This window comes from Acinetobacter calcoaceticus DSM 30006 = CIP 81.8 (assembly GCF_000368965.1).
Taxonomy (GTDB): domain Bacteria; phylum Pseudomonadota; class Gammaproteobacteria; order Pseudomonadales; family Moraxellaceae; genus Acinetobacter; species Acinetobacter calcoaceticus.
Window position 1 is genome coordinate 1,760,108 of record NZ_KB849780.1, and the last position, 115,343, is coordinate 1,875,450.

Sequence of the window (115,343 nt, forward strand, 5' to 3'; positions counted from 1 at the left end):
CGAGCTAAGGTTGTAGAAAACCTAGAGTCGGTTAAACTGTTTTAAAGACCAGTTGGGCGATATGGATAGAGAGATTTTGGCAAAGGCCAATAATTGAGAAGAATTAGTACGCATGAGCGGACTCCTTTTGATTTAGAAGAGTCTTACCAATTACTGTCAAATAATGGTGGCAAGACTAGAAGGGTTGACAGACTGGTACAAAAGGAAACCAGCGCACGCAAGCGTGCCCCTCCTAGCCTCACCATAAAGGCGTGACTTAAGAGAACGCACAAAACGAAACGTTGTTGTGCGCCTTTTGTACCAACTCTGTCAAAAGCTGACTGGCGATGTAGGCCAGCACGCAAAGCATAATCGGAGGGGTTTTAGGTGTCAATGTGATATTGGCTAGAAAATAATTAAATAAATATTATTTTTCATTGAATTAGACTCACTAATCTATTGAATAGAATATATTATATTTGCTTAACTCACATTAACTTATAAATATGAATACTATCTCTGCTACTCTTTTATATGAACACCCGATCGAAGGATGTATAAAAGATACAAATGGTAATTTAAAACCATTCCCTATACTTGCAATTGATAATGTTCCATTAAATATATGGGTGCATCAAAATACCCACATTATTGATAGCACAGAAAGTTTAGTTCCAGCCCAAGGTTGGTTATATGATTATGATAGTGAATTGGCATTAAGTAATGCATGGAAACTTCTTAAACCAGAAGCTTATGAAAATGAAACTATTTCAACAGTAGTTCCAATTTTAATTTGCCCTGATGATTTAGATCTAGTGTGTAGCGTAATTATGGTTGAACAAGTTGTTTCAGCAGATGAAGTGATATGGGCTCGTTTTGGTTACGCATTTAAAAATATTCACGATGTTGTGACATCCGTAGTCTGGAAAACCTCGCCTTCTGCTCCTCGATTAAGTTTTCCATTGAACGAATTTGAAAAAGCATACGGTGATTTAAAAGAATTAGACAAAAAATGGAGTGAAAATTTTATATAGTTTTCTTATGTACAAAAGAAAAGAGTTGCAGATAAATGAAAGATCTTGGTAAAAGAGTTTTTCTTCTCAATCGAAAATTGAGATGATTTTTTATATTAGGCTGCTTCTTATAGTGTGTTTTCTGGTTCAACTGGTAAATTTTATGCCTTGATACACCGATAAAATGAATAATTAAATCCATTTTATCGGCTTGCTAGAAGAGGTTTTTAAAACCTTATTTTATTTTTTAATATAGTTTGGAAACTCTTTTAAAACCCGACTACATAATTGACCTTTTGTATCTTCTTTCTTGCGCTCTTCAAATTGCTTCATACCAAATTTCATGACTTCCCTACCGTATTTATCACCTAACTCATGTTTAGTACATTTTGCAGCAGCATCCTTTAACTCTTCTGAATAATAGTGATAGTTACAATCAAGTTGAGCGCGGCTTAAAAAACCATGTAGCTCTACTGCTTTCTCGCAGTGTGTTTGCCCTAGAAGGCTTTTAGGTTCTTGATTAGCATGAATTGATGTTCCTACCAATAAAGTGAAAACCGTTACTAAAATATTACGCATTATTTCCCCGACAAAGTTATTAAAAGTATTAGTGGTAATGTTGCGGGCGTATTAAATAATAATTACTTATAAGTGTCTATTAATAAAAAGAAAATTAAATAAATCTCTTTCTCTTTTGAATATTTAATCACCTTATAAAAATTGTGTGATTAAGTTTTATCAAATAAATGATATTAGATTTGTTTTATACTCATCTTTAATATAATCCAAGCTATTCAAGAAAAGAGTTCTAGTGGCATTTAATTCATTTCTTATCTACTAAAACCCTTACTTATTACACCACTTAAAACCCTAATTTCTTAAAGACAAAATAACCCACATGGCTTTCAAAGCTACCGTCATTTTGAATTTTGAAATATTTCTTAACGAGGTCAGATGAACCTTCCTGCAAATAGCGCAAAGTTTTGATTTGATCTTCCGGGGTTTTCATACGCTTTACCCAACTATCAAAGTCTAACGAGAGCGTTTGTTTATCTAGGCCCACTAAGTCAAAGCCCGCATCTTCGATAAAATAAACCCACTCTTTAACACTATAGTTTCGTACATGACTTGGGTCTCGAATAGTTTCGATCGTCTGTAAAAACGTGTCTAATATCGGCGAGCTAGAACTAATAATGTCTACAAAAATGACAATGCCGTCAGGCTTAAGAACGCGGTTCACTTCTTTCATGGCGCTAGGAACATGCTGCCAGTGATGAGCTGAATATCGGCTAATGACTACATCAAACTGATGGTCACTAAAAGGCATATCTTCAGCAATACCCTGCTGCACAAAGATGTTTTTTAATTTGCGTTGGCTGGCAGTCTTAGACACAGTGTCTAACATTTCATGAGATAAATCGTAAGCAAAAACAAGGTCTGCATGCGGAGCAACATTATAAGAGACATGGCCACCCCCACAGCCTAAATCAAGAACTACAGCCTTTTCAAATTTCTGAATTTCATTAATAAATTTATTAAATTCAATTCCTTCAGAATGAGCTTGGCTATTCAAATAGTCGAGAGACTTATTTTGATATTGTTTTTGATTTATATCATGCTGGGTGATCATAACCTTGCTTCCTTCTATGCAATGAAATCACCATAAAGGAAAAGTTAGATAAAAAATAATGATTAGTTTTTATTCAATTGATAAATAAAAGTTATTATTTAATTTGTTTTAATACACTATGACGATTAATAAAAATAGATTTAAAAATTTATAAGAAATCCGCAAAGAGCACTGTTTAGTCACCCTTACTGAAACAGTGCTCTTTGCTCCATCACAACCCCTATCCAGAAAGGTTCAATGCATAGAAATAGTGTATGTACCTTTAGCTCAAAATGTTTCCTGTATTTTTTGCTTTTTTTAAATGATGGCAGCATAAAAATGAAGTATATTTAATTTTATCAGAAGATTCTTCTTTGGTTTATATTTTGAACAGAACAGAATACACACTAGATCGTATAGATCGGAAAATTTTATCTGCACTACGCGGTAATGGTCGCTTAACCGTTGCTCAATTAGCTGAAGAAGTTGGTCTTTCATCTTCTCCATGCTGGACACGACTAAAACGTCTGGAAACTTTAAAAATTATTGAAGGCTATACGGTAAACGTAAACCCTAAAGCGATCGGCATTCATGAGGTATTCTTTATAGAAATTACTTTAGAGCGCCATGATGATGAAATGTTAGAGAATTTCAGCGAAGCATTAGCAGATATACCTGAAGTCGTAGAAGCTCATCTGGTTACAGGTGACTATGATTATTTGGTGAAAGTAGCCGTAAAAGATGCGGAGCATTACGAACGTTTTTTACGAAAAAAACTCTATTCAATTAAAGGTATTCGACACACACGCTCAACCTTTGCCCTGCGTCCTCTTAAATCTGCCAATACAGCCGATTTAATGTTAATTGAATAAAAGATGTAGCACCTATAGCCCATCGACTTAAAATATTGATTCTAAAATCTTTATTAACTTAAGCGGCTTAGACCATAACGGATTTAGACTCTGTTATATTTTTTTTAAAAAATTCTGTATCTATGATTACAGCCTCCTCATCTCCATAATAAAATTAATCTGAATTGGAGGCATTGCCATGAACATTTTGAAGAAAAAAAATAAGGCCAGTTTTGTATTCTTTATTATTACTCTCTACTCTTTTATTGGGTTTGGCTTAGGTTTCATTATTTGGGAATACTTTTTAAAGGCCTAGTTTGCTAAAGATGAGTTAACCAATTTCAGAAATAATTTCTGAAGTAATTTCTTTGCTACGATGATATGCGGCTTTCATGGCTAAACGTATATCATCAGACACATTGCCTAAATCGAACATGCGTAAAGCAGATTCTGTAATTCCATTCGCCAAAGTAACCTTTCCACATAAATCCGCAGGTGGAACATTGGTTTTGCGAATCATTTCAACTGCACCACTCGCTGCTTGAAGTGCTAAATCTAAGGCAAACTGTTTGTCGAGCCCTAATGAAACGCCCGTCTTAATCATGCTATCTAAAATATAAAAAAAGTAAGCCGGCCCTGAACCAGATAATGCAATAATTGCATCAGTTTGTGTTTCCGAAGCTGCCCAGAAAGTCTGCCCTGTTGCAGAGTACAGCATTTCGATGACATCTTTATCGAGCTGGTCCATTTGCTCAGAAGCAATGAGCACGTGAGTACCCGTATGCGTAAGCACAGGTGGATTTGAAATTACACGAACAATTTTTTTTGAGCCAGTAATAGTTGATAATTTTGCAATATCAACACCGGCCATCATAGAAATAATAACTTTACGTGCTAAATACTTTTTAAATGGTTCAAGCGTTTCTTTTAAGTTTTTAGGTTCCAATAATAAAATAACAATATCTGCTTTTTTTAAACCATTTTCCTTTTGCTTTAACATATTCTCATCGTTATTTTTTTTCTCTTCAATAAGATGGATCTTTTCTTTTTTGAACCCTTTTAAAACCAAACCTCCTATTAACGCTAACGCCAAATTACTACTACCAACAAAACAAATATGAGGTTGTACTTCATTTAACATTTAAATTTTTTCCCTTTCTTAAAGCAGACTATAAGAATAAATATTATCTATAATTTAATTATGAACACTAAAATAATGAATAACCGTTTTTGAATTAAGAACCCACTCAAATAAATAATATTTAAGTGGGGGTTTGTTTTATTTGCGTAATAAATAAAACAACTTTAGCTTAAGCCTAATGTATAACTATATATAGCAAATTCCACACACAAATTGTTAAAGTCTGTAACTACTACCAAACTATTGTAAATAACGATCTAACACTATAAAAAACAAAAATATTTACTTTAAAAAGCTAAAATTTTCTTATTAAAGCTATTTTCAATTAAGTTACTAATAAAATATGTCACATTAAATAATAAAATATTTAAATTAACAGACCGTAACCGTAGCAGATGTATTGTGATTTATTAGCTAAATATTTTCTTTTCTCTTCTTTAAAATTCTCTCGGCTTTGCTTATGGCTTGAGCTAAATCAACATCTTCACAAACCCAGAAAGTAAAAATTTGTCCAAACAAGTGGAAGTGCTGTTTAATATATTTAGAACTATTGTCTGAATAATGCTCTTCAACCTTAAAGAAATCATTATTGTTTTCTATTTTTTGACCGTCAAAAATACCGCCGATACAAATATCCATTTTAATACCATACACCTAATTAGTTATGTTATAACATAAAATTTTAAAACCTTTTATAAGAGTATTTTTATACTTCTTTTTTTAAATATAAGTTGAATTAAAACTTATAAAAAACCCACAAGATATAAAGTGGGCTTTTTTAACTCTAATAAAATGTTTTAGACTTAAATATATTTTATTTAAATAATATATTTAAATCAATTAAACGCTCTATTTATTTATGAGTTTTGAACAATCACAATATTTGAAGCTTGCGGGCCTTTTTTACCCTGTACTACAGTAAACTCAACACGTTGACCTTCCAAGAGAACTTTAAAACCAGGTGTTTGAATATCGGTAAAATGTGCAAAAATATCTTTACCTTCATCAGTCACAATAAAACCAAAACCTTTAGTTTCATTGAACCATTTTACTGTACCAGTAGTAGTAGACATATGTTATATCCTAAATCTTAAAATATTATAACTTATTATTGGGGAAACCAATTTAACTAAAAAATAGACGTCAAAACTTAAATATCTGAAAAAACCGAAGGATTATAAATAAAACTGCGCAAATAGAAATTTATGATGACAAGAATATTTTGTTAGTTATGCTCGATAATACACGCTTCAGAAGCATTTGCAATCGATATTCAAAATAATTAAAGCAAGAAAAATTCTATACCTCTCGCCATTCATCTTTCATATTGATTTAATTAAGATTCCTTTCAATTAAAAGTCAAATTTTGTTTCATTTTAATCGAAAGAAGTACCTCTGCTATTTCCCCATAAGACCATCAATAAAATTTCTTTTCACCCGCTGGGCGCGTCTTAAAACGTCGATGGAACCACATGTATTGTGTAGGTGCGATGCGAATTTGATTCTCAATAATTTTATTTACTCTTTCAGCATCAGTAACTTCACACCCACTTGGAAAATTCTCTAATTTGGGTTCTAAAAGAACATGATATTGAGGATTTCTAATATTGCCACTTCTGTAAAAGTATAAAGGCACTGCTGCTGCTTTTGAGATATCCATAAGTCTGCGGTGAGCTGTGACAGTAGCTGCCTGTACCCCGAAGAATGATGCCATTACACCTTGCTTTAAGCCAAAATCCTGATCTGGGCTATACCATATCGCATGACCATGTTTAAGGTTTTGGATAAGTCCACGCATGTTGTCTCGAGCAATCTGGTTTTTATATACTCTTGCACGGCTACGATGAATCAGAAAATCTAAAAAGGGATTGTTTTGAGGTCGGTAAACCACGTCCATATTAAAAAATAAGGTACAAGCAGCTCCGCCTGCATCTAAAAGGGTGCTATGAGTGCCTAGTAAAAGTACGCCATTTTCCTGATTGTTGGTTAAATTCTCTAATCCATCTATGTGAACACGGTTTTTAAACCAGTTTGGACTATACCAAGCATTTAAAGCCTCAAATACACCCGTTAAAGTATCAACAAAAACCTGTTTGGCTTTCACTTCAATTTGCATAGGTGTTTTTTCAGGAAAGCATGCTTCTAAATTGCGTAGTGTTGTTTTTCTTCTTGACCCTAAAGATTTCCATGCTATTTTTGATAGAAGATCAGCGAGACGCCATTGAATAGCCCAAGGCAACATCGCGAATAACATTAAAATAAAAGCTAAAACCCATAAACCCCAATATTTAAACGATAAAAAGGAAAATTGAAATTCGCCAGATTTAAACTGCCGTTCTTTTTTCGTCATACTGTACATTTCTTGAGGTATAGACTTAGTATACTAACACGCCTACTTGTCAGGGTTGTATGTTTATGTTGCAATAACTGCTATGCTTTTAAATACATTATCTATTTATATAAATGCATATTTTATTTCAAAACTTTCAAATTTTAATATTTAATTTATTTATTTTAAATATACATAACCTTCTGTATACATAAATTATTTTCTCATTTAAAGTAATCGCATAATTTTGTCTCAATTGATAAATAGGATATATCAGCGTGAGCGGTCTTTTAGTTTTTATAACAATTGCATTTCTTACCTTATTAAGCCCCGGCCCCGGTGTTTTATTTACTGTCACAAATTCAATCAATTATGGTGTTAAAACCGCTTTATTCGGTATTAGCGGCCTAATTATTGGTATGTTTGTAATTGCTGTAATTTCCGCCAGCGGTGTAGGTCTTATTATTACGAGTAACCCTACTATTTTTACGGTTTTAAAATTTATTGGTGCATTTTATTTAATGTATCTCGGATATAAAAACTTTAGCAAAAAAATTCCATCACAAGATTTAATCACAGATCAGCAAAGTGATAAAAATGTCAGCAAATCTAAACTATTTTATCAAGGTCTACTCGCATCTTTGCTTAACCCAAAAACAATCGTATTTTTTATTGCTCTTTTCCCTCAATTTATTGATATAAAGAAAGCAATTTTAAATCAGTTTTTAGTTCTATCTTTAACCTTTTGTTTGATTGGTTTTTTAATTCATCTAGTCTATGCAAATTTCTCTTCAATTTTTAAAGAAAAGATGTTGGCTGGAAATAATTTTTCTATACTCAATAAAATCAGTGGGGCTATTTTCTTTCTTCTTGCGATCTTACTCATCGCACAATAAATCATTACTTTAAGAATTATGCTTTAAAAGCCTTAACTCATGTTTAGACTTTTAAAGCATTTCGATGATTCAGCATATTTTTATCTAATTACAATTTTTAAAATGATACCCTGTTTAAAATCCAACCATAAAAGAAATCTTCATAATTTGGGTTCCGCTCTGTAATCTCAATATAGTACTGCCCTTGCATAATATTTAAAACGCGTACCAATACCTTTTCTCCTTCTTTATGACGCCTGTTCAAATAACTTCTAAGAGCTTGAAAAGTGAGAGGCCCATACTGGCCATCTAAAGCAAGATTTGGCCAGCTTTCTTTTCCCTGCTTATTCAGCAGATTTAAAGCACGCTGTAACAATGGTTTTGCAAAATTGACGCCACAATTTACGCCTGTATCAAATAACTCTTCTGCAATAGAAGGGCTAATCTCATTAATCTGGTCAAATTGGGGTTCAAACCAATATTGTTTCTTATAAATAGATTTGGCCACAGGTAATGGTAAATCTTGCATATTGCCTTGATAGCCTTGTGATCGAGCCACTGCTTCTGTAATGCCGAATTTAGTGGCATGTCCATGGTCTGATGGATGGTTAACATATCCACCTTCCCTGTTTATGATTGCTTCTATGTACTGGTCGATATTCATTTTATTTTACCCATATGATTAAAACTGTTTTTAGCTATTTTGCAGATCATCTTTCGCTTTTTTTAAGTCTTTCATGACTTCCACAATCGTTTTACCTTCTTGTTTATTGATGAAGTTAAATATCCATCTCACAATAGCCCAACCAGGCAAACCGCAAATGAAGAAGAATCCACAAAGTGTGATCATTCCCCAAATATCCAACACCCATTCTTGTAAATTCCATTTCATGATAATAAATGAGCCACCTGTTAAGCTTGAAACCACTGTACAGATCAGCCCAACAATCCATTCTTGCGGTGAACGAGGGAAACGCATCATTAACACGACTGCGACAACTAAGCTGACCGCTAAAGCCACCATAATTGCAATGCTATAAAAATTTAAAAATGTGGCTAATCCATTCATTGGAACTGTTTTCATAATCTTGTCCTGCTTTAAAGGGTAGAACTTGAAAATCCATCACCATGACCAGCTTGTTGTTTTTCAGGTTTTATAAATACCCTTAGTTTTCTTTATTACAGTCAATAAAAAAACACTAACGCTTTAAAGCGGCGCTAAATTGCAAGACGAACTTACCTTGACCCGCTTAATTTCAGGGCCCAAGAAAGAATGTTTGTGTGCTAAAGCTGGTTAGTGTGCACTGTTTAAGGCTTGTTCAATCAACTCAATCACGGTGATTGCACCTATCGCTTTTTGCATCGAGACTTGATCGTCGAATTCGAACGCTTCATCTTCAAGCTCACTTGCAATTTGCTTCGCCTCTTCAAGTGCCCTTTTTATTTTTTGTACCTTAAATTTGTTTACGTCTTTTGCAATTGTTGGGACATACCCTCCACGTTTTGCATTTTTAAGTTGTTTAGCTCTGTTCTGCATTGCTGTAGTCATTCACTATCTCCAACTCAACTTACTCGTTTAATAAGGCATCTTTATCGTTTGTTATTCTTGAAGTTTTGACGCATTCTTTGAGCAATATAGCTAAGCTATGGCTACAAATGTATGTTCGAAACGTTTCAACTAGTACAACAAACATATAGAACCAAACAATATGCGTTTAAAGCATTAATTTAAAAATAGATATTTCCTTTTCTGAAATTGTAAAAAAGTATTAAAGCTCTTAAGTTTAAGCCTTTTTCGGACTTTAATTTTTTGACCAAAAAGTTCAAAATAAAGCTTTGCCGTATATCGGAAACTTTTGTTACGACTCACAATCTTTGTTAAATTCTTCATGTTCTTGGTACCCTTTATCGACGAACATTAAGCCTGATCCACGGAATCGGGCTTTTTTTATTCCAATTTTTGTTTTGATAGCCTATCTGCACATCATAATTGAGCTATCGCCCTTTTATTTTGCCTCCTATAAAAACAAAATAAATTTAGCTTTCATCTCAACATGTTGATAAAACTATAAATAGTGGTTCAAATACAATTTAAACTTTATCTATTCATCTTAAGATATAACTGATACTATAACTATAGTTGTTATTAGTCAATAACTATAGTTATTTTACTCGATATAACTTAAGTTATATATTTGTTATAAGTTTGCTGGTGTGACCATTATGGCTCTTAAAGACCGTTTAAAAGATTCTAGGCTTAAAGCGAAAAAAACTCAGGCTGAAGTAGCAGAAGCAGTCAAGATGTCTCAGCCTGCCTATCAAGCTTTAGAGTCAGGGAAAAATTTGAAATCAGCGTTTCTTCCATTAATTGCCCAATTTTTGGGTGTAGATGGTTATTGGCTAACCACTGGAAATACTGAAGATTCTTTTAGAGAAAGTGATGTATTTAGCCCTACTGTTGTGAGTGCTGAATCTACCGATCAATATGTCTGGATTGAAGTTGTAGAAGCTAGCTTTTCTTGTGGTACGGGTGAATCTATCGAGTTTCACTTCGATGCAATTAATGGAAAAATTCCTTTTCCAGCCTCATTTTTTAAAGAAAAACGGGTTGCTCAAGAGTGCATGCGTATTATTAAAGCTAAAGGCGATAGCATGACCGATTACATTAAAGATGGAGATTTAGTCGGCATTGATATCTCTCAGACTGAAGTGATTGATGGCGAGATTTATGCGGTTTACTTTGCTGGGGAAGGAATGATTAAGCAAATTTTTAAAGAAGCAGATGGCTCTTTAATTTTGCACAGTTTAAATGAAAAGTTTAGAGACCGACGTGTAACCGAAGAAAACGGAAAGAACTTTAAAGTCATGGGCCGTCAATTCTGGCGAGCAGGTTAATTTAGTTATAAATATAATTAAAAGAATAATTCTATCGATTTTATATATTTCTCTTTTTTATAACTTTAATTATTTATAAATCGTATAGATATAAAAAAAACCTATCTCCATTAAAAGAGATAGGTTTTTAGCTTGAGAGCTAAACATTTTATTAGCAATATGTAGTTAAACGATAAAGCTGGTTAAATGCAGCATAAAAGCTTTTACCATCTTGGTTCAACTCGATTTCTTCACCAGTTTGAAGTTGAATTTTCTTACCAACTTCGACCCAACGATAACCATCTTGAGAGTTTTGCTTACGTACGTGAGGAACCACTCTCACATTAATTTCATTGCCATTTACGGCTGTGGCAATTTGCCACTCATTTACTATATTCACAATCATTCACTCATCACTGAGCTCATGTGATTTAACGGTATTTAATTAGAACGCTAGATTTAAGGTATGGACAGTCAGTCTAGAATTTAATATTTAGCTTGATATAGGGTTATTTATAAGCTAATGCTTTTCATAATTTTTGCATTATGAAAAGTGGTACATCACAGAGCATAATATTTTGGTTGCGGGGGTCGGATTTGAACCAACGACCTTCGGGTTATGAGCCCGACGAGCTACCAGACTGCTCCACCCCGCAATTGGAAGTAAGCTTTATACGCTTATATATTTTATAAAGCAAACTTTATTTTTTAATCTGTTGTAATTCATCAGTTTTATCTTTTTTAATTAATTTTATATTTTGAATTAACTAGTGATGAACAAACTAAATTTAAATTTAATCTTTTGAATTGTTGTATTTATTTTAAACAGAACCCTAAATTCACAGACAGCAATTGCCTTGGTTGGATGGCTTTTATACTATCTAAGTTGGTCCTCTAATGTTTAGTTCGTATGTCTGAACCTCAGTTTTCCCTTAGTGAATATCTCGGCACAGTTCAGGAAGTCATACGTTTGGCTTTTGATGAACCAGTTTGGGTAAAAGCAGAGATTCGAAATTTAAATATTAAAGGCGGTCACTACTATTTAGAGCTTGCAGAAAAAGATGCAGATACCGATAAGGTGATTGCCAGTTGTAAAGCCACGATCTGGAAATTTTCGGCAAGTAAAATTGTTTTAAAGTTTGAGCGTGAAACTGGTATTGAGATTTCAAGTGACTTAAATGTTCTCATAAAAATTCGCGCACGTTTCGATCCTCAATATGGATTTTCAGTCAATATTGAAGAAATTGACTCAAGTTTTACCTTAGGTGAAATTGCTAAACGTTATCAGCAAATTATTGAACGACTCACTCAAGAAGGTTTAATTCATAAGAATAAACTACTCCCTACTCCTTTTGATATTCAAAATGTTTTAGTGATTGCACCTCAAAATGCTGCGGGCTTAGGTGACTTTAAAAAAGATGCCGATGCGCTAGAAAGAAATGGTGTTTGCCATTTTGTGTATCAGACCGCTACTTTTCAAGGAAATACAGCCGCAACCAGCTTAACCGAGTCTTTAGGTACAGGTTTACGGCAATGGGCCAGCACATTTACATTTCCGCCGGACTTGATTGTAATTATTCGTGGCGGTGGATCGGTGAATGATTTAGCGTATTTGAATGATTATGAACTTGCAGCTCTGCTCTGCAAACGCTCTGTACCCATTTGGGTCGGCATTGGTCATGAAAAAGACCGTACCATTCTTGATGAAATTGCCCATCGTTCATTCGACACGCCAAGTAAAGTGATTGCTGGTATTCGTAACCATATTATTGAACGCGTACAAGAAGCAGTAGATAGCCTACAAACCATTAAACTTCTATCACAGCATCAAATCACCACCTATCAAAGCAAGAATGACCAACTGCTTCACCACATTAAATCTTCAGCACAAAGTCAACTTAACTCGGGACATCACCTTCTTGACCAGATGAAAGAACGCATTCAGTTTAGTTCACAGCAACAAGTTAAATTTTCATTAGCCCAAATCGAATCATTAATGAAAGAAGTCCTTTTGCAAAACCCGAAACAGGTTCAAACCAAGGGCTATGCAATTGTTAGATCAGAAGGAAAAGCAATTCGTTCTATACATCAAATTTCAAACCCAGCCATTGCCATTGAAATGCAAGATGGTGTGATTGAAGCCAACATTACACAGGTAATTCCAAATGAAGAATAAAGAGTTAACGTTTAAGGATGGCCATGACATTTTGAAGAAAAATGCCGAATTACTTGAATCTCAAGAAAGCCCAGATATTGATAATTTAATGAAAATTGTTGAAGAATCGATCACTGCCTATAAAGCTTGTAAATCACGCATTGAAGCAGTTCAACAAGCTTTAGATGAAACATTTAAAGAATAAAAAAAGCCCATTCCTACTTCTCATTGAAGGAATGGGCTTAGTGAAAACCACTTAGTCCTGAAATGCAAAAGTGTGGATTAGGTCACACTTTTACAAAAAGCATGGTCCCACAACTATTTGGGATCTTCAATATTTTAATTGTGTCTATTACGTTAGTTTGACTTTATTTTCAGCACTTCTTAACTAAAAATCCTTCGATTAAGATCATCCTACACACATTCTAATTTTGGTCATTTTCAAACATGCTTTAAAGGCTATTCCTCGTTGAATGGTCCAATCAATTGATAAATTTTTCCGTCTTTAGGATTTTCATAGAGTAAATCCATATTGGGTAAAATAATATCATCATCAATTTCAATATGTTCAACGCTTTTATGAAGCTCAAGGGCGTGGTCATTCATGGGTCTAACTTTTGCCAAAGCAATCGTTTCTTGGTTAAACTGGTCCTTAATAATTACTTTTAATCTTTTCATAAAAATCTCCTAAAAATTAAAATTTTTAATACTAATAATGGGTTAAATCTAAAATGAGCTAATCGCTGAATAGCCGATTGGCATAGCAAAAAAAGTTAAAATAAATGCAGCCGTACGTTGTAAATTACGTTGGTTTAACCAAGTTACTTTGTTTGAAATTAATACGGTTCCAAAAGCAATCCATAAAAATGCAATGGGTGTAATTAATGATAAAAAAATAGCAATATGAATAAAATATACGTGAAGCACTTCCCATGCTGCATGTGGAAAAATAGCAGAAGCAAAGAGTAAAGCTTTAGGATTCAAAAGTGTTGCGACAAATAAAGCCTTAGGCGTAATAAGTGGGTTGTCTAATTTGATGTCATTTGTTGATGTTACCCAAAGTTTAAATGCAAGGTAGAGAATGAAAGTTGCACTTATTAACTTTAATAAGGCAGGAAGCCAAGGGATTAAATGTGAAACTGACTCAAGCAAAACACCCCATGAAGTAATTGCAATGAGATAACCCATCACTTCAGCAGGAATAAGTTTAAGAGACTGCTTCACCCCTGCCTGTATTCCAGCCGAGGCTAACAATGTGTTTGTGGGGCCTGGAGTCAACAAAATGGTGACCACTAGTCCAATAAACAGAAATGATACCATAGGCAACGAACTCTTTAATTATGCTAGGCGAAATATGTCAAAAATGAGCATCTATTGTCGACAAAATGGTTGTAACAAGAAATATTAAAATTAAATTAATTAATGTTAAAACAAATAATTAACTCAAACCGACTGTAAATTCACTTACGATTTAAATAATTTTAAATGTGCAAAATCGATCACACAAATAGAGAATAATGAGCTATTATTACAAGCCTCTACGACATTAACTTGAGAATTTTTTACTCAAAAAATCTGCTGTTTTTTTAATATTTTGAACTTACATAATTGAGTAATAGCAGCTTTTTGCCTCACTTGAAATTTTAAAATTGAACAATATATAAACAATTAGAAATCGTGATTTTACTGAATATGATGTCTAATTCCCCATCAATTCATTGATTGTCGCTTTCATCAAATAAATCAAATGATGGAGGATGCATGATGAATGCTTATGTTCGCCCTCATCCAGATGGTTTTAAATCTTACTTAGGAAAGAATCTAAAAACTGGCCTCTATGCTGTGCGGCTGGGTTGGACGGTTTATGAAACGAATGGCAATGGTTCTGTGCTGTACATTGTCAAGAATGAAGATAAGATTCCATTGGATGTAGACAAGTTTAAAACTGATCGTCCCAAAATCTATGCTGCGCTTTTAAGTGAAGTGCAGTTTCAACGTAAAAAACAGTTAGCTATTGATTTGCAAAAATCCAATATTCCTTCTTATGACCGCCAAGCCTACAAAAAGCGTCGTGGGTTTGTAGGGTCTTCATGAACTCTTTCATTCAACCCGATGTTAGATTCAAATATAGAAAAAGCACCCTCGGGTGCTTTTTCTTTTAACGACCAGTTGTAATTAATACGAACATACTCAGTATTAATGTGCTTAATGATCGTTTGCAATGGATGTGGACTTCATGCTCAGCTCCGTGAGCGTATTGATTAACGTTTTCCATTTCGTGTCCTTCAAAGTTCACATTCCTAATTTGCCTAATATTCACACAATAAGAAATTAGCCAAAAGTATTATATGCAATTAAATTTAACACAATCCTTAAATTTTATTGACACTTTTTATCATCAAGAAATAAGCGCTTTTAAGCTAAAAACTGGATGTAACATTCTACTACGAGGTTAATTATGTAGTGGGTATTTGTACCCCTTTCATCTCAAATGCCCATTGTTTGAAAAATGATCTATAAAATAGAAAAACATAACGATATTCCATTTTTAAATAAAAACTCTTGGAATAGGAGAATTCGTATGCAAACCAATCAAGAATCACATAGTTCATTATTTTGCCAAGCCTCTTCCTCAATTCAAGCCTGTATAGAATGTATGATTGCTTGTAAAACCTGTGCAGCCGCCTGTTTACAAGAAGAACATATGATGCGTGAATGTATTAAACACTGTCTGACTTGTGTGGAAACCTGTCAGTTATGTACTTCTTTGGAATTAAGACATTCTGAGCTGGCTGAATCGGCAATGCAATTGTGTGCCAATGCCTGTCAACTTTGTGCAGCAGAATGCAGCAAACATGAACATGAACACTGCCAAATTTGTACTAAAGCTTGTTTAGCTTGTGCTCAAGCGTGTCAAGCCTATCGCGCATAGTTGCGTAACGCATAAGGAAGTTTGTATAGCTGATTTATAGTCAGGCTATATATGGTAGGAAAATTTCTAAAAAACTTAATGACTTAAGGCATTAAAAAATTTATCGTTTTGTATTTTTATTTAATAGAGGTTAATAATAACTTTTCTTTAGGCATAAAAAAAACCCGCATCTTGGGGAAGAATGCAGGCTCTTAGATCTCCCACAACGATCATGAGTTCATTATTAAATTTGAACTTTAAACCGTTAATTAAATGTACCTATAAATAAATTAAATTGCAATACAGAATAGTCTGTATGTTTAAAATATTTTATTATTTCTTCAGAGTTTTATTTTATAAAGTAAAAATCTAAGAAGTCTCATAAAGGAGGAGAAGAGTTTGACGAAAAGATAAGTCAAAGGGCTTTTATACTTTAATTAAAACAATGACAAAATTTCATCCACCAACCAGTTCTGACAGGCTTTTAATTTACTTTTTTCAACACTATACACATTCACTTGATACTCAGGAACAGAAAAAGGCAACTCAAATATATCAATTTCATGATTTTTCTTAATTGCATCAACAGCTTTTAAAGGTAAAGTCACAATTAATTCAGCAGATTGCATCATATAAGGGGCAAGCATGACGTGAGGTACTTCAACACAAATTTGACGGCGGATGCCCATTTTTTTTAAGGATTGATCGATCACGCCATAATGCTCATTCCACGAACTGACCCGAATATGCTGGGCTGATATAAACGATTCTAGATTCATGCTTTGGTATATATTTTTAGGGGCAATCACCACATACCTATCTGCAAAACACTGAAACACTTCTAGATGATTTGGACTTCCCTCACTCAGTTCGGAATAGCCAATCACAAAATCAATTTTTCCAAGCATTAACTCATCAATTGAACACTGCTTATTTTCAGAAATAATTTTTATTTTGATATTAGGTGCAATTGTTCTCAAATGTTTAACCAACAAAGGCATGACACTAAAAGCTGTATATTCCGTTGCAGCAATCACAAATTCATAATCGCTGGTTGCATAATCAAAATCACTATTTTTAAATAAATTTTGTGAGAGTGTGCTTAAGCAGTTAGAAATCGAGGGGGCAATCTCTTCCGATTTTTTTGTTGGTTTCATTTCCCCATTCATGCGTACAAACAATGGGTCTTGCAAAGTATCTCTTAATCTATTTAATGCATGGCTAAAAGCCGAAGGACTAATAAATAAAGTTTCTGCTGCTTTGGCAACATTTTTATGTTGGTATAAGGCGTTAAATACAAGAAGCAGGTTAAGGTCAAAACCATGCGGTAAGCCATGCATAAAATTCATTTTTATAGTGATAAAAATGCAGTATATACACTTAAAAATTCATTTAATATGCCTTTTTATTTTCCAAGAGAAAATTCATGGATTTCGTAATAAGACAGGTTAAACCACAGGATATTGAACGTTGTTATGAGATTGAAAGTGCTTCTTATGCAAAAGATGAAGCTGCAACCAAAGAAAAAATTAAAATTAGAGCTGAACAATATCCTCAAGGTTTTCTTGTACTTGAAGTTAAAAATAAGATTATTGGTTTTATTAACAGTGGTTGTGCCCAAAATGTGGTGATGTCAGATGAAAATTTTAAGGAATTAATTGGTCATGTAGATGATGCACTCAATATGGTCATTATGTCTGTCGTGGTTGATCCCACATATCAAGGGCAAGGCTACTCATCAGTCTTAATGAATGAATTCATTCTTAAAGCAAAACAATTAGAAAAGCAGGCAATTTATTTAATGTGTAAGGAACAGTATATCAAGCTGTATCAAAAATTTGGTTTTGAGTACATGCAGGTTTCAGACTCGGATCATGGCGGTGAAAAATGGTATGAGATGAAATTAGACCTTATTTAAACTTTTATATGCTTAACAATTTACTTCTGATCTATGTTGCCCTATCGGCAATGATATTCATATTTTTCTTTCAATCTCAAACTGTAACAGTCACTGTGATTTTATTTTCGTTATTAGGCATAGCTTATTCTTATCAAAGATCACCCCTCTATGTTCGTTAGCATCGTATTACTGCAGTTTTCAACTAAGATGCTTCAATAATATTCTTACTTAAAAGTACAGACATTAAAAAAGCCCGTTTCACGGGCTTTTCTGCAACGGTGAGCAATCTAAGATTTGTGTCTATCCATCTCTTACATGCTCTTTGCTAGCTATATGTAAGGTCTTATCGTATCTTTTGCCCTGTCCCAAGTTTCCCTGTGGATCGAGGAGATATTACGATTACCTTAAGTACAGTTATAGCACATTATTTATTCATGGCTAGTCTTGTTCACGTTTTTTTACAAATGAATAAAATACGATCTAACCTTAATATTTAAGGATTTTCTACTCCATTTTGATATTGATAAGCATCATCGCAAATTGGATACCACTTCACTTTTGAAGTGACAAAAGCATGAGAGCTAACTTGGGTAGATATTTCTTCATTAATGAGCCCCACCCTTAAACGCACCACGTCGGGTTTATCTAAACGTTCACTCCAGATAGGTGAACCACAAGTTTTACAGAACACTCTCTTTTTATTGGGAGATGCAAAATAAGCCTGTAACAGGTTTTCTCCCTGCACAATATTCAAATCACTTTTCTGTACTTGCGTAATGGCAGCAAAAGCAGCACCTTGTGCCTTTTGGCATTGCGTACAATGACAAACCATGATGGGTTCTAATTCGGCATTAATGCACAGTTGAAAACCATTACAAAGACAAGAAGCTGTATAAGCCATGATTTTTCCTTTTTTATTTTAATGAGATTTAGCTTACGCCCACACCTTTTTCAATGTGATCTAAAATGGCACAAGAAGCTTGTTGGTTACCACAGCAATCATCGGCTGATGCCTGCAAGATATTAACCATTTCTTGTAAATGCGCAATTTTCTGTTTTAATTCAGCAATATGTTTTACAGTTAAGGCTTTCACCTCTGCACTATGCCGATCGGTATTTTTCCAAAGCGAAATCAGCTCTTTCATTTGTTCGGATGAAAAACCCAACTCTCTGGCATGTTTTAAGAAATTTAAAGTCTTCAGATCGGTTTCTGAGTAAATACGATAGCCCGAAGCTGAGCGCTGAGCGGCTTCAAGTAAACCGATTTCTTCATAGTAACGAATCATTTTTGCTGAAATACCAGACTGTTTGGATGCCTGACCGATATTCATCTCACACCTCAAATATTAAATTTAGTTTAAGACCTGCTGTCATGATCTTAAACCAAAAGTTGATTTTCAGCACGCTTACTGTACTGGCGCATGAAAACGTTTTAAGCGTAATGCATTGCCTAAAACAAAGACTGAAGAAAGTGCCATCGCTCCTGCTGCAAACATTGGCGATAGTAATACGCCAAATGCTGGGTATAATGCGCCTGCCGCAATTGGAATAAGTGCAACGTTATATACAAATGCCCAGAACAGGTTTTGACGTATGTTTCGCATGGTGGCTTTACTTAAAGCAATTGCGTTCGGCACACCTTTTAAACTACCCGACATAAGCACAACATCGGCAGCTTCAATGGCAACATCTGTTCCGGTACCAATGGCTAAGCCAACATCTGCTTGCGCCAAGGCTGGTGCATCATTAATGCCATCGCCCACAAAAGCCAATCGACCATACTGCTTTTGCAGTTGACGAACGGTGTCTACTTTGCCTTCGGGTAAAACCTCTGCCACAACTTCATCAATATTAAGTTTTTTCGCAATCGCTTGCGCTGTATGACGGTTATCCCCTGTAATCATGGCAACTTTTAGACCTAATTGATGTAAGGCCTCAATCGCAGCATAGGTTGTTTCTTTAATTGGGTCTGCAACGGCAATAATTGCAGCTAGTTGCCGGTCGATAGCAACATAAAGTGGTGTTTTACCCTCTTCACCCAGTTGAGCAGCAATTGCTTGGAATGAGTTGGTATCTAAACCAAGTTGATGCATATAACGGTCTGCACCAATTTGTACTTTTTGACCCGCTACTTCAGCTTCAATACCTGAACCGGTAATCGAGTTAAATGCTGTTACGGGTAATAAGTTTAGACCCTCAGCTTGTGCGGCTTGAACAATAGCGAGTGCAATCGGGTGCTCAGATTTAGCTTCAACAGAGGCAACCAACGTCAGCACTTGTTTACGATCAAAACCTTGTTGCACATTAAAGTCTGTCAGTGTTGGTTTGCCTTCGGTGAGTGTTCCCGTTTTATCGACTGCAACAACTTGCGCTTCTTGCAAAAGCTGCAAAGCTTCACCTTTACGGAACAGAATCCCTAGCTCAGCACCACGTCCAGTACCGACCATAATAGAAGTTGGTGTTGCCAGTCCCATCGCACAAGGACACGCAATAATTAGTACTGCAACGGCGTTGACCAAACCAAAAGTTAAGGCAGGTTCTGGCCCAAAGATAAACCAGACCAAGAAAGTAATTGCAGCAATGAGCATCACCGCTGGCACAAACCACATGGTGACTTTATCGACCAAACCCTGAATCGGAAGTTTAGAACCTTGGGCTTGCTCAACCATGCGAATAATTTGTGAAAGCACAGACGAAGCACCAACCGCGGTCGCCCGAATGTTTAAAGTACCGTTCTGGTTGACCGTACCACCAACCACTTGCTGCCCTACTATTTTTTCAACGGGAACAGGCTCACCCGTAATCATAGATTCATCAATGTAGCTATGCCCTTCAACTACTTCACCATCGACAGGCACACGTTCACCGGGACGAATTTCTACAATACTTCCACTGACCACTTCGGCAACTGCAACTTCCACCACTTGACCATCACGCTGAATGCGAGCAGTCTTCGGTTGCATACCAACCAAATGCTGAATAGCTTGCGAAGTACGTCCTTTGGCTTTTGCTTCAAAATATCGCCCGAGCAAAATTAGACTGACAATCACGGCAGCCGCTTCAAAGTAAACATTGACCGTACCTTGTGGTAACACATGCGGCATAAAGGTTGCCACGACTGAGAAACTGTAGGCAGCCAAGGTTCCAACTGCCACTAGCGAATTCATATCTGGCGCTAAACGCAATAAGGCTGGAATACCTTTTTGGTAAAAACGGCGACCAGGAAAAATGAGTACTAAGGTTGTTAAAACAAACTGTAAAAGCCAGCTATTGTATTGACCAATCGTGTGCATGACCCACATGTGAAAAGCTGGAATTAGATGTGAACCCATTTCCAAAATAAACACAGGTAAGGCCAAAACAATCGAGATGATCAAATCTTTTTTAAGCTGATCTAACTCTGAAGCTTTTTTATCGAGCTGCTCATTTTGATTTTTTTCAGCTGCTTTGGCGTCGTAACCCGCTTTTTTAACAGCACGAATCAGGTCTTCAACATTGACTGATGCATCTGCCTGAACCCAAGCCTGCTCTGTAGCTAAGTTAACCGTCGCATCTTGAACGCCGTTTACTTTTTTAAGGGCTTTTTCAACTCGTGCAACACAAGATGCGCAGGTCATACCCTCAATAGACAGCTCCACTGGTGCCGCTTTTGGAACATCATAACCTGCTCGTTCAACTGCTTTGACAAGTGCTTCACGCTGAATCGGTTGATTTGAATAAACAACGGCTTTCTCTGTTGCCAAATTAACGTTGGCAATTTCTACATTTTCAACTTTCTTAAGTGCTTTTTCGACACGACCTACACAGGAGGCACAGGTCATCCCTTCGATTGGTAGTGTTTCACTATATGCTGGCAATTTTGTGTTTTTTGAGTCCATCAAACACCTCTGCAAATCTGCAAAATTTAATATTCTGTATTGAGCATACAGATTCCCATCATGGGAAGGTCAAGCATATTTTTTAAAAAATTGGTCTTGACCTTACAATCATGACAAGGTTTAGACTTAAGGTTATCCAAACAAATATCTCGTTCTTGATGGAGTATGAATATGAAACTACTTATTGAAAATATGACTTGTGGCGGCTGTGCTCGTGGTGTGACAGCAACGATTCAAGATGTCGACCCAAATGCAAAAGTAGACGTAGATTTAGCGACAAAAATCGTAACTGTTGAAAGCAGTGAAAGCGTCGATAAAATTACCGAAGCGCTAGACGAAGATGGTTTTCCAGCTCAAGTGCAGTAAGAAGTTACATAATGCATAGCTTCAAACTTTGAGGCTATGCATTCGTCTTATTTAAAAATCTATGCCGTTTGAATCATCTATCGGGTTCTGATCGAGTGTAAAAACAGTCCGTTGATAAGGTATCCCTTCTAAATCGTAGACCTGATAAATACAATCAAATAAGAGTTGTAAGTCCTCACTTCTGTCCATTGCGCGTGCAGTAATAAAAATCGGACTGACTGCCCCATTGTCGAGAATTGGAATGTAATTTAAATGAGGAAAGCGAATAGTATCGGCACTGGCAGGAATAATACATAAACCTTCTCCCGCTGCGACCAAGCCCAAAGCCAACTGAATTTCCCGTATCTCATGCATATTTTTTGGAACCAAACTATGCTCGGCAAAAATATTCAAAAGCTGGGTTGAAAAATTGGGTTTCGGCGAAGTGGGATACATAAACATCTTTTCATCAATGAGATCTGCCAGATATACCCCTTCTGTACGCTGTGCAATCGGATGACTCGTATGAGCAGCAACCACCAATCGCTCTTTACGCAACAAAATACGTCTCACGGCCGGGTCACTAATTCTTAAACGTCCAAATCCGACATCAATACGGCCTTCTTTTAATGCCTGTAGTTGCTCAGTCGTACTTAACTCCATCAGTTGAATATTCAAATGCGGTTGCTGTTGCCGAAATAAATAGATGATTCGCGGCAGTAAACCATAGAGCAAAGACCCAACAAAGCCAATCGTTACGCTTCTTTCGATCAGACCAATCCGCTTGGTCATACTTTTTATTTCTTCAGCATTCGACAAAAGTTTAAGGGCGTGCTGATAAAAGAAATGTCCGGCTGGGGTTGTCTGTAAAGGGCGGCTTCCACGCTCAAATAATTGAATTCCAAGCTCACTTTCCAGATTTTGGATCTGCCGACTCAAAGGTGGTTGAGCAATAAATAGTTTTTCGGCTGCCTTTGTGAAGCTCTGCTCTTCAACAACAGCCACGAAATATCGTAAATGTCTTAGTTCCATAAGGCTTCCATACCTTTAAGATATAAAAAAATGCAAATTCAGTCTTAGACACAGTTTAACCATTCTTTTAAGGTATATACAAGCAACAAACCGATGAAGTGATGAATTGCTTTGTGAAAAGCCTTGTTGCCAATATTTAAGTGATTCATCTTCATCAATTCACGGTTAAACACCCAGCGCGCTCATGCGCTTCATTGACAATATTAGGATATCAAGACCTTTTAGATCGTAGCTAAGGCCTTGGTGACTTCCACACTTTTGGAAAGTCGGAGAACGGACATGCCACGTATTCCTGTAATCAATACTAGCCATCTTGACCGTATTGATGAATTACTTGTAGATAATATCGATACAGGTGAATTTAAACTTCATCGCTCAGTGTTTACTGACGACGCCCTATTTGACCTTGAAATGAAATACATCTTCGAAGGTAATTGGGTTTACTTAGCACACGAAAGCCAAATTCCAAATAATAATGACTACTACACCACTCACATTGGTCGTCAGCCGGTCATTATTGCCCGCAACCGTAACGGCGAATTGAATGCCATGATCAATGCGTGTTCACACCGCGGAGCACAACTTTGCCGTCACAAGCGTGGTAACAAAGCAACGTATACCTGCCCTTTCCATGGTTGGACGTTTAATAACTCAGGTAAATTACTTAAAGTTAAAGATCCAAGTGAAGCAGGCTACTCTGACTGTTTTAACCAAGATGGCTCACACGACCTTAAAAAAGTTGCTCGCTTTGAGAACTATAAAGGCTTTTTGTTTGGCAGCTTAAATCCGGATGTTCCTTCACTTGAAGAATTCTTGGGTGAAACCACCAAAATCATCGACATGATTGTTGATCAATCTGAACATGGTCTGGAAGTTTTACGTGGTTCATCGACCTACACTTACGAAGGCAACTGGAAACTCACCGCTGAAAATGGTGCCGATGGTTACCACGTTTCTGCTGTTCATTGGAACTATGCAGCAACGACTCAACACCGTAAAGAAACTCAAGCTGCCGATAATATTCGTGCGATGAGCGCTGGTTCTTGGGGTAAACAAGGCGGTGGCTCTTATGGCTTTGAAAATGGTCACATGTTGCTTTGGACACAATGGGCAAACCCAGAAGACCGTCCGAACTTCCCGAAAGCAGAAGAATACGCCGAAAAATACGGCGAAGCGATGTCGAAGTGGATGATTGAACGTTCACGTAACCTATGCCTCTATCCAAACGTTTATTTGATGGATCAGTTCGGTTCACAGATTCGTGTACTTCGCCCACTTTCAGTCAATAGAACTGAAGTCACTATTTACTGTATTGCACCTAAAGGTGAAGCACCAGAAGCTCGTACCCGCCGTATCCGTCAATATGAAGATTTCTTTAATGCCTCAGGTATGGCAACACCAGACGATTTAGAGGAATTCCGCGCTTGTCAGGCAGGCTACGCAGGTATTGCACTTGAGTGGAATGACATGTGCCGTGGTTCAAAACACTGGATTTATGGACCAGACGATGCAGCAAATGAAATTGGTTTAAAACCAATGTTAAGTGGTATCAAAACTGAAGATGAGGGTCTTTATCTTGCCCAACATCAATATTGGTTAGAAACCATGAAACACGCGATTGCATCAGAGAAAGAAATTGCTGATCAGGGAGAAACAGCATGAGTGCTCAAGACAAAGCAACTTTAGAAAATATTGCTCAGTTTCTCTATCGTGAAGCTCGCTTTTTAGATGATGAACAATGGGATGACTGGCTTGCATGCTACGAACAGGAAGCTTCTTTCTGGATGCCAGCTTGGGATGATGACGATAAATTAACTGAAGACCCGCAATCTGAAATTTCACTCATTTATTATCCAGACCGCCAAGGTTTAGAAGATCGTGTGTTCCGTATTAAAACCGAACGCTCATCTGCAACCATGCCGGACACACGCACAAGCCACAATATTGCCAACATTGAAGTCGTCGAGCGCGACGGAGACAAAGTCACTGTTCGCTTTAACTGGAATACCTTGAGTTTCCGTTACAAGACAAATTACAGCTATTTCGGTATGTCACGTTATGTGATCGATTTTTCAGGTGATCAACCAAAAATCTTGAGCAAATATGTCGTTTTGAAAAATGACTACATCAATCAAGTCATTGATATTTACCACCTTTAAGACATACCACCTCAGTTAAACGGACTGTTGGCTGAGGGTGAAAGTTTCAAATATTTTGTAGGATACATGCCATGTCAAACCACAATATTGCACTTCAATTTGAAGATGGTGTTACACGTTTCATTAACGTAGCTCAAGGCGAAACCTTATCTGACGCAGCCTATCGCCAAAAAATTAATATTCCTTTGGATTGCCGTGATGGTGCATGTGGAACTTGCCGCGCATTTTGCGAGTCAGGTCATTATGACATGCCAGAAGAAACCTATATTGAAGATGCATTAACACCAGAAGAAGCCGAGCAAGGTTATATTCTTGCTTGCCAATGCCGCCCAACTTCAGACGCGGTATTTCAGATTCAAGCATCGTCAGATGTCTGTAAAACAGAAATTCATAGCTTCCAAGGTACATTAGCCCGCGTTGAAAACTTATCAGATTCAACCATCACGTTTGATATTCAACTTGATGAAGGTCAACCGGATATTCATTTCCTTGCAGGTCAGTATGTGAATGTTGCAATTCCAGAAACTGGTGAAACCCGTTCATATTCATTTAGCTCAAAACCGGGTAATCGTTTAACTGGCTTTGTAGTACGTAACGTACCGAATGGCAAAATGAGTGAATTCTTGAGTAAGAATGCTCAAGCTGGTGACAAAATGACATTTACCGGTCCGTTCGGTAGCTTCTATTTACGTAATGTAGCGCGTCCTGTGCTTATGCTGGCAGGCGGTACTGGCATTGCTCCATTTATGTCGATGTTACAAGTGCTTGAAGAAAAAGGTTCAGAACAGCCTGTTCGTTTAGTCTTTGGCGTAACCAATGACTTTGATTTGGTTGCCCTAGAAAAACTCAATGAATTACAGGCGAAATTCCCGTGGTTCGAATATCGAACTGTAGTTGCAAGCCCTGAGAGTAACCATGAACGCAAAGGCTATGTAACTGGTCATATTGAAAGTGCATGGTTAAACAGTGGCGATGTCGATGTTTATCTATGTGGTCCAGTTCCAATGGTAGAAGCTGTACGTGGCTGGTTAGAAACTAAAAATATCAAACCTGCTAGTTTCTTGTTTGAAAAATTCTCTGCAAACTAATTCAAGGTGGAGAAGTTATCTATGTCAAACCGTCAAAGATTTACCGATAAAGTTGTGATTGTTACGGGTAGTGCCCAAGGTATTGGTCGTGGCGTGGCCTTGCAAGTCGCGGCTGAAGGCGGACAAGTCGTCATGGCTGACCGCTCTGAATATGTTGAAGAAGTTCTCAAAGAAATTCAGAGTGCAGGTGGCGATGCTGTCACGATTAATGCCGACCTTGAAACCTATGCAGGCGCACAAGCGGTTGTTGCAAAAGCCATTGAACACTATGGTCGGGTAGATATCCTTATTAATAATGTAGGTGGCGCGATCTGGATGAAACCTTTTGAAGAGTTTTCCGAAGAAGAGATCGTTAAGGAAGTGAATCGCTCATTGTTTCCAACTTTATGGTGCTGCCGCGCTGTGTTGCCCGCCATGATTAAGCAACAATCGGGTGTTATTGTAAATGTATCTTCCATTGCAACCCGTGGCATTAATCGTATTCCCTACTCAGCATCTAAAGGTGGTGTAAATGCCCTAACAGCATCGCTTGCTTTTGAACATGCTAAAGACGGGATCCGAGTCAATGCAGTTGCGACTGGTGGAACCGAAGCACCGCCTCGCAAAGTACCGCGTAATGCCAACCCATTAAGTCAAAATGAGAAAGACTGGATGCAGCAAGTGGTTGATCAAACAATAGATCGAACATTTATGGGCCGTTATGGCACAATTCAAGAACAAGTGAATGCAATTTTATTTCTTGCATCAGACGAAGCATCGTATATGACTGGATCGGTTATTTCGGTCGGAGGTGGAGATCAGGGTTAACCCTGATCTTTTTATATGATTGGGTAAATAACATGATTTGCATGGAGGCAATCACACATGGCAACTCTGTTAAAGACATTAAAAAATGACTGGTCCATATCAGCCACTGTTGCTGGCTTTCTTGCAGTTTTAATTTCTTACTCAGGCCCACTGATTATTTTCTTTCAAGCTGCTCAGCGTGCCCATGTTTCTACCGATATGATGGTGTCATGGATTTGGGGAATTTCAATTGGTGCCGCCGTTTCAGGTATTTATCTTTCAATTAAATATAAAACTCCTGTCATTACCGCATGGTCTGCACCGGGTACTGCCCTGTTAGTGACGCTATTTCCACATATCTCATTGAATGAAGCGGTAGCTGCTTATATTACTTCTGCCGTTGTTATTTTTTTAATTGGCATTACTGGTTACTTCGACAAATTACTTAAATGGATTCCGCAAGATGTCGCTGCCGGCATGATGGCAGGTATTCTTTTTCAATTTGGTATTGGTCTATTTACCGCATCTGATAGCATGCCCTTTATTGTCTTTAGCATGCTCATTGTCTTTTTAATTGCCAAACGTTTAATGCCGCGCTATACCATGATTTGGGTATTAGCTGCCGGAGTTTTATTAAGCCTCATTTTAGGCAAAATGAATCCGGTTGATGTGAGTTTTAGTTTGGCTATCCCGCAGTGGATTAGCCCAGAGTGGACATGGAACTCAACACTGAACCTCGCTGTTCCTCTCATTTTAGTCAGCTTAACTGGTCAATTTTTACCGGGCATGGCAATTATGAAACTCAGTGGTTACGACACACCCGCCAAACCGATTATTAGCGTTACCAGTATTGCCTCTTTAGTTGTTGCTTGCGTAGGTGGTATTACCATTGTGCTTGCCTCAATTACTGCTGCTTTATGTATGGGCAAAGATGCACATGAACTTAAAGAAAAACGATATATTGCGGGTATCGCTAATGGAATTTTTTATATTTTAGGAGGCTTATTTGCTGGCAGTATTGTCATGCTATTTAGCTTACTTCCTAAAGAGTTGGTTGCAGCACTGGCAGGTTTAGCTTTGCTTGGAGCCATTGCCACAAATATTTCTGTCGCCATGAGAAATGATAGTCAACGTGATGCTGCACTTATTACCTTTTTAGCAACAGCATCAGGCATGCATTTTCTTGGATTAAGCTCGGTTTTTTGGGGTATCTGTATTGGTGTAATCGCCCATTTCATTCTCACACCACGATCAACTCCAGCCACAAATTAAGTTTTTTATCTAAACACTCCAACCAAAATAAAGCCTCAATCGCCAAATCAGGATGCAAATAATTTGCTAACCCTGATTTGGCGATTTTTATTTAATATCAATTAAATTTCATTTTCAAAGGTCAATTTCTAAAATAATTAAATAATAGTCTTTAGCATTTTGTATTTATATTTTTACTTCAATTCATAATATAAATTTAGCTCTATTTTTATCAGTGATTCTTAGCAAGAAAACCAAGAATAAAACACCAATAAAAACATTTAAATTCTCACCATACAATATTTACCAGCATTTAATCCAGATAATAAAACCCACTTCAATCTTAAAAAATAAATATATATTTTTCAAATAATTAAATTAATAAAAACACAATACCTTAAAGACATAAAGATATATCAATTAGGTTTTTGACTCTAACTCAATAACAAAATAGTTTATTAAAAAATAACGCGATACTTCACAAATTGGAGGTGAAAAAAATGGATACGAGCAAGGTTAATATTAATGAGCTAATTGATAAGGCCAGTTTTACTTCTTTTCATTGGAAAGTTTTAATCTGGTGCTTACTTATTATTATTTTTGATGGATATGATTTAGTCATTTATGGAGTAGCACTCCCTTTATTAATGCAACAATGGTCATTAACTGCGGTAGAAGCAGGTTTGCTGGCAAGCGCGGCTCTATTTGGCATGATGTTTGGTGCCATGATTTTCGGCACACTTTCGGACAAGCTCGGGCGTAAAAAAACCATCCTGATTTGTGTGACTTTATTTAGCGGATTTACCTTTATCGGTGCTTTTGCCAAAGGACCAACTGAGTTTGCAATTTTGCGCTTTATTGCTGGCCTTGGTATTGGTGGCGTGATGCCAAACGTGGTCGCACTCATGACCGAATATGCGCCTAAAAAAATTCGTAGTACATTGGTCGCAATCATGTTTAGTGGTTACGCAATTGGTGGCATGACATCTGCCCTACTCGGTGCATGGCTCGTGAAAGACATGGGCTGGCAAATCATGTTTTTACTTGCAGGTATTCCACTTTTATTACTCCCGCTGATCTGGAAATTTCTGCCTGAGTCTCTCGCATTTTTAGTGAAATCTAATCAGAGTGAACAGGCTAAAAGTATTGTCAGCAAAATTGCACCTCAAACTCAGGTAAATGCCAATACACAACTGGTGTTAAACGAAAGCACAACAACTGAAGCACCTGTCCGTGCGCTTTTCCAACAAGGCCGTACCTTCAGCACATTTATGTTTTGGATTGCATTCTTTATGTGTTTACTCATGGTGTACGCCTTAGGAAGCTGGTTACCTAAACTTATGCTGCAAGCGGGCTATTCGCTAGGTGCGAGCATGTTGTTCCTGTTTGCACTTAACATCGGTGGCATGGTCGGTGCTATTGGTGGCGGTGCTTTAGCAGACAGATTCCATTTAAAACCCGTCATTACCATTATGTTTATTGTGGGATCAGCAGCTTTAATTTTACTTGGCATCAATAGTCCACAATTTATTTTATATAGCCTGATTGCCATTGCTGGCGCTGCCACAATTGGCTCGCAAATCTTACTCTACACATTTGTTGCGCAGTTCTATCCGACAGCACTTCGCTCAACTGGCATGGGCTGGGCATCTGGAATTGGCCGTATTGGCGCGATTATCGGTCCAGTTTTAACTGGTGCCCTACTCACATTTGAGCTTCCTCACCAAATGAATTTCTTAGCAATTGCGATTCCGGGTGTGATTGCTGCACTTGCAATATTTATGGTCAATCTTAAAGCCTCTGTTGCTGCACAGACTCCATCAACTTTTAACCCTCAAAACACGCTTACTCAGCAGTAAACATACATGCGCCTAGGACTGGCGCATAGATTTTGGAAATGGATTATGGAATTATTACATCGCTTTAAGCCACATGCTTTAACCTTTGCAACCTTAGTATTGATGTGTGGCAATTCATTCGCTGCAAATCCAAATCAGCAGGCTGAAGATGAATGGAAATTCACTTTAAAGAATGCCTACATCAACCGTAATTTTGATAATGATGCCTTAAAAGATACTGGCAGTTGGTCTCAGGCAGCCTCTTTATTTTATAAATCGAAAATGCATGACACCCCACTGCAAATTGCAGATAAGCCCATTACGATTGGGGCTGATGCATCTGTTCAATACGCCGTGCGCTTAAGTTCGGACAAACATGTAGCAGACACAGTTTTACCTTTTAACAAAGACACTCAATCACAAGCGTCGGACTTTTTAAAATACGGGGCGACATTAAAATTAGGTTATGACAAAACGCTTTTGAGTGTGGGTGAGCTTTGGCTAGACCTGCCTGTAACGGCTGTCGATGCCAGCCGTCAGTTGCTTGCTTCATATTGGGGAACCAATTTAAAGTCGCAACTTTCAGATCAGCTTTATGTCGAAATTGGTCGGGTTGAAAAAGTCTCGCCACGAAATGAAGAAGATTTTAAAAAGTTTTCGTTCACGACAAATGGAATTACCAAAGAATCTGATGGCTTAAATTATATTGACCTACGCTACCAATTTACGCCGTCTTTAAAGGGTGAGTACTACTTTGGTAATTTAGAAGACCTCTATAACAAACACTATGTTGGGCTTGAGCATAATTGGAAACAACCTAATTTCGCTCTTACTTCTAAGTTTAAATACTTCAATGCAAAAGATGATGGCAATACTTTTGATATCGATGCACAAAACATTGGAGTACTAGAAACACTTAAAGTGAAAAACCATACCTTTGGTTTAGGATACCAACAAATCATGGGTGAGTCGGCTTACCCATTACCAGATGGTTTCTTACCAGAGACCTATTTCATTAACTGGAATGCTACTGGTTTCTTTAAAGAAGATGAAAAGTCTTACCATGTCATGTACGGCTACGACTTTAAAGATTATGTGCCCGGCCTAAACGCGATGGTGAAATATGTGTATGGCCATGATTTTAAAGCAGCAAATGGTGAGAAAAATCATGAAACTGAATCGAATGTCATTCTGAACTATGCATTTCAGCAACCGTACTTAAAGGGCGTTGCCCTGCAATACATTCGCATTGATTACAACGTTAAATACGGTAATGACTTTGGTGAAGATCGCCTGTTTGTCAATTACACAAAAAAGTTTTAATAACTTTTAATTCAATCTAAGCGGGCTATTTTTGGCTCGCTTTTTTATATTATTTCACTCATAAAAAAACGCTCTTACGAGCGTTTTTAATCAATCTGGCAACTTAAGCAACATGCTTTTGAACAACAATCGAACCTACTGAATAGCCTGCACCAAAAGATGAAATCACGCCATACTCGCCATCATTCACTTCGTGGCCTGTACGGTGTAAAGCAATAATCACACCTGCTGAAGAGGTATTGGCAAATTCATCTAAAATAATTGGTGCACGTCTTAAATCTGCCTCTTTACCAGCAACATATTTCAAGATTAATTCATTCATGTTGGCATTGGCTTGGTGTAACCAGAAACGCTTAATATCGTTTGCAGTTAACTGCATTTTTTCCAACTGTGCATTAATGATTTTTGCTACCAATGGACAAACATCTTTAAATACTTTGCGGCCATCTTGACGGAATAATTTGTCGTCAACGATCGCATCTTCGCTACGGTTTAAGAAACCGAAGTTATTACGAATGTTGTTTGAAAATTGAGTAAATAGATGAATATCTAAAATTTCAAAACCAGTTTTAGTCGTAGTCTCTTCAATAATAGAAGCAGTTGCAACATCACCAAAAATGAAGTGACAATCACGGTTACGGTAGTCTAGGTGACCAGAGGTAATCTCAACATTCACCAATAAAACACGGCGAGCGCCTGAACGAATTGCATCTGCCGCTTGTTTCAAACCAAAAGTAGCAGCTGAGCATGCAACATTCATGTCATATGCATAACCTTGAATACCTAGCGCCGACTGGATTTCAATCGCGACTGCCGGATAAGCACGCTGCATGTTTGAACATGCCAAAATTACGACATCAATATCTTCAGCAGTAACGCCTGCATTTTCCATTGCTTGTTTAGCCGCAATAACACCCCATTCAGCCTGAAGAGACAGCTCATCATTTGAACGCTCAGACAAACGAGGGCGTAAACGAGTCGGATCGAGAATTCCTGATTTTTCGATTACGTAACGGCTTTTAATACCAGAAGCTTTTTCAATAAATTCAGCACTTGAACCACGTAACTCTTCAAGTTCACCAGATGCAATTTTCTCTGCATTGTCTTGGTTATATTGTTCCACATAAGCATTTAAACTGACGGCCAGTTCTTCATTAGAAATGGTTTCTGTTGGATGAAATAGCCCAGTACCTGTAATACGAATGCCCATGTAAAACTCCTAAAAAAATGAAAAGGGTCTGTTAATCTTTCATTTATAAATTGCGTTGTTCGATAAAAACAACATAAACAGACCCATATCTATTTTAACTGATTCCCAAACGATCCCATAACTTTTGCAGTCGAGTTGGTGAAATAGGCATCTTGGTTTTCATCGGTTGAGAAAATAAAGAAATGCGAAACTCTTCCAACATCAAATACAATTCTTTGACTTTAGGATCATTTTTCAATTTAAACACCTTGTCCATCCATGGATCGACATCGTCAATTGCTGCATGATCTCGCTGTAGATTATTGGGCAATCGGTCTAAACGCAATAGCAGCGCTTTCAAATAACGCGGGTATTCCTGCCAAAGATCGACAGGCTGGCAATAAACAAAATTGCCAAGTGACATTAAATCTAACTGATCTTCAATATCATCAATACTTCGCCCAAATATCTCTGGATCAAGCACCAAAAGCTGACGGCGAATTTGCTGCCATTGAATATAAATCTCGCTCAATTGCTCAAGAGCTTGCTGACCATAACTCAAAAATTGCTTTTTGACCTGTTCTAGCAGTTTATTAAATTCATCTGCATTAATTGGCAGAGTTGTAATTGCCATTTGCAAGGTTGCATAGACCAACATCTGCTCAAGTTTAGCTTTATCGCCCAAAGGTGAGTAAGCTAAAGCAAGCGGTTTTGATATCTGCTTTTTCAACTGACGAACCAAGTCACCAAGTTGCATGTGTACCAGACGGATAATACCTTCACGATGCTGTTTAATGGCTTCAGCCTGATCATTAAAAGTCTGGATGACAATACCAGAATCATCTTTAGCATCAGTTTCAGCAAAAACTTTGGTCGGCACTAAAGCTTGATATTGTTTCACAACAACACCTGTGACCTTGTGTGAAGCCTCAAAAGTAAAGTTGTCAGGGAAGTTTTTAAACTCACCTTTTTGCTGTTTTACTGGACGATGCGTTTCCACACGACAACGTGCTTTTAGCTCTGGCAGATCACGACCTTTCGCAATCAATTTACCTTTTTCATCAATGACTTTAATGAACGGCACCAAATATGGATCAATTCGCTCAAACGAGAAATCTTTGTCTGTAATTTGCTCGCCACGTAAGGCAAAAGCTAAATAACTAAAAATATGTTCACGTAAATGTACTGCATCAATACCTTGCATGAGCTTACGAGCTGTATCAGGAATAGGCACTACATTACGACGCTTGTCTTTAGGTAACGCTTTGAGTAAAGCCTCAATTAAGTCTTGGCGCCAGCCCGGAATTCCCCATGACCAGATATTTTCATCAACCTGAGGTAGTGCCTGAACAGGAATCTGAACAGTTGCGCCATCTTCGTCATGGCTTGGGTCAAAATGATATGTTGTTGCTAAACGTAGTTGACCATTATGCAGATGATCTGGAAATTGCTGCGTAGTTGGTCGATCATTGAGCCAAAGCGCATCATCCTCAACAAATAAATAACGCGGATTATTTGCTTCTACCGTCGCTCGCCAGTCTTCAAAACTACGACGGCTTGCAATTTCTTCGGGAATTTTAGAAGCATAGAACTGATAAATTGTTTCTTCATCAACCACTAAATCGCGGCGACGCAACTTATCTTCAACTCGCTCCACTTCTTCAAGTTTAAGTAAATTGTGTTTTAAAAATGGTGGAACCGTACCCAAATTACCTGTAGTTAATCCATCACGTAAGAAAATCTCATGTGCAGCAGGCTGATCAACTTTTTCAAAATTAATTAACCGTTTTGGCTCAATAATTAAACCAAACAAAGAAATTTGCGCGTAGGCATTTACGATCCCCGCTTTCTTAGACCAATGCGGCTCAAAATAGTGATATTTCAACAAGTCACGTGCAGCGAGCAAAATCCATTCAGGATCAATTTTGGCTAAAGTACGTAAATATACCTGAGACGTTTCGACCATCTCAAAAGCCATCACCCAAGAGGTATTGGTTTTGTGCAGAGTACTTGCCGGAAAAACTTTTGCCTTTTGCTGACGCACTGCCATAAAGGTATTGCGTTCATCTGTTTTATTGGCAATGAAAGATAATAAACCTGTCAGCAACGCACGATGCAAATTTTCATAATTTGCATCTTTTTCATTAAAGCTGAGTTTTAAACCTTCTGCTAATTCAACCAATTGCTGATGCGTTTGTTTCCACTCACGTAAACGCAGCCAACTTAAAAAATTCTCCTTAGCAAACTGACGTCGTTTATTTTCAGACATACTTGCTTCACCTTTAGGATTTAAAGTATCCCAAAGTTTCAAATAGAACAGAAAGTCTGAATCTGCTTCTTTGAACAATGCATGCTTTTGGTCAGCCTGCATTTGTTTGTCTGCTGGGCGTTCACGAGGATCTTGAACCGCTAAAGCACTCACCACAATCAAGATTTCTTTGAGTACACCAAAATGTGCACCGCCAATAATCATACGCGCTAAACGTGGGTCAATCGGCATACGTGCCATCATTTGCCCGACTTTGGTCAGCTCATTTTTCTTCTCATTCATTGCCCCTAACTCAATCAAGAGCTTTCGACCATCGTTTACAAGACGGAAATCTGGCGGTTCAATAAAATCGAAGTTTTCTAACTCACCTAAGCCCAAACTTTGCATTTGCAAAATAACAGAAGCTAAATTAGTTCGTTTAATTTCCGGTTCCGTAAATTCTGGACGGCTTAAAAAGTCTTCTTCGCTGTATAAACGAATACAGACACCGGCAGCAATACGACCGCAACGCCCTTTACGCTGATTGGCAGCAGCTTGGGAAATGGCTTCAATCGGTAAGCGTTGTACACGTGATCGATAGTTATAACGAGAAATACGGGCAAAACCGCTATCAATCACATAGCGAATATTTGGAACAGTAAGCGCTGTTTCGGCTACGTTGGTCGCAATAATAATACGACGACCTTTACCACCTGGACTAAAAATCTTTTGTTGTTCAGAAACAGCTAAGCGCGCATACAACGGTAAAATTTCGGTATGTCTTGGCCCGTACTTTTGCAAGGTTTCCTGTAATTCACGAATTTCTTGCTCTGTGCTTGAGAAAATTAAAATATCGGCATGTTCTGGGTGACCTTTTGCTTCGGCATCGGCAAAACATTCTTCAACCGCTTGTACCACTGCACGTGGTAGATTTTCTTCAAAATCATCAAACTCATCGTCGTCACTTCCGCCAATATTCATCTCTGAAATTGGACGATAAAGCACTTCAACTGGATAACTACGCCCTTCAACTTCAAAAATTGGTGCGTCATTAAAGTAATTACTAAAACGATTTACATCTAAAGTTGCAGAAGTCACGATGACTTTAAGGTCTGGGCGTTTTGGCAGTAATTGCTTTAAATAGCCCATAATAAAGTCGATATTGAGTGAGCGTTCATGCGCCTCATCAATAATGATCGTGTCATATTTAGACAAGAAGCGATCATTGCCTAACTCGGCAAGTAAAATACCGTCGGTCATTAACCGGACAATCGAATCTTGCGAACCTTGTTCATTAAAACGAATTTTAAAACCAATCGACTCGCCAAGCTTTTCGCCGACTTCTTCTGCAATACGCTGCGACACACTACGGGCAGCTAAACGGCGTGGCTGTGTATGACCAATCATACCTGTTAAGCCACGACCTGCTAACATTGCAATTTGGGGAAGCTGAGTGGTTTTACCGGAACCTGTTTCACCTGCCACAATAATGACCTGATGCTTTTGAATTGCATCAATTAGACGGTCAGCATATTGAGAAACCGGTAGTTCCTGATTTAGTTTAATTTCAGGTAAACGTGCAAAGCGCTGTCTTACTTTGGCATTAGATTGTTCAAATAATTTTTCAATCTCTGCTGTATTGGCTTTTTTATCTTTACGTAAACGATTTAAACGGTGACGATCTCTTGCCATCACCCACTGATCTATATTTAAACCATTCTGCACAAACAAACTTTCCTGAAAATACAACAATCCGCTATTTTACGCTTTAATGTGCATAAGGTAAAACAATTGGTTTTTGATATATTTTTAATTTTTTTACATTTTACCCTTGAATTCTCACTAACGAGACTTCATGTTGTTAGGCAAGTTTCTTTTACTATAACTGTCATTTGATTTACATGTTTTTGCAGTCAAATCGAGTACAGTGTTTGGGGACTTAAAAATCGCAAATTTATCACTTATTCAATTTTCCGATTTTAGTCATGTAAAAATACTATTTCCCCAATAAAGAATTTTTATTTATTCTACATCTCGTAAACAAGTTTAAATATAAACCTCAATCATGGAGACAATGATGAGCTTGATTAATACTGAAGTTAAACCATTCCAAGCAACTGCTTACCACAACGGCCAATTTGTTGAAGTTAACGAAACTAACCTTAAAGGTAAGTGGTCTGTTGTATTCTTCTATCCAGCTGACTTCACTTTCGTTTGTCCAACTGAACTTGGTGACTTAGCAGACAACTACGCTGAATTCCAAAAACTTGGTGTTGAAATTTATGCTGTATCTACTGATACACACTTCACACACAAAGCTTGGCACGACACTTCTGAAGAAATCAAAAAAATTCAATATCCATTAGTTGGTGACCCAACTTGGACTCTTTCTAAAAACTTCGACGTTCTTATCGAATCTGAAGGCTTAGCTGACCGCGGTACTTTCGTTATCGATCCAGAAGGTAAAATCCAAATCGTTGAACTTAACGCTGGTGGCATCGGCCGTGATGCGTCTGAACTTCTTCGTAAAGTAAAAGCTGCTCAATACGTTCACGCTCACCCAGGTGAAGTTTGCCCAGCTAAATGGAAAGAAGGCGAAGCAACTCTTGCTCCATCTATCGACTTAGTTGGTAAAATCTAATTTTTTAGATTAGACCAATACGTCTGAAACCACCCTTTTTAGGGTGGTTTTTTTATTGATTATTTTTATAAATCTAAGCCCTAATCCGCACCAAAATTTTATAGCTAATTTTTTACAATTCTTATACTTATAAATTTATAGCAACATTCATTTATGAATTGTCAGTCTGCTTAACTTGGAGTACTGTCAAATGATGAAACAAAAGAGTTTTATATATGTATTAAAAGATCAAACAAAATTAGGAGTAGTTATATGGAAAAATCTGTTGTCGTAACCTCTTGGAAATATGATGTTTCTTCACGCTATTTAAAAATTTTCTATAGCAATGGCTCAGGTGAGCTCTATCATCCCGTTCCAGAGTTTATCTACAATAATTTGCTACGTACAAATGATAAAACCGCATTTGTTCACAAATATCTTGAGTTTGATCTGCATTTTAAAAGGCTCTGTATTTCTGCTTAATCATAAAAAATCAGCCCGCTTGGGCTGATCTGTTTTATATCTTTCGACTATTTAAGCCGCGTCATTTTGCTCTATATATTTCTTTAGCATTTTATCCTTAACATCAACATGCATATTGATTTTACTAAGGTCGCCCTTATAGTGCTCGACAACGCGATCATCCATAATTTTTGACCACCAAGATGGAATAAATGCAGGCAAAATCATTGCGCCATAACCTGCTGGTAATTGCGGTGCATCTTCAAAGTGACGTAAGGTCTGAAAGCTGCGAGTGGGATTGGCATGATGATCTGAATGGCGTTGTAATTGATACAAGAACAAATTGGTCACCACATTATTATTGTTCCAGCTGTGCTCTGGCAAAGTACGTTCATATTGGCCATTTTCTTTCTTTGTACGCTTTAAACCATAATGTTCAATATAATTCACCGATTCAAACAAAGTTACTGCATAAGCGGCTTGAGTGACTTGAAATGGGATAGAACGCGTACCAAATTTCGCAAACATGGCTGCATGGTACACAGCAGACATCGCCCAGCCATGAATCAGCTCATTTTCCTTACAGAAGAAAGGCAATTTCTTACGTTCTAAACGATTCTTTTCAATTTCGATTGCCGACTTAAAGCTACCAATCACGGTACGTGGTAAAAACTTCCAAAAAGTTTCACCAAATTGTGAAGATGCTGGGTCTTCAGGTGTCGCAACGCGACGGTGATGTCCATAAGGGTGTTCAATTCGGAAATGGTTATAACCCGATGGTGCTAAAGCTAAATGCGATAAATAATGTTCAAGCTGTCCATTCTTGTGGCTAAGTTCATGCGCAGTATTAATAGCAATTCCATTGACCATTCCCACCAAAGTTCCCAGTAAAACCTGATCAGCAAGAGGTGTATTTTTACGGCCGGCTAAATATGCCCCATAGATATTAGTCGCATATTGCAAAGGAATAAAAAGTTTAACAATACGAGCGTAATACGGATCAGCTTCTAAATCCGCGATTGCATTTAATGGCGGATTTTCTGTGTCTTCACCAATCAATTTATCCAATGCAGGAATAACACCATGAATAAATAATGGCCCAAATGAAGCGAAGAACTTTTTAGTTTTTTTAGGACCAAATTGATAGCCCGCTAGGCCACCCATTGCAATTGTCGGTACAGCCAAACCCAATAGCCATAAATGACGTTTTTTATCCTTAAATGTTGTTGTCGCTTGCTCGACATCCAGTTGAGTATGCATATTCATTAGAAACTCCAATCAAACATAAAATGTTTTGCTTGAATTGATTGTGTTCCTTCATAGCGCCTCTATATTATCATTTTAAGACTTGCTATTATCATTTTAAGACTTTACTGAGTTTTTCTTGTGCAGAAGCAACAGATTCCTGTTATTCCATCACGTTATTATTTACGGCTGATTGAAATTTTAATCAACACGCATCAATACGATAATGAGTTGTTGTTGACATTGCAGCAAGAACTGGCAAAAACAGAATTATTATCGATTCAACAAATTGAACAATTCATTGAGATTGGTTTGAGTCTGCCCAATACCCAAGACTTGGCCTTTGAACTGGGTAAAAATATAAAACTCAGCTCACATAGTCTAGTGGGCTATGCGCTAATGACCAGTCCTAATTTGGAACATGCACTTAGGCTGATTGCCCAATATTTTAGACTGATTATGCCGAGTTTTAAGCTAAGTATTGGATTTCCGACCAATCAGCAAAAGGTTGAACTATTATTCGAACCGATTTTGCAGATGAATAAGCAATGTTTGGCCTTTCATATTGAAGCGATTGCCGTGGCGTTTTACTACAGCCTGTTAGAATTGGCAGGTCAGCAATTACAACGCTACCAAGTATATTTGAGTGTTCCAGAGCCGAGCTATCAAGAACGTTACGTATCCTTAGTGAAAGCCAATTTCCACTTTAACTATACGTGGCTTTCAGGTATCCGCGTGGTAATTGATCAGCAACAATTGGCACTGCCGTTGCCTTTAGCTGACGCGCATAGTTTAAAAATAGTTGAGCAACGCTGTCAGGAACAAATCCAGAAAATCTATCATCAAGGTGAAATTGTTGAATGGGTCAGCATGATGCTACGACAAGCCAACCAAGTCCCAACTCTTATGGAATGTGCCAAAGTATTAAACATTTCTACCAAAACCCTACAACGCTATTTGCAGCAACAAGGTGTTGAGTTTCAAGCTTTAAAGCAACAGATCAGCACTGAGCGTGCCATTGATTTATTAGAGAATTCTGCCTTTACCATTACCCATATTGCCTATGAGCTAGGGTATTCCAATCCTGCCAATTTCACCCGTGCATTTAATAAAGTAAAGGGCTGTAGTCCGCAAGCTTATCGGCAAGAATATCTAAAGAAAGTGAACCTACTTCAGAACCACCATACATAAACCAGCGCCTACCGGCAAAATACTGCTCATAAAGTTTTGATCATTTTTAATCAGTTCCAGAAATGATTTTACTTCGGCAGCATGTGAAATGACGTTATCAATAATGAGTACACCACCTTTTGGCTTGATCAGACGTTTTAAATCTGGCCAATAATTCTCGTAAGCATGACGCTCAGCATCTAACAAAATAAAATCAAACGTTTCCTGCGCTTCTTTTAAATAATCAGCTGCATCGCCTACCCAAAATTGAACGATTTCACTAAGCTCTAACTCAGCAACATGGCGTTTCGCCTCAGCACTTCGCTTTGCATCAATTTCAACTGTAGTCACCTGTCCACCAGTTGCCTGAGCAGCTTCAGCTAGCCATAAAGTTGAGTAACCCGTTGACGTACCGATTTCTAAAATAGCCTTGGCTTGCTGCATGCGAATAAATTGCGACAGTAGTTTTGCAGACTCAGCCTCAATATTGCGATAACGCAGCAAGCGATCTGCCTGCTGGGCATCATGCCGTTTAAAGGTGTCATATAAATCTGCAACTCTTTGTAAGAAAAAAGTATTTGGCATCTATTCACCCTTTAAACTCGTTATTTTATATGACAGCCATTTAAGTTAAGTGCTTTGAATTAACTTAAACCGCGGTACGATACTTCCATCAGCCACTTGAACCGTTTCAGTAAACATATCTAGTGGACGCACCCAAGTTGAATAGTCACCATAAAGACACTGATAAACGACTAGCTCCTCTTCAGTCTCACTGTGTTTTGCCACAGAAAAAACTTGATAGAGATTACCTTTATAATGCTGATAAATGCCGCGTTGCAATGACATGAAAGTACCTTTTAATGTTATGACATAAAATCTTTACAGCCATATAACATATATAAATTTTTAAATACTTTCACTTTAAAAGATAAAAAAGAGTAATAAAGGACACTTAAAGACTAATTACTGCTTTAAATTATTGATATTGTTTATGAGTACCACACTACATTCAAAAAACCGATCAAATATATAAAAACATACTGTTTCACCTATTTTATGTTTTCACGTACTATGCATCTATTGAAAGAATTTGGATGCATTGGAGTAAAAACAGATGTTAGATCAAAACATTAAAACTCAATTAAAAGCTTACCTAGAACGTTTAGAAAGTCCAATCGAATTAGTTGCTGCTTTGGATGAATCAGATAAAGCTGCTCAAATTAAAGAACTAGTTACCGAAATTGCTGAGCTTTCTGACAAAGTAACTGCACGTTTTGATGGCAACAATACACGTCGTCCAAGCTTTGGTGTGGCTAAAGCAGGTGAACAACCTCGTGTGTTCTTTGCTGGCTTACCGATGGGCCATGAGTTTACATCTTTGATCTTGGCACTGTTACAGGTGTCTGGCTATGCTCCTAAAGTGTCTGATGAAGTGTTGAACCAGATTAAAGGTTTAAACCTCAAAGCTGACTTTGATGTGTTTGTATCACTAAGCTGTCATAACTGTCCGGACGTGGTACAGGCGCTTAACCTGATTGCGATTTATAACCCGAACACAACGGCAACCATGATTGATGGTTCATTCTTCCAAGACGAAGTTGAACAACGCAAAATCATGGCGGTTCCAATGGTGTTCCAAGACAATGAGCACATTGGTCAAGGTCGTATGACACTTGAAGAAATCGTAGCAAAACTCGACACCAACTCAGCTGAAAAAGATGCAGCAGCGCTTAATGCCAAAGATGCGTTTGATGTGTTAGTGATTGGTGGTGGACCTGCAGGTGCAACAGCTGCCATCTATGCAGCACGTAAAGGCATTAACACAGGTATCGTGGCTGAACGTTTTGGTGGTCAGGTCATGGATACCATGGACATTGAAAACTTCACGTCTGTACAAAAAACTCAAGGTCCTAAGTTTGCTGCCGAAATGGAAGCACATGTTCGTGAATATGATGTTGATATCATGAACCTGCAACGTGTGAGCAAAATCACGGGGGCAAACCAAACTGCAAATGGTCTGGTTGAAGTTGAACTCGAAAATGGTGCAAAGCTTGAATCGAAAACAGTAATCCTTTCAACAGGTGCACGTTGGAGAGAAATGAATGTACCGGGTGAGCAAGAATACCGTACCCGTGGTGTCGCGTACTGCCCACACTGTGATGGTCCGTTATTCAAAGGCAAACGTGTTGCCGTGATTGGTGGTGGTAATTCAGGTGTAGAAGCTGCAATTGACCTTGCGGGAATTGTTGAGCATGTCACTTTGGTTGAGTTCGACACTAAACTTCGTGCAGACCAAGTCTTGCAAAACAAATTGCATAGCTTGCCAAACACCACTGTGATTATGAATGCCTTAAGTACAGAAGTGTTAGGTGACGGATCACAAGTGACAGGTCTTAAATATAAAGACCGTGCCACTGATGAAGAGCATGTGGTAGAGCTTGCAGGGATCTTTGTCCAGATTGGTTTATTGCCAAACACTGACTTCTTGAAAGACAGTGAGCTTGAGTTAACCAATCGTGGCGAGATCATTGTGAATGACCGCAACGAAACCAATGTGAAAGGTGTATTTGCTGCGGGTGACTGTACTACAGTTCCGTACAAACAAATCATTATTGCCACCGGCGAAGGCGCTAAAGCATCACTCTCTGCGTTTGATTACATCATCCGTTCTGGGCAATAAAAACAGGTCAAACCATTATTATTTAACTCAAGCCTAGCATTACAAAATGCTAGGCTTCTTTAATATTAGAGTTACAACTCTTTAACAATTTTCGATCTTTATTAATCAGTTAGTTTATGTTTATATTTTAGACATCCATAATTTTGGATGCCATAAATTAGAAGGAAAAACACAATGAATAAATTACTTGTTGCTTTAGGTCTTGCTGCGACCGTTGCTCTTGTTGGATGTAATAAAGATAAAGCTCCAGAAACAGGTGCGACAACGGGTGAACACTTAGAAAATGCAGCTCAACAAGCAAGTGCAGATATCAAATCTGCTGGTGACAAAGCTGCAGACGATATTGCTACTGCAACTGATAATGCTACTGCAAAAATCGACGCTGCAACTGACCATGCTGCTGATGCAACCGCTGAAGCTGCTGCAAAAACTGAAGCGACTGCTCGTAAGGCAACTGCTGATACAGCTCAAGCTGTTGAAAATACCGCTGCTGAAGTAAAAAAAGATGCTCAAAACTAATTGTCTTTAACAAAAAAAGCCCCTATTTATTAGGGGCTTTTTTTGCTTTTAAAATCTTTTATGAAATTAGACCTTCATCACGCATCGCAATTTGTACAGATTGACGCTCTGCTACTTTATTACGTAGTGCAATAATATGTTTATATGGTGTTAAATCATGCTCAATTGAGTTTGACCAATTTGTTAAAACAAATAGATAAGCATCTGCTGGGCCAAAATTATCATTTACCAAATAATCATAATCAGATTCAGCCAAATAATTATCGATATATTTTAAAAGACGATCAATTTCTGCATAAGCTTTGGTTTTTTCATCAGTTGTTAAAGGCACCCCAAAGAAAACTGCATAAGCATCATGTAATTCAGAGTTCAAATACCCCAACCACTCCAATACTTTCGCACGGCCCATCCCAGATGGCGGAATTAAATCCTGCTTAGGGTCATGCTGAGCAAGAAACGGTAAAATCGCAACGTTTTCAGTTAACATTAAACCTGGGTTAATTTCTAAAGCGGGTACATATCCTTTTGGATTAATCTCGTAATAATCTGCACCTTTTTCTGTTTTATGAGTTTTTAAATTTACCCGTTCTAAGTCAAAATCAACATTAATTTCATTTAAAATAATATGTGCAGCTAAAGAACATGCGCCTGGCGAATAATATAATTTCATATCTGATCCTTGTTATCTCATATTAACGTTTTAAATTGCTTCTAGAAAACCTGCAAGGTTTGCACAATTCTTTAATTGTAAAAAAGCGTAAACTTATAAAATACTTACACCATCTAATATTCTTGAAAAAGTCATTCCTTGCAAGTTGTCTTGCGTGACGATTGTTTAAAATATGATAAAACACATTTGCGTCACGCAATTTTTCCATTAATTACGCTTAAAAAGCTGGCTAAGCCAGTTCATTAATTCAGATAAGAAATCAAAAATACCATTTTTCTTATCATCATCAGGATGGCTTGAGTCTTTTCCATTTAAATCTAGATCGACAATTACAGGGTCGTGGTCCGAAGAACGATAAGCATCTTCACCATAGAACAATGCCTTTTGCTCATCGGTTTTATATTCTTCGTTGTAGTCTAAAAGCGTTGGTTCATCTGCATTAATATGCCATGCAAAGGTTCTCACTACTTTTGGATATAAAGCTGCATCAGCAATTGCATGGTCTAGGTTACCTGCTCCACCATTACCGTTGGCATCACTCGCAACACCAAAAACATAACTATATGCCTGAGTGCCCTGACCTACCTTAATGTCATTAAGTAAAACTTTATAGTTCGCTTTTTCAAACGACAAAATAGGTTCTTCTTTTGCATAACTGTTCATATCCCCTACAAGTAAAGCATTTTGCTTAGGCACTTGAGTTGGATTTTTCGCTAACCACTGCACAATTTGATCAACTGCTTTCACACGAGTTGGATTCCAGCAGCCTTGACCATCTTTTTGGTCCGCATCAGTAGAGCTAGCATCAACCCCGCTACAGCTTTTTGATTTAAGATGGTTTGGAATAACAGTAAAAGTCTTATTACCTCGAACTGCTTGGAAACTTTGCGCCAATGTTGTTCGATTCTTGTCGCCCAAATCAAGCACAACAGGCTTATTTAAAGGCTTAACACGCTTACTGTTATAAATAATAGCCACAGCAATTGCATCACCACCTAAACGGTCTAGATTTTCAGGAACGACGTATTTCCAATCGCTACCTAAAGCTTTGGTCAAATTAGCAATAGCACTGTCTGGGCCATAACCATTGTTGGCAATTTCCATCAAACCGTATACATCGGCATCAATCGCTTTGAGTGCACTCACAATTTTACGATGCTGTTTATCAAACTCAGCTTGTGTCGTCGCACCACGCTCTGTCGGAAAACCTGTTGCGCCATTGTCATAGTTCAAAACATTAAATGAAGCTACACGAATGTGATTAGCATTTTTGGTAAGGACACTTTGACGTGGGTTTGGTTGAGTAAGAACCTCAGGTTGATTGCGCCCAAGCACAGGTTGAACACGCCAACCATTAAAACGGTATTCTAAAATACCTTCAGCATTTTTAAGTTGATAACCCGAACGTAGCGTATTGGCAGCACTAAAATTGCTTGGTAACCATGGCGTACGGTTTTGGTTGTTATAACCATCATCAAAAATAATTTTCGATAATAAGTTTTTCTGAGCTAGAGCTTTGGCTTCAGGAGATAACGCTGGATATAAATTGGTTGGAATATATAAACGGCCTAAACTCAGCGACAACTCACCATAACGACCGTAATTATAGTTCTCACTCACCGTTAAAGTCTGAGGTAGTTTAACCAACATACCTTGATAACGCTGCGGTGAATTAATTGAGCCACCCGTTAAACTAGCAAACGGAAGTTCGAGGCTAATCGGCTGAGCCTGATTTGCCATATTGCTATTACAGGTTTGAATATCTTGTTGTAATTGATCTATTTGTAGCTGATTTTGATAAGACGTTAAACGACCACGTAAAATAACTTCATCGCCAACTTGTCCACCTTTTACCGCACTACTATTTGGAATATAAACAAAAATAGCATTACTGACATTTGCACGTGCTTTTGTATCTGGCGTTTGAACATAAAAACCAGAGAAACCATTGGCATAACGATAGTCAGCTGTAATCACACCACGCACAGTATAAGTCTGGTCTTGAGTTGCTGCCGCCAAGTCTGCAATTGGTGTATCTGAACTTGAACAACTAACTGTTTCAACAGGAGGCTGAGTTGTAGAACCCGATAAATTTGAAAAATCATTTCGGTTTGTCCAAGCCGACCATGAATGGTCCAAATCAAATGCTGCAGTTGCATCAACACTTAAAGCTGGGTTTTCTGTTTCAATACGCTTAAAACTATTTCCCAAGCTTGAAATTGCCGTCCCCCATCCCGCTGCTGGGCGTTCACCAATACGACCAAAACGATCTACAGGTGTACCTTTATAAACAAGTATGACTGCATCATCACCATTAAAAGATAGTGCAGCGACCTGATTAACTTTACTTCCAAGCTCAGTTTGCAACTCTGAACGGCCCACTAAAAACTTCTGCTTACTCGCCAATGACCCTTGTAAACGAAAAGCCACTGTCTTTGCTGTTCCACCATTATTAAATTGTTGAATCTCATAATCAGCTAAATTAACTGTAGCGCCATCTGGATTATAAATTTCCAAACCTTTTTTATTGCTGCTGCCATCAACATATTGGCTAAACATGAGCTGTGCCTGAGCAACTGAGCTATATGAAAATGCACCTAATGCACTTAAAAAGACCGAAAGTGTTCTTAATTGAAAAGTTTTCATGAGTAAAAGTGTTCATATGAGTTTTAATTAGTCTCTTAGAGTAAATATTGATCATGACATCTACATGAAGAAAAACACCGAAACATTTGACTTGATCACCTGAAGACTTAAAATACCGCATTTGAATTTCAATATTGCCAAGGTTATGTCGATCGATCAGTTAGAAACGCAAATTGCAGACTTAGACAATTTGCCTGAACACCGTGAAATTGTGACGTTTATGCGTCGTTCAGCACCACTTAATACGTCTCAACGCACGGCATTAGAACAACATCGCGATTTAATTTTGGAATATCCTGTTGGCGACTTACGTCAACACTTCGAACATCCAGAGCGCCCTTTAACTGTTGAAATCGGTTTTGGTATGGGTCGTTCGTTAGTTCTTATGGCAAAAGCGAACCCTGAACGCAACTATGTGGGTATTGAAGTCCATGTACCTGGTATTGCTCAGTGTCTTTATGAAGCTGGTATAGCAGAAGTTAAAAACTTACGTGTACTTGATGCAGATGCAATTCAGGTTTTACGTGAAATGCCAGACAACAGCATTAACTGCGTACAACTTTACTTCCCAGATCCTTGGCAAAAGAAACGTCATTTTAAACGTCGTTTTGTTGCTCATGAGCGTATGCCATTGGTTGAACAAAAGCTTGAGCTTGGAGGTACATTCCATGCTGCAACAGATTGGGAACCGTATGCAGAATGGATGCTAGATGTATTAGACAACCGTCCAGATCTTGAAAACTTGGCAGGTAAAGGCAATAGCTACCCTCGTCCAGATTGGCGCCCAGTGACTAAGTTTGAACGCCGTGGCATTGAGTCTGGTCATAAAATTAATGACTTTATCTTTAAAAAGATTAAGTAACTAATAAAAAAGGCTTAGAACAAAATCTAAGCCTTTTATTTTAAAACCAATCCGTTTAATAAGCGGGATTAAACATCAGCTAAACTTAAAGAGTTAAATGAAAAAACCTTTGAATTATTAGGTATATAAATATAATAGTAACCACCATTTTAACTAGACAGAAAACAACAATGAAGCTTTTCGCATTTCTAATTTGTATAATTGTATCAAGTAGCTGCTTTGCCTCAACTCAAGAAGACTTTGAACTTAAATATTACAAATTAATGGAGCGATACATCCAAACACAATCGAACAGAAATCAAGTGATTTCCACAGAGGAAAAAACTGAGCAAGAAGATCTAGTTAGGTCTAATAAACTCAAAGCTCTAGATTGTAAAGGATGGAAAGAAAATATTGAACTTTATGACTTTATCTTAAGTAGATTTAAAGAATATGAAGCAGCCTCAGAAGAGATTCGAACAATGGGATATACTAAAGAGAGCCTGCAAGAGGATTCTGAATGGTTGCGTGAGCAATTAGACCAACCAGAGAACCAATGTAGATAAACCAAAATTTAAAAAACCGCCGAGATGCGGTTTTTTATTGCCTGCTAAAAGCAGATGCAGACAGGGTAACGAGCGAATATTCATTTTGTTTTCACGTAACAACATTCCCCTCTTGAGGTATATTGAATCTTCCTTTATTCACATATCTCCCTAAAACAAAAAGCTCACAAGCAGTATAGTTTTCTTTAAATATCACTTTAGTTAATCTCTAGACTTATTAATATTCATAAATCATGTTAAAAATATAGAAATGAACACTTCACTAACTAATTACTTAAACTCACGAAAGTCAGAAAATAATATGCTAAAAATCTTAGGGCGCGATAACTCAATTAATGTTCGTAAAGTCTTGTGGCTCTGCGAAGAATTAAATCTTGAATATGAAAGAGAAGATTGGGGAAGAGGCGTTCTTTCAACACAATCTCCTGAATTTCTACAATTAAACCCCAATGGACAAATTCCTGTTGTTTTAGATGGTGATTTAGTACTTTGGCAGTCCAATAGTATTATCCGTTATCTAGCAAATGCTTATGACAAAGAGCATCTGCTTTACCCTACACAAGCGAAAGAAAGATTTTTTGTAGACCAGTGGCTTGATTGGCAAGCGATAGAGCTGAATAACAGCTGGACTTATACCATTATGTCTCTGCTTAGACATTCACCAGATCATCAAGACCCAAACTTATTACAACAAGGTATTGATAAGTGGAATCGTCATATGCAAATGCTTGATCAACAACTTGCAAAAACTCAAGCCTATGTTGCAGGTTCACAATTTAGCTTAGCCGATATTCCAATTGGTCTGTCTGTACAACGCTGGAAGGCCACTCCTTTTGACCATCCAACGCTTAACCATGTTGACCAATATTTTGAACGTTTAAATCAACGTGCAGGCTTTTTAAAATGGGGAAATAACGGCGAACCTTAATTTTTAAATAAGCTTTAGTCCGAGTGATGGCGTTGTAAGATGCCATCACTTAAAAGTTGATAAGCCTCTTTTAAATCATCTCGATTTGCTTGAGCTAATAGATTTTGATGCATTGCCAAAATGTTCTGATCACCTCGCATTGCAGGCCCTGTTTGCATTTGCATTGGATCATTTTCAGTGGCTTTCTTGGCTGTTTCTATCATTAAAGGGTAAAGCAAACTAAAGTCGACTTGCTCTGCATCCACTATCTGCTTTGCCATATCAAAACAGTAGTTACTAAAGTTACAAGCAAACACAGCCGCTAAATGTAAAGTTAATCGCTGTTTCGAGGTATATTGATATACTCGACTGCTTAGGCTATTTGCTAAATCAGAAAGTAGTTTCTGGTCGACATCTGCTAACGCTTCAACAAACAATGGTGTTGCAGACCAGTCAACATCTCTTTCAAAGCTAAATGTTTGTAATGGATAAAACACCCCGGCTTTATCATGCACATGACTGATGACTTCAATATCTGTACTACCCGAGGTGTGAACCATAAGAGTTTCAGGAAATAATTCATGAACCTGTTTTACAAGCTCTGCAATTGCACTATCTGAAACTGCTAGAATGATGAGATCGGTCGATTGAAATTGCTGTAAAGACTGACATGCTTTTGCTTGAATTTTCTCTGCAAATTTTTGGGTTTTATCAAAATCACGTGCATAGACTTGTACGATGTTATGACCTTGAGCCAATAAAGCCTGTGCCAAATGAAAGGCAACTCGTCCACTTCCTATCAAACTGATTTTCATATTAACCCAACAATATTTATCTCTATGAAAAAAGCTTCTCAAAATGAGAAGCTTTTTTCAAATCAAAATGAATAAAATCAATAATTTTTCATAAATTATTTCATTATTGAGCTACTGAAAATTCGATACGGCGGTTTTTGAAACGTCCTTCATCAGTTGTATTTTCAGCAACTGGTTGATCAGAACCATGACCTTGTGCAACTAATTTAGATGCGTCTACACCTTTAGATGTTAAATAATCTACTACGGCTTGTGCACGGCGTTGAGACAAAGCTTTATTTGAAGCTGCATTACCAGTTGAGTCAGTATGACCGCCAACATTTAATTTCACTCCAGAAACTTTATTTAAAAGTGTTACAGCTTGATCAAGAATAGCTTTGTTATCCGCAGGGATGTCACTTGAACCACTCGCAAAATTAATAATTTGCAAGTTAAGGGCTTTCACCAAAGCATTTACATCGACGTTGTTCGGATCAATTGCTGTTAGAGCAGTTTGTGATGCACTCAAGCTATTGCTCACAGATTGTTCAGCTGTTACTGGTGCTGCGGCTACAACCTCAGTATGTGGCACCAATGCTTTTACTTTTGCAGTTAAAGCTTCTAATGCTGCTGCATCACCCGCTTTCAAAGTAATTTTATCACCCACCCATTCTAAAGATGCATTTGGCACACCTTTTAATGCACCTAATACACCAGCAAGTGCATCTTTGTCTGTAAATGAAGCCGCATAAGTTTGGCTTGTATCCACATTACAATCTTGAGTTGTCGAAAAAACCTTTTTAACGTTTGTTTGTAGCGTTGCCAAGAAGCCTTGGTCGCCAATCCCAGCCTGACACTGACTCACTGCCCCTTTATCATCTGTACTTAAAGTTAAACTAGCTGGTGCAGCGGCAGCTTCAACACCACTTGCAGCCGATGATTCTGATGCTGGTACAGCTTCTTTATGCTGGCAAGAACGCCATAACCAAGCAATTAAAAGACCTAGAATAATTAATGCAATAATAGGTAATAACCCACGAGATTTACCCATTTTTTCGCTGGCTGCCGCTAATGGTGGAGCTGTTGAAGTTGAATGTGTAACCGAAGATAAGCCTGCACCAACACCTAAAGGTGCTAATAGACCCACTGCCCATGCAGGTAAATATGAACGAATTGTTTCTGCATGCTGGCGCAAGTAATTCACAATGCTTTGCTGGTCATTTCCAGCAACATCTGAAATTGCAGTAAGACTCGGTTTAATTGCACTGTTGAGTGTGCTTTCAATTTCATTATTTGGTGCTGTACCGCTTAAATGAGTAAGCACGGTATTCTTGATTTGATCATTATGAGAAAAAAGATCGGATAACGATGGAGCCAGACTATTTTTCAATTGTCCGATAAGATCAGGTTTAGCAGCTAATAATGAAAGTAAAATTGGATAAAACTTAGATAAAGCATTTGATTTTTCGCCTAGGTATCCATCCTGTTCATCTAATAATATTGAAGATACTTTTTCTTTAAGCAATTCTATAGGGTTTATCGACATTGGTTATTCTCCCGAATTTATACGTCGTAACCAGCAACTTTTGATTATTCAAATAGTTCTTCTTTGCTGATAGTTTTTTATTCTAATCTGCCTAGAATCTTTTATTGTTTTTTATATAATTTATATACAATTTTCCATCTAGTATTTACAAAACAGGTAGATCTTATTGATCTACCTGTTTATATTTTAAATTTACTTTAACTAAGTACTTTATCAGTTAGCAAAAGTTTGCAGCACTTTACCCGTTAGGTTTTGACCCAGTAATGGGGTATTTTTCCCTTGCGATAAAATTGTGTCTTTGCTTACTGTCCAGCTTAAAGCAGGATCTACCAATACCCATCCAGCTTCATTTTCCCAACGCGCGGTCATATTCGCAACCTGCGCTGGCACGCTGGTTACTTTAGCAACCCATTCTAGAGGTTCAAATAAACCTTCATTAATGAGTTGAATCCCTAACGATACATAGGTATCAAAAGCTGTAATGCCCGGCTGAGTTTCAGCAAATGGCGCCATTTTTGCCGAACTGCTTAAAGGCTCATGGTGCGTACAAATTGCATCAATTACGCCTTCTTTTAAGCCTTGACGTAAAATTTCTTTATCTTGCTCAGAACGCAATGGTGGGCGAACGTGTGCAAGTGAATTGAAACCGTCTGTTAAGTGTTCAGTTAAATGTAACTGATGCATTGCAACATCAGCAGTCACAGGTAAGCCTTTTGCTTTTGCAGCACGGATTAATTCAACCGATGCACCACAAGACAACAAACCAAAGTGAGCTTTTACGCCAGTTGCTTCAATCATAAGCAAATATTTTGCAATTGCTACAGTTTCAGCAAGTGCCGGAATCATCGGCAAACCTTGGCGAGAAGCAATAAAGCCTTCGTGTGTACATCCATCTTTAGCAATCTGTGGTTCTTCGGCATAGAACACAACCGTTAAGCCAAGACCTGCTGCATATTCTAAGGTACGAATAACCACATCATCATTTTCAAAAGCGGCGTTGGCATTTGAAACAGCAGTACAACCGCCCTTTTTCAGACCTGCCATATTTGCAGGTTGTTTACCATTTAAGCCTTGAGTTTGAGCACCAATAATATGCATGTGAATGCCACCATCAAGCCATGCCTTCTCAATCAAGCCATGAATGAGGGCACCGTTGTCTTGTACAATCGGCTTTGAGTCTGGTGGAGTAATGACATGCAAAATGCCATTAGCACGTGCCGCCTTCCCTTCAGATTTAAGTGTCCCGTGTTGCTGTTGACCAGGCTCACGTAAACGCGCGCACAAATCAACCATGGTTGGCATTAACCATTTGCCTTGACCATCGATGGTTTGTTCAACTTGCTCTACTGGAGCAACCAGCTTGCCATTTTGAATATATACAGTTTGTACGTTGTCTGTTTTCTGGATTGGGTCTAACACACGTACATTTTCAATTTTTACAATACTCATGTGATCCATTCCTTACAACGTAATCGCTTCAATTAAGCCTTGCTCTTGGAGTTGGCCTTGCATTGACAACGCCAACACAGCCATACGAACTGCAATACCGTTGGTTACTTGTTTCAGAATAACCGACTGGTCTCCATCCGCCACACTTGAATCAATTTCTACACCACGATTCATTGGCCCCGGATGCATTACAATACAGTCCGGTTTAGCTAAACCAAGACGCTCTTTGTTTAGGCCATACATTCTGTAAAATTCAGACTGTGAAGATAATGCTGGAGAATCAATACGCTCATTTTGAATACGTAGAGCAATAATCACATCACAATCTGCGATCCCTGCATCCATGTTATTAAACAAGCGGACATGCTCGCCATATTCTGAAAAGCCCACTGGTAATAATGTATTCGGTGCAATCACACGAATATCTTTACATCCTAGTGTTTGTAATGCTGCAACATCCGAACGTGCTACACGAGAGTGTTTAATATCACCAATAATGGCAACGCTCAACTCTTCAAACGGTTTTTTTGTTTCACGGCGAATGGTAAGCATATCGAGCATCGCTTGCGTTGGATGGGCATGACGTCCATCTCCAGCATTAATAATCGCGACCTTTGGACACACATCTTTGGCAATGAAATGTGCAGCACCCGAAGATGAATGGCGTACAACAAAAATATCGGCAGCCATTGCTTCAAGGTTCCAGAGCGTATCTCGTAGCGTTTCACCTTTTGATGTACTTGAACGTGCAATATCAATATTCAGTACATTTGCAGACAAACGTTTTGCTGCTGCTTCAAAAGTAGTGCGAGTACGGGTGGAATTTTCAAAGAAAAGATTCATAACCGTCAATCCCTCTAAGAGCGGACGGTTAATTAAATTATTATTATCATCTAAAAAGCTTTGTGCGGTATCTAAAATCTTAGTGAGGTTTTCTTTTGAAAGTCCCTCAATCGTTAAAAAATGTTTTAAATTTCCGTCTTGATTGAGCTGAACCTGGCTCGGTTGATGCAACGCTGCAATATGCATAATGGATTCCTATGGGTCGAATCGCGAAAACGTGCATAGTGTAGCTGAATTCCGCTCTTTTCGCAGAAGAACTTTACAGAATAAGGCCCTAAATTGACCAGAAAATTTAGGACCGTGATCTGGACTATCTCAATGCACCTATATAATGGTGTGGAACCTGTGCCCGATAAATGTCTTCGGCGGTGATTTCTGAATCTTCATCGACTTTAACATCAGCAAGTTTTTCTTTTTGAGAAGGCTCCGGTATTGCATCAACCAACGATCTTAATCGCTCAACGCATCGTTTTAATTCGTCATCTTCTGTTTCTAACGCTACCGTAATTACATATTTTGCATAATCTTTATTTTGAATCACGTACATTGCATCTATTACCCGCCCAGTCACCCTACGCATACGTACATATATTTGTGTAGCCACAGAGAAAGCATCTGCATTAGTGATAAAACTATTCCCGATCATGTCTTTCATTTATAACGTCCCCATCCATTAAAATTATAAAAATGGTTAAAAACCGACTATGTCTGTTAAATAAATAACCATCAATAATATTGGTCTAGCAAAATACATACCAATTTCAAGGTATTACTCATTAAAAATCAGTTTATTGGTTGCTAAATGATAGGTTGCAATAATTTAAAAACCTTTAGACATCAAAATACGTTAAACTTTGCATCGTTAATATTTATATGTTTTGGTCAATCGAGTTTATGAATACCTCTTTACGTTTAAACCACTATTGGATTACTTGTGCTGATGGTTTAGAACCCCTCTTACAAGAAGAAATAGAACAACTTGGCACCAAAGTGACAGAACGTAAAGCAGGACGTTTAATCATTGAAGGGACGCTTGAACAAGCTTACCGCATTTGTATGTGGTCACGTCTCGCTTCTCGTGTTTTACTTCCTATTCATACTTATGAACTTGAATTTACGCATGATGCACGTGATGTAGCAGAAGAGCTCTATGAAGGCGCGATGAGCTTTGATTGGTCACTTATTTTTGCACCACAAAGTACTTTCGCAATCCGCTTACATGCCGAACGTGAAATCATGGTCAATTCGCAATTTGCTACTCTGCGTGTAAAAGATGGCGTTGTTGATTCCTTTATGGAAGCTGTAGGCCGCCGTCCTAGCATTGACACCAAACAACCAGAAATTACGATCTATGCTTTAGCAGGTAAAACTGAACATACCTACTGTCTAGATTTATCAGGTGATTCGCTCCATAAACGTGGCTATCGTCGTTTTATGACGGATGCACCAATTAAAGAAAATCTTGCTGCGGCAATTTTACAAAAAGCTCAGCTCAAACAGCGTAATCCAGAGATTGTGTTTGATCCAATGTGTGGTTCAGGCACATTTATCATTGAAGCATTGATGATTTTAACTGACCGTGCACCAGGACTTGTTCGTCGTTTTGGATTTAATGGCTGGCATGGTCATGACCGCGAACTTTGGCTTTCACTTAAAGCAGAAGCAGCAGAGCGTCACGAAAAGGCACTTGAATTACCTCTACCTAAATTTTATGCCTACGATGCAGACTGGGAAGCAATTAAAGCAACCCGTGAAAATATTATTGCGGCAGGCTTTGAAAATTTATTAGGTCAGATTCAGATCGAAGAGCGTACTTTAGCTGACTGGCCAGATTTTGCTGCTGAAGGTAAAACTGCATTTATTGTGACTAACCCACCTTATGGTGAACGTTTAGGTGAAAAAGCTTCAAACCGTTCTCTATATCTAGGTTTATCAGCGCTTTTACAAAAACATTTCCCAAATCAATATGCAGCAATTATTGCAGCTCAAATTGAACAATCCGATGTTTTAGCATTTGAAGCACCTGAAACTTTACGTTTAATGAATGGTAAGTTGCCAATTTATATTCGTTTCGGTGTAATCAAACCAGAAAAAGTGAGTCAACCATTTTTAGCGAATTGGCAAGCCCAACCTATTGAAATGGAAGAAGCACAAGACTTCGCTAACCGTTTGCAAAAAAATATGACAGCCTTGAAAAAATGGGCAACTAAAGAAAATATCTATTGCTTACGTTTGTATGATGCAGACTTACCTGACTTTAATGTTGCTGTTGACTTATATGGTGACCGTTTACACGTTCAGGAATACGCTCCACCAAAAACAATCGATCCAGAAAAAGCTAAAAAACGTTTTAATTTAGCGCTTGCTGCAATTCGTGCTGTTACTGGTTTAAACCGCGATGCCATCTTTATTAAGACACGTGCACGCCAAACTGGTACAACTCAATATACGAAACAAAGTACAGCTTCAAAACGTTTTATTGTGCAAGAAGGTAAAGCTAAAATTTTGGTTAACCTGACTGATTACCTAGATACAGGTTTATTCCTTGACCACCGTCAAATGCGTTTACGTATTGCTCAAGAAGCACGTGGTAAACACTTCTTGAACTTATATAGTTATACGTCTACTGCAAGCTTACATGCTGCACTTGGCGGCGCTGCAAGTACGACAAGTGTAGATTTATCTAACACTTACTTAAACTGGTCAAAAGAAAACTTCGTTTTAAATGGCTTAACTGTAGATCATGCAGATGAACAACACATGTTCTTTGCCAGTGACTGTTTTGAGTGGTTGAAAGAAGGTCATGAACAATACGACCTTATTTTTATTGACCCACCAACATTCTCAAACTCGAAAAAATTCTATGGTACATTCGATGTACAACGTGACCATATCTCACTCATTAAACGTGCAATGAACCGTTTGCACAGTGAAGGTACGCTCTACTTCTCGAATAACTATCGTGGTTTTGAGATGGACGAAGAAATTGAAGCTATTTTTCAGGTTGAAGAAATCACTTCTGAAACAATTGGCCTTGATTTTAAACGTAATCAAAAAATCCACCGAGCGTGGAAAATTCAGCACCCTGCTCTAGATCAATATTAATGAAATTAGAGGTTATTATTACTTCACGGTAATAATAACCTCGCCATGAGCATTTTTTGACTCAAAATCATATTTGGTAAATCGGTCTGCTCTTTCCGGTAGCGCAATCATTTCTAACCTCTTCTTTTCTTTACTATCAATAACATGATTTTGTTTTTGTTCTTGATAAGGCGAAAGTACGCTAGTTCTAAGCGCATCCCATCGAACTTGCTGTAAATAGTTATCTCCTAACGCCTGACGTACTTGTTGTTGTTCTATCGCAGTTTTTTTTGCATCGTCCTGAGCTTTCGCAATAATGACGGGTAAAGACGTGGTTATCGCTCCTGTTTGAGTTGCAAGCGCACTTTCCGACATTGGTTGTGCAGCCCATGTATTTGATAATAATACAGATATACCGCTCAAAATTCCCAGCATATACCCTTGCTTATTGTTCATTTCATTCATCCTAAAAAATTGTTATTGTTTGTTATATCGAACAAAATTAACAATTTTTTAAGCATGTCGCAATGTTATAAACAAACTTCCCGACAATTAACATTGATCATTTTAAAACCTGATTTTTTTCACGAGCATTTTGTGAATATTCCAGTAGTTTTATAGATTCTTATCTCAGACTTGAACCACACCCTTAAATCCCTTACTGTGATTTTATAATTTATCTGTAAATTGATTTTATTTATAAATAAACACCATCCGAGGTGAAATAATGCTTCAGCACTGCTGCCAAATATTAGAAACTCGTCAACTTAAAATTGCCTTTATTGAAAGTGCCAGTTCGGGTTATTTAACTAGTCAATTTTCCATTCATAAAAATAGCGGTGCAGACATTTTACTGGGTGGTTTAGTGAGTTATGACCCTAGCATTAAAGTTAGTATTTTAAATATCGACCCAAAGTTAATAGAGACTTACACAGCAGAGTCACCACAAGTTACTGAGGAAATGTGCAAACTGGGCCAACAGTTATTTCAACAAGCAGACCTTATTGTAAGTTGTACTGGTCTATTAAAATCTGGAGGAAGTGAAACCGCAGAAAAACCTGTAGGTACTTTTTTTATGTGTATTTATTACCAAGACCGTATTTATCATTACCATTATTTTTTATCGGGCCACCCCGAACAAAAATTAAAAACATTAACTCAGAAAATTTCAGATGCCTTAATTGCTTTACTCACATCAACAACACAAACAGCCTCACCATAAAAAAAGAGAATATGTTTCCATATTCTCTTTTCGGTTTTAGCAGAAAAAGCTTAGCTGAGTTTCATTTTATCAAAGACTAAGTGACCATTTTCACCTTTAACTAAAATGGTATCACCTGCGACAAAATCACCCGACAAGATTTTTTGAGCTAATGTGTTTTCAATCTGTTGTTGAATCGCACGTTTTAACGGACGAGCACCATATACAGGGTCGAAACCAGCATCAATCAATAAATCAAAGGCAGTATCATCTACAGTTAAACTCATATCACGATCAACAAGTCGTGAACGTAATCGATCCAACTGAATATCGGCAATACCACGAATTTGTGCTTTCTTGAGTGAATGGAAAATCACAAGCTCATCAATCCGGTTAATAAATTCCGGACGGAAATGCTGACTTACCGCATTCATTACAATGGTACGCACTTCATCGTCAGTTGCCCCCTCACCTAGCTCACGTACATCTTGTGAACCCAAGTTCGATGTCATCACAATAACCGTGTTTTTAAAGTCGACTACTCGGCCTTGTGAGTCTGTTAAGCGTCCATCATCCAATACTTGTAACAAGATATTGAATACATCAGGATGCGCTTTTTCAACCTCATCAAACAACACCACACTATATGGTTTACGGCGAACAGCTTCAGTTAAAACACCGCCTTCTTCATAACCCACATAACCCGGAGGTGCACCCACCAAACGGCTAACCGAATGTTTCTCCATGAATTCACTCATGTCGATACGAATCATGGCGTCATCACTGTCAAACAAGAAGTTCGCCAGTGCTTTTGTTAACTCGGTTTTACCAACACCTGTTGGACCCAAGAATAAGAATGAACCACTTGGACGATTCGGATCAGACAACCCTGCACGCGAACGACGAACCGCATTCGATACAGCAACAACGGCTTCATCTTGCCCTACAACGCGGTCATGTAAAAAGCCTTCCATATTGAGTAGTTTTTCACGCTCGCCTTGCAGCATTTTAGCAACTGGAATTCCTGTTGCTGCACTCACGACTTCAGCAATTTCATTTTCAGTTACTTTAGTACGAATAAGTTTTGGCTCTTCGTTCTCTTCTGCAACTTCATCTTGCTCAAGTTGTTTTTGAAGCTCTGGAATCACACCATACTGTAAACGTGCTGCTTCAGCTAAATCACCCTCACGCTGAGCCTTTTCAAAAGCAATACGCGCTTTATCAAGTTCAACCTGAGCTTGTTTAGTGCCTTCTACAAGAGTCTTCTCAGATTTCCAGATTTCTTCAAGATCATTGTATTCTTTCTCGACTTCAGCAATCTGTTTTTCAAGATGAGCGACTTCGGCTTTACTGCCTACATCTTCATCTTTTTTTACAGCTTCCAATTGCATTTTCAACTGGATTAAACGGCGGTCGAGCTTATCAAGCGCTTCTGGTTTAGAGTCAATTTCCATCTTAATACGAGAAGCTGCTTCATCAATCAAGTCAATTGCTTTGTCTGGTAATTGACGATCTGTAATATAACGATGAGACATTTTTGCGGCAGCAATAATCGCTGAGTCTAAAATCTGTACGCCATGGTGAGTGGCATATTTCTCTTTTAGACCACGCAAAATCGCAATGGTATCTTCAACACTTGGCTCATCAACCAATACTTTTTGGAAGCGACGTTCTAAAGCTGCATCTTTTTCAATATATTGGCGATACTCATCTAAGGTTGTTGCGCCCACACAGCGCAACTCACCGCGCGCCAATGCAGGTTTTAACATGTTCCCTGCATCCATTGCGCCATCACCCTTACCTGCGCCTACAAGCGTATGTAGCTCGTCAATAAACAGGATGATTTCGCCTTCGTGTTTAGCCAAATCTTTTAAAACAGCTTTTAAACGTTCTTCAAACTCGCCACGATATTTAGCACCAGCCAGTAATGAACCTAAATCTAATGATAAAACTCGTTTGCTTTTTAAGCCTTCTGGTACTTCACCATTTACAATACGCTGCGCCAAACCTTCAACAATAGCGGTTTTACCAACACCCGGCTCACCAATGAGTACAGGGTTGTTTTTTGTACGACGTGATAAGACCTGAATAGTACGGCGGATTTCATCATCACGCCCAATAACCGGATCAAGTTTTCCCGCTAAAGCACGTTCAGTTAAATCAATCGTATATTTATTAAGTGAGTCACGTTGATCTTCGTGATTATTACTCATGACTTTGTCACTACCTCGAATATGTTCAATAACTTTACGTAAGCTGTCAGGAGTTACACCTACGGCACTTAAAATATTTTTAGTTTCGCCTGTCTCTGCTAAGCCTAATAGAACCCAATCAGTTGACAAAAATTCGTCACCTGCTTTTTGCGCATATCTATCTGCCAGATTAAGCGCTTTAACGGCTTCAGGGTTTAAATTGACATCTCCAGTCGGATTCGCAATAGTCGGAGCATCTTTTATAGCTTGCTCAAGCTTTTGTTTAAGTTCAGGTAACCGAGCACCTGCTTGTTGCAACAAACTAATATTTGATGGCTCTCCTAATAGGGTAGACAAAATATGAATACCTGCGATCGCGGTATGGTCTTTACCCATCGCTAAAGATTGAGCATCTGAAAGGGCTTGCTGCAAGCGGTTTGTAAATTTTTCAAAACGCATTCTTGTTATTCCTCACAACAAATTTGTACTTGTGTAATAAATGGGAACACTTTTTCGGATTTCAAATAAATTTTTATATATTTTTCATAATGTTATTAAAATAACAAAGAGTAAAACTCCATTATAATATGGGTTTGTGAGCGATCTATTTCAAGTACATTTTGTATAATTTTTAAGAGAAAGCAAAAATGTCATGTTTTTATCTGAATTTTTATAACAAATGGCAATTTGAAAGCTGTGATGTTTTTAATAGTTATAACTGTTAAATATTAAAATAATTGAAGGCAGCCTTTATTTAAAAGGACTGCCTTTTAAAACAACTAATCAATTAGTCCATTGATGAAATGGGCATTTTGCTTGTTCTGTTTTTTCTTTGGGTAGGTCTGGCGTCGACACAGGACGACGCTGGTGTTGCTCCTGAATAGTAGGGAACACAGATGTAAAGAAGTTTGACCAACCACCGGTACGTACTCTTAACAAATTATATTGCTCAGGTGATGTCACAGCTTGAGCAAATGTTTCTGGGTCAGCTACTGTTATTGTTAAAATATTAGATGAACTTCCTTGACTGAATTGCTTCAGGATAGCTACAAGTTCTTGAACTCCAAAGTCTTCACCAATATTAAAATCTGTAGGTGCTCCATCAGCCATTAAATTTGTGCCGATACCCTCAAAACCTTGTAAAGCACGGCTAAACTCAACTTTTTGATGATCAATTGCCAAATCTGCTGGACTTGGTGATGGACTTAGATCAGAAGCTACTGTTGTACCTAAACGGCGACCATCAGCACTCGCACCATTCCATGCCCCCATTTCCACATGATTTTCAAAAGTTCCCACACCCGGTTGAATCTGTATACCAAACGGATGCTCTTTTGAGCCATAGCATTCAGCCAAACTTTTAAGGCTTTGTGCGAATTGTGGCCATGGATGAGTAAATGTCTTGACTGATATCTCAGCAATCATTTTAACAATCTCATCACCTAGTTTATCGACTTCGGGGTTACCACGCCCATAACGTGGTTGTGCCAAAGCAATTTCACGTAAGCGCTTATAACGATCAGCTTGCGCGGCAATACGGGCATGACCAGCTAAATTGCTAATAAATGGCTCAGTCATTTTATATCCCCAGTCACAGCAGAGACATTCTAATAGTTCAGGCAATGTAGTAACTGCGGTTAACGGGTCAAAAACCATCGCCTTAATGGCATACAACGAGTTAATTGTATTACTGAGCGAGATATAACATGGTCCATAAATATTATATTTAGCACCGCCACTATAAAAATCTTGCCCTTTAGCCAAGCAGTCGTCCATCAAGACATTTAGAATTGGAGATGGACAAATATCTGTATTGGCACCGTAGCCTAGAATTTGCCCATTGAATGCCTTGCGATTGAGCAATTCAAAATGTTGCTTGTATAACTCTAATAATTCTTCAAAACTATCAATCTGATCGGCAGGTTTCGTATTTAATGAAACAGTTTGCCCAAATAGATAACTTTGTCCCGCACTTGAAATTGTTTTACCCTGATTTAGTGTACACTCCAAAGGCTGTAATGTCGAGAATCCACCTAAAGAAAACCAATTTTCGCCAGGGAACTGAGGTTCATAACAACCATCGCAAGCATAATTTTGGGCTGAACGAATATCGACTTTAGAATTCCAATTTGGCAAATTAGTGAGTGCATCCCCCCCTACACCATTTCCACTTTGATGAAGACTAGGAATGAGTTTTTCATCATTTAATAAAATTGGATGAGCACCGCCAGATAAAATTGCATGTGCAGCCACTTCTAAAATTTCTTCAGGAATATCCTTGCGAGTGCGTAGAGACAAACACGGTGCATTTAACGGTAACCGGCCTGATGCACGAATGAATAATTTTGTGACCTCATTGTAAGCTGGTTTAGTTTTAGAAAAGTCTTCTTCACCATCAGCGACTGTACCACCAACTGTAATCTGTTGAATCCATTGCCCCAAAGATGCACCTTGAGGATAAGGTCCCGAACTACCACCCATTGCGAGATTACCAAAAGGTTGATGGTCTTCCATAAACATACGGTTTTGTTGTACTTTTTCATCTAGCTTAATATAGAAGGCATCGATAATTTCCTGTGCTTCTTCAGGCGGAATCGCATCTTTTTCAAGGAAAGGGTGCAACAGCTGATCCATACGTCCAAATGCTGTTGGCTCACCATTTAAATGCAAACAACTATGCAACGTGAAAATAAATTGAACTGCGTCAATAAATGTGTCCGGTTTATCTTTCGACAACTTTTCCATTCGTCGACCAATTGCAATTAAATTATCTCTTTCGAACTCTTGTCCTTTTTGCATCTGGCCTGCGACTTTAAATGCAAGCTTTGAGTAATTTAAGAAATATTCAGAAATACCGGTTAGTGCTAATCTTGAAGCTTCATAGAAGTCTTTCTTCTCTGGAGTCTGCGCATTGCTTGCATGTTTAGCAATTTCTTGTTGTAGACCAGCTAAACCTAAATCTAGTGCCTTTTTATAATTTGGAATAACATGCCCAACACCCGATGCTTCACTTAAATTACGCAAAAAGCCCTGGAGACGTTCTTCTTCAGATAAATACTTCATGACATAACGACCTTCACCCAAGGTCAGATTTGGCATAGCTCCTACAATAATTTCATCAGGCATAATGCGATAAGTATCCGATCCATAAATGACCTTACCTTCACATTCGCGCCCAGTTGAATACGGAATCATTTCACCATTTTTTAATAAAATTTTCCGTCCGCGGAAACCATAATTTTCTGATGAGAATAACTGTAAGCTTAATCGAATAGCCCAACCTTTGCGCAACATAATAGATAAACCCATAATATTTTCAGGCTTATCACTGATGTCAAACTCATCAATATAATAATCTACCCCTTGTTCAATTTCTTCTTGTTTCCGGTTGAAATACCAGTTGTCTTGCCATAAAGAAAATGTATTCTCAAGTAAACTTAAAATACGATTAGAAGGTGGTTTAAAAAATTCACTATGGGGATTTAGCCCAGTTGCCATGTTAAAAAGATAATTACTATGATTGTAGTACATCAAACCATTATCGGAACTATTCATATAATGGCGATCAAATCGATTCCAATCCATACCTGGGAAAAAATTCCAGTTATCTTTATCTAATCGACTAAAATCATTTAAATATTCTGGTGCATCATCTAATGCTAAATCTTTTAAACTTGGAATATAAAATATTCCTCCCAAGTCTGAATGAAGGCTATTGAATAGACGGTCATTCATAAAGCCTTCTATTGCCCCTATCTGACTCGCCATAACCTCTTCTAAAATTGCAGCAGTTTTTGCAAAACCAGCAAAATAAATCCCTGCTTCATCTGCTTTAGTTACCGATTTTGGCACTCTAAAACTTGAATTTGACTCAGCACGGCCAAACGGCAAACCCAAACGCAGAACTGGTGTAGTATTTCCATTTTCATCTTGTACACGAGAAGCTTTAATGTGCGAACGGCTATCACGGTCTGGAATAATCGTGTCGTCAGTTTTACGTCCAATCAAATCTTCAATTTGATCTTCTGACATCATGTTGATTTGATCCCAATTAATTAAAAACCTTTGAGATAAAACGTATGAGCCACCAAAATGATCAATATCTTCTGCACCAATTAAAGTATGTTTTGCCAGTGAAATTGGATCAGATGGATTATTTAAATTTTCAGAAAAACGACACCCTAAAACCTTACCATTGCGACCAGTTTTAGATTGTGAAGCAGTAACTTGACTAAATATTTCTTTAATATCTGAAGCTAAAAAATGCTCAATATATTTCTGTAATATTGTACACGCATCGGCATCATCACTTTTTACATGCAACCAAATGTCGCCATCCGAATTTTTAAAACTGCCATTAGAATCAGAAAAAACTTCTGAGACATTTGGATTTTTTTCTTCTGGATAATGTAATTGCATTCCCTTTGGTCGTGACAACTTATCTTTTTTACAAATCAGATCCCAATTATCAAAAGATATACCAATTGCCAAAGTTGTATTTTTACTAGAAAGTGCTGGATTCTTATTGACCTCTTGACGCACAGCGATCATTAACTGACGAATTTTTTCACGTGTAATTTCGGTATTAAGCCAAACCGTAGTAAAAATTGCATGGGGGGCTGGATAAACCAACCCTCGTTGCATGTATTTCCATATTTCAGTAAAACGATCTTCATAAGATATATTTAACATTATATTAAAGTCCTTTAAAATATTTATATAATAATTAAAATTTTGATTATAAATTTAACCAAAAAATCATTATTGACAATAAAAACCAGAATAACAAGAGATTTAAAATCAAAGAAAAACAGTAAGAATTAACAAACAATCAAAATAAAAAGTTAAGTTTAGAAAATTTAAAATATAAGACAAATAAAATCACAAAAACAAAGATAAACAAACAATTAATTATTAAAATAAAGTAATAAATAAAATTAGAATTCAATTGTTAAAAAAATTAAAATAACTCTTAATTAAAACTTACTGATATAATCTCGAATATTCTCTTATAAAATTATTGTTGCTATGTTAATAAAAAAACTCATTTCTACTTTGCTTTTTACATCAATACCTTTTTACTGCTTTGCCGAGCTCCCCCAAGACTCTCGAAGAGCTGGCGGAATTGCGGTTATTCCTTTAACTGCTGATATTACTCAGGTCAACTTCCAGCAAAAACCAGTTTTAATCAGTCAAGAAGGTCATCAGCGTTATGCTGTACTTGGTATTCCGTTATCTACTCCACTCGGCAGTGTTCAGCTCGATACCAATAAAGCCCCTATTCAAATAGAAATTAAGCCCTATCCTTACACTGAGCAACGGATTAAAGTTACTAACCAAGACTATGTGAACCCCAACCAAAGTCAGTTAGACCGTTACGCTCAAGAAGCTAGAGAACAAAATGACGTTTATAGCTCCTTTACACAGAGCACATGGCAAGCCTTGCCAAAATTTATACGCCCCACTTCGGGGAAATTCAGTAACTCTTTTGGGCGAAAACGCTTCTTTAATGGCGAAGAGCGCGCGCCCCACTCAGGTTTAGATATCCCTGCACCAGTGGGACAAAAAGTAGTTGCACCAGCAGATGGTGTTGTAATTCAAACTGGATCTTATTTTTTTAATGGTCAAACCGTATTGATTGATCACGGGCAAGGCTTAATCAGTATGTTTTGCCATTTAAGTGCAATTAAAGTAGAGAAAGGCCAACATATTCGCCAAGGAGAAACTTTAGGTTTAGTGGGTAAAACTGGACGTGTGACAGGTCCGCACTTGCATTGGGGCATGAGCCTTAATAATGCACGAGTAGACCCTCAGTTATTCTTAGGCAAAACGCGCTAATTTAGTTTTTTCCGGAAATATTTTGGCGAATCGACATACCCTTCTCGTAAGTAAAATTGATGCGCCAATGTTCGCTGTTCGCCCGAATGCAGTTCCATTCGATCACAGCCACGTTGCCTTGCCAATTGCTCAGCCTGCTGCAAAAGTAAATGTCCAACACCTTTACTTCGTATATTTTCATCAACACATAAATAGCATACTTTGGCAAAGTCACCTTTTAAGGCGATTTGTGGAATAAAATAAAGAGATAAAAAACCACAAATTTTATTCTCTTCTTCAGCAATCAAAATTTGTGATTTAGGATCGCTATGTAGTATTTCAAATTTTTCTTGGATAAGAGCGAGAGGCTGTGGGTACCCCATCTGTTTAAGTAAATTACAAATTGCCTGAGTATCTTCCCATTTAGCAGTGCGAATATTCACTTTCATTTCTCCTCTTATTTTTTAGTTATTTTTGACAATAAAAAAAGCCAACTCTAATGTCAGCTTCTTTTTTTATCTATCAAAAAAACACCTTATTCAGCTTCAATAATTTCGAAGTCATGGGTAATTTCAACACCACCATCAGAAAGCATTTTACTCGCTGAACAATATTTTTCGGCAGATAATTCAACCGCTTTTGCAACCTGTTTTTCTTTTACAGCTTTACCTGTTACCACGAAGTGTAAGTGGATTTTAGTAAAAACAGCCGGAATTGCGTCAGCGCGCTCAGCTTTTAAATTACATACAACATTCGTCACATCTTGACGAGATTTCTTTAAAATGGTCACAATATCAAACGAAGCACACCCACCAAGTCCCATTAATAGCAACTCCATAGGACGTGGACCACGGTTTTCACCACCATACTCAGGTGAGCCGTCCATGATGACACTATGCCCACTATCTGATTTCGCTTCAAAAGCAACATTCTCTAGCCAATGTACACTTGTTTGCATTGCAACTACCTAAAAAAAATTATAAATTTAAGCAGGGTCTGTTGACATTTCATCTATGGATTGCTTTAGAGCTAAAAATTAATCCAAATAAGACGCAAAACCCAGACAATGGCTATCCTTTGTCCAGTTTTGTTATATAGTTTGTGAAATTTCAGCCATAATCTGAGCTGCAATTTAAGCAGTGCAGGCATAGCGCAAGACCATGTTATTTTGTACGTTCCGTTGTTAAGATCTATTTATTTAGAATGGCTAAATTTCATAGCTCTTGCTTGGTAACGTCTAAAAGAATTGTCTTATGTCGCAACCATCTGTGAAATGTCAACAGACCCTTGTTTTGTACACTAACATAAAATGAGTTGATAAGGAATTTCATCTCTTCTGTGTAATAGCTCATCTCGGGCTTGTGTGAATTGTTTACCCTATTCGGAACATATTAAGCATGACTTCAAATTTTTCACAACTCAGCACAGATGCTTTATCCCCGGGGCAACTACCTGAATCCGTTAAAGCATTGTTAAAACGTGCTCACATCAACAGATATCCAAAACGAACCACAATTGTTGATGCCGGAACAGAGTCGAAATCTTTATATTTAATTTTAAAAGGCTCAGTTTCAATTATTTTACGTGAAGATGATGAACGTGAAATTGTTGTTGCATATTTGAATCCGGGTGACTTCTTTGGGGAAATGGGGCTTTTCGAACCGAACCCTCAACGTACAGCTGAAGTTCGTACTCGTGATGTCTGTGAAATTGCAGAAATTTCTTATGACAACTTCCACGAACTTAGCAAACAATATCCAGACTTAAGTTATGCTGTTTTTGCACAGCTCGTTCGCCGTCTAAAAAATACGACCCGTAAAATGACAGATCTTGCATTTATCGATGTGTCTGGCCGTATTGCACGTTGTTTAATCGACCTATCTTCACAGCCAGAAGCAATGATTTTGCCAAATGGTCGTCAAATTCGTATTACTCGTCAAGAAATTGGCCGTATTGTGGGTTGTTCACGTGAAATGGTTGGCCGTGTACTCAAAACCTTAGAAGATCAAGGCATGATCCAGACAGATGGTAAAGCTATTCTTATTTTTGATGTTTCATTAGAAGATGCACCTGTTTCTGATGAAGACTATGATGATGAAGAATAATATTTATTAAATTTTTAATCAAAAGCAAACTTCGGTTTGCTTTTTTTATATGCAACAATGAGTTAATACACAAAACTTACAAACTATTCTAATTTTATGATTTAAGTTGAATACATATTCTCCGTTAGGTTAGCTCAAAATTTCCAAGGATTCCACTGTATGCAATTTAACCCACTTAGTCGCACAGGCCTCAAGCTTCCAGAAATTTGTTTAGGCACCATGACATTTGGTGAGCAAAATTCCCAGCAAGAAGCATTTCAACAACTTAATTATGCTTTGGCACACGGTTTATATTTTTGGGATACGGCAGAGATGTATTCGGTTCCGCCAAAACCTGAAACTTATGGTGCAACAGAAACGATCATTGGCAATTGGTTTGCCCAAAATGGTCAACGTGATAAAGTCTTCCTCGCCTCTAAAATTGCCGGGCCCGGCTTTGGAGGAACACACATCCGAGAAGGCCATACGCGCTTCAACAGCGATCATATTGCGAAAGCTCTAGATGGTTCACTCAAACGTCTCCAAACCGACTATATCGACCTCTATCAACTCCATTGGCCTGAACGTCACACCAACTTCTTTGGTACGTTAGCTTATGGCAACCAGCAAGCTCAAAATGATTACGACACAACACCTCTAGAAGAAACATTACTTGCTCTACAAGAAGAGATTAACCGCGGACGCATTCGCTATATTGGCTTATCAAATGAAACTCCATGGGGCACTATGAAGTTTTTACATTTGGCTGAAAAATTAGGTGTAAGTAAGTTCGTAAGCGTTCAAAACCCATATAGTCTACTCAACCGTACTTATGAACTAGGTATGTCTGAAATTGCTAAATATGAAGATGTTGGTTTACTCGCTTACTCTCCTCTTGCTTTTGGTTACCTCTCTGGAAAGTTTAGAAATGGCGCTCGTCCCGCTAATGCCCGTGTCACATTATTTCCGCGTTTTAGCCGCTATAGTAACCCTCAAAGCGAATGGGCAACTGAGCAATATGCACAGCTAGCAGAGAAACATGGGTTAAGCTTAACCCAAATGGCATTAGCATTTATCAAACAACAATTCTTTGTGACCAGCACAATTATTGGTGCCACGAACCTAGACCAACTTAAAGAAAATATTCAGGCATTTGAAATTGAATTATCTGCTGAAGTTTTGCAAGGTATTGAGGCCATTCACACTCAACAGCCCAACCCTGCGCCCTAAATAAAAAACGGATGCTTAAGCATCCGTTTTCTTTATCTATAAAAAATTTATATCTTATTTACGGGTATTATAAACTGCCATTGCTGCAGGCAAGTTTTTACGCATTTCGCCAATACGCTGAGAGTTAGATGGGTGAGTAGACAGGAAAGATGAACCACCACCACCTTCAAGCTTGTTCATTTTCTCCCACAGTGTAATCGCAGCATTTGGGTTATAACCTGCACGCGCCATTAGCATTAAACCGCCTTGGTCAGCACGACTTTCCAAGCTACGAGAATATGGTAAGCCTACACCCACTTGCGAACCCAGTTGAGCAGCAGCAGTTCCAAGCTGACCGACATTGTTACCGGCATAGCTTAAACCAATACCTAATGCTAAATCAGTCAAAGCCTGAGCACCGATTTTACTTTTTGCATGCTCTTCTAAGGCGTGAGTCATTTCATGCCCCATAACTGCTGCAATTTCAGCATCAGTCAGGTTCAATTTATTGACAATACCTGTATAAAACACAACTTTACCGCCCGGTGCTACGTAAGCATTAATCGAGTCAGACTTCAACACTGCCAACTGCCAGCTAAATGGCTGACCCGTCTGGTTCATCTGGTTCGCATATGGTTTTAAACGGTTGAATACAGCATTAATGCGGTTATATGTACTAGAACTAGTATCTAGCGCACCTTTACCACGTGCTTCCTGCACCATTTTATTAAAACCCTGAGCAGATTGAGTATTTAAGGTCGCTGTATCTGCACCTGCCATATCCGCTACTGTTGCACAGCCAGAAATGGTCATCACACTTGCAGCACACAAGCTTAAAAAGAGTTTTTTATTCATAACACGGATCACCTAAATCGTTAAAAAAGCTGTTTATTCTTTTACACTTATTATAAGAAATACCGCTCACGCTTTGAATGTCTCATTCCTTCATGATCATAGTATTTATGTAACGATCAAGCAGATAAAGTCATCAAATAAATCCAGAAAATCAAACATATTACATTTAAGCCAAGATAGATATGACTTAAGGTCTTAACTTTCTCTTCAAGATTAGGACTTTCTCTTTTCCAGAGTAAATAACTATTTTGTATGAATACCACAGGAATTAATACACATGCGAACAATACTGACAAGCTCATAAAAGCAGTTATGAAGAAATCTTCATGATATTCTTGCCCATAAATGACCAACATCGCTAATGTTGGAGAGCCACCAATAGCAAATAAAAAAGAATAAAAGATTGTTTTTGAAATAGTTGGTTGCAGCTTCATCCTGAGCCCATCATTCCTTATCGATATATAACGTTTTAATCCGAATCGAATAAAACAAAAACTGCACTTTAGTCGGGTATAAAAAAGCCCCCTTTCAGGAGGCTTTTTAATCTTTGCTTAATTAAGCAGAGAATGGATGACGTAAAACAATTGTTTCTGCACGGTCTGGACCAGTTGAAACGATATCAATCGGACATTCGATTAACTGTTCAATGCGCTTCACATAAGCCAAAGCATTTGCTGGTAATTGGTCGATACTAGTTAAACCAACAGTCGACTCGCTCCAACCAGGCATAGTTTCGTAGATTGGTTTCAAGCATTCAAAAGAAACCGCATCAGAAGAACCTACACAGCCTGAATCTGTATTTTCATAGCCCACACAGATTTTCACTTCTTCTAAACCATCTAAAACGTCAAGTTTAGTTAAGCAAATACCAGAAAGTGAGTTTACATCTACAGAACGGCGAAGGATTTCAGCATCAAACCAACCACAACGACGTTGACGACCAGTAGAAGCACCAAACTCATGACCGACTGTACCCAAGTGTTTACCAACTGGATCACCGGCATCAGCTGCTGCATCGTAAACCAATTCAGTTGGGAATGGGCCAGCACCTACACGAGTTGTATAAGCTTTAGTAATACCTAATACATAATCAAGATGTAAAGGTCCCATACCTGAACCAGAGCTTACGCCACCAGCAGTTGTATTTGAACTGGTAACATATGGATAAGTACCGTGGTCGATATCAAGAAGTGAGCCTTGAGCTCCTTCAAACATTACAGCTTTACCTTCTTTGCGATAGTCATGCAACACTTTAGTAACATCAACTACTAATGGAGCAAGAACTTCACGCCATTGGTTGCAAAGAGCCAATACATCTTCAAATTTAACAGCTTCTACACCGTAGAACTGAGTTAACTGGAAGTTATGTAACTCAAGCATCTCAGACAATTTTTCTTCTAATGCTGCACCACCACGAACAAGGTCAGCAACACGCACTGCACGGCGAGCCACTTTATCTTCGTATGCAGGACCAATACCACGACCTGTAGTACCGATTTTAGCATTACCACGTTTCTTTTCACGTGCCTGATCAAGTGCAATGTGGTTAGGCAAAATGAGTGGACAGTTTGGAGAAATACGTAGGCGTTCTTTAACAGGAACTCCTTCTGCTTCCAAAATTCCCATTTCTTCAATTAACGCGGCTGGTGAAAGTACTACACCATTACCAATTAAGCACAATACGTTTTCACGTAAAATACCTGATGGAATGAGGTGCAATACAGTTTTTTTACCACCTACGACAAGAGTATGACCTGCGTTATGTCCGCCTTGATAACGTACTACCGCAGCCGCCTGATCTGTGAGCAGGTCGACGATTTTACCTTTACCTTCGTCGCCCCATTGGGTACCAAGTACCACAACATTTTTGCCCATAATAGCCTCATTACATCATGCTGTTAAAATTGGAAACCACCAGTAAAAACTTACCGTTGGCGATTAAATCTTTTCAATATTCCATTGACCATTTTGCGACACGAGTCGATGGGTCGCGTATGGAATAGAACTTAAATCATCATTACCTAACAATTGAACGACACGTAAACCTTGAGCGCGTGCATTCGAAATTGCTGAAAGTAAATCTTGTTTTGAGCCTTTTGGAGCAACAACAGTTTCGATTTCTGCGAACTGATTTGCGCCTAAGGCATATAAATCACAACTAAAGCCAGTAGCAGGACGTGCGCGACCAAAATGCTCACCTATACCATCGTAACGGCCACCCTGCGCTAACGGCGCAGCACGGTTCGGCGCATATACTGCGTACATTAAACCAGTGTGATAGTGATAACTACGTAGCTCTACGACATCGATACCAATATTAAGATTTGGCCAGCGCCCTTTAATTTGCTCAAGCGTCGTCTTAAGTGCATCTAATGCTGACTTAAATTCAGAATCTTGCAAAATATTGGCACTTAAATTCGTCTGCAATGCTTCTAGATCACTAGAATAACGGCCAAGCGCATAGAAATCAGAACCCATATTTAGGCTTTGAGTAAATTCTGCTAACTCTGGCAATGCTTTTCTTTGATAAAGATCAGACAGTTCATGCTCTTCATTTTTTGACAGTCCAGCATACTTGACTAGACTACGGAACAACCCTACATGGCCCAAATCTAAATGCGCGCCTTGTAAAGTATAGGTGTTCTCAATCAACCCCAGCATAACACCGACCATTTCGACATCAGCTTCGATACTATCGTGGCCATATAATTCGGCACCTAATTGTAAAGGCGCACGAGTGGCATTGAAATTTTGTGGTTTAGTATGTAATACAGTCCCTGAATAACAGTAACGTGCAACGCCTTCAACTGGTCTTACATGTGCATCAATACGTGCAACTTGTGGCGTCATATCAGCACGAACACCGAGTAAACGGCCTGAGAGCTGATCAATAACCTTAAAAGTTACTAAATCTAAGTCTTGATTTGATTCTGATAATGAAGACAACGATTCGATGTATTCGATAAATGGTGTATATACCAATTGATAACCTCGTACCGCGAGGAAATCTAAAGCTTCACGGCGAAGTTTTTCAATGACTTGTGCCTGTTCCGGCAATACATCGGCTACCCCGTCAGGCAGCAACCATGTCTCTGAAATGGTCATATTTCAAGCCTAAAATCTGATCAACGTGGAACGACCCCACATAAAAAAATCGGGAACACACCCGATTTCTCTTAGTGTAGCATGATACTTTCTGCCATGCACCTGACAATTTGCATAAATCTTTCTGAATAAACTCTAAAGTCAAAAAGAAGTTTTTATGAATTAGCAAGTGGATTCAATATCTTACTATCACTCACTTAAATTATAATCAAAAGTTCTTCGACCAAAGAAAGGGTCAATAACTGAACTATCACCTTGTTTCCAATTCACCAAATTTAACTTTTGAATAGCTTGAGCTGCTTGAGTATTAAAAGCAAAACAACCTTTTTCAAGATTTGCAATTTTTAGCTTTTGTCTGAAAGCAATTAATGAGTGCACATCATTAAGCGGGTTATCTTCTATAGAATAAGGATGAGACTTCTCATAAGCTAAATCTCTATCAGCATCCCACGAACTACTTGATATAAAATTAATAAAAAAAGCAGACTGGTTATTATTATTTCCCCATGCACTTTGAATATCACCAGTTTCTAAGTTTTCTAAAACAGTTAAGTTATAGCCGTACCACTGCGAATTTAGAAGCCTAAAATACTTTTTATCTGGACCTAAGTTATTATATCTTTCGATAATTGACTGCTTTTTCTCACTAAACGATGGACTTGAATCAAAACCAGATATATCTGAAATATAAGATTGATTCCATTGAGTCTCTTTTAAACGATAACAATAACTATTTTTTGGAAACCTAACATTCTTATAGTTTTGATAAAATTCAATTAAATTTTTATCAAGTTGATTATGAAGACCCGTTTCTAGATTTTTATTTTCTTTATAGCCCGGTAATACACGGTCAAAGATATTTTCACCATCCAACTTCACAATTTCAAACTTTAAATTCTTTTTCAAATCAGGCGTTAATTCATAAGTCCAACTGCTAGGTGTCAACCTTTTTACAATATTTGTTTGTAATGTACCTTTATTTAAAATTTTTTGTTCAGTAAGAAGTTCATTCTCTAGCGGCAGCTTATGTGACTTTGCAAAAAATATTTCATTATTTTTAATTGGATATTGAGTGATTTCAAAAAAATCACTATAAACCTCTGAAGAAAAATTAGAAGGTTGGTAATAAACTTGGTAAATTGCATCGTCTTTTTCTAAATTACTTTCAGCTTGATCATTAGTATTTTGATCTGAGCCTCCACCACCACAAGCGGTTAAAATAATATTAGATGTAATAATTAAAAAACCACTTATTTTTTTTGAGTTAAATTTCATATGAACTCTATAATTAAAATTTTAATGTTTGCGAATCATACAAATAGAGATAGTTTTTCACAATATAAATATTTAGAATTTTAAAATAAATTTTCTTTTAAGTTATTTCTATAACTATTCAGATCATAAATTAGTAATTATAAAAAAGGATGTTAATTTAACATCCTTAAATTATTTCAATTGACGTTTAGAAAGAATCACACAAATCTAATAATCGATTTGCATAGCCCCATTCATTATCGTACCAAGCAAATACTTTAGCTTGATGCCCCACCACCATGGTCTGGGTTAAATCAACAATCAGCGAATAAGGAGAATGGTTGAAATCACTTGAAACTAATGGTTCATCAGTAATAGCCATAATTTCTGCATAATCTGTTTGAGAAGCTTTAATCAACACTTCATTAATATGATGCACAGTAATTGGCGATTGAGCGATAAAAGTTAAGTCAATTGCAGCCACATTAATAGTCGGCACCCGAATTGAATAACCATCTATACGGTCTTCCATTTTTGGCATAACGCGCTTTAATGCACCGAGTGCACTAGACGTAGTTGGTATAATATTTTGTCCAGAAGCTCTGGCACGACGCAAATCACGATGCGCGTGATCAAGTACAGACTGGTCTGCTGTAACAGCATGAATTTCTGTCATAAGCGCAGTTTCAATACCAAAAGCATCATCAATGATTTTAACTAAGGGCACCAAAGCCTGCGTAGTACATGAAACACTTGATATGATCTGATCAGTCGCTTTCACATCTGCATGGTTAACACCATAGACAATTGCTGCATCTACATGATCAAAAGGTGCTGCACCAATAATTACCCTTTTTGCTCCAGCTTGTAGATGGCGGGTTGCATCAGCGTGGGAACGGAACAGTCCGGTACACTCAAGTACGACATCAACATCCAAACTAGACCATGGCAAAAGCTCAGGTTGTTCCTGTTTTAAAACTTCAACTTTTAGCGTTCTTTGATTTGATTGAATGTTCAAAAAAACTTTTTCATTTTCAATAAATATTTCCACATTCCCATTAAAACGGCCATGTGTGGAATCATATTTAAATAAGTGCACTAATGTTTGTACATCTGCTATATCGTTAATCGCCACGATTTCAAATTGAAATTGTTTTGAGCTCTCAAACCAAGCACGTAAAACATTACGTCCAATCCGCCCAAACCCATTAATGGCGATACGTTGCATGACCTATCCTTATCTACAAAACTAAAGGCTAAAGAAGGCATATAGTAAAGCACGTCACGCCCAATTGAATATAGATTTTTAGCCAAATCACAGTTTTGTAAGATATTCCTTTTAAAATCGTTGGTTCGGTGGGGTTTTTCCGCTACAATTTAGCGTTTTTAAAAAATAAGCCCCGTATCAAATGCTCAGGTTTGACATAAAACAAACAGGCATTGATACATTTAGCCAAATTCGAAAATATGGAGTGACTTGGTTGTGAGTACTCGTTTAATGACATCTGCTGAAATTCGTGAAGCATTTTTGCGCTACTTTGAGACGCAAGGGCATACACGTGTCGCGTCGAGTTCTCTTGTTCCTGCCAACGACCCAACTTTATTATTTACAAATGCTGGGATGAACCAGTTTAAAGACTGCTTCTTAGGTCTTGAAAAACGTGACTATGTACGTGCAACCACATCACAAAAATGTGTACGTGCTGGCGGCAAACATAATGATTTAGACAACGTTGGTTACACTGCTCGTCACCATACATTCTTTGAAATGTTAGGTAATTTCTCATTTGGTGATTATTTCAAACGTGATGCTCTTAAATTTGCTTGGGAATTTTTGACTAGTGATGAGTGGCTAGCACTTCCTAAAGATCGTTTATATGCGACGGTTTATCACACTGATGATGAAGCTTATGACATCTGGAATAAAGAAATTGGTTTAGCGCCTGAACGTATTATCCGTATTGGTGATAATAAAGGCGAAAAATACGCATCTGATAACTTCTGGGCAATGGGTGACACAGGTCCATGTGGTCCATGTTCTGAAATTTTCTTTGACCATGGCGATCATATTTGGGGTGGCTTACCAGGCTCTCCAGAAGAAGATGGCGACCGTTTCATTGAAATCTGGAACAACGTTTTCATGCAGTTTAACCGCACGAACGACGGCGTACTTCACCCACTCCCTGCCCCATCTGTTGATACAGGTATGGGCTTGGAGCGTATCTCTGCTGTATTGCAACATGTTAATTCAAACTATGACATTGACTTGTTCCAACACTTATTAAAAGCTGCTGCAAACATTATTGGTATCAAAGACGAAGGTCAGCCGTCTTTACGTGTAGTTGCAGACCATGCGCGTTCATGCTGTTTCTTAATTGCTGATGGTGTAAACCCAAGCAACGAAGGCCGCGGTTATGTATTACGTCGTATTATCCGTCGCGCTGTGCGTCACGGTAATAAACTTGGTGCAACTGGTACGTTCTTCTACAAAATGTTGCAACCTTTAATCGAAGTTATGGGTGATGCTTATCCAGAACTTGTAGCGCGCAAAGATGTGATTGAAGCAACTTTAATTCGTGAAGAAGAACAGTTTGCTAAAACACTTGAGCAAGGCTTAAAACTACTTGAAGGCGAGCTTGCTCAATTAAAAGATAAGACGATTCCTGGTGCGACTGTATTTAAACTTTACGACACTTACGGCTTCCCAACAGACTTAACAGCTGATATTGCACGTGAACGTGACTTTATTATTGACGAAGCTGGCTTTGAAGTAGAAATGGCTGCACAGCGTCAACGTGCTCGTGATGCTGGTAAATTCGCAGTTGATTACAACAGCATTGTACAAGTTGAAGGCGAAACCCAATTTGACGGTTACATCAACACAACTGGTCAAGGCCAAATTGTAGCGATCTACAAAGATGGCGTACAAGTTGATGAAGTTTCTGAAGGTGATGAAGCACTTATCGTTTTAAACCAAACTCCTTTCTATGCAGAAAGTGGTGGTCAGATTGGCGATACAGGTATCTTCAAAAATGAAACTGGTATTTTTGAAGTTCAAGATACGAAAAAATCAGGCGGTGCCTTTGTTCATCAAGGTATTGTGACCGTTGGTAATCTTAAAGCCGATCAAAACGTTGAAGCGATTGTTAAAGCAGACATTCGTGATGCAACAGCTCGTAACCACTCGGCAACTCACCTATTACATGCTGCCCTTCGTCAAATTTTAGGGTCACACGTACAACAAAAAGGTTCTTTAGTTGCAAGTGATATCTTACGTTTTGACTTTGCTAACGACCAACCTGTAACTTTTGAACAGTTGCAACAGGTTGAGCGTTTGGTAAATGCAGAAATTATTGCAAATACCGCAGTAACAACTGAACTACTTGACATCGAAGCGGCAAAAGCCAAAGGTGCCATGATGTTGTTCGGTGAAAAATACGGTAACGAAGTTCGTGTTCTCGCTATGGGTTCAGTGATTGATGAGAAAAACTTCTCAATCGAACTTTGTGGTGGTATTCACGTTAAGCGTACAGGCGATATTGGTTTATTTAAAATCACCTCTGAAGGTGGTGTGGCTGCTGGTGTACGCCGTATTGAAGCAGTTACAGGTAGTAAAGCTTTAGATGTAGTACAAAAAACCGATTCAGATATCCAGCACATTAATGGCTTATTAAAAGCACAGAAAGACCAAACTGTTGACCGTGTACAAGCCAATGTAGAACTTGTTTCTACATTACAAAAGCAGATTGAACAGCTCAATCAGAAATTGGCAAACTTCCAAGCATCAGAATTGATTGATCAGGTACAAACGATTGCTGGTCGTCAAACGCTTATTACCACTGTTCACGGTGTAGATGCGAAATCACTTCGCAACTTGCACGACAGTGTTAAATCAAAATTAGAGAACGCAGTCATTGTATTAGCTGGCGTAGAGGGTGACAAAGTTAGCCTGCTTGCTTCAGTTGCATCACAATACACTGCAAATCTAAAAGCAGGTGACATCATCAAGCATCTAGCAACCGAGTTAGGTGGTAAAGGTGGTGGTAAACCTGACTTAGCACAAGGTGGCGCGCCACTTAACGAGAAGTTTGGACAAGTTATTGCTGCATTACCTGCATGGCTTGAACAAAAATAAGACTTCACTTTTTGTGTAACTGACCCTGAAAAGCCTCTCAGGGTCATGGCTTATATGGAAAAACTATGGCATTAATCGTTCAAAAATATGGCGGTACTTCTATGGGTACCCCCGAGCGCATTTTAAATGTTGCTCGTCGTGTTAAGCGTTGGCATGATCACGGTCACAAGGTTGTTGTGGTCGTATCTGCAATGAGTGGTGAAACAAACCGCTTACTTGCTCTCGCTAAAGCCATTACCGAAACACCTGACCCACGCGAGTTAGACCAAATGGTTTCAACCGGTGAACAGGTGACGATTTCCATGTTAGCTATGGCACTTAATTCGATTGGTGTGGAAGCTAAATCCTATACCGGACGTCAAGTCGGTATTAAAACTGACAGTGCATTTACCAAGGCGCGTATTGAGTCTATTGATACAGATGTCATGACCAATGACCTTGATGCAGGCCGTGTTATTGTTGTTGCAGGCTTCCAAGGCTTTGATGCTAATGGAAATATCACAACGTTAGGCCGTGGCGGTTCAGATACTTCTGGTGTTGCTCTTGCTGCTGCTCTAAAAGCAGATGAATGCCAAATTTACACTGATGTAGATGGCGTTTACACCACTGACCCTCGTGTTGCTCCTAAAGCCAAAAAAATCGACCGTATTTCTTTTGAAGAAATGCTAGAAATGGCTTCATTAGGTTCAAAAGTTTTACAAATTCGCTCAGTAGAATTTGCCGGAAAATATCAAGTTCCTTTGCGTGTATTATCAAGTTTTGATAATGATAACGACGGCGTGTTTGACGATGAATTTAAAGAAAATGTAGGTACACTCATTACGACTGAGGCGGAAGATAATATGGAACAGCCAATTATTGCAGGTATTGCTTTTAACCGTGACGAAGCAAAATTAACGATTTTAGGTGTACCTGATGAACCAGGTATTGCTTCTAAAATTTTATCACCAGTAAGTGATGCCAATATCGAAGTCGATATGATAGTGCAAAATGTTGAAGAAGATGGCACAACAGATTTCACTTTCACTGTAAACCGTGTTGATTTAGCTAAAGCTGAAAAAATCTTAAACGAAACTGCCAAAAATATTGGTGCACGTGAAGTTTCAACACGTGATGACATCGTTAAAGTGTCTATCGTGGGTGTAGGTATGCGTTCACATGCAGGCGTAGCGAGCAAGATGTTCACTGCCCTTGCTGATGAAGGCATTAATATCCTTATGATTTCAACATCTGAAATTAAAGTTTCTGTCATTATTGATGAGAAATACTTGGAACTTGCTGTTCGTTGTCTACACACCGCTTTTGGTTTAGATCGTGAACATGGTGAAAGCAGCGCCCGCGCTTAATTTTACCAAACGGTCAATTATTCATTAAAAAATGTTTACTTGTCCGACAATAATTAAAGAAAACACAGAGCCGCTATAGTTTTTTTTATAGCGGCTCTGTTATATTAAACGGAAAGTTTTTTGGCAGTGATTATCAAAATATGACTTTGTTCTCATATTTCTGTTAGAATCTGACTGAAAACTGAGGTTGAGCTTTTATTTGGGTACCAATATTGCAGTTTTAAGCGTTTAGCAAGGAGATAAACATGCTGATTCTGACCCGCCGTGTCGGGGAAACATTAATGATTGGGGATCAAGTCAGTGTTACTGTGCTTGGCGTCAAAGGAAATCAGGTTCGTATTGGTGTGAATGCACCAAAAGAGGTTTCTGTTCATCGCGAAGAAATTTATCAACGTATTCAACATGAACGTGCAATGCATGAACACCTTCAACATCTTGATCAAGATTATCAAGTTTCTTTTGAAGATGATAATTTTGCACAGAAAAACTTCAATCGTTAACATGAAGTTATTCTCTCCCTAATTAAAGCGACTTTATAGTCGCTTTAAATTTTTTAGGAAGTTGTATTTATAGGCCTAGAGCACGTTTAACAGGTGCGTAACTACGGCGGTGCTGATCAATTACACCATGCGCTGCAATCGCTTCAAAATGCGCTTTAGTTGGATATCCTTTATGTTTGGAAAAACCAAATAATGGATATTGTTGATCTAATTCTTGCATTTGTCGATCACGCGTAACTTTTGCCAGAATACTCGCTGCACTGATCTCAGCATGACTCGCATCTCCCCCAACAATCGCTTCACAAGGAATAATGATTCCTTTTGGAATTTGATTACCATCTACAATCACTTTTTGTGGCTGAGTTTTCAAACCATCTACTGCACGCTGCATAGCCAAAAAAGTCGCTTGTAAAATATTTAATTCATCAATTTCACCGTGCGTTGCTTCTGCAATTGACCAAGCTAGGGCTTTTTCTTGTATTTCTATAAATAACTTTTCACGTTTCTTTTCAGTTAATTTTTTAGAATCATTTAATCCCACAATTGGATTATTCGGATCTAAAATAACAGCCGCTGCCACAACAGAACCCACCAAAGGTCCTCGTCCCGCCTCATCTACACCAGCAATAAACATCAACTCTCTACCTTTAAACAAAAGAGGCTGATCAATAGTAATCAGCCTTCTTTAATACAAAAATCATTAATTACTTTTGTAAAGCTTCTGCCACACACTCATTTACAGTTTTTGAAACCACTTGGTTTACAATTGTAGCACGTGCATTTACATCAAATGCAGCCGAAGCTAATTCTACTGCGGTCACACTATTTGGTGCCTTTTCGCTCACACAACCACAAACATTGGTCTGAATGCTGTCACGTTGCTCAGCAGTCATATATTTTGTTGCTGTTTTCCAAGCCGAAACATTATTAATCTCTGTAATACATTTTGCATTTACAGCAACTTTTAATGCAGCGACACCCAACTGTTGAGTTGTGGTTTGCGCAGAAGTAGCGCCTGTACCCGTACCTGTAGTCGTTGCACACGCTGTTAAAGCTAAAACAACTGGCGCTAGAGCGAGCATCAATTTTTTCATCATTTTTTCCTTTGATTGAACCTTGGCAGCGCGTATTGTGCCTAAACTCAACTTTATAAGAAACAAATAATTTGATGCATTTATGCAATCTATTTTCCCCTGCAAAACTCAGCTCATCAATTGCATTTTTTCTTAAACGTTCTGTTTTTAGCACGCTCTGTTACATTTAAAACATTTCTCAAAATCAGCGCTTTCCCATAAAATTAGAAATCAAAACGACAAAAAAATAGGGTCTTTTATGCCTGCTGTTTCATCTCAGTATTACACCCGTACCGCACAAGTCCTGCATTGGGTGATGGCAATCATTTTCATCGCAGCGTGGGCTATTGGCTTCTATAGTGGAAATTTTTTAAGTTATGACGTTGATGGCCCCTTTAAAGGCGATGTCATTACGTTGCACAAGAATATTGCGACAACCATTATCTTTTTGGTGATTATCCGGATTTTATGGCGCTATACACACCCAGCTCCAAAATTACCAGATACGATGTCTCCGACCATGAAAACACTGGCACATATTGGCCATCTATTCCTTTATGTGATTTTGGTGGCGTTACCTGTCACTGGTTGTTTATTTAGCTGGAGTGCTGGTCACCCTGCCCCTGTTTTATATTTATTTGAAATTCCGCGTTTAGTACAAGATAACCCAGAGCTTTTAGCTGTCGTTAAACCATTACATATTTATATTTCTTGGTTTGCAGGCTTTCTTATTGTTGGACATGTACTTGCAGCTTTAAAACATCACTTTGTTGATAAAGACAATATTTTAAATAGTATGACCAAACAACCAAAGTAATTGTATGTATAAAAAAACCGCCTGAGATAGGCGGTTTTTTTTATTTAGATTTTTTTGATTTCTGCAATCCACTTTTGTTTCTCTTCATCTGAAATGAAAGAGGCTTCAAAAGAGTTGATTGCGAGTTTTTTCAACTCATCATTTGTTAGGTCTAAAGCTTGCTGAATTGCAAAGAAGTTATCATTCATATATCCACCGAAATATGATGGATCATCTGAGTTAACCGTCACATGTACGTCTTTTTGCAGCAAACGACGGATATTATGATCTTTCATATCATTTACGACACAGAGCTTTAAATTACTTAAAGGACAAACCGTCAAAGGCATTTTTTCATTAATTAAACGCGCCATCAATTGTTCGTCTTCTTCAGAGCGCACACCATGGTCAATACGGTTCACTTTGAGCAAGTCTAAAGCTTCCCATACATATTCGGGTGGGCCTTCTTCACCAGCGTGAGCAACGATTAAGAAGCCCTCTTCACGTGCCTTAGCAAAAACACGTTCAAATTTAGCTGGTGGGTGCCCCACTTCACTTGAATCAAGCCCTACAGCAATAATGTCTTGCTTAAATGGCAAAGCCTGCTCTAAGGTCTCAAAAGCTGCCTCTTCGCTTAAATGGCGTAAGAAACACATAATAAGCTGAGAGCTGATACCAAACTTAGCTTTAGCGTCAGCACAAGCACGTTTTAAACCGTTAATCACTGTTGAGAAAGCAACGCCACGGTCAGTGTGGGTTTGCGGGTCGAAGAACATTTCTGTATGAACCACACGATCTTCTGCACATTTCTCAAAATAAGCCCATGCTAAATCATAAAAGTCTTGTTCATGTACAAGAACATTCGCACCAGCATAGTAAATATCTAAAAATGATTGAAGATTATGAAAGTTATAAGCTTGCTTTACTTCTTCAACAGATTTGTAAGGAATCTGAATCTGATTGCGCTGGGCAATTGCAAACATTAATTCAGGTTCAAATGTCCCTTCAATATGTACATGCAATTCGGCTTTTGGTAAGGCGCGAATCAGCTCGACTTGATTCATATTAACTCCACGTCTAAAGAAAAAAGGGTGTGGTAAAAATCACACCCTTCTATAATTTTCTTCTTATTAAAAACTATGACTAAGACAGCTCAAGAAGAAAATTATAAAAAATCATATTAACCGCCAAACGCGATAAATTTAAATACCCAAAGTGCAGCAATAATCCATACCATGTACGGTACAGTTTTTGCCTTACCTGTGAATAATTTAACTAATGCATAGCTGATAAAGCCCATTGCAATACCATCAGCAATTGAATAGGTAAATGGCATAAATACAATGGTTAAAAATGCAGGAACAGCTTCTGTAATATCATCCCAGTCAATGTGAGTGATCCCTTGAATCATCAACACACCAATGAACAATAAAGCTGGCGCTGTTGCAAAACCTGGTACAGATTGAGCAAGAGGCGCTAAAAATAAACAGCAAATAAATAAGACTGCAACCACAACAGCAGTTAAACCAGTACGTCCACCTGCTGCTACGCCTGAAGCTGACTCAATATATGGCGTAGTTGAAGATGTACCTAATGCGGCACCAGCAACAATTGCAGTAGAGTCAGCAAATAATGCTTTTTTCAAACGAGGTAACTTACCATCTTGCAAAAGACCAGCACGGTGTGAAACACCAACCAAAGTACCCGTACTATCAAACAAGTCGACAATAAAGAATACAAAGATTACGCCAACCATACTTGCAGTAAATAGACCTTTAAAGTCCATTTGCATAAAGGTTGGTGCAATTGAAGGAATTTGACCAACTACACCCTTAAATTCGTTTAGACCTAAGGCAGTAGCAATGGCTGTAACAACCAAAATACTAATAATGATTGCGCCACGGATTTTTAATTGGTGTAAAACCACAATCATTAAAAATCCAAATAACGCTAATAATACTGTAGGTTGTTTGATATCACCCAAGCCAACTAATGTCGCTTGATTATCAACAATGATGCCAGCATTTTTTAAAGCAATAAGTGCGAGGAATAAGCCAATACCACCACCAATCGCAAACTTCAGCGACATTGGAATAGCATTTACAATCGCTTCACGAATTTTAAAGAAGCTAATTGCAAGGAAGACAAGACCTGAAACAAAAACAGCTGCTAAAGCTGTTTGCCATGGCACGCCCATACCCATACAAACTGAATAGGTAAAATAAGCATTTAGACCCATACCAGGGGCCAGTGCGATTGGATAATTAGCAATGATCCCCATCACTAAACAGCCGATTGCTGCTGCCAAACAGGTCGCAACAAATACGGCGCCATGATCCATGCCGGTTTCAGATAAAATGAGTGGATTGACAATAATGATGTAACACATCGTTAGAAATGTAGTTACACCAGCAAGAACTTCAGTCCGGAAAGTGGTTTTATTGTCGCTTAACTTAAATAAACGCTCTAACCAGCCTGCCGAAGAATTGGGCGCCGCCATAAGTAGCCTCTATGCAAAATCTGAACTGTGGAATATTTACTTCTATGTAGGTCGCTGAACAATATTGTTTTTCTGTTCAGGTCTATCAACAAGAATCTCAAATTTAAGAAGCAACAAATATGCCACTCATTTGGTTTCTAGTTCATCCATAGGAAATAACCACAGCCCCTCTTGAAACACAAAAAAGCTGCATAACCCCTATGCAGCTTTTTTACTATACGTTCAATAAGTTTAACAGATTCAACCGAAACATGATCAAAATTTATGAAAAGATATGACCAATGACGATGCAAAAAATCAGAAATTTAAAGCGCAATATTATTAGAAAATAATTTTTTTCTCGCTTATATATCCTTGCAAATTATAAGAAGCCAAATTGCTGTGATGAGCATGATTAGGATTGCGTTCGATACTTTGTAAATTTTGTTCTGCTTCTTGAATGATTCGCATCAATTCCTGATGTCTTTTATTTTGGGTATCTAAATAAGCCCAATACCCTAATACAAAGACAATACTTACACACAACACGATTAATACTTTATTGATCATTATTATTATCTCTATGTTTTTAATGTTAATGATCTTAACAAAAAATTATAGCTTTGTGAATATTTTCACATTTATTTACAATAACACATATCCATCCAAATAATTGATAAAAAAGGTGATTTTAAATTTATCACTACAATGATCGATAAATACAGAACATTTCTATTGAAAAGTAACTTTATTTTAAAACAGTTTGTGTTTAATTATTTTTAATATTAGCTTTTTAGTCATTTCCATTATTAAGCTCATTTAAATACACACCGTAGACAAATGTGTATATCGCATGAAAAATCTCTAAATTTTCTATGTACTGAATAAGATAAAAAGATTGATTTTTCTTGCAACTGTTATATTTAAAATTGTTTGGTTAGCTAGCCATTTCCTTTTTCATCTTTAGCTTTAAAAGTAAAATTCCAATTTTAACTAAAAAGAGTCCTTTTTCTTATTTAAGAAATAGCTTTCTATTTCATCGTTCTATAAATCGTACCAAGCTTTCCATTTTTAGAGATTTATTACAATAATCGCTACGATAAACTGCACTCAGAGAAAAAATTAAATTAGGAGAGTAGATCATGTTTGATATGCGTTTATCTCATGAACGTGGCGCAGCACATCACGGCTGGTTACAATCAAAACATAGCTTTTCATTTGCTAATTATTGGGACCCGAAACAAGTCGGTTTTTCAGATCTACTTGTAATTAATGATGATAATGTTGCTCCGTCTAAAGGCTTTGGTACTCACCCTCACAATAATATGGAAATTATTTCCTATGTACTTGAAGGTGCATTAGAGCATAAAGACTCGATGGGTACAGGTTCTGTGATTGTGCCTGGTGACATTCAGTTAATGAGTGCAGGTCGTGGAGTGGCTCATAGTGAATTTAACCATTCCGCTCAAGAAGGCGTACATTTTTTACAAATTTGGGTCGTTCCAAATGAAGTAAATACAGATCCAGGTTATCAACAAATTCATATTGATGAAGAAGACAAACGCGGTAAATTGCATTTGATTATTTCACCAAAAGGCGGTGAAAAAACTTTATCCATCAAACAAGACATTAATATTTACTCAGGTCTTTTTGATGGTGAAGAAACTGCCGAATTTACGATTCCTGACGGTCGATATGTGTACCTACATGTTGCCAAAGGTCGCGTTGATGTAAATGGTAAAACCTTTAACACAGGTGATGCAGCACGTATCCGTGATGGTGGAAACTTATCGTTTACCAATGGTGATCATGCTGAAATTCTGATTTTTGATATGCGTCCGGAAGAAGTTCCAACCATGCCATAATGAAGCTAAGCCCTCACATAAAACTTTATGTGAGGGCTTTTTTAGCGTTTATACAAATTGAAAGAGTCTAACTGTGATCAATGCTCTTCTGAGCGCGACATCTCTGCATTGATATAACTCATGATCATAGTGGTTAACCCCTGCACCATTTCATCAAAACTGATATAAGGGTTTGGCAAAATAAGATGCCGCGCCACATTAAAAATCCCACTATTAATGCAGATGTACGTAATCACAGCTACGTTGTTAATTTTTAAATATTTAGGATTATGCATCATATATTTCATGATGACTTCCACTAAAGCCTGCTCAATTTTTGGAATATATTTATCGTACTGTAACTCGCCTGCATAACGTAAAACAGTTAAATAACGGTCATTATTTTTCTTTAATAAATCACTAAAAGTATAAAAAATCATTTCAATGACAGGTTCTAACTCCAACTGTAAAATAGTTGGCGTAAGTTCCGTAATCATGTCCAAAATTTCTCGAACAAAATAGTGATTCATCGCATCGTAAATTTCTTCTTTATTTTTAAAATATTCATATAAAGATCCGACACTCACCCCTGCAATTTCTGCAATATGGCGTGTTGTGGTGCCACTTGGTCCATGAAGCGCCACTGCAATAAAACCCGCTTCAATAATAGTATCGACAGTAACTTTGGCTCGAGTTTGACGAGGTTTACGCGTGGTCATACGATCTAATCAATAATCCGAACATAAAGTCAGATTAGCATGTAATCAGACTCGGTAGAAATAAAAAAACAAAATCCGAATAGTTGTCAAACTTGATCAAAAAAAGCCATAAAAATAGATGCAATTAAGGATATCTAAACACTCTTATATTTACTCTAACGACATTAATAAGAATAAATTATTTATTATTTTTCAATAATATGTACAAATTTTCATTAAGGTTTTTCTTATGCAAGAAATTGATAGATTACTTTTATATATTTAAGAATTTACCCGAATTGAATCCGAACATAAAGTCAGATTAATATGAAAAAATTAAAGAAGAGTCACTGAGAAATTCTGTGTGTCTCAACTCTTCTTTCCGTTATTCAGCCAAATAATCAAACAAATAACGGAGCAACAACACCGTAGTCAATCCAGAGAACACTCTGCTTTGAAAATGGAATTTACAGTGCCTTGTTGAACATTAAGTTTATTGATTTTCATCAAAATGCACTACTACTGATTTGTCTCAAGGTGTCGCTATGATCTCGACCACAGTAAAAAAATCATTTAACAAACTTAAATTTCAACGTGAAATTGAGTTGCCGGATTTTGCCAGTAAAAGCACTATTCCAATCCGTCATTTAAATATTGGTTTTGATGGTAAGGAAATTGATGTCAGATTCTATATGGACAATCAATTTGCCACCTTGTTTTTTGCCACACTTTCAGTTTTTTTAACCTATGGTGAAGATCTGGTGATCGAAACTGCTCGTCATCACCGTGACTTTATTAAAGACCCTATCTTAAAACAGCGAGTGACTTCGCTCATTGGCCAAGAAGCAATTCACTCAAAATTGCACAATGAATATAACGATGCACTTCAAGATGCTGAATATCCTGTTGCCCTCTATCGTTTCCTTGGCTCGAACTTCTTTAAATATGTGTTTTTAAAGTTTCCGCAGCCACTCAAATTATCGATGATGGCGGGTATTGAGCATTTTACCGCAGTACTTGCTGAATACATGATGAAGCATGAAAAAAACTTTTATTATTCAGATGATGCGAAGAGCCGTGCATTGTGGATGTGGCATATGCTTGAAGAATCTGAGCATAAAGATATTGCCTATGATGTCTACCAAATCTTAAATGGCAGCTATCCATTAAGAGCATCTGGTTTCGTCCTTGCTCTCATTACCATTTTAGGGCTTATTCCTGCGACGACCTTATTTGTACCAGTTTTAAGAAAACCGCAAGAGATGTTCACCTTAAAATTCTGGAAAGATGCCCGTCGTGGCGTTGGTTTAATCTTTGGCCCGAAAGATGGTGTTTTCGGAAGTACGATTGGTCAGATTCTTGACTATTTACGTCCAGACTTTCATCCAAATGACCATGATACGACTGAATATCTTGAGTACTACAAAAAGAAATTGCTGAACGAAGGCGGTGCAATTGCTCCTTACTTTGTTAAAGAATTTACCCCACCTGTACGCGTGTCTTAATCGTCCTTTATGACTAGCTATCTCGTAGATAGCTAGTTTCTCTTCAAGTTATTTATGGATGAATCATGATTTTATTTGGCAAAAAGAAAGTTAAACCAAGCCAAAAAGCTTATGCCGTGGTGACAGGTGCAGGCAGTGGAATTGGTCGAAGTTTTGCAATTGAACTGGCAAAACGTGGTGGCAGTGTGGTTTGTGCAGATATTAATCTCGAAGCTGCTGAAGAAACCGTAAAAATTCTTGAACAACAAGGCACGAAAGCTTTCGCTGTGCGTTGCGATGTCAGTAACTCTGAACAGGTTACAGATCTAGCGGAAACTGCTGAAATCTTACTTGGGCACCCTGTAACCCTTGTTATTAATAATGCAGGTGTAGGTTTGGGCGGAAAATTCGATGAAATGACGCTCGAAGACTGGAATTGGGTCATGAATATCAACCTTTGGGGTGTTATTCACGGTTGTCATGCATTCGTACCAAAATTTAAAAAGTTGGGTTACGGCGCGATTATTAATGTTGCTTCCGCTGCATCGTATACGGCTGCACCAGAAATGACCGCCTATAACGTGACTAAAGCAGGTGTACGCGCGCTTTCAGAAACGCTTTCTGCCGAGCTGCATAAGTTCAATATTAAAGTTAATGTGCTCTGCCCTACTTTGGTTCCAACCAATATCATCAAAAATGGTCGGATTCCAGGACGATATTCAAAGCTTGCAGACCATGCACTGATGAACTATGCCCTCACCACGAGTGATAGTGTAGCCAAATTAACACTTAACCGCCTTGATCAGAATGAGCTGTACACCATTCCTCAAATCGATGCGAAGTTATTCTGGCTCATGAAACGTGCATCACCAAGCTTGTATAACAAGTTCCTTGGCACGTCTTACAAATTATTTAAATAAGAAATTTATAGGTAGTACGCATATGACTGCTCAAATGAAAACAAATGCATCAGCAAAAAAAGCTGTCAATTCACCCAACCACATTTTCGACACCTTTATTGTAGGTGCCGGCATTTCAGGTATAGCTACTGCCATTCGCCTAGATCAGGTCGGCTATACCAATTATAAAATTATTGAAAAAGCTGGCCGTGTGGGTGGTACATGGCGTGAAAACACCTATCCAGGCTGTGGTTGTGATGTGCCATCTGCGCTTTATTCTTACTCATTTGCACCAAGTGCAAAATGGAGCCATTTATTTGCTCGCCAACCAGAAATTTTAAGTTATCTGGAAGATGTGAGTAATGAGTTTAATGTCACATCAAAAATCGAATTTAACAACGAATTGCTGAATGCGGCATGGGATGAGTCACGCCATGTGTGGGTACTTGATACCACTACTGGTCAGTATTTATCTAAAACTGTTATTTTCGCTACAGGTCCAATTACCGAAGCACAAATTCCACGTCTTGAAGGTTTAGATACGTTTAAAGGCGAAATGTTCCATTCAGCTAAATGGAACCATGATTATGATTTGACAGGTAAACGCATTGCTGTGATTGGTACTGGCGCATCAGCAATCCAGTTTGTGCCCCAAATTCAACCAAAAGCGAAAGAGCTTTTTGTGTTCCAACGTACAGCACCTTGGGTACTACCAAAACCAGACACAGACTTGGGCGAATTTAGTAAATCAGTGATTGCTAAGTATCCATCTATTCAAGCAAGCTGGCGTAAAAGTGTAGCGTTAACTCTGAATGCAATTAACTTTGGTTTACGTAACCCGCTTGCGCTTAAACCAGCAAACGTACTGGGCAAGCAATTACTTAAATTGCAAATTAATGACCCTGTGCTACGTAAAAATGTAACGCCAAACTTTGATATTGGCTGTAAACGTATTTTGTTTGCTAATAATTACTACCCTGCGCTACAAGCACCAAATACCAACCTTATTCCTCATGGCTTGGTTAAAGTTGAAGGCAATACTGTTGTTGCTGCCAACGGTGAACGCCATGAAGTTGACGTAATTATTTGGGGCACTGGTTTTGAGGTATCTCATCCGCCAATTGGTAAACGTGTTCATAATGAAAAAGGTCAATGTTTACAAGATTTATGGAAAGATAGTTCACCTGAGGCTTATTTAGGTACCAACATTGAAAATGTGCCGAATGCATTTTTAATTTTAGGACCGAATGTCTTGGTTTATGACTCTTTTATTGGCTTAGCTGAGGCTCAGCTAGACTATATTGTAGATGGCTTATTGAAAATTAAGAACAAGGGTATTAGCAAGTTCAACGTTAAGCCCGAAGTTATTAAAAAGCATAATGATTTGGTGCAAAAACACTTAAAAACAACTGTATTTAATAGCGGTGGTTGTAAGAGTTACTACCTTGATGCCAACGGTCGTAACTTTGCTGCATGGCCATGGTCATTGAAAAAGTTGAAACAACGTTTGAAAAACGTCGATTTGAAAGATTATGAAGTGACATATCAAACGACAAAAACTCATTAATTTGTAATTTTGATCAAATCCGTTGTAAGAAATAGGCAGTGTATTTTAGATTTTCATGAAATACACTGCCTTCTTCGTTGAATATCTTCAAGAAATAAAAAAACAGGATAAAGATGAAAGAAGGTCAATCAAGTCGTACCGCCGAAGCCGCCGCTGCATTACGTGCAAATCACTTTAAAAATACGGTCAGCCCTGTATTTTCAGACCCTTATGCTTTTGAGCTGACCAGTAGAAGCTGGAAAAAACTTCTATCAAGCCCACTTCTTGTTAAATTAATGAATTCTGCGGTTTTAAACCGCACTTTAGGTTTACTCACTGGGCAAGTCGTCGGACGCTCTCGTTATGCCGAAGATTTACTTGATCAGGCAGTTCAACAAAACACTCAACAATATGTATTAGTAGGTGCCGGCCTAGACTCTTTTGCACTACGTGAGTCTCACCATTACCCAACTTTAAAAATTTTTGAAGTTGATCATCCCGATACTCAAGCTGCAAAACAAGCCAAGCTAAAAAAACTAGGAAATATTCCTGCTAGCGTTGAGTTTGTCGCAATTAATTTTGAAAAAGAGTCTATTTCGGAAGCCTTAGCCAGAAGTCTCTATGAGCGATCCACTCCTGCATTTTTCTCATGGCTTGGAACTACTCACTATTTAAACCCGCAAACAACCTTGCAGACTTTAAAAAGCATTGCTGAATTTGCAGCAAACGCTAGTGAGGTGGTACTCGACTATTCAACTGATTTTCAGGAATTAACTGGTATCGAACGACTTGGGAGTATGGGCGTTGCACAGTTTACCCATTTGCTCAAAGAACCATTATTAGGTCAATTCAAACCTACTGATTTACATCGCGCAGTTGAACAGATGGGGTTTGAAGTCGTTGAGGATTTGTCAGGTGAAGCCATTACTGAACGTTATTTTAATGGGCGTATCGATGAAATTCGCCATACCTCGGCGACACGCTTATTGCATTTGCGCTTGAATAAATAAACTCAGGTTGATGATTTACCACTTAACCGCACTGCATGCGGTGTCTTACCATGCCATCTTTTATAAGCATGAATAAAACTGGCAGGTTCGGCATATCCCAACCATTCGGCAATTTGCTCAATAGAGGCTTTCGGTAAAGTCAGATATTGTTCTGCTAAAACCTGTCTGACTTCTTCACGTATTTGAATAAAGGTCATACCTTCTTGAGCGAGATGACGGCGTAAGGTACGTGCGTTTAAGTGCAAACGATCGGCAACCATGTCCATAGATGGCATTTCCCCTCGTACCCTCATTAACTGCTGCTGCACTAAATTAATAAATTTCTTTTGTGTTTGGCGCCTATCTAAAATTTGCCTACATTGTTCTTCAGCCGTATGTAAAATCAGGTCATTGGCCATTTGCAGTTTTTGGTCTACTTTGTGTGGATCGAGTAAAACAAAGTTCTTGGCCGCCCCAAACTCCGGCAGAATTCCAAACAAATCGATATAGGGTTGTACCTCAGCTTTAGGCTGGAAAGTGAAAGCCATATATTGACAAAAATTATCTTGTACCAAGTCCCGTTGCACCGTAATGAGCGCCGCGGCGTCCCGTTCAAGAATAAACTGGCGAACTGAAGGTGGTACGCTCTCATCTTCAATCTCAATCCGAATACCTTCATCTGTATCTGAAACTAGAAATCGGGTAAAAGCAAAAGTAAGTGAAAAATAGGTTAAAGCTAAATCAAGTGCTTCACGAATGCTGGCACTGCTCATGAGGGCCATGCCTAAAGGCCCAAATGTTGTAAAGTGATAGCGTGTACCTACATCTAAGCCTAATGTCGGCCTGTCTCCAAGCTGCTCAACCAAGTTATGAATAACCTGCAATTCTTGCTGACCTGTCACCACCATATTAGGATCAAGCAATTGCTGTTGACTGATTCCAGTCTCTTCTAAAATGGTCTGATAAGAAATGCCTGATTCCACCGCAAAATCAGCCATTAATCGAACACTATGTACACTGCGTTCAAAAGCCCATGCATACTTCACTGTATTGCTCAGAATGTCCTCGAATCACAATATTTTGTCCTCATCCATCCTCTAAATCAAGCAAATAAACGACTATTCTGCATACAGGAAATTGCGATTCTTTCGCCCACTGTTTTTAAGGATTTTAGAGCAGCCTATGTTTAATTCGTCAGCTAATTCAAATAAAAATGTACGTATCGCCATTATAGGCACTGGTTTTGGTGGTTTGGGGCTTGCGATTCGTCTCAAACAAGCCGGTTTTGAACAATTTACACTATATGAAAAAGCCTCTGATGTCGGTGGTGTCTGGCGCGACAATACTTATCCAGGTGCTGCTTGCGATGTACCTTCACATCTTTATTCTTTTTCTTTTGAGCAAGAGCTGGGTTGGAAAAACCGTTACGGCACATCTCAAGAGATTTATCAATATTTACGCCATTGCGCCGATAAATATGATATTCGCCGACATATTCAATTTAATACCGAAATTGCCAGTGCCGAATTTGATGTCCTACAAGGTGTATGGCACATTCAAAGTACAACCGGTGAGCATTTTGAAGCTGAATTTTTAGTCGGTGCTGTGGGCCAGCTCAATCGCCCAGCCTATCCGAAACTCAGAGGCATTGAAAACTTTAAAGGTAAGGCATTTCACTCCGCACGTTGGGATCATGACTACGATTTAAATGGAAAACGTGTTGCTGTAATTGGTACAGGTGCAAGTGCCATTCAGTTTGTTCCCGAAATTACTAAAGAGGTTGCTCATCTTGATGTTTATCAACGTTCGGCACCTTACGTCATTCCCAAACCAGACCGGGTTTATCAACCTTTAGAGAAAAAAGCATTCCGCAAATTACCGATTTTGCAAAGTCTAGATCGTGCCTTGCAATATGGACATCACGAAATTCGTCTGCTGGCTTTCACCACTTCGCTGAATGGAATGCCTTTGGTGGAATATCTATTCCAACGCCATATTCGTAAGGTAGTTAAAGACTCCAAATTACGTCACCGTTTAATGCCGGACTACCCAATTGGCTGTAAGCGTATTTTGATTTCCAATCATTGGTATGAAACTCTGACCCAACCTCACGTAGATGTGATTGATACAGGTATTCAAGAAATCACTGAAAATGGCATTTTAGATACGGACGGAAATCTGCGCGAAGTTGATACCATTATTTATGGTACGGGCTTTGCCGCAACGGAATTTATGGCACCAATGCAGATTACAGGTCTTGATGGTCGTACCTTAAAAGACACATGGAAAGATGGTGCAGAAGCTTATCTCGGTTTAACTGTTAGCGGCTTTCCAAACTTCTTTATGCTTTATGGTCCAAATACCAATCTTGGACACAATTCAATTGTCTATATGATTGAAAGTCAGGTGAATTATATTTTAGATGCCATTCAAACACTGATAAAAAATAAGTTGTTATTCACCAATGTTCGTGCGGAAGTTCAACACGAGTTCAACCAAAATATTCAAGAAAAAATGAAGAAAACCGTATGGGCACAAGGTTGTACCAGTTGGTATCAAACTGCTGATGGTAAGAATACCAATAACTGGCCAGGTTTTACCCTGGAGTATCGTCAACGCACTCGCCGCTTTGATATTGAAAACTACACTCAAGTCTCAACTCTTTCTTAATCAGCTTCACGATAGGAAATCAGAAAAATAAACGGAGAATTTTATGAAAACATTTAAGAACAAAGTCGCGGCTGTTACAGGTGCGGGTTCAGGTATTGGACAAGCAATTGCAATTGAACTGGCAAAACAAGGCTGCCATCTGGCACTTTCCGATATCAGTGAAGCGGGCTTAGCCAAAACTGTCGAGCAGTTATCAGCCTACCCAGTTAAAGTGACCACTCAAAAAGTTGATGTGGCTAAGCGTACTGAAATTGCAGATTGGGCAAAAGCTGTTGTAAATGAGCATGGCCAAGTTAACCTGATTTTTAATAATGCTGGTGTCGCAATAGGTAGCACGGCTGAAGGTGTGAGCTATGAAGATCTTGAATGGCTCATTGGTATTAATTTTTGGGGTGTGGTTTATGGCACCAAAGAATTCTTGCCATTTTTAAAGCAAAGTGGTGATGGACATATTATTAATATTTCCAGTATGTTTGGCTTAACAGCTCAACCGACCCAAAGTGCTTATAACGCGAGTAAATTTGCCGTTCGTGGTTTTACCGAGTCCCTACGCCAAGAACTGGATATGCAAAATGCTGGGGTTAGCGCGACCTGTGTTCATCCGGGTGGTATTCGTACCAATATTGCCAAAGCTGCCCGTATGAATAATAGCGTACAGTCTTTAGGAATGGACCCTCTAAAAAGCCAAGATGCTTTCGATAAATTACTGCGCACCCCTGCTGACGAAGCTGCGCAACAAATTTTAGAGGCTGTTCGTAAAAACCGTCGCCGTTTACTGATTGGAGCCGATGCAAAAGTCGTTGATGTAATTCAACGTATTCTTCCACAGGGTTATCAAAAGATTTTTGCAACAGCAACCGCGTTGCAAACTCGCCTACTCAACAAATCAGCAAAATAAAAATAGTGGTCAGCATACTCTTAATTTTAAGAGATGCTGGCCGATAAATAACAAGCTCTAGTATGAGTTCTTATTATGAAGCAGCTTCTTGCATGGACCATCCGTACCACGCTACGTCCAGCTTTATCCCCAAAAACACCACTAAAACTACAACGTTTTTGTAGCGATGCAGCCAGTGCTATTGTGCTTGGGCCACGTGCTTATAAAACAAAAAAGCAAATAATTGCTCAAGTGCCGACAGTTCATATTCAGCCCAAAACGACTAAGTCAGGGCTGGGTATCTTGTATTTACATGGCGGTGGCTATGTGGTTGGTAGTTCAAAAAGTCATACCAAGCTTGCCGCTCAAATCGGACATGCAGCTCAAGCTCAAGTCTGGTTACCTGAATATCGCCTTGCTCCTGAGCACTCAAGCCCCGCTGCTATTGAAGATGTCATTGCAGTTTATAAAGCTCTACTTGCCCAAGGACAAGACCCGAAAAAACTCGTGTTTGTCGGAGATTCTGCGGGTGGCGGACTCAGTTTAAGCACCGCAATTGCTATTCGGGATGCAGGATTGCCGCTACCAGCAGCATTGGTTTTACTTTCACCATGGGTTGATTTAAGCCTCTCTGGAAACAGTATGAAAACCCACGCAGCTCAAGATGCAATGCTGTCTGAAGACTGGTTAGCGTGGTGTGCAAAAAACTATTGCGCGCAAAAGTCAGTAACCGATCCAGCCTGTTCCCCACTCTATGCTGTCTTAACTGGATTACCACCTATTTTGATTCATGTCGGTACAGAAGAAGTTCTATTAGATGATGCAAAACGTCTTGCTGAACAAGCTGGAAAATACGGCATTCCGACGAACTTTAGGATTTATGACCAAGTCGGACATGTTTTTCAGTTCCACGCGGGTATACTAAAAGAATCTAATGACTCGATTGAGCGCATTGGGCAATTCATTGATAAATATACACAGTCAATATAAAAAATAATCGCCAGAGAGGAGCCCTCGGCATGACAACAAACAATTATGACTATGATTATCTCATTATTGGTTCAGGCTTTGGTGGTAGTGTTTCTGCTTGCCGTCTAACCGAAAAAGGTTACTCAGTTGCTGTAATGGAAATGGGGCGTCGCTGGAAAGCCGAAGATTTTGCGAAAAATAACTGGAATTCCCGCCGCTGGATTTGGCGTCCGGGCATGAAGCTTTTCGGCTATTTCAATATGCGCTTTTTTCGCCATGTCACCATTATTTGCGGGAATGCCGTAGGTGGAGGCTCAATTACCTATGCCAATACCCTACTCGTTCCACCTGAACATATTTGGGATGAAGGCACATGGGCAGATGCTGCGGACTGGAAAAATGAAATGCCACAGCACTATGCTGAAGCAGAACGTATGCTTGGGGTGACGGATAATAAAATTTTTGGTCCAGCTGACCATATGCTCAAACAAATGGGTGAAGCTATCGGCGTGGGTCACACATTTAAACCGACTCGCGTTGCAACGTTCTTCCCACCCGAAGGTGAACAAGGTGGCAAAACCTACCCTGACCCATATTTTAACGGTGAAGGTCCAGACCGTGCGACCTGTACCGCATGTGGCGGCTGTATGACAGGTTGTAAACACAACGCAAAAAACACTTTGGATAAAAACTATTTGTACTTTGCCGAAAAAAATGGTGCCAAGGTTTATGAAGAAACCAAAGTTGTTGATGTTAAACCACTCAATGGCAAAGCAGATGGCAGTGATGGCTATGAAGTAACCACTGAATGTTCAACCTCATGGTTTAATAAACAGCGTCGTACATGGCGAGTACGCAACGTAATTTTCTCGGCATCTTCTTTGGGTACTCAAGAGATGTTGTTCCGCTTAAAGCAGTCTGGTTCTCTGCCAAATATTTCCGATGACTTGGGTAATCGGGTTCGTACCAATGCCGAATCTATTTTAGGGGTTCGCTTCTTTGGTAAAGATGTCGACATGAGCAAAGGTGTTGCCATTGGTTCAAGTATTTACATCGACCATGACACTCATATTGAAGCAACTCGCTACCAAAACGGTTCCGATGCAATGGGTCTCATGTGTACTTACATGGCAAAAGGTAAACCGGGTTGGACACGTATCTTCTTTTGGTTATGGGCGTTAATCTGCCATCCATTTATTTTTCTACGCATGAGTAATCCGGTTGGTTTTGCGCGTCAAACCTTGATTTTTTTGGTGATGCAAACTGCCGATGCCTCAATTAACATGCGCTTGAAGCGTAACTGGTTTTGGCCTTTTGGCAAGGTTTTATCTAGTGAAGGTAAAAAGCTACCGGTTTATATTCCACAGGCCAATACATTTACCGAAAAAGTCGCCAAAATGTTTAATGGCCACCCTATGACGACCATTACCGAAATTTTATTCAATGTGCCTTTTACCGCACACTGTATGGGTGGTTGCGCAATTTCTTCAAGTCCAGAGCGTGGCGTGGTAGATGGGCAAAACCGTGTATTTAACTATAAAAACTTATATGTTGTAGATGGTTCAATGTTAGGTGCCAATTTAGGTGTTAACCCAAGTCTCACCATCACAGCTTTAGCAGAACGTGCCATGTCTTATATTCCGGCTAAACATACTTTAGATGAGCAACAAGATCATAGAGCAGATGCAGAAACCGTAGAGATCATCAAAGCTTCTGCTTAAAATAGAAATTTGTTTTATAAAAAAAGCCTATTTTAAAATAGGCTTTTTTTATTTAGCTTTTTAAATTACGAAGCTACTGCTTTAGCGCGAGCTGCATGCAATTTTTTATAGCTCTCGATCAGACGTAAATGGCGATCAAGTCCTTCTAGTTTCATGCTTGTTGGTGTTAAACCATAGAAACGAACGCTACCATCGACAGAACCTAATACTGCCTCCATTCGTACGTCACCAAACATACGGCGGAAATTAGTAAGGTAATCTTCAAGCTCTAGTTCTTCATCTAACATCACTTCAAGCACAACGTTCATGCACTGATAGAACAAACCACGCTCAACGGTGTTAGTGTTATATTGCAGGTAAGTTTCGACTAACTCTTTTGCCTCTTCAAATTGCTGCAAAGCGACGTAAATCAACAATTTCAACTCTAAAATCGTGAGCTGTCCCCAAACTGTATTGTCATCAAATTCAATGCCAATGAGCGTGGTGATTTCGGTGTAATCGTCTAGCTCACATTCTTCTAAGCGTTCAACCAACGCCTCAAGTTGTTCATCATCCAAACGATGCAGATTTAGAATATCTTCACGGAATGAAAGTGCCTTATTGGTATTATCCCAAATCAAATCTTCAACGAGATAAATTTCTGAATAATCCGGTACTAAAATACGGCAAGCAGTCGCACCTAGGTGCTCATAGACTGCCATATAAACTTCTTTGCCCATCTCTTCGAGAATACCGAACAACGTTGCAGCTTCGTCTGCATTCGACTCTTCGCCTTCTCCAGAAAAATCCCACTCAACAAAGTCATAGTCAGATTTAGAACTAAAGAAACGCCAAGATACCAAACCGCTTGAGTCAATAAAATGCTCAACAAAGTTATTCGGCTCAGTCACTGCATTACTTTGGAAAGTCGGTTGTGGTAAATCATTTAAGCCTTCAAAACTACGACCTTGAAGTAATTCAGTCAGACTACGTTCTAATGCAACCTCAAAACTTGGATGTGCACCAAACGATGCAAAAACACCACCAGTACGCGGGTTCATTAAAGTCACACACATTACAGGGAACTGACCACCTAACGATGCATCTTTAACGAGAACAGGAAAGCCTTGTTCTTCTAAACCTTTAATACCAGCAACGATACCTGGATATTTTGCTAATACTTCTTCAGGTACATCTGGAAGTGCAATTTCACCTTCTAAAATTTCACGTTTTACAGCACGTTCAAAAATTTCTGACAAGCATTGAACTTGAGCTTCCGCCAAAGTGTTACCTGCACTCATACCATTACTTAGGTACAAGTTTTCAATTAAATTTGATGGGAAATAGACAACTTCATCGTCAGACTGGCGCACAAAAGGTAGCGAACAAATACCACGCTCTACGTTGCCTGAATTGGTGTCATATAAATGCGTACCGAGTAATTCATCATCTGGGTTGTAAATCTCAAGACAATATTCATCTAAGATTTCTTTAGGTAATTCACCATTTGGGCCCGGTTTAAACCATTTTTCATCTGGATAATGCACAAATTCAGCATTGGCAATCTCTTCACCCCAAAACTGGTCGTTATAGAAGAAGTTACAGTTTAAACGTTCAATAAACTCGCCTAATGCAGATGCCAAAGCACTTTCTTTAGTTGCACCTTTACCATTGGTAAAACACATCGGAGACTGTGCATCGCGGATATGTAAAGACCACACATTCGGAACAATATTACGCCAAGATGCGATTTCAATCTTCATGCCCAAATTCGCCAAAATGGCAGACATATTGGCAATGGTTTCTTCTAGTGGCAGGTCTTTACCCTGAATATAGGTATGGCTTTCTGAAGTTAAGCTTGGCAATAACAATGCTTGCGCATCTGCATCAATACTTTCAACTTCTTCAATAATAAATTCAGGGCCAGTTTGAATAACTTTTTTAACAGTACAACGGTCGATTGAACGTAAAATCCCTTGGCGATCTTTCTCTGAAATATCGGCTGGTAATTCAATCTGAATTTTAAACGTTTGCTTGTAGCGGTTTTCAGGATCAACAATATTATTTTGTGATAAACGAATATTATCGGTTGGGATATCTCGAGCTGCACAATACACTTTTACAAAGTACGCTGCACACAATGCGGAAGATGCTAAAAAATAGTCAAATGGGCCCGGTGCCGAACCGTCACCCTTGTAGCGAATTGGTTGATCGGCAATTACCGTAAAGTCGTCGAACTTTGCTTCCTGTCGAAGATTGTCGAGATAATTAACCTTGATTTCCATGCTGGCACCTAAATATTTTTATGTGTCAGCACAGACACATAAAATTCTAAATATTGAAATATAAGCCGAATCACAGCGAAGAAATTGACTTAAAAAAATGAGAGATTAAAGCCATGTGTTTAATGAACGACTCAATTGGCTTTAATAAGATTGGCGGTATTATAGAGTGATTTTGTGAAGTTGATAACTAAAGTTAAAACATTGATGCTCACAATGCTTTAACTTGTCTTTAATTTACTTAAATATTGAGCATTAAAATTTAAAGGTGTAATCAACATTCAACCGTGTTTCATTTGCCGAGTGAAATGTCATATTGCTTGGCATATCGTTGCGATAGTGAGAAAAACGAGCTCGCATGCCTAGGCCTTTTAATTTCCCTTCAGGGATTTTATAGCCCAAATCAAACTCCATCGACTCTTCTTTAAAACGCTGATCACCATATTGCAGCAAATCAATATCTTCGCCTTTTGCATAGCGGGTCATAAAGCGCAGTCCATTTAATGAAACATCCCCTAATCGTGCATTTTTAAAGTCATATTCATAACGAATCGAATAGACTTTTTCGTCTTTATTTGAATAATCCGAACTCATAAAATCAAGCACGACCGGACTTTCTGTTCCCGACAAAAATGGCAGACCTGTCGAGCCAAACGACTGCATATAGCCCAAAGAAACCGTATGGTTTTGATAGTTCAAACCAAATAAACCACTTATATGGCGGTTATCGACCTCTCCTATTTTTTTGCTTCCAGTTTCTTCACTATTAAAAAAACGCACGTCACTTAAAAAATTAAGCTGGTCATTTAAAGGCTGTTTTCCGTTAAAGCCCAAAAATTGTTGCTGGTAAATGTCTTTGAGCTCGGCATGGTAGGCACGTAAACGGTAATCCTTTAACTGATAACTTCCTCCCAGCGTGTAAAAAGAATCAGTGGTTGCCGCCTTGTCAAAACGACGGTTGATATTGTCAGCTCCAACATCTGTAAAGCGAATTGAATCGCGCTGCCGCACTTCGTCGACATAAAACCCTTCGAGTTGAAGATTTGGAATTTCATTTGAAACAAAGCGAATACCGCGATACGTCTGTGGGAACAAGCGCGCTGGCGATGAAAATATGGTCGGTAATTGTGGAACTAAATCCCCCACAAAAAGCTCATTTTTTCTAAATTTAGCCTTCCCTGTAATTCCAACTTTTCCATAATAATCGTCACGCGAGTTATCAGTATTCACTTGGAGTAAGCCACTACGTGCATAGTCATCAGCCCGACTTCCCATCAGGTTAAAACCCGCCATTGCCAGTACATCAACACCGAATCCAACTGTTCCTTCGGTATAACCAGACTGCCCTTTAAAAATTAGACCCTGCGCCCAATCTCTGGCAGCTGTATAGGGATATGGGTCTTTTTTATAGTCTCGGTCAAAGTAAAAATTACGAAGTGTTAGCTCAGCTTTACTGTCTGCAATAAACTCGGCATGCACAACTTGACTAAATAATGGGCACAAGCATACCCCCACCCACAATGGTGTCTTTTTCATTTTTTATCTCAACTACTTAATTTTTAATGGTTTAAGGTGCTGTTTTAAGCGAGTAATTTTGCTCTTTTTTACTTCGGTAAAAAGCACTACCCAAACTTAAAATCAGGAAAATAGCCAAAATAAAGACCACACCGTAATAGGCATAAAGCGTTGCGGGCGCAATACCTTTATCCAGAAAAATACCTGCAATCGTTGGCGATAAAATTGCCCCAATACGACCAAAACCAATGGCATAACCCACACCGCGACTACGGATTTCAGCATCATAAATTGTTGGAGAAATAGAATATAGACCTGCCACACAGCCATTAATAAGTGTGCCGAGTAATAACCCCACCATGAGTGCGACACTCACTTGAGACGAGACTGCGACAAATAGAAAAACGCATGCAGACGTTAGCCCTAAAAATAGGCTTAAGGCATAGAAAATTTTTATGCGTGATGCGAGTAAACCAATAATGGCTGCCCCGAAAATACCGCCAATACTAATTAAAATACCTGTACTTACCCCTTGCTCTGGCAACATTCCCATTGAAATAAGAATTTTTGGTGTCCAGCTCATGACAAAGTAAAAGCCAAACATCACTAAAAAGAATGCAAACCACAGACAAAGTGTTTGAAATCCCAGTTGCCCTGCAAATAATTTGCTGAGTTCACTGCCATTTTGCGTGCTCATTTTTTCATAGCGCGGCATAACTGATAGCTGGTTAAGCCCCATGCGGTTTACAGTTGTATTGATTCGTTCTAATGCCTGTTTTGGTCGTTTCGCGAGTAAGTAATCTAAAGATTCAGGCAATAACCATGCGCTGATCAGCAACATTGCAATGGTGGTGATTCCACCTGCTAAAAAGATTGAGCGCCAACCTAAGTGCTCAATCAATGCGAGTGATAGTACTCCACCCAGTGTCGCACCAATTCCATAACCGGTAGACATTAAGCTCACTGCAAGACTGCGCCAGCGAGCATTGGCATATTCACTTGCCAACACATTACTACTCGCAAGGATACCACCCACCTCAATTCCGGTAATAAACCGAAGTGCTGCCAACATGCCATGGCTTTGTACAAAAGCACAGCCCAACATGCTAAGACCGGCAATAACAAGACAAACTAAGATGAGTAAACGGCGACCGATTTTATCAGCTAACGGTGCGAGAAAAATGGAACCAGCAGCCATTCCAAAAAGGCCCGCACTTAACAACAAGCCAATTTGTGCACCTGAAAGTGACCATTCTGCTGACACGGATGGAGCGGTAAATGCCATTACCATCACGTCAAAGCCATCAATAATATTGAGACAAATACAGATCAAAATGACGAACCATTGGTAGCGGCTCATATTATTTTGATTGATCTCACTCAGCACGTCTCTTTCCATTTGTGTATCTCCCTTGGATAAGACATACACACGACATTGCTAATATGAGCGATTGGGTGGTTATGCACATCCGTATCCATAATGACCTAGAGGAATATTTGTTTTTGAGCATCCTGCTCTTTTTCTATACTGAATATTTGGATCCAAAAAATCAACTAAAATTATAAACGGATTATTAAAAAGTATATAAACACATAAATTATATAAGTATAAAATTATTAAAAACATAAAATTAGAGTAGTTGAATATTTTTATGGATCCATATTAAAAAATCTATTATGATCGATTCCAGAGCATTTTTTAGCCAAAAAAGCTCAGTTTATCTCAAAGAAATGCAAGATGCATTTATGAAACATCAAAGGATTGTTGTTATGAAACTCAAAAGAGTAAGCCAGCTTACATTGGGACTTTTTTTTGCCAGCCAATTGTTTTACACAACGCAAGCAGCATCTCCAAAAAATCAACAACCACCTAACATCATGATTATTTTGGCCGATGATCTTGGATTTTCAGATATTGGCGCTTATGGCGGCGAAATTAAAACCCCTCATATTGATAGCCTATTAAAGCAAGGAAAAATGCTTTTTAATTTTCATGCCTCATCAATGTGTTCACCTACTCGTGCACAGCTTATGACAGGTGCAGATAACCACTTGGTGGGTTTAGGTGCAATGTATGAAACTTCAAAACGACAAGAACAATTGGTTGGAGCCAATAGCCCGCGTGCACTCCTAAAAATTGATGGATATTCAGGTCATTTAACGCAGAATGCTTATACACTCGCAGAGATTTTAAAGACAAAAGATTATTACACCTTCATGGTCGGTAAATGGCACTTAGGCTATGCTCCCGACCAAAACCCTAAAGCCCGTGGTTTTGATCAATCTTTTGCTCTGCTCGATGGCTTCGATTTACACTTTAAAGACCAACCTAAAAACTATCCGCGTAATACCCAATACACAGAAAATGGTCAAAAGGTCACACTGCCTGATAACTACTACTCGACCGACTTTTTTACACAAAAAGCTTTCGAGTACTTAGACAAAAATAAAGCGCAAAAACCATTTTTTGCTTACTTAGCCTACACCGCTCCACATTGGCCAATACAGGCGCCTGCTCACTATAGAGACTTATACAAAGGTAAATACGATCAAGGCTACGATGCAATTCAAAAACAACGCTTTGAGAGACAAAAGCAATTAGGATTAATTCCTGCTAATGCAGAATACCCAGTCGAGCGTGGCAACCAAGCTTTAGGCACTAAAAGCTGGAATGAACTGACATCACAAGAGCGCAAATACGAAGCGCGTAAAATGGAAGTTTATGCGGGCATGGTTACCCAGTTAGACGACCGCGTGGGTGATGTCATTCAATATCTTAAAAAGCATCATTTATATGATAATACTTTAATTGTATTTATGTCAGATAACGGCGCTGAAGGCGGTGATCATAATTTCCCAATGGGGGATGCAGACAATCGCTATGAAAATATAGGCAACGCCAGCTCATATCTATACATGGGACCACGTTGGGCCGAAGTAAGCAGTACGCCATTTACTTACTGGAAATCAGCCGCCTCAGAAGGCGGAGTTCGAGTTCCATTTATAGTTAAATCACCAGCTCAGGTTTCCAAACAACATGGTATTAACAATAACTTTGCGACAGTCAGAGATATATTTCCCACTGCTATGGAGCTAGCAGGCATTCAAAATAGTCAAATTTATCCAGCTACAAGCACCAAAATCAAACCATCAGGTTTTAGCTTAATTCCTGCTTTTAAAGATAATACTGCCCGTATTCGTCCTGTTAATTATTATGACTTCAAAGAATTACATGGCAGCCGCTACGCTAAAACTGACCAATGGAAACTTGTTGAAAACTCGCCTTCTAAATTTAAGAGCCATGGCTGGGAACTCTACAATTTAAAAACAGATTTTAATGAGCAACATAATGTTTATGCAGAACATCCTGAGATCGTCAAAGTCTTAAATGACAAATATTTAAGATATGCCGATGAAAATGGCGTTGTGGATTTTGAGCAATACAACAAAAAGTAGAGAAAACCAGATGAAACAAATCATGATGCTTTCATCGTTCCTCTTACTTTGTGCATGCCAAAAAACCACACCTCAACTAGAACAGACCACCTTGCCATACTTAGGCAGCAAAGCTAAATGTACTTCTTATTCGGGCCTTCCTTCGGGTTGGCCTAAAAATAAAGAAGCAGGCATGGTCAAAATCCCTCAAGGAAAAATTGTTTTAGGCACCACACAAGGTTATGAAGATGAACGCCCATTAAACTTACAGGCAACTTCAGTTCCCGCTTTTTTAATTGATGCGACTGAAGTCACCAATGCTCAATTTCAAGAGTTTATTAAACAAACGGACTATGTCACCGATGCAGAGAAGCAAGGCGGCGCAGCTATGTTTGTACAACCAGACCATCCAGTTGAAGAATTACAATGGTGGCGATTTGAAAAAGGTGCCAATTGGAAACATCCATGGGGCTTAAATAACCCTAAACAACCTGCGCCTCACGAACCTGTTCGCATGGTGACATGGAATGATGCCTACGCCTATGCAAACTGGCTGGGTCATGACTTACCGACTGAGCTTGAGTGGGAATATGCAGCCAAGGGTTTTCAGCAAAATTCCGATATCGGCCCTACCCACGAAGGCCATATTGTAGCCAACTTCTGGCAAGGTGAATTTCCTTATAAAAACATTCAGGAAGATGGTTTTAAGGATGTTGCCCCTGTTGGTTGTTTTAGTAAAAACCCGTTTGGCTTATATGACTTGATTGGCAATGTATGGGAATGGACACAAACACCCTATACAGGTCCAAGAGATCACCATATGGGAGATCCATCGAAATATCGGCAAAGTCACGAACAGATTTTGAAATACACGATTAAAGGTGGGTCTTATTTATGCGCAACCAACTATTGCGCGCGTTATCGTGCTGCCGCGAGGCATCCACAGGAACTCGACCTTGCAACTAGCCATGCCGGATTTAGAACAGTAAAACGCTTTTAAACGGATTTAAAAATGAAGCATATTTTTATTTATGGGATTTTCTTCTCAGGGACAGCCCTTGCCTGCTGTTTAGCTCACAGTGCAGTAGATGTTAATTTTCAAAATACACTCACACTAAAAACATTCAACTTCGACAGACAATATGAAAATGGTACTAGCCCCGATACTCATAGTTTGAGCCAAGGCTTGATCTATCGTGGTGACTGGTCAACCAAACTTAATGATGTTCAATTACATATCACCCCAAGCATCCAATATGCATATCGCCTAAGTAGCGACCAACACACCAATGATATGGTCATACCCTTTGACGCAAATACCAAAAAACAAGCACAAGACCAAGTTAAATATGGCTTAGGTGCTGGAGTTGAATATCAAAACTTTCGCATGAATATAGGTGAAATCACCCCCGACTCACCACTTACCCCACAAGTCGACACACATCAATTACGAGTGAACTATAAAGGCTTGGAATTAAAATATAAGACACCGCAACAAAATTTCGAGTTGGGTTTGATTAACCATTACTCACCCAAAAATGAGGAGGACTACCATAAACTCGCCATTTCAAAACATGAATCTGATGGGCTTTACTTTTTCCAGTGGGATGGGAAAACGCCTCAATATAATTGGAAATTTTATAATGGTTACTTAACAGATCTCATCAATCAAAGTTACTTTGCTTTTGATTATCAATGGACAAAGCAGCACACCACAAAATTACGTGTGTTTCGACACGACGATGTCGGTAAATCAAATCTTGGTGAATATGACAATACATCCGTAGGGGCTATGCATTTTATCAAACATGGCAATTTTACAACTGGAATTGGCTACCAAGAAAACTTTGGCAAAGATGGTATTCCAAAACTCGACAATATGCCCATCCCGCATATGGTTAACTGGACCTTAGGTGCGTTTACCAAAGCAGATGAAAAATCCTATCATTTCCTTGCTTCGTATGACTTTAAAGAATATATCAAAGGTCTAAAAATCACCTATAAATATATTTATGGAGATTCATTTCAGACTATGAATCAAAATGATTTTGAGCAAGAAAGTGATGTGTTGATTCAATATGACCTAAATGCTTGGATTAAAAATCTTAAATTTCTTTTCTTAAATATTAACTACGACACTAAACATGGCAAAAGTCTGGATAAACAGCGGATGATGCTTCACTACACGCTTAATTTCTAAATCTCAACACTCCCATAATGGTTTAACCATAGCCATTATGGATCCAAATTAAGATGAATAAAAATTTAGCCTCTAAAATTCAAAGTAGATTCAAAAGTCTCTAATAGCAATTAAAAATATACAAAACAACTAAGCTAAAGATCAATATTTTTTAAAAAATATACTGCTTATCAATTGACCAATATTTTTATTTATTATAAATTGGATCCAATAAGTGATAAGGAGTCGTCACAATGTTTATTAAAAATGCATGGTATGTTGCCTGCCGTCCAGAAGAAATCCAAGACAAACCACTAGGTCGCACCATTTGTGGCGAAAAAATTGTTTTTTATCGTGGCAAAGAAAACCAAGTTGCAGCCGTTGAAGATTTTTGTCCGCATCGTGGTGCCCCACTTTCACTAGGTTATGTCGAAGATGGCAACCTCGTGTGTGGCTATCATGGTTTAGTCATGGGCTGTGATGGAAAAACCGTTTCAATGCCAGCCCAACGCGTAAATGGTTTCCCTTGCAACAAAGCATATGCAGTTGTTGAAAAATTCGGTTTTATTTGGATATGGCCAGGCGAAAAGGCATTAGCAGATGAAGCAAAACTCCCAACTTTAGAATGGGCAGATCATCCTGAATGGAGCTATGGCGGAGGCCTGTTTCACATTCAATGTGACTATCGCCTCATGGTCGATAACCTGATGGATTTAACCCACGAAACCTATGTTCACTCAAGCAGCATCGGACAAAAAGAAATTGATGAATCATTACCAATCACTAAAGTTGATGGTGACCATGTCATTACTGAACGTTACATGGAAAATGTGATCGCACCTCCATTTTGGCAAATGGCCCTTCGGGGTAATCACTTGGCAGATGACGTTCCTGTTGACCGCTGGCAACGTTGCCACTTCTTTGCCCCAAGTAATGTGCATATTGAAGTCGGTGTGGCACATGCTGGACATGGCGGTTATGACGCACCAAAAGACAAAAAAGTTTCGTCAATTGTCGTGGACTTTATTACTCCAGAAACTGAAACCTCACATTGGTATTTCTGGGGAATGGCACGCAACTTCCAGCCAGACAATGCTGAACTCACCGATCAAATTCGTGAAGGCCAAGGCAAAATCTTTACTGAAGATTTAGAAATGCTGGAGCAACAGCAGCAAAATATTTTAAACAATCCACATCGCAAGTTACTGATGCTTAACATCGACGCAGGCGGTGTACAGTCCCGTAAGGTGATTGAGCGACTCCTTGCTGAAGAAAATAAAACGCCTCCTGAAACATCCGCACAAAAGTTTCCAAACATTCGGATTATTTAAAGGAGCATGAACATGGACGTTATTATTCAAAAAATTCACCAACTCACCCCGACCATTCGTGCCTTTGAACTGATTGCAGCAAATGGTATGGAGCTACCGAGTTTTGATGCAGGTGCTCATATTGATGTGCATCTTAAAAACGGCCTAACCCGTCAATATTCAATTTCAAACTGTTGCAGTGAAAAGCATCGTTATGTGATTGGTGTTTTACATGATGCCAATTCACGCGGTGGCTCACGTTGCATTCATACTGAATATCGTGAGGGAGACTATTTAAAGATTGGTGAACCACGTAATTTATTTGAGATTCATCCTCAAACAAAGCAGGCTGTTTTATTTGCTGGCGGTATTGGCATTACCCCCATTTTATCGATGGCGTATCGGCTTAAATCGGTCAATACTCCTTTCGAATTGCACTACTTTGTCCGTAGTCATGAAATGATTGCCTTCTATGGCAATTTAACCGAGCACTTTGGTGACCAAGTCCATTTTCATATTCAAGATCAGCCAAACACCGAATGTAATATGGCAAAGGTTTTAGGTGAGAGTTCACCAGATAGACACTTATATGTATGTGGGCCTACAGGATTTATGCAGTTTGTAATGAGCTCGGCCGAACAAGCTGGCTGGCACAACGAGCAATTACATCAAGAGCATTTTGTCGCGCAAAAAGTAGATACGTCTAATGATGAAGCTTTTACCATTGAAGTTAAAGGTACGGGGCGCCGAATTGAAGTATTACCAGAGCAAACTGCTACTGAAGCATTAATTGCAAATGGTTTTGATATTCCTGTTTCGTGTGAACAAGGTATTTGCGGTACGTGTATTACCCGCGTTGTAGAAGGCACACCAGATCATCGCGATATGTTTATGACCGAAGATGAACATGCGCTGAACGACCAGTTTACGCCCTGCTGTTCTCGTGCAAAAACCAAAAATCTTGTGATTGAGCTTTAATAGTTAAGTTCCTTTATTCAAAAATAGAGGAACTTATTTCATCTTAAGCGTTTAAAACATTTCTTAGCGTTTCACCCAAAATCACCACACTACTGTGCTCACGCATTAAAGTTTCAGCGCGCCCTGCCTGTCGATGTACCAATGCATCTAAAATTGAACAATGCTGTAAATGTGCATAGTGCAGACGGCGATATTCCGACAAAGCTTGCTTCTCATCATAGGTAATGGCTTGAGCAGAAGCCATCGGCAATTGATTGTTTTTTGCTAGAGCTTGTATGAGCGCTACATTTTGCGCGCCCTCAATAATCGTGTCATGAAAAATGACATTGAAATGGTGGTAACGTTCCAGTTCGATATCTCCAAACTCGTCTTTTTCATTAAAGAGTTTTTCAGTTTCTTGAATGCAATGTTGGAGGGTCTTTTTCTGCTCTTCGCTTAAACCTTGTTCTGCCAAAGTTTTCGCAGCCAATCCTTCAAGCACACCTCGCACTTCAAGCGCATCATGAACCAGTTGTTCTGAAATTTCACGGACGGTGTAGCCACGGGTTGGGTTCTTGATGAGAAGACCTTCTTGTTCGAGCAACCGAAATGCAATACGAACAGGCTGTCTCGAAACCCCAAGTAACTCGGCAGTGGGAATCTCAGCAATTCTGGCACCACCTTCAAGTTCCCCTGAAATAATCATTTTTCTTAATTTAAGTAAAACTTGTTGCCCTGAAGACATTTGCTGCCACACATTGTCAAAAACGTCACTTCGATGCTAACAACTTCATTTGCAAAATGAAATAAATTTTCTGTGTGAATCGGTGCTTAGGTATTTAGCTCAACCTAAACAAGCTCATTTATTTAAAGGCTTTTAAGATTATTCACCATGATATCGAGGTTATTACGAATTAAATAAGCCAGATTGATATCAATGCCTTCAAGCATCTTTTCTTCAACCTTTAATACAACTTCATTGCATTTATTAAGCTTATCAATGCCGCTTTCGGTCAGTGTAATTAAAATACGGCGACCATGCGTAGGGTCAGGTTTCTTTTCAATCCAACCATTAACCAGCAAATCTTGCAGAATTTTATTGGCAGATTGCGGCTTTATGAAAGAGCGCTCAGCAAGCTTGGCATTGGATACATTGCTTTTTGAAGCTAAAACAGAAAGTGCAGTAAATTGTGGCAAGGTAATTTCAAGCTCTTTTAAATGCTCTGTTAAATGTTTACTAATAATTCTGTCAACACGAGCAATCATGTAACTTAACTTAGGCTCATCTTCTATTTTTTTCTGAACTAAATTTGAACGTACCATAACCTTTCATTCATCATAAGAAAATCTGTAGTGAAAGTATGAGGTAGTCACCCCATACTTTCCTTAAAACTTAGCGAGCACCTGAGCTTTGTACTAAATGTACAGGCTGTTTAGGTTTTTTGACAAGAAGTAATGCAGAGATCGCTGCAATTAAGATCACAGGAATGCTTGAACCAATCACAATGGTCGAGCTTTGTCCAAGTGAAAGTAAAAAACCAGCCATTAAAGGTCCAGCAAAAGAACCAATACGGCCAATTGCAACCGCCGCACCAACTCCGGTTCCACGCATTTCAGTCGGATAATACATTGCGGCTAAACCGTACAATGCCGATTGTCCACCCACAATGAATAAACCACAGCCCACTGCTGCAAGCGCCAGTAATGCAACGGTTGGAGAAATTGCCAAGCAACAAAGTGAGAATAAAATACCTAGATAAATCAGCTTAATCACAAAACTCATGCGTACTTTATCAAGCAATACACCCATTAAGATTGAACCTAAAATTCCGCCAACGTTGTAGCCCATCTGTACATAATTTGCCTGTAATTTCGATAAGCCTTGCGCACCCATGAGTAACGGCAACCAGTTTAACAAGAAGTACAGCACCACTAAGGTACAGAAAAAACTTACCCAAAGCTGAATGGTCGACATGCGGCGTTCTTTAGCAAATAAAACTTCAAAGAATGGTGTGGTTTTTTGCGCTTGAACTTTACGTTGCAGGTAATCATTTGACTCAGGTAAAAAGCGCATGATGAGTGGAATTAACAAAATAGGCGCAATACCACCAATATAGAAAATATGACGCCACTCTGCATCACCCGCCAACGACATGGCAACCACAGAAGTCAGTAATCCACCAAAAGGAATGCCACTATACATGATACTTACCGCTTTGCCCTTGTGCTGGTCAGGCACAGCTTCAGAGGCAAGTGTAATCATCATCGGGAGTGCCCCACCCATTCCTAAACCAGTACAAAAACGAATGAGTAACAGCAAACTGAAGTTAGCAGCGTAGGCAGTCAGCAAAGACATAATTCCAAAAAGTAAAATACTAAAAATCAGAATTTTCTTACGCCCGACAATATCGGCAAATCTGCCGCCTAATATTGCACCCGGTAGTGTTCCTAAAATTGCAGCACTAAATGCCCACGCCATCTGGGCATTGTCTAACATAAACTCAGCCCGCATTCGTGGAGCGGCTACCCCCATTGATTGAAGATCAAAACCTTCAAAAATTGCGATTGCAAAGCAAAGTAGTAACGTAATCTTTGCTCTTGCAGACTGTCCTAATATCTTTTCCATTGTGTTGTCCTTTATTGACTAGTCGTTCCATTTAGCCCTTTGTGTATTGTTGTTTAAACACACCAAAAATATCAGTTAAACTTACTAAAAAATCAACATATTTTTATATAAAATTATTTATTAAATTAATTTTTATTTAAAATACATGCAATTATAAAATAATTATTAAATTTTAGAAAAAAGACTTGAATGTAAGTTTAACTGATATTAAATTAAATCTCAGAACATCACAAAATCATTCAAGGAGTATGAAGATGACTTATGAAAATCGCTGGGAAACCGTAGATGTTAAAGTTGAAGATGGAATTGCTTGGGTCACACTAAATCGCCCAGAAAAGAAAAATGCCATGAGTCCTACACTCAATCGTGAAATGATTGATGTGCTTGAAGCCATAGAACTTGATCAAAATGCGCGTGTTTTAGTATTAACTGGTGCAGGTGATTCTTGGACAGCCGGCATGGACTTGAAAGAATATTTCCGCGAAGTCGACACTCAGCCTGAAATTTATCAAGAACGTATTCGTCGTGACTCATGTCGTTGGCAGTGGCAACTTCTTCGTATGTATTCAAAACCCACCATTGCAATGGTTAACGGCTGGTGTTTCGGAGGCGGTTTCTCACCATTAGTCGCTTGTGACCTAGCGATTGCAGCAGATGAAGCAACCTTTGGTTTATCTGAAATTAACTGGGGTATCCCACCGGGCAACCTTGTAAGCAAAGCAATGGCAGATACTGTGGGTCACCGTGCAGCTTTGTACTACATCATGACGGGTAAAACCTTTAGTGGTAAAGAAGCCGAAACCATGGGGCTGGTAAATAAAAGCGTACCGCTTGAACAGCTAAAAGCAGAAGTGACTGAGCTTGCAAATTGCCTACTTGAGAAAAACCCTGTAGTGCTTCGTACCGCTAAAAATGGCTTTAAACGTTGCCGTGAACTGACATGGGACCAAAACGAAGACTATTTATATGCCAAGTTAGACCAATGTATCCATCGTGATACTGAAAACGGTCGCCAAGAAGGTTTGAAACAATTTTTAGATGAAAAATCAATTAAACCGGGTTTACAGAGTTATAAACGTACTGGTTAACTTTTGATTCTCTAATGGCAATGTAAGGACGCAACCCATGCAAAATGTACAGTTACTTATTCACGGTCAATCTGTTGATGCATCAAATCAGGCAACTTTTGAGCGTATTAGCCCTATTGATGGATCAGTGGCAAGCAAAGCCGCTGCTGCAACTTTGGACGATGTTGATCGTGCAATAGACTCGGCACAACAAGCTTTTAAAATATGGTCGAAGCTCTCGCCTACCGAACGTCGCTTACGTTTGTTAAAAGTAGCCGATTTAATGGATCAAAAGACCGAGCAATTCATTGAAACTGGAATGCAAGAAACAGGTTCAACTGCGACATGGTATGGGTTTAACGTTCACCTTGCTGCCAATATGTTACGTGAGGCAGCAGCAATGACCACACAAATTGACGGAAGCCTCATTCCGTCAGATGTGCCGGGAAATCTTGCCATGGGTGTGCGAGTTCCTTGTGGTGTGATTGTAGGGATTGCACCTTGGAATGCCCCTGTCATTTTGGCAACACGTGCGCTTGCCATGCCTTTGGCTTGTGGCAACACGGTGGTGTTAAAAGCCTCAGAAGCTTGTCCAGCAACGCATCGTCTGATTGGTGAAGTGTTACACGAAGCTGGTCTTGGTGAAGGTGTGGTGAATGTGATTACCCATGCAGCCGAAGATGCACCGCAAATTGTGGAGCGCTTAGTGTCTCATCCAGCTGTAAAACGCATTAATTTTACAGGCTCAACCAAAGTCGGAAAAATTATTGCCGAGACTGCTGCTAAATATTTAAAACCTGTTTTACTCGAACTTGGTGGGAAAGCCCCTGTTGTGGTTTTAAACGAGGCCGACATTAATGAAGCGGTAAATGCAGTCGCTTTTGGAGCATTCTTTAATCAGGGGCAAATTTGTATGTCGACCGAACGTGTTTTGGTTCAAGACAAAATTGCCGACCAGTTTATTGAAAAGCTCATTGAGAAAACACGTTCCATTCAGGCGGGCAACCCAACCTCGAAAGAAAATGCACTCGGTGTTTTAGAAAGTCGCCGTGCCGCAAACCGTATTCAGCATTTGTTGGAAGATGCCCAAAACAAAGGTGCCGACTTACCTTTAGGTATTCATATTGAAGACACCACCATGCAACCGACACTGGTGCTCAACATTAAGCCTGACATGCTGCTTTACCGCGAAGAATCGTTTGGGCCTGTCTGCACAGTTCAACGTTTTGCAACCGTTGAAGAAGGTGTAGCACTGGCAAATGACAGCGAGTTCGGTCTTTCTTCGGCAGTGTTTAGCCAGAATATTTCGCAGGCATTGGAAGTGGCTAAACAGATTGATTCGGGTATTTGTCATATTAACGGCGCAACCGTGCATGACGAAGCTCAAATGCCATTTGGTGGTACAAAATCGAGTGGTTACGGACGTTTTGG

General features: G+C 38.5%; 105 protein-coding genes, 1 tRNA gene and 1 pseudogene (1 of these 107 cut by a window edge). 51 read left to right on the forward strand and 56 right to left on the reverse strand.

The features are described from left to right. Positions 1-485: 485 nt before the first annotated feature. The gene (locus F936_RS13255) at positions 486-1,013 is read left to right on the forward strand and encodes a hypothetical protein (protein WP_005048025.1); all 528 of its coding nucleotides are present in this window, start codon (positions 486-488) and stop codon (positions 1,011-1,013) included. A gap of 219 nt (positions 1,014-1,232) precedes the next feature. Here F936_RS13255 and F936_RS13260 read toward each other — a convergent pair whose 3' ends face one another. Both F936_RS13260 and F936_RS13265 read right to left on the reverse strand, forming a co-directional pair. Continuing rightward, complete coding sequence (locus F936_RS13260) at positions 1,233-1,571, reverse strand: hypothetical protein (protein WP_005048027.1); 339 nt, start codon at positions 1,569-1,571, stop codon at positions 1,233-1,235. A 283-nt stretch (positions 1,572-1,854) separates the two neighbouring features. After that, positions 1,855-2,622 (reverse strand): class I SAM-dependent methyltransferase, encoded by a 768-nt coding sequence (locus F936_RS13265; protein ID WP_005048029.1) that lies wholly within the window; start codon positions 2,620-2,622, stop codon positions 1,855-1,857. Positions 2,623-2,987: 365 nt separating this feature from the next. On the opposite strand from F936_RS13265, the gene F936_RS13270 reads away from it, so the two are divergent. Both F936_RS13270 and F936_RS18975 read left to right on the forward strand, forming a co-directional pair. Continuing rightward, the gene (locus F936_RS13270; RefSeq protein WP_034677787.1) at positions 2,988-3,473 is read left to right on the forward strand and encodes an Lrp/AsnC family transcriptional regulator; all 486 of its coding nucleotides are present in this window, start codon (positions 2,988-2,990) and stop codon (positions 3,471-3,473) included. Positions 3,474-3,651: 178 nt separating this feature from the next. Further along, positions 3,652-3,768: a hypothetical protein gene (locus F936_RS18975; protein WP_004793556.1), complete on the forward strand. Its 117-nt coding sequence runs from the start codon at positions 3,652-3,654 to the stop codon at positions 3,766-3,768. Positions 3,769-3,783: 15 nt separating this feature from the next. Here F936_RS18975 and F936_RS13275 read toward each other — a convergent pair whose 3' ends face one another. From F936_RS13275 to F936_RS13290, 4 genes are all read right to left on the reverse strand, one after another. Further along, positions 3,784-4,593: a pyrroline-5-carboxylate reductase family protein gene (locus F936_RS13275; RefSeq protein ID WP_005048031.1), complete on the reverse strand. Its 810-nt coding sequence runs from the start codon at positions 4,591-4,593 to the stop codon at positions 3,784-3,786. Positions 4,594-5,007: 414 nt separating this feature from the next. Beyond that, positions 5,008-5,232 carry a hypothetical protein gene (locus tag F936_RS13280; protein WP_005048033.1) on the reverse strand — a complete coding sequence of 75 codons (225 nt, stop codon included), beginning with the start codon at positions 5,230-5,232 and terminating at the stop codon, positions 5,008-5,010. Between the two features lie 218 nt (positions 5,233-5,450). After that, positions 5,451-5,666 carry a cold-shock protein gene (locus F936_RS13285; RefSeq protein ID WP_003652601.1) on the reverse strand — a complete coding sequence of 72 codons (216 nt, stop codon included), beginning with the start codon at positions 5,664-5,666 and terminating at the stop codon, positions 5,451-5,453. A gap of 344 nt (positions 5,667-6,010) precedes the next feature. Continuing rightward, a complete protein-coding gene (locus F936_RS13290) occupies positions 6,011-6,943 on the reverse strand; it encodes an LpxL/LpxP family acyltransferase (RefSeq protein WP_017389049.1) in 933 nt (310 codons plus the stop codon). Positions 6,944-7,200: 257 nt separating this feature from the next. On the opposite strand from F936_RS13290, the gene F936_RS13295 reads away from it, so the two are divergent. After that, positions 7,201-7,818 (forward strand): LysE family translocator, encoded by a 618-nt coding sequence (locus F936_RS13295; RefSeq protein WP_005048036.1) that lies wholly within the window; start codon positions 7,201-7,203, stop codon positions 7,816-7,818. Between the two features lie 97 nt (positions 7,819-7,915). On the opposite strand, the gene F936_RS13300 is transcribed toward F936_RS13295, so the two are convergent. The 3 genes from F936_RS13300 to F936_RS13310 all read right to left on the reverse strand — a co-directional run bounded on the left by F936_RS13300 (position 7,916) and on the right by F936_RS13310 (position 9,346). Next, positions 7,916-8,461 carry a glycoside hydrolase family 108 protein gene (locus tag F936_RS13300; RefSeq protein WP_005048038.1) on the reverse strand — a complete coding sequence of 182 codons (546 nt, stop codon included), beginning with the start codon at positions 8,459-8,461 and terminating at the stop codon, positions 7,916-7,918. A gap of 30 nt (positions 8,462-8,491) precedes the next feature. After that, the gene (locus F936_RS13305; protein WP_003652608.1) at positions 8,492-8,881 is read right to left on the reverse strand and encodes a hypothetical protein; all 390 of its coding nucleotides are present in this window, start codon (positions 8,879-8,881) and stop codon (positions 8,492-8,494) included. Positions 8,882-9,091: 210 nt separating this feature from the next. Continuing rightward, positions 9,092-9,346, reverse strand: a complete 255-nt coding sequence (locus tag F936_RS13310) for a hypothetical protein (protein ID WP_005048040.1) — start codon at positions 9,344-9,346, stop codon at positions 9,092-9,094. Positions 9,347-10,020: 674 nt separating this feature from the next. Between F936_RS13310 and F936_RS13315 the strand changes: the two genes are divergently transcribed. Continuing rightward, positions 10,021-10,692: an XRE family transcriptional regulator gene (locus tag F936_RS13315; protein WP_003652611.1), complete on the forward strand. Its 672-nt coding sequence runs from the start codon at positions 10,021-10,023 to the stop codon at positions 10,690-10,692. A 151-nt stretch (positions 10,693-10,843) separates the two neighbouring features. On the opposite strand, the gene F936_RS13320 is transcribed toward F936_RS13315, so the two are convergent. After that, entirely contained in the window at positions 10,844-11,077 is a 234-nt protein-coding gene (locus F936_RS13320; RefSeq protein ID WP_003652612.1) for a hypothetical protein, read from the reverse strand. Between the two features lie 173 nt (positions 11,078-11,250). Beyond that, positions 11,251-11,327 (reverse strand) — tRNA-Met (locus F936_RS13325). 254 nt (positions 11,328-11,581) lie between these two features. Between F936_RS13325 and xseA the strand changes: the two genes are divergently transcribed. Then, positions 11,582-12,847, forward strand: a complete 1,266-nt coding sequence (xseA, locus tag F936_RS13330) for an exodeoxyribonuclease VII large subunit (RefSeq protein WP_005048044.1) — start codon at positions 11,582-11,584, stop codon at positions 12,845-12,847. Further along, positions 12,837-13,031 carry an exodeoxyribonuclease VII small subunit gene (gene xseB, locus F936_RS13335; protein ID WP_003652614.1) on the forward strand — a complete coding sequence of 65 codons (195 nt, stop codon included), beginning with the start codon at positions 12,837-12,839 and terminating at the stop codon, positions 13,029-13,031. Before xseA ends, xseB begins: the two co-directional genes overlap by 11 nt. Before the next feature lie 254 nt (positions 13,032-13,285). On the opposite strand, the gene F936_RS13340 is transcribed toward xseB, so the two are convergent. Continuing rightward, positions 13,286-13,504, reverse strand: coding sequence for a hypothetical protein (locus F936_RS13340; RefSeq protein ID WP_003652616.1), 219 nt, complete (start codon positions 13,502-13,504; stop codon positions 13,286-13,288). Between the two features lie 48 nt (positions 13,505-13,552). Then, complete coding sequence (locus tag F936_RS13345) at positions 13,553-14,146, reverse strand: LysE family translocator (protein ID WP_005048047.1); 594 nt, start codon at positions 14,144-14,146, stop codon at positions 13,553-13,555. A gap of 441 nt (positions 14,147-14,587) precedes the next feature. Between F936_RS13345 and F936_RS13350 the strand changes: the two genes are divergently transcribed. Both F936_RS13350 and F936_RS13355 read left to right on the forward strand, forming a co-directional pair. Beyond that, positions 14,588-14,920 (forward strand): hypothetical protein, encoded by a 333-nt coding sequence (locus tag F936_RS13350; protein ID WP_005048050.1) that lies wholly within the window; start codon positions 14,588-14,590, stop codon positions 14,918-14,920. A 487-nt stretch (positions 14,921-15,407) separates the two neighbouring features. Further along, complete coding sequence (locus F936_RS13355; protein ID WP_005048052.1) at positions 15,408-15,758, forward strand: four-helix bundle copper-binding protein; 351 nt, start codon at positions 15,408-15,410, stop codon at positions 15,756-15,758. 416 nt (positions 15,759-16,174) lie between these two features. Here the strand turns inward: F936_RS13355 and F936_RS13360 are convergent, their stop codons facing one another. Then, entirely contained in the window at positions 16,175-17,086 is a 912-nt protein-coding gene (locus F936_RS13360) for a LysR family transcriptional regulator (RefSeq protein ID WP_005048055.1), read from the reverse strand. Between the two features lie 77 nt (positions 17,087-17,163). Between F936_RS13360 and F936_RS13365 the strand changes: the two genes are divergently transcribed. After that, complete coding sequence (locus F936_RS13365; RefSeq protein ID WP_005048057.1) at positions 17,164-17,655, forward strand: GNAT family N-acetyltransferase; 492 nt, start codon at positions 17,164-17,166, stop codon at positions 17,653-17,655. 475 nt (positions 17,656-18,130) lie between these two features. On the opposite strand, the gene F936_RS13370 is transcribed toward F936_RS13365, so the two are convergent. The 3 genes from F936_RS13370 to F936_RS13380 form a co-directional block, all read right to left on the reverse strand. Further along, the gene (locus F936_RS13370; protein ID WP_005048059.1) at positions 18,131-18,538 is read right to left on the reverse strand and encodes a GFA family protein; all 408 of its coding nucleotides are present in this window, start codon (positions 18,536-18,538) and stop codon (positions 18,131-18,133) included. Positions 18,539-18,566: 28 nt separating this feature from the next. Further along, positions 18,567-18,968: a Cu(I)-responsive transcriptional regulator gene (gene cueR / locus F936_RS13375; RefSeq protein ID WP_005048061.1), complete on the reverse strand. Its 402-nt coding sequence runs from the start codon at positions 18,966-18,968 to the stop codon at positions 18,567-18,569. A 75-nt stretch (positions 18,969-19,043) separates the two neighbouring features. Further along, positions 19,044-21,515 (reverse strand): heavy metal translocating P-type ATPase, encoded by a 2,472-nt coding sequence (locus F936_RS13380; protein ID WP_005048064.1) that lies wholly within the window; start codon positions 21,513-21,515, stop codon positions 19,044-19,046. Positions 21,516-21,680: 165 nt separating this feature from the next. Here F936_RS13380 and F936_RS13385 point away from each other — a divergent pair, with 165 nt between their 5' ends. Further along, positions 21,681-21,881, forward strand: a complete 201-nt coding sequence (locus tag F936_RS13385; RefSeq protein ID WP_003652628.1) for a heavy-metal-associated domain-containing protein — start codon at positions 21,681-21,683, stop codon at positions 21,879-21,881. 51 nt (positions 21,882-21,932) lie between these two features. Here F936_RS13385 and F936_RS13390 read toward each other — a convergent pair whose 3' ends face one another. Both F936_RS13390 and F936_RS18980 read right to left on the reverse strand, forming a co-directional pair. Then, on the reverse strand, positions 21,933-22,892 hold the full coding sequence (locus F936_RS13390) for a LysR family transcriptional regulator (protein WP_003652630.1): 960 nt from the start codon (positions 22,890-22,892) through the stop codon (positions 21,933-21,935). A gap of 44 nt (positions 22,893-22,936) precedes the next feature. Further along, complete coding sequence (locus F936_RS18980) at positions 22,937-23,065, reverse strand: hypothetical protein (RefSeq protein WP_080595325.1); 129 nt, start codon at positions 23,063-23,065, stop codon at positions 22,937-22,939. Between the two features lie 106 nt (positions 23,066-23,171). Between F936_RS18980 and benA the strand changes: the two genes are divergently transcribed. From benA to F936_RS13425, 7 genes are all read left to right on the forward strand, one after another. Beyond that, positions 23,172-24,554 carry a benzoate 1,2-dioxygenase large subunit gene (benA, locus tag F936_RS13395; RefSeq protein ID WP_005048070.1) on the forward strand — a complete coding sequence of 461 codons (1,383 nt, stop codon included), beginning with the start codon at positions 23,172-23,174 and terminating at the stop codon, positions 24,552-24,554. Continuing rightward, entirely contained in the window at positions 24,551-25,051 is a 501-nt protein-coding gene (benB, locus tag F936_RS13400; protein ID WP_005048073.1) for a benzoate 1,2-dioxygenase small subunit, read from the forward strand. Before benA ends, benB begins: the two co-directional genes overlap by 4 nt. Before the next feature lie 71 nt (positions 25,052-25,122). Next, entirely contained in the window at positions 25,123-26,139 is a 1,017-nt protein-coding gene (gene benC / locus F936_RS13405; protein ID WP_005048075.1) for a benzoate 1,2-dioxygenase electron transfer component BenC, read from the forward strand. A 21-nt stretch (positions 26,140-26,160) separates the two neighbouring features. Then, positions 26,161-26,946 carry a 1,6-dihydroxycyclohexa-2,4-diene-1-carboxylate dehydrogenase gene (locus F936_RS13410; RefSeq protein ID WP_005048077.1) on the forward strand — a complete coding sequence of 262 codons (786 nt, stop codon included), beginning with the start codon at positions 26,161-26,163 and terminating at the stop codon, positions 26,944-26,946. A 57-nt stretch (positions 26,947-27,003) separates the two neighbouring features. Next, the gene (gene benE, locus F936_RS13415) at positions 27,004-28,197 is read left to right on the forward strand and encodes a benzoate/H(+) symporter BenE (protein WP_005048080.1); all 1,194 of its coding nucleotides are present in this window, start codon (positions 27,004-27,006) and stop codon (positions 28,195-28,197) included. A 479-nt stretch (positions 28,198-28,676) separates the two neighbouring features. After that, complete coding sequence (locus F936_RS13420; protein ID WP_005041881.1) at positions 28,677-30,035, forward strand: aromatic acid/H+ symport family MFS transporter; 1,359 nt, start codon at positions 28,677-28,679, stop codon at positions 30,033-30,035. A gap of 45 nt (positions 30,036-30,080) precedes the next feature. Then, on the forward strand, positions 30,081-31,337 hold the full coding sequence (locus F936_RS13425; RefSeq protein ID WP_005048083.1) for an OprD family outer membrane porin: 1,257 nt from the start codon (positions 30,081-30,083) through the stop codon (positions 31,335-31,337). 103 nt (positions 31,338-31,440) lie between these two features. Here the strand turns inward: F936_RS13425 and F936_RS13430 are convergent, their stop codons facing one another. Then, complete coding sequence (locus F936_RS13430; RefSeq protein ID WP_005048087.1) at positions 31,441-32,547, reverse strand: beta-ketoacyl-ACP synthase III; 1,107 nt, start codon at positions 32,545-32,547, stop codon at positions 31,441-31,443. 94 nt (positions 32,548-32,641) lie between these two features. Next, positions 32,642-36,499 carry an ATP-dependent RNA helicase HrpA gene (gene hrpA / locus F936_RS13435; protein ID WP_005048088.1) on the reverse strand — a complete coding sequence of 1,286 codons (3,858 nt, stop codon included), beginning with the start codon at positions 36,497-36,499 and terminating at the stop codon, positions 32,642-32,644. A gap of 352 nt (positions 36,500-36,851) precedes the next feature. Here hrpA and ahpC point away from each other — a divergent pair, with 352 nt between their 5' ends. Beyond that, the gene (gene ahpC, locus F936_RS13440) at positions 36,852-37,415 is read left to right on the forward strand and encodes an alkyl hydroperoxide reductase subunit C (protein ID WP_003652649.1); all 564 of its coding nucleotides are present in this window, start codon (positions 36,852-36,854) and stop codon (positions 37,413-37,415) included. Positions 37,416-37,667: 252 nt separating this feature from the next. Then, a complete protein-coding gene (locus tag F936_RS13445) occupies positions 37,668-37,877 on the forward strand; it encodes a KTSC domain-containing protein (RefSeq protein WP_003652651.1) in 210 nt (69 codons plus the stop codon). Between the two features lie 51 nt (positions 37,878-37,928). Here F936_RS13445 and F936_RS13450 read toward each other — a convergent pair whose 3' ends face one another. Beyond that, on the reverse strand, positions 37,929-39,122 hold the full coding sequence (locus F936_RS13450; RefSeq protein WP_005048092.1) for an alkane 1-monooxygenase: 1,194 nt from the start codon (positions 39,120-39,122) through the stop codon (positions 37,929-37,931). A gap of 120 nt (positions 39,123-39,242) precedes the next feature. On the opposite strand from F936_RS13450, the gene F936_RS13455 reads away from it, so the two are divergent. Beyond that, entirely contained in the window at positions 39,243-40,292 is a 1,050-nt protein-coding gene (locus F936_RS13455; RefSeq protein ID WP_005048094.1) for a helix-turn-helix domain-containing protein, read from the forward strand. Here the strand turns inward: F936_RS13455 and F936_RS13460 are convergent. Continuing rightward, entirely contained in the window at positions 40,269-40,856 is a 588-nt protein-coding gene (locus F936_RS13460) for an O-methyltransferase (RefSeq protein ID WP_005048097.1), read from the reverse strand. The two genes, F936_RS13455 and F936_RS13460, sit on opposite strands and share 24 nt — an antisense overlap. A gap of 45 nt (positions 40,857-40,901) precedes the next feature. Then, a complete protein-coding gene (locus tag F936_RS13465; protein WP_003652655.1) occupies positions 40,902-41,120 on the reverse strand; it encodes a DUF1653 domain-containing protein in 219 nt (72 codons plus the stop codon). A 268-nt stretch (positions 41,121-41,388) separates the two neighbouring features. Between F936_RS13465 and ahpF the strand changes: the two genes are divergently transcribed. Both ahpF and F936_RS13475 read left to right on the forward strand, forming a co-directional pair. After that, positions 41,389-42,954, forward strand: a complete 1,566-nt coding sequence (ahpF, locus tag F936_RS13470; protein ID WP_005048099.1) for an alkyl hydroperoxide reductase subunit F — start codon at positions 41,389-41,391, stop codon at positions 42,952-42,954. Positions 42,955-43,128: 174 nt separating this feature from the next. Beyond that, positions 43,129-43,473, forward strand: a complete 345-nt coding sequence (locus F936_RS13475) for a hypothetical protein (protein WP_003652658.1) — start codon at positions 43,129-43,131, stop codon at positions 43,471-43,473. A 58-nt stretch (positions 43,474-43,531) separates the two neighbouring features. Here the strand turns inward: F936_RS13475 and F936_RS13480 are convergent, their stop codons facing one another. Then, a complete protein-coding gene (locus F936_RS13480; RefSeq protein WP_005048101.1) occupies positions 43,532-44,143 on the reverse strand; it encodes a glutathione binding-like protein in 612 nt (203 codons plus the stop codon). 207 nt (positions 44,144-44,350) lie between these two features. Further along, positions 44,351-46,789 carry an ExeM/NucH family extracellular endonuclease gene (locus F936_RS13485; protein WP_005048102.1) on the reverse strand — a complete coding sequence of 813 codons (2,439 nt, stop codon included), beginning with the start codon at positions 46,787-46,789 and terminating at the stop codon, positions 44,351-44,353. Positions 46,790-46,934: 145 nt separating this feature from the next. Between F936_RS13485 and trmB the strand changes: the two genes are divergently transcribed. The 3 genes from trmB to F936_RS13500 all read left to right on the forward strand — a co-directional run bounded on the left by trmB (position 46,935) and on the right by F936_RS13500 (position 49,124). Next, on the forward strand, positions 46,935-47,651 hold the full coding sequence (trmB, locus tag F936_RS13490; RefSeq protein ID WP_004642023.1) for a tRNA (guanosine(46)-N7)-methyltransferase TrmB: 717 nt from the start codon (positions 46,935-46,937) through the stop codon (positions 47,649-47,651). A 170-nt stretch (positions 47,652-47,821) separates the two neighbouring features. Next, positions 47,822-48,196 carry a hypothetical protein gene (locus tag F936_RS13495; protein WP_005048105.1) on the forward strand — a complete coding sequence of 125 codons (375 nt, stop codon included), beginning with the start codon at positions 47,822-47,824 and terminating at the stop codon, positions 48,194-48,196. A gap of 301 nt (positions 48,197-48,497) precedes the next feature. Beyond that, on the forward strand, positions 48,498-49,124 hold the full coding sequence (locus tag F936_RS13500) for a glutathione S-transferase family protein (RefSeq protein WP_005048107.1): 627 nt from the start codon (positions 48,498-48,500) through the stop codon (positions 49,122-49,124). Between the two features lie 14 nt (positions 49,125-49,138). On the opposite strand, the gene F936_RS13505 is transcribed toward F936_RS13500, so the two are convergent. The 5 genes from F936_RS13505 to F936_RS13525 form a co-directional block, all read right to left on the reverse strand. After that, the gene (locus F936_RS13505; protein ID WP_005048109.1) at positions 49,139-49,918 is read right to left on the reverse strand and encodes a Rossmann-like and DUF2520 domain-containing protein; all 780 of its coding nucleotides are present in this window, start codon (positions 49,916-49,918) and stop codon (positions 49,139-49,141) included. A gap of 103 nt (positions 49,919-50,021) precedes the next feature. Next, positions 50,022-51,443, reverse strand: a complete 1,422-nt coding sequence (locus F936_RS13510) for an OmpA family protein (protein ID WP_005048112.1) — start codon at positions 51,441-51,443, stop codon at positions 50,022-50,024. Between the two features lie 213 nt (positions 51,444-51,656). Next, complete coding sequence (locus F936_RS13515; protein ID WP_005048114.1) at positions 51,657-52,892, reverse strand: dihydroorotase; 1,236 nt, start codon at positions 52,890-52,892, stop codon at positions 51,657-51,659. A 12-nt stretch (positions 52,893-52,904) separates the two neighbouring features. Further along, a complete protein-coding gene (locus F936_RS13520) occupies positions 52,905-53,921 on the reverse strand; it encodes an aspartate carbamoyltransferase catalytic subunit (protein WP_003652674.1) in 1,017 nt (338 codons plus the stop codon). 124 nt (positions 53,922-54,045) lie between these two features. Further along, positions 54,046-54,390 (reverse strand): hypothetical protein, encoded by a 345-nt coding sequence (locus F936_RS13525; RefSeq protein ID WP_005048115.1) that lies wholly within the window; start codon positions 54,388-54,390, stop codon positions 54,046-54,048. Between the two features lie 239 nt (positions 54,391-54,629). On the opposite strand from F936_RS13525, the gene rlmKL reads away from it, so the two are divergent. Then, on the forward strand, positions 54,630-56,840 hold the full coding sequence (gene rlmKL / locus F936_RS13530; protein WP_005048117.1) for a bifunctional 23S rRNA (guanine(2069)-N(7))-methyltransferase RlmK/23S rRNA (guanine(2445)-N(2))-methyltransferase RlmL: 2,211 nt from the start codon (positions 54,630-54,632) through the stop codon (positions 56,838-56,840). An 18-nt stretch (positions 56,841-56,858) separates the two neighbouring features. Here the strand turns inward: rlmKL and F936_RS13535 are convergent, their stop codons facing one another. Next, complete coding sequence (locus F936_RS13535; RefSeq protein WP_005048120.1) at positions 56,859-57,275, reverse strand: hypothetical protein; 417 nt, start codon at positions 57,273-57,275, stop codon at positions 56,859-56,861. 271 nt (positions 57,276-57,546) lie between these two features. On the opposite strand from F936_RS13535, the gene F936_RS13540 reads away from it, so the two are divergent. Next, the gene (locus tag F936_RS13540) at positions 57,547-58,041 is read left to right on the forward strand and encodes a CinA family protein (protein ID WP_005048123.1); all 495 of its coding nucleotides are present in this window, start codon (positions 57,547-57,549) and stop codon (positions 58,039-58,041) included. A gap of 50 nt (positions 58,042-58,091) precedes the next feature. Here F936_RS13540 and clpB read toward each other — a convergent pair whose 3' ends face one another. Both clpB and F936_RS13550 read right to left on the reverse strand, forming a co-directional pair. Next, on the reverse strand, positions 58,092-60,671 hold the full coding sequence (clpB, locus tag F936_RS13545) for an ATP-dependent chaperone ClpB (RefSeq protein ID WP_005048126.1): 2,580 nt from the start codon (positions 60,669-60,671) through the stop codon (positions 58,092-58,094). Positions 60,672-60,995: 324 nt separating this feature from the next. Beyond that, a complete protein-coding gene (locus F936_RS13550; RefSeq protein ID WP_005048128.1) occupies positions 60,996-64,904 on the reverse strand; it encodes a Dyp-type peroxidase in 3,909 nt (1,302 codons plus the stop codon). Between the two features lie 336 nt (positions 64,905-65,240). On the opposite strand from F936_RS13550, the gene F936_RS13555 reads away from it, so the two are divergent. Beyond that, complete coding sequence (locus F936_RS13555) at positions 65,241-66,050, forward strand: peptidoglycan DD-metalloendopeptidase family protein (protein ID WP_005048131.1); 810 nt, start codon at positions 65,241-65,243, stop codon at positions 66,048-66,050. On the opposite strand, the gene F936_RS13560 is transcribed toward F936_RS13555, so the two are convergent. The 3 genes and pseudogenes from F936_RS13560 to F936_RS19585 all read right to left on the reverse strand — a co-directional run. Next, positions 66,047-66,472, reverse strand: a complete 426-nt coding sequence (locus F936_RS13560; protein WP_026055570.1) for a GNAT family N-acetyltransferase — start codon at positions 66,470-66,472, stop codon at positions 66,047-66,049. The genes F936_RS13555 and F936_RS13560 overlap by 4 nt on opposite strands. 92 nt (positions 66,473-66,564) lie before the next feature. After that, complete coding sequence (locus F936_RS13565) at positions 66,565-66,987, reverse strand: OsmC family protein (protein WP_004642007.1); 423 nt, start codon at positions 66,985-66,987, stop codon at positions 66,565-66,567. A 135-nt stretch (positions 66,988-67,122) separates the two neighbouring features. Next, a pseudogene (locus F936_RS19585) lies at positions 67,123-67,185 on the reverse strand (hypothetical protein); the annotation flags it as partial. A 241-nt stretch (positions 67,186-67,426) separates the two neighbouring features. Between F936_RS19585 and crp the strand changes: the two are divergent. Together crp and F936_RS13575 are read left to right on the forward strand one after the other, a co-directional pair. Further along, on the forward strand, positions 67,427-68,134 hold the full coding sequence (crp, locus tag F936_RS13570) for a cAMP-activated global transcriptional regulator CRP (RefSeq protein WP_005048135.1): 708 nt from the start codon (positions 67,427-67,429) through the stop codon (positions 68,132-68,134). A 159-nt stretch (positions 68,135-68,293) separates the two neighbouring features. After that, the gene (locus tag F936_RS13575) at positions 68,294-69,343 is read left to right on the forward strand and encodes an NADP(H)-dependent aldo-keto reductase (protein ID WP_003652689.1); all 1,050 of its coding nucleotides are present in this window, start codon (positions 68,294-68,296) and stop codon (positions 69,341-69,343) included. A gap of 54 nt (positions 69,344-69,397) precedes the next feature. On the opposite strand, the gene F936_RS13580 is transcribed toward F936_RS13575, so the two are convergent. From F936_RS13580 to gap, 6 genes are all read right to left on the reverse strand, one after another. Next, positions 69,398-70,177: a M48 family metallopeptidase gene (locus tag F936_RS13580; RefSeq protein WP_005048138.1), complete on the reverse strand. Its 780-nt coding sequence runs from the start codon at positions 70,175-70,177 to the stop codon at positions 69,398-69,400. A gap of 116 nt (positions 70,178-70,293) precedes the next feature. Beyond that, the gene (locus tag F936_RS13585) at positions 70,294-70,611 is read right to left on the reverse strand and encodes a hypothetical protein (protein ID WP_005048141.1); all 318 of its coding nucleotides are present in this window, start codon (positions 70,609-70,611) and stop codon (positions 70,294-70,296) included. 121 nt (positions 70,612-70,732) lie between these two features. Further along, on the reverse strand, positions 70,733-72,052 hold the full coding sequence (locus tag F936_RS13590; RefSeq protein ID WP_003652692.1) for an adenylosuccinate synthase: 1,320 nt from the start codon (positions 72,050-72,052) through the stop codon (positions 70,733-70,735). A 63-nt stretch (positions 72,053-72,115) separates the two neighbouring features. Continuing rightward, a complete protein-coding gene (locus F936_RS13595; protein ID WP_005048143.1) occupies positions 72,116-73,282 on the reverse strand; it encodes an ATP phosphoribosyltransferase regulatory subunit in 1,167 nt (388 codons plus the stop codon). A 189-nt stretch (positions 73,283-73,471) separates the two neighbouring features. After that, complete coding sequence (locus F936_RS13600; RefSeq protein ID WP_005048146.1) at positions 73,472-74,557, reverse strand: hypothetical protein; 1,086 nt, start codon at positions 74,555-74,557, stop codon at positions 73,472-73,474. Between the two features lie 187 nt (positions 74,558-74,744). Continuing rightward, entirely contained in the window at positions 74,745-75,764 is a 1,020-nt protein-coding gene (gene gap, locus F936_RS13605) for a type I glyceraldehyde-3-phosphate dehydrogenase (RefSeq protein ID WP_005048149.1), read from the reverse strand. A gap of 270 nt (positions 75,765-76,034) precedes the next feature. On the opposite strand from gap, the gene alaS reads away from it, so the two are divergent. From alaS to csrA, 3 genes are all read left to right on the forward strand, one after another. Beyond that, positions 76,035-78,671 carry an alanine--tRNA ligase gene (gene alaS / locus F936_RS13610; RefSeq protein ID WP_005048151.1) on the forward strand — a complete coding sequence of 879 codons (2,637 nt, stop codon included), beginning with the start codon at positions 76,035-76,037 and terminating at the stop codon, positions 78,669-78,671. Between the two features lie 65 nt (positions 78,672-78,736). Further along, entirely contained in the window at positions 78,737-80,017 is a 1,281-nt protein-coding gene (locus F936_RS13615; protein WP_003652700.1) for an aspartate kinase, read from the forward strand. A 245-nt stretch (positions 80,018-80,262) separates the two neighbouring features. Next, positions 80,263-80,517 (forward strand): carbon storage regulator CsrA, encoded by a 255-nt coding sequence (gene csrA, locus F936_RS13620; RefSeq protein WP_003652701.1) that lies wholly within the window; start codon positions 80,263-80,265, stop codon positions 80,515-80,517. Between the two features lie 67 nt (positions 80,518-80,584). Here the strand turns inward: csrA and rnhB are convergent, their stop codons facing one another. Beyond that, positions 80,585-81,151: a ribonuclease HII gene (gene rnhB, locus F936_RS13625; protein ID WP_005048153.1), complete on the reverse strand. Its 567-nt coding sequence runs from the start codon at positions 81,149-81,151 to the stop codon at positions 80,585-80,587. A 70-nt stretch (positions 81,152-81,221) separates the two neighbouring features. Then, the gene (locus F936_RS13630; protein ID WP_005048156.1) at positions 81,222-81,611 is read right to left on the reverse strand and encodes a hypothetical protein; all 390 of its coding nucleotides are present in this window, start codon (positions 81,609-81,611) and stop codon (positions 81,222-81,224) included. A gap of 238 nt (positions 81,612-81,849) precedes the next feature. Between F936_RS13630 and F936_RS13635 the strand changes: the two genes are divergently transcribed. Next, on the forward strand, positions 81,850-82,407 hold the full coding sequence (locus tag F936_RS13635; protein WP_005041962.1) for a cytochrome b: 558 nt from the start codon (positions 81,850-81,852) through the stop codon (positions 82,405-82,407). Between the two features lie 44 nt (positions 82,408-82,451). Here the strand turns inward: F936_RS13635 and F936_RS13640 are convergent, their stop codons facing one another. The 3 genes from F936_RS13640 to F936_RS13650 all read right to left on the reverse strand — a co-directional run bounded on the left by F936_RS13640 (position 82,452) and on the right by F936_RS13650 (position 85,435). After that, a complete protein-coding gene (locus F936_RS13640; protein WP_005048158.1) occupies positions 82,452-83,450 on the reverse strand; it encodes an adenosine deaminase in 999 nt (332 codons plus the stop codon). 116 nt (positions 83,451-83,566) lie between these two features. Further along, the gene (locus F936_RS13645) at positions 83,567-84,886 is read right to left on the reverse strand and encodes an NCS2 family permease (protein ID WP_003652707.1); all 1,320 of its coding nucleotides are present in this window, start codon (positions 84,884-84,886) and stop codon (positions 83,567-83,569) included. A 321-nt stretch (positions 84,887-85,207) separates the two neighbouring features. Continuing rightward, positions 85,208-85,435 (reverse strand): hypothetical protein, encoded by a 228-nt coding sequence (locus F936_RS13650; protein WP_004641992.1) that lies wholly within the window; start codon positions 85,433-85,435, stop codon positions 85,208-85,210. A 572-nt stretch (positions 85,436-86,007) separates the two neighbouring features. On the opposite strand from F936_RS13650, the gene F936_RS13655 reads away from it, so the two are divergent. Further along, on the forward strand, positions 86,008-86,730 hold the full coding sequence (locus F936_RS13655; RefSeq protein ID WP_005048161.1) for a pirin family protein: 723 nt from the start codon (positions 86,008-86,010) through the stop codon (positions 86,728-86,730). A 77-nt stretch (positions 86,731-86,807) separates the two neighbouring features. On the opposite strand, the gene F936_RS13660 is transcribed toward F936_RS13655, so the two are convergent. Then, positions 86,808-87,428, reverse strand: a complete 621-nt coding sequence (locus F936_RS13660; protein WP_003652710.1) for a TetR/AcrR family transcriptional regulator — start codon at positions 87,426-87,428, stop codon at positions 86,808-86,810. Positions 87,429-87,952: 524 nt separating this feature from the next. Here F936_RS13660 and F936_RS13665 point away from each other — a divergent pair. The 4 genes from F936_RS13665 (at position 87,953) to F936_RS13680 (ending at position 92,346) form a co-directional block, all read left to right on the forward strand. Then, a complete protein-coding gene (locus F936_RS13665; RefSeq protein ID WP_005048163.1) occupies positions 87,953-88,912 on the forward strand; it encodes a metal-dependent hydrolase in 960 nt (319 codons plus the stop codon). A gap of 65 nt (positions 88,913-88,977) precedes the next feature. Continuing rightward, positions 88,978-89,811 (forward strand): SDR family NAD(P)-dependent oxidoreductase, encoded by an 834-nt coding sequence (locus F936_RS13670; RefSeq protein ID WP_005048165.1) that lies wholly within the window; start codon positions 88,978-88,980, stop codon positions 89,809-89,811. Positions 89,812-89,833: 22 nt separating this feature from the next. After that, positions 89,834-91,357, forward strand: coding sequence for a flavin-containing monooxygenase (locus F936_RS13675; protein WP_005048166.1), 1,524 nt, complete (start codon positions 89,834-89,836; stop codon positions 91,355-91,357). A gap of 113 nt (positions 91,358-91,470) precedes the next feature. Then, positions 91,471-92,346: a class I SAM-dependent methyltransferase gene (locus F936_RS13680; RefSeq protein WP_005048169.1), complete on the forward strand. Its 876-nt coding sequence runs from the start codon at positions 91,471-91,473 to the stop codon at positions 92,344-92,346. 2 nt (positions 92,347-92,348) lie between these two features. Here the strand turns inward: F936_RS13680 and F936_RS13685 are convergent, their stop codons facing one another. Beyond that, the gene (locus tag F936_RS13685; RefSeq protein ID WP_005048171.1) at positions 92,349-93,371 is read right to left on the reverse strand and encodes an AraC family transcriptional regulator; all 1,023 of its coding nucleotides are present in this window, start codon (positions 93,369-93,371) and stop codon (positions 92,349-92,351) included. Between the two features lie 136 nt (positions 93,372-93,507). Between F936_RS13685 and F936_RS13690 the strand changes: the two genes are divergently transcribed. The 4 genes from F936_RS13690 (at position 93,508) to F936_RS13705 (ending at position 98,562) form a co-directional block, all read left to right on the forward strand. Beyond that, complete coding sequence (locus F936_RS13690; protein ID WP_005048174.1) at positions 93,508-94,995, forward strand: flavin-containing monooxygenase; 1,488 nt, start codon at positions 93,508-93,510, stop codon at positions 94,993-94,995. Between the two features lie 43 nt (positions 94,996-95,038). Beyond that, positions 95,039-95,893 carry an SDR family NAD(P)-dependent oxidoreductase gene (locus tag F936_RS13695; RefSeq protein ID WP_005048175.1) on the forward strand — a complete coding sequence of 285 codons (855 nt, stop codon included), beginning with the start codon at positions 95,039-95,041 and terminating at the stop codon, positions 95,891-95,893. A 75-nt stretch (positions 95,894-95,968) separates the two neighbouring features. Beyond that, on the forward strand, positions 95,969-96,862 hold the full coding sequence (locus F936_RS13700; RefSeq protein ID WP_005048177.1) for an alpha/beta hydrolase: 894 nt from the start codon (positions 95,969-95,971) through the stop codon (positions 96,860-96,862). A 29-nt stretch (positions 96,863-96,891) separates the two neighbouring features. Next, positions 96,892-98,562 (forward strand): GMC family oxidoreductase, encoded by a 1,671-nt coding sequence (locus tag F936_RS13705; protein ID WP_005048179.1) that lies wholly within the window; start codon positions 96,892-96,894, stop codon positions 98,560-98,562. Positions 98,563-98,627: 65 nt separating this feature from the next. Here F936_RS13705 and F936_RS13710 read toward each other — a convergent pair whose 3' ends face one another. The 3 genes from F936_RS13710 to F936_RS13720 form a co-directional block, all read right to left on the reverse strand. Further along, positions 98,628-100,826, reverse strand: coding sequence for an OsmC domain/YcaO domain-containing protein (locus tag F936_RS13710; RefSeq protein WP_005048182.1), 2,199 nt, complete (start codon positions 100,824-100,826; stop codon positions 98,628-98,630). 252 nt (positions 100,827-101,078) lie between these two features. Next, positions 101,079-102,359 (reverse strand): OprD family outer membrane porin, encoded by a 1,281-nt coding sequence (locus F936_RS13715; protein ID WP_005048185.1) that lies wholly within the window; start codon positions 102,357-102,359, stop codon positions 101,079-101,081. Between the two features lie 31 nt (positions 102,360-102,390). Then, entirely contained in the window at positions 102,391-103,737 is a 1,347-nt protein-coding gene (locus F936_RS13720; RefSeq protein WP_005048187.1) for an MFS transporter, read from the reverse strand. A 371-nt stretch (positions 103,738-104,108) separates the two neighbouring features. Here F936_RS13720 and F936_RS13725 point away from each other — a divergent pair, with 371 nt between their 5' ends. From F936_RS13725 to F936_RS13745, 5 genes are all read left to right on the forward strand, one after another. Beyond that, positions 104,109-105,794, forward strand: a complete 1,686-nt coding sequence (locus F936_RS13725) for an arylsulfatase (protein WP_005048189.1) — start codon at positions 104,109-104,111, stop codon at positions 105,792-105,794. Between the two features lie 25 nt (positions 105,795-105,819). Further along, complete coding sequence (locus F936_RS13730; protein ID WP_080595364.1) at positions 105,820-106,773, forward strand: formylglycine-generating enzyme family protein; 954 nt, start codon at positions 105,820-105,822, stop codon at positions 106,771-106,773. A 12-nt stretch (positions 106,774-106,785) separates the two neighbouring features. Then, positions 106,786-107,973, forward strand: a complete 1,188-nt coding sequence (locus F936_RS13735; RefSeq protein WP_005048192.1) for an OprD family outer membrane porin — start codon at positions 106,786-106,788, stop codon at positions 107,971-107,973. A gap of 233 nt (positions 107,974-108,206) precedes the next feature. Then, on the forward strand, positions 108,207-109,283 hold the full coding sequence (locus tag F936_RS13740; RefSeq protein WP_005048193.1) for an aromatic ring-hydroxylating dioxygenase subunit alpha: 1,077 nt from the start codon (positions 108,207-108,209) through the stop codon (positions 109,281-109,283). 12 nt (positions 109,284-109,295) lie between these two features. Continuing rightward, positions 109,296-110,240 carry a PDR/VanB family oxidoreductase gene (locus F936_RS13745; RefSeq protein WP_005048195.1) on the forward strand — a complete coding sequence of 315 codons (945 nt, stop codon included), beginning with the start codon at positions 109,296-109,298 and terminating at the stop codon, positions 110,238-110,240. A 43-nt stretch (positions 110,241-110,283) separates the two neighbouring features. On the opposite strand, the gene F936_RS13750 is transcribed toward F936_RS13745, so the two are convergent. From F936_RS13750 to mhpT, 3 genes are all read right to left on the reverse strand, one after another. After that, positions 110,284-110,976 (reverse strand): GntR family transcriptional regulator, encoded by a 693-nt coding sequence (locus F936_RS13750; RefSeq protein WP_080547615.1) that lies wholly within the window; start codon positions 110,974-110,976, stop codon positions 110,284-110,286. A 110-nt stretch (positions 110,977-111,086) separates the two neighbouring features. After that, positions 111,087-111,542 (reverse strand): MarR family winged helix-turn-helix transcriptional regulator, encoded by a 456-nt coding sequence (locus F936_RS13755; protein ID WP_005048198.1) that lies wholly within the window; start codon positions 111,540-111,542, stop codon positions 111,087-111,089. A gap of 70 nt (positions 111,543-111,612) precedes the next feature. Continuing rightward, positions 111,613-112,845: a 3-(3-hydroxy-phenyl)propionate transporter MhpT gene (gene mhpT, locus F936_RS13760; RefSeq protein ID WP_003652737.1), complete on the reverse strand. Its 1,233-nt coding sequence runs from the start codon at positions 112,843-112,845 to the stop codon at positions 111,613-111,615. A gap of 248 nt (positions 112,846-113,093) precedes the next feature. On the opposite strand from mhpT, the gene F936_RS13765 reads away from it, so the two are divergent. Together F936_RS13765 and F936_RS13770 are read left to right on the forward strand one after the other, a co-directional pair. After that, on the forward strand, positions 113,094-113,933 hold the full coding sequence (locus F936_RS13765) for a p-hydroxycinnamoyl CoA hydratase/lyase (RefSeq protein WP_171056761.1): 840 nt from the start codon (positions 113,094-113,096) through the stop codon (positions 113,931-113,933). Positions 113,934-113,970: 37 nt separating this feature from the next. Beyond that, a protein-coding gene (locus F936_RS13770) for an aldehyde dehydrogenase (RefSeq protein ID WP_005048201.1) crosses the window boundary here: on the forward strand, positions 113,971-115,343 show its 5' portion. It continues 79 nt past the right edge of the window; 1,373 of the gene's 1,452 nt are visible here — the first part of the coding sequence; the start codon lies at positions 113,971-113,973; its stop codon lies beyond the right edge, outside the window.

Excerpts from the sequence above, each read along its gene's own strand:
- F936_RS13255 (WP_005048025.1), top strand. The coding sequence starts at position 486 with ATGAATACTATCTCTGCTACTCTTTTATATGAACACCCGATCGAAGGA.
- F936_RS13260 (WP_005048027.1), bottom strand. The coding sequence starts at position 1,571 with ATGCGTAATATTTTAGTAACGGTTTTCACTTTATTGGTAGGAACATCA.
- F936_RS13265 (WP_005048029.1), bottom strand. The coding sequence starts at position 2,622 with ATGATCACCCAGCATGATATAAATCAAAAACAATATCAAAATAAGTCT.
- F936_RS18975 (WP_004793556.1), top strand. The coding sequence starts at position 3,652 with ATGAACATTTTGAAGAAAAAAAATAAGGCCAGTTTTGTATTCTTTATT.
- F936_RS13275 (WP_005048031.1), bottom strand. The coding sequence starts at position 4,593 with ATGTTAAATGAAGTACAACCTCATATTTGTTTTGTTGGTAGTAGTAAT.
- F936_RS13280 (WP_005048033.1), bottom strand. The coding sequence starts at position 5,232 with ATGGATATTTGTATCGGCGGTATTTTTGACGGTCAAAAAATAGAAAAC.
- F936_RS13285 (WP_003652601.1), bottom strand. The coding sequence starts at position 5,666 with ATGTCTACTACTACTGGTACAGTAAAATGGTTCAATGAAACTAAAGGT.
- F936_RS13290 (WP_017389049.1), bottom strand. The coding sequence starts at position 6,943 with ATGACGAAAAAAGAACGGCAGTTTAAATCTGGCGAATTTCAATTTTCC.
- F936_RS13300 (WP_005048038.1), bottom strand. The coding sequence starts at position 8,461 with ATGAATATCGACCAGTACATAGAAGCAATCATAAACAGGGAAGGTGGA.
- F936_RS13305 (WP_003652608.1), bottom strand. The coding sequence starts at position 8,881 with ATGAAAACAGTTCCAATGAATGGATTAGCCACATTTTTAAATTTTTAT.
- F936_RS13310 (WP_005048040.1), bottom strand. The coding sequence starts at position 9,346 with ATGACTACAGCAATGCAGAACAGAGCTAAACAACTTAAAAATGCAAAA.
- F936_RS13315 (WP_003652611.1), top strand. The coding sequence starts at position 10,021 with ATGGCTCTTAAAGACCGTTTAAAAGATTCTAGGCTTAAAGCGAAAAAA.
- F936_RS13320 (WP_003652612.1), bottom strand. The coding sequence starts at position 11,077 with ATGATTGTGAATATAGTAAATGAGTGGCAAATTGCCACAGCCGTAAAT.
- xseA (WP_005048044.1), top strand. The coding sequence starts at position 11,582 with ATGTCTGAACCTCAGTTTTCCCTTAGTGAATATCTCGGCACAGTTCAG.
- xseB (WP_003652614.1), top strand. The coding sequence starts at position 12,837 with ATGAAGAATAAAGAGTTAACGTTTAAGGATGGCCATGACATTTTGAAG.
- F936_RS13340 (WP_003652616.1), bottom strand. The coding sequence starts at position 13,504 with ATGAAAAGATTAAAAGTAATTATTAAGGACCAGTTTAACCAAGAAACG.
- F936_RS13345 (WP_005048047.1), bottom strand. The coding sequence starts at position 14,146 with ATGGTATCATTTCTGTTTATTGGACTAGTGGTCACCATTTTGTTGACT.
- F936_RS13350 (WP_005048050.1), top strand. The coding sequence starts at position 14,588 with ATGATGAATGCTTATGTTCGCCCTCATCCAGATGGTTTTAAATCTTAC.
- F936_RS13355 (WP_005048052.1), top strand. The coding sequence starts at position 15,408 with ATGCAAACCAATCAAGAATCACATAGTTCATTATTTTGCCAAGCCTCT.
- F936_RS13360 (WP_005048055.1), bottom strand. The coding sequence starts at position 17,086 with ATGAATTTTATGCATGGCTTACCGCATGGTTTTGACCTTAACCTGCTT.
- F936_RS13365 (WP_005048057.1), top strand. The coding sequence starts at position 17,164 with ATGGATTTCGTAATAAGACAGGTTAAACCACAGGATATTGAACGTTGT.
- F936_RS13370 (WP_005048059.1), bottom strand. The coding sequence starts at position 18,538 with ATGGCTTATACAGCTTCTTGTCTTTGTAATGGTTTTCAACTGTGCATT.
- cueR (WP_005048061.1), bottom strand. The coding sequence starts at position 18,968 with ATGAATATCGGTCAGGCATCCAAACAGTCTGGTATTTCAGCAAAAATG.
- F936_RS13380 (WP_005048064.1), bottom strand. The coding sequence starts at position 21,515 with ATGGACTCAAAAAACACAAAATTGCCAGCATATAGTGAAACACTACCA.
- F936_RS13385 (WP_003652628.1), top strand. The coding sequence starts at position 21,681 with ATGAATATGAAACTACTTATTGAAAATATGACTTGTGGCGGCTGTGCT.
- F936_RS13390 (WP_003652630.1), bottom strand. The coding sequence starts at position 22,892 with ATGGAACTAAGACATTTACGATATTTCGTGGCTGTTGTTGAAGAGCAG.
- benA (WP_005048070.1), top strand. The coding sequence starts at position 23,172 with ATGCCACGTATTCCTGTAATCAATACTAGCCATCTTGACCGTATTGAT.
- benB (WP_005048073.1), top strand. The coding sequence starts at position 24,551 with ATGAGTGCTCAAGACAAAGCAACTTTAGAAAATATTGCTCAGTTTCTC.
- benC (WP_005048075.1), top strand. The coding sequence starts at position 25,123 with ATGTCAAACCACAATATTGCACTTCAATTTGAAGATGGTGTTACACGT.
- F936_RS13410 (WP_005048077.1), top strand. The coding sequence starts at position 26,161 with ATGTCAAACCGTCAAAGATTTACCGATAAAGTTGTGATTGTTACGGGT.
- benE (WP_005048080.1), top strand. The coding sequence starts at position 27,004 with ATGGCAACTCTGTTAAAGACATTAAAAAATGACTGGTCCATATCAGCC.
- F936_RS13420 (WP_005041881.1), top strand. The coding sequence starts at position 28,677 with ATGGATACGAGCAAGGTTAATATTAATGAGCTAATTGATAAGGCCAGT.
- F936_RS13425 (WP_005048083.1), top strand. The coding sequence starts at position 30,081 with ATGGAATTATTACATCGCTTTAAGCCACATGCTTTAACCTTTGCAACC.
- F936_RS13430 (WP_005048087.1), bottom strand. The coding sequence starts at position 32,547 with ATGGGCATTCGTATTACAGGTACTGGGCTATTTCATCCAACAGAAACC.
- ahpC (WP_003652649.1), top strand. The coding sequence starts at position 36,852 with ATGAGCTTGATTAATACTGAAGTTAAACCATTCCAAGCAACTGCTTAC.
- F936_RS13445 (WP_003652651.1), top strand. The coding sequence starts at position 37,668 with ATGGAAAAATCTGTTGTCGTAACCTCTTGGAAATATGATGTTTCTTCA.
- F936_RS13450 (WP_005048092.1), bottom strand. The coding sequence starts at position 39,122 with ATGAATATGCATACTCAACTGGATGTCGAGCAAGCGACAACAACATTT.
- F936_RS13460 (WP_005048097.1), bottom strand. The coding sequence starts at position 40,856 with ATGCCAAATACTTTTTTCTTACAAAGAGTTGCAGATTTATATGACACC.
- F936_RS13465 (WP_003652655.1), bottom strand. The coding sequence starts at position 41,120 with ATGTCATTGCAACGCGGCATTTATCAGCATTATAAAGGTAATCTCTAT.
- ahpF (WP_005048099.1), top strand. The coding sequence starts at position 41,389 with ATGTTAGATCAAAACATTAAAACTCAATTAAAAGCTTACCTAGAACGT.
- F936_RS13475 (WP_003652658.1), top strand. The coding sequence starts at position 43,129 with ATGAATAAATTACTTGTTGCTTTAGGTCTTGCTGCGACCGTTGCTCTT.
- F936_RS13480 (WP_005048101.1), bottom strand. The coding sequence starts at position 44,143 with ATGAAATTATATTATTCGCCAGGCGCATGTTCTTTAGCTGCACATATT.
- F936_RS13485 (WP_005048102.1), bottom strand. The coding sequence starts at position 46,789 with ATGAAAACTTTTCAATTAAGAACACTTTCGGTCTTTTTAAGTGCATTA.
- trmB (WP_004642023.1), top strand. The coding sequence starts at position 46,935 with ATGTCGATCGATCAGTTAGAAACGCAAATTGCAGACTTAGACAATTTG.
- F936_RS13495 (WP_005048105.1), top strand. The coding sequence starts at position 47,822 with ATGAAGCTTTTCGCATTTCTAATTTGTATAATTGTATCAAGTAGCTGC.
- F936_RS13500 (WP_005048107.1), top strand. The coding sequence starts at position 48,498 with ATGCTAAAAATCTTAGGGCGCGATAACTCAATTAATGTTCGTAAAGTC.
- F936_RS13505 (WP_005048109.1), bottom strand. The coding sequence starts at position 49,918 with ATGAAAATCAGTTTGATAGGAAGTGGACGAGTTGCCTTTCATTTGGCA.
- F936_RS13510 (WP_005048112.1), bottom strand. The coding sequence starts at position 51,443 with ATGTCGATAAACCCTATAGAATTGCTTAAAGAAAAAGTATCTTCAATA.
- F936_RS13515 (WP_005048114.1), bottom strand. The coding sequence starts at position 52,892 with ATGAGTATTGTAAAAATTGAAAATGTACGTGTGTTAGACCCAATCCAG.
- F936_RS13520 (WP_003652674.1), bottom strand. The coding sequence starts at position 53,921 with ATGCATATTGCAGCGTTGCATCAACCGAGCCAGGTTCAGCTCAATCAA.
- F936_RS13525 (WP_005048115.1), bottom strand. The coding sequence starts at position 54,390 with ATGAAAGACATGATCGGGAATAGTTTTATCACTAATGCAGATGCTTTC.
- rlmKL (WP_005048117.1), top strand. The coding sequence starts at position 54,630 with ATGAATACCTCTTTACGTTTAAACCACTATTGGATTACTTGTGCTGAT.
- F936_RS13535 (WP_005048120.1), bottom strand. The coding sequence starts at position 57,275 with ATGAACAATAAGCAAGGGTATATGCTGGGAATTTTGAGCGGTATATCT.
- F936_RS13540 (WP_005048123.1), top strand. The coding sequence starts at position 57,547 with ATGCTTCAGCACTGCTGCCAAATATTAGAAACTCGTCAACTTAAAATT.
- clpB (WP_005048126.1), bottom strand. The coding sequence starts at position 60,671 with ATGCGTTTTGAAAAATTTACAAACCGCTTGCAGCAAGCCCTTTCAGAT.
- F936_RS13550 (WP_005048128.1), bottom strand. The coding sequence starts at position 64,904 with ATGTTAAATATATCTTATGAAGATCGTTTTACTGAAATATGGAAATAC.
- F936_RS13555 (WP_005048131.1), top strand. The coding sequence starts at position 65,241 with ATGTTAATAAAAAAACTCATTTCTACTTTGCTTTTTACATCAATACCT.
- F936_RS13565 (WP_004642007.1), bottom strand. The coding sequence starts at position 66,987 with ATGCAAACAAGTGTACATTGGCTAGAGAATGTTGCTTTTGAAGCGAAA.
- crp (WP_005048135.1), top strand. The coding sequence starts at position 67,427 with ATGACTTCAAATTTTTCACAACTCAGCACAGATGCTTTATCCCCGGGG.
- F936_RS13575 (WP_003652689.1), top strand. The coding sequence starts at position 68,294 with ATGCAATTTAACCCACTTAGTCGCACAGGCCTCAAGCTTCCAGAAATT.
- F936_RS13580 (WP_005048138.1), bottom strand. The coding sequence starts at position 70,177 with ATGAATAAAAAACTCTTTTTAAGCTTGTGTGCTGCAAGTGTGATGACC.
- F936_RS13585 (WP_005048141.1), bottom strand. The coding sequence starts at position 70,611 with ATGAAGCTGCAACCAACTATTTCAAAAACAATCTTTTATTCTTTTTTA.
- F936_RS13590 (WP_003652692.1), bottom strand. The coding sequence starts at position 72,052 with ATGGGCAAAAATGTTGTGGTACTTGGTACCCAATGGGGCGACGAAGGT.
- F936_RS13595 (WP_005048143.1), bottom strand. The coding sequence starts at position 73,282 with ATGACCATTTCAGAGACATGGTTGCTGCCTGACGGGGTAGCCGATGTA.
- F936_RS13600 (WP_005048146.1), bottom strand. The coding sequence starts at position 74,557 with ATGAAATTTAACTCAAAAAAAATAAGTGGTTTTTTAATTATTACATCT.
- gap (WP_005048149.1), bottom strand. The coding sequence starts at position 75,764 with ATGCAACGTATCGCCATTAATGGGTTTGGGCGGATTGGACGTAATGTT.
- alaS (WP_005048151.1), top strand. The coding sequence starts at position 76,035 with ATGACATCTGCTGAAATTCGTGAAGCATTTTTGCGCTACTTTGAGACG.
- F936_RS13615 (WP_003652700.1), top strand. The coding sequence starts at position 78,737 with ATGGCATTAATCGTTCAAAAATATGGCGGTACTTCTATGGGTACCCCC.
- csrA (WP_003652701.1), top strand. The coding sequence starts at position 80,263 with ATGCTGATTCTGACCCGCCGTGTCGGGGAAACATTAATGATTGGGGAT.
- rnhB (WP_005048153.1), bottom strand. The coding sequence starts at position 81,151 with ATGTTTATTGCTGGTGTAGATGAGGCGGGACGAGGACCTTTGGTGGGT.
- F936_RS13630 (WP_005048156.1), bottom strand. The coding sequence starts at position 81,611 with ATGAAAAAATTGATGCTCGCTCTAGCGCCAGTTGTTTTAGCTTTAACA.
- F936_RS13635 (WP_005041962.1), top strand. The coding sequence starts at position 81,850 with ATGCCTGCTGTTTCATCTCAGTATTACACCCGTACCGCACAAGTCCTG.
- F936_RS13640 (WP_005048158.1), bottom strand. The coding sequence starts at position 83,450 with ATGAATCAAGTCGAGCTGATTCGCGCCTTACCAAAAGCCGAATTGCAT.
- F936_RS13645 (WP_003652707.1), bottom strand. The coding sequence starts at position 84,886 with ATGGCGGCGCCCAATTCTTCGGCAGGCTGGTTAGAGCGTTTATTTAAG.
- F936_RS13650 (WP_004641992.1), bottom strand. The coding sequence starts at position 85,435 with ATGATCAATAAAGTATTAATCGTGTTGTGTGTAAGTATTGTCTTTGTA.
- F936_RS13655 (WP_005048161.1), top strand. The coding sequence starts at position 86,008 with ATGTTTGATATGCGTTTATCTCATGAACGTGGCGCAGCACATCACGGC.
- F936_RS13660 (WP_003652710.1), bottom strand. The coding sequence starts at position 87,428 with ATGACCACGCGTAAACCTCGTCAAACTCGAGCCAAAGTTACTGTCGAT.
- F936_RS13665 (WP_005048163.1), top strand. The coding sequence starts at position 87,953 with ATGATCTCGACCACAGTAAAAAAATCATTTAACAAACTTAAATTTCAA.
- F936_RS13670 (WP_005048165.1), top strand. The coding sequence starts at position 88,978 with ATGATTTTATTTGGCAAAAAGAAAGTTAAACCAAGCCAAAAAGCTTAT.
- F936_RS13675 (WP_005048166.1), top strand. The coding sequence starts at position 89,834 with ATGACTGCTCAAATGAAAACAAATGCATCAGCAAAAAAAGCTGTCAAT.
- F936_RS13680 (WP_005048169.1), top strand. The coding sequence starts at position 91,471 with ATGAAAGAAGGTCAATCAAGTCGTACCGCCGAAGCCGCCGCTGCATTA.
- F936_RS13690 (WP_005048174.1), top strand. The coding sequence starts at position 93,508 with ATGTTTAATTCGTCAGCTAATTCAAATAAAAATGTACGTATCGCCATT.
- F936_RS13695 (WP_005048175.1), top strand. The coding sequence starts at position 95,039 with ATGAAAACATTTAAGAACAAAGTCGCGGCTGTTACAGGTGCGGGTTCA.
- F936_RS13700 (WP_005048177.1), top strand. The coding sequence starts at position 95,969 with ATGAAGCAGCTTCTTGCATGGACCATCCGTACCACGCTACGTCCAGCT.
- F936_RS13705 (WP_005048179.1), top strand. The coding sequence starts at position 96,892 with ATGACAACAAACAATTATGACTATGATTATCTCATTATTGGTTCAGGC.
- F936_RS13710 (WP_005048182.1), bottom strand. The coding sequence starts at position 100,826 with ATGGAAATCAAGGTTAATTATCTCGACAATCTTCGACAGGAAGCAAAG.
- F936_RS13715 (WP_005048185.1), bottom strand. The coding sequence starts at position 102,359 with ATGAAAAAGACACCATTGTGGGTGGGGGTATGCTTGTGCCCATTATTT.
- F936_RS13720 (WP_005048187.1), bottom strand. The coding sequence starts at position 103,737 with ATGGAAAGAGACGTGCTGAGTGAGATCAATCAAAATAATATGAGCCGC.
- F936_RS13725 (WP_005048189.1), top strand. The coding sequence starts at position 104,109 with ATGAAACTCAAAAGAGTAAGCCAGCTTACATTGGGACTTTTTTTTGCC.
- F936_RS13730 (WP_080595364.1), top strand. The coding sequence starts at position 105,820 with ATGCTTTCATCGTTCCTCTTACTTTGTGCATGCCAAAAAACCACACCT.
- F936_RS13735 (WP_005048192.1), top strand. The coding sequence starts at position 106,786 with ATGAAGCATATTTTTATTTATGGGATTTTCTTCTCAGGGACAGCCCTT.
- F936_RS13740 (WP_005048193.1), top strand. The coding sequence starts at position 108,207 with ATGTTTATTAAAAATGCATGGTATGTTGCCTGCCGTCCAGAAGAAATC.
- F936_RS13745 (WP_005048195.1), top strand. The coding sequence starts at position 109,296 with ATGGACGTTATTATTCAAAAAATTCACCAACTCACCCCGACCATTCGT.
- F936_RS13755 (WP_005048198.1), bottom strand. The coding sequence starts at position 111,542 with ATGGTACGTTCAAATTTAGTTCAGAAAAAAATAGAAGATGAGCCTAAG.
- mhpT (WP_003652737.1), bottom strand. The coding sequence starts at position 112,845 with ATGGAAAAGATATTAGGACAGTCTGCAAGAGCAAAGATTACGTTACTA.
- F936_RS13765 (WP_171056761.1), top strand. The coding sequence starts at position 113,094 with ATGAAGATGACTTATGAAAATCGCTGGGAAACCGTAGATGTTAAAGTT.